This window comes from Plantactinospora sp. CA-294935, from assembly GCF_050936445.1.
Taxonomy (GTDB): domain Bacteria; phylum Actinomycetota; class Actinomycetes; order Mycobacteriales; family Micromonosporaceae; genus Plantactinospora.
Map to the genome: position 1 here is coordinate 5,561,029 of NZ_JBNJMU010000001.1, position 115,343 is coordinate 5,676,371.

General features: G+C 70.1%; 77 protein-coding genes and 6 pseudogenes (1 of these 83 running past the window's edge). 48 read left to right on the forward strand and 35 right to left on the reverse strand.

Translation table 11 applies throughout. From position 1 onward, the window contains the following. Positions 1–248: 248 nt before the first annotated feature. Together ACQEVC_RS24970 and ACQEVC_RS24975 are read right to left on the reverse strand one after the other, a co-directional pair. Positions 249–1,577: an endonuclease/exonuclease/phosphatase family protein gene (locus ACQEVC_RS24970; RefSeq protein ID WP_432881756.1), complete on the reverse strand. Its 1,329-nt coding sequence runs from the start codon at positions 1,575–1,577 to the stop codon at positions 249–251. A gap of 247 nt (positions 1,578–1,824) precedes the next feature. After that, positions 1,825–2,094: a hypothetical protein gene (locus ACQEVC_RS24975; protein ID WP_432881758.1), complete on the reverse strand. Its 270-nt coding sequence runs from the start codon at positions 2,092–2,094 to the stop codon at positions 1,825–1,827. 174 nt (positions 2,095–2,268) lie between these two features. On the opposite strand from ACQEVC_RS24975, the gene ACQEVC_RS24980 reads away from it, so the two are divergent. Further along, a complete protein-coding gene (locus ACQEVC_RS24980; protein WP_354966881.1) occupies positions 2,269–2,601 on the forward strand; it encodes a YnfA family protein in 333 nt (110 codons plus the stop codon). 176 nt (positions 2,602–2,777) lie between these two features. Here ACQEVC_RS24980 and ACQEVC_RS24985 read toward each other — a convergent pair whose 3' ends face one another. Next, entirely contained in the window at positions 2,778–2,972 is a 195-nt protein-coding gene (locus tag ACQEVC_RS24985) for a helix-turn-helix domain-containing protein (protein ID WP_432881761.1), read from the reverse strand. Between the two features lie 160 nt (positions 2,973–3,132). On the opposite strand from ACQEVC_RS24985, the gene ACQEVC_RS24990 reads away from it, so the two are divergent. From ACQEVC_RS24990 to ACQEVC_RS25015, 6 genes and pseudogenes are all read left to right on the forward strand, one after another. Further along, complete coding sequence (locus tag ACQEVC_RS24990) at positions 3,133–3,777, forward strand: hypothetical protein (RefSeq protein ID WP_432881763.1); 645 nt, start codon at positions 3,133–3,135, stop codon at positions 3,775–3,777. A 540-nt stretch (positions 3,778–4,317) separates the two neighbouring features. Next, a complete protein-coding gene (locus ACQEVC_RS24995) occupies positions 4,318–4,773 on the forward strand; it encodes an SH3 domain-containing protein (protein WP_432881766.1) in 456 nt (151 codons plus the stop codon). Positions 4,774–5,180: 407 nt separating this feature from the next. Continuing rightward, positions 5,181–5,378, forward strand: a pseudogene (locus tag ACQEVC_RS25000) (transposase); the annotation flags it as partial. A gap of 60 nt (positions 5,379–5,438) precedes the next feature. Next, complete coding sequence (locus ACQEVC_RS25005) at positions 5,439–5,954, forward strand: phage integrase N-terminal SAM-like domain-containing protein (protein WP_432891684.1); 516 nt, start codon at positions 5,439–5,441, stop codon at positions 5,952–5,954. After that, on the forward strand, positions 5,951–6,697 hold the full coding sequence (locus ACQEVC_RS25010) for a hypothetical protein (protein WP_432881769.1): 747 nt from the start codon (positions 5,951–5,953) through the stop codon (positions 6,695–6,697). Before ACQEVC_RS25005 ends, ACQEVC_RS25010 begins: the two co-directional genes overlap by 4 nt. 75 nt (positions 6,698–6,772) lie before the next feature. Then, a complete protein-coding gene (locus ACQEVC_RS25015) occupies positions 6,773–7,198 on the forward strand; it encodes an NUDIX domain-containing protein (protein ID WP_432881772.1) in 426 nt (141 codons plus the stop codon). A 66-nt stretch (positions 7,199–7,264) separates the two neighbouring features. On the opposite strand, the gene ACQEVC_RS25020 is transcribed toward ACQEVC_RS25015, so the two are convergent. The 7 genes and pseudogenes from ACQEVC_RS25020 to ACQEVC_RS25050 all read right to left on the reverse strand — a co-directional run. After that, on the reverse strand, positions 7,265–7,852 hold the full coding sequence (locus ACQEVC_RS25020; RefSeq protein ID WP_432881775.1) for a GIY-YIG nuclease family protein: 588 nt from the start codon (positions 7,850–7,852) through the stop codon (positions 7,265–7,267). Positions 7,853–8,105: 253 nt separating this feature from the next. Then, the gene (locus ACQEVC_RS25025; RefSeq protein WP_432881778.1) at positions 8,106–8,942 is read right to left on the reverse strand and encodes an undecaprenyl-diphosphate phosphatase; all 837 of its coding nucleotides are present in this window, start codon (positions 8,940–8,942) and stop codon (positions 8,106–8,108) included. 502 nt (positions 8,943–9,444) lie between these two features. Beyond that, positions 9,445–9,579, reverse strand: coding sequence for a hypothetical protein (locus tag ACQEVC_RS25030; protein ID WP_432881781.1), 135 nt, complete (start codon positions 9,577–9,579; stop codon positions 9,445–9,447). 65 nt (positions 9,580–9,644) lie between these two features. Further along, positions 9,645–9,791 (reverse strand): annotated as a pseudogene (locus tag ACQEVC_RS25035) (hypothetical protein); the annotation flags it as partial. A gap of 585 nt (positions 9,792–10,376) precedes the next feature. After that, positions 10,377–11,009, reverse strand: coding sequence for a dihydrofolate reductase family protein (locus ACQEVC_RS25040; protein WP_432881784.1), 633 nt, complete (start codon positions 11,007–11,009; stop codon positions 10,377–10,379). 447 nt (positions 11,010–11,456) lie between these two features. Further along, positions 11,457–13,280, reverse strand: coding sequence for an Hsp70 family protein (locus tag ACQEVC_RS25045; protein ID WP_432881787.1), 1,824 nt, complete (start codon positions 13,278–13,280; stop codon positions 11,457–11,459). A 71-nt stretch (positions 13,281–13,351) separates the two neighbouring features. After that, positions 13,352–13,777 (reverse strand): annotated as a pseudogene (locus tag ACQEVC_RS25050) (transposase family protein); the annotation flags it as partial. A 395-nt stretch (positions 13,778–14,172) separates the two neighbouring features. Between ACQEVC_RS25050 and ACQEVC_RS25055 the strand changes: the two are divergent. The 9 genes and pseudogenes from ACQEVC_RS25055 to ACQEVC_RS25095 form a co-directional block, all read left to right on the forward strand. Continuing rightward, complete coding sequence (locus tag ACQEVC_RS25055) at positions 14,173–15,219, forward strand: LacI family DNA-binding transcriptional regulator (RefSeq protein WP_432881789.1); 1,047 nt, start codon at positions 14,173–14,175, stop codon at positions 15,217–15,219. Between the two features lie 32 nt (positions 15,220–15,251). Beyond that, a complete protein-coding gene (locus tag ACQEVC_RS25060) occupies positions 15,252–17,516 on the forward strand; it encodes a glycosyl hydrolase family 28-related protein (RefSeq protein ID WP_432881792.1) in 2,265 nt (754 codons plus the stop codon). A 5-nt stretch (positions 17,517–17,521) separates the two neighbouring features. Continuing rightward, positions 17,522–18,517 (forward strand): glycoside hydrolase family 26 protein, encoded by a 996-nt coding sequence (locus ACQEVC_RS25065; RefSeq protein ID WP_432881795.1) that lies wholly within the window; start codon positions 17,522–17,524, stop codon positions 18,515–18,517. Positions 18,518–19,095: 578 nt separating this feature from the next. After that, a complete protein-coding gene (locus ACQEVC_RS25070; RefSeq protein WP_432881797.1) occupies positions 19,096–20,259 on the forward strand; it encodes a LacI family DNA-binding transcriptional regulator in 1,164 nt (387 codons plus the stop codon). 5 nt (positions 20,260–20,264) lie between these two features. Next, positions 20,265–21,860 (forward strand): FAD-dependent oxidoreductase, encoded by a 1,596-nt coding sequence (locus tag ACQEVC_RS25075; protein WP_432891687.1) that lies wholly within the window; start codon positions 20,265–20,267, stop codon positions 21,858–21,860. A 16-nt stretch (positions 21,861–21,876) separates the two neighbouring features. Continuing rightward, entirely contained in the window at positions 21,877–23,160 is a 1,284-nt protein-coding gene (locus tag ACQEVC_RS25080) for an ABC transporter substrate-binding protein (protein ID WP_432881800.1), read from the forward strand. Positions 23,161–23,172: 12 nt separating this feature from the next. Further along, the gene (locus ACQEVC_RS25085; protein ID WP_432881803.1) at positions 23,173–24,204 is read left to right on the forward strand and encodes a carbohydrate ABC transporter permease; all 1,032 of its coding nucleotides are present in this window, start codon (positions 23,173–23,175) and stop codon (positions 24,202–24,204) included. Beyond that, positions 24,194–25,036, forward strand: a complete 843-nt coding sequence (locus ACQEVC_RS25090; RefSeq protein ID WP_432881805.1) for a carbohydrate ABC transporter permease — start codon at positions 24,194–24,196, stop codon at positions 25,034–25,036. Before ACQEVC_RS25085 ends, ACQEVC_RS25090 begins: the two co-directional genes overlap by 11 nt. A gap of 489 nt (positions 25,037–25,525) precedes the next feature. Next, positions 25,526–25,936, forward strand: a pseudogene (locus ACQEVC_RS25095) (family 1 glycosylhydrolase); the annotation flags it as partial. A gap of 19 nt (positions 25,937–25,955) precedes the next feature. Here ACQEVC_RS25095 and ACQEVC_RS25100 read toward each other — a convergent pair. Genes ACQEVC_RS25100 through ACQEVC_RS25110 form a run of 3 tightly spaced genes read right to left on the reverse strand, consistent with a single transcriptional unit; the run spans position 25,956 to position 28,001 of the window. Continuing rightward, complete coding sequence (locus ACQEVC_RS25100; protein ID WP_432881807.1) at positions 25,956–26,159, reverse strand: cellulose binding domain-containing protein; 204 nt, start codon at positions 26,157–26,159, stop codon at positions 25,956–25,958. Between the two features lies 1 nt (position 26,160). Beyond that, the gene (locus tag ACQEVC_RS25105) at positions 26,161–26,691 is read right to left on the reverse strand and encodes a hypothetical protein (protein ID WP_432881810.1); all 531 of its coding nucleotides are present in this window, start codon (positions 26,689–26,691) and stop codon (positions 26,161–26,163) included. 47 nt (positions 26,692–26,738) lie between these two features. Further along, positions 26,739–28,001 (reverse strand): ROK family protein, encoded by a 1,263-nt coding sequence (locus ACQEVC_RS25110; RefSeq protein ID WP_432881813.1) that lies wholly within the window; start codon positions 27,999–28,001, stop codon positions 26,739–26,741. A 179-nt stretch (positions 28,002–28,180) separates the two neighbouring features. Between ACQEVC_RS25110 and ACQEVC_RS25115 the strand changes: the two are divergent. Beyond that, a pseudogene (locus tag ACQEVC_RS25115) lies at positions 28,181–28,525 on the forward strand (cellulose binding domain-containing protein); the annotation flags it as partial. Between the two features lie 153 nt (positions 28,526–28,678). Continuing rightward, positions 28,679–29,683, forward strand: a complete 1,005-nt coding sequence (locus ACQEVC_RS25120) for a glycoside hydrolase family 5 protein (RefSeq protein ID WP_432891690.1) — start codon at positions 28,679–28,681, stop codon at positions 29,681–29,683. 880 nt (positions 29,684–30,563) lie between these two features. Here the strand turns inward: ACQEVC_RS25120 and ACQEVC_RS25125 are convergent. Then, positions 30,564–31,601 carry a LacI family DNA-binding transcriptional regulator gene (locus ACQEVC_RS25125; RefSeq protein WP_432881815.1) on the reverse strand — a complete coding sequence of 346 codons (1,038 nt, stop codon included), beginning with the start codon at positions 31,599–31,601 and terminating at the stop codon, positions 30,564–30,566. A 224-nt stretch (positions 31,602–31,825) separates the two neighbouring features. On the opposite strand from ACQEVC_RS25125, the gene ACQEVC_RS25130 reads away from it, so the two are divergent. The 7 genes from ACQEVC_RS25130 (at position 31,826) to ACQEVC_RS25160 (ending at position 43,278) form a co-directional block, all read left to right on the forward strand. Continuing rightward, entirely contained in the window at positions 31,826–32,734 is a 909-nt protein-coding gene (locus tag ACQEVC_RS25130; RefSeq protein WP_432881818.1) for a carbohydrate ABC transporter permease, read from the forward strand. Continuing rightward, positions 32,731–33,552, forward strand: coding sequence for a carbohydrate ABC transporter permease (locus ACQEVC_RS25135; protein ID WP_432881821.1), 822 nt, complete (start codon positions 32,731–32,733; stop codon positions 33,550–33,552). The genes ACQEVC_RS25130 and ACQEVC_RS25135 overlap by 4 nt, the downstream gene beginning before the upstream one ends. Further along, the gene (locus ACQEVC_RS25140; RefSeq protein ID WP_432881824.1) at positions 33,549–36,245 is read left to right on the forward strand and encodes a family 78 glycoside hydrolase catalytic domain; all 2,697 of its coding nucleotides are present in this window, start codon (positions 33,549–33,551) and stop codon (positions 36,243–36,245) included. The genes ACQEVC_RS25135 and ACQEVC_RS25140 overlap by 4 nt, the downstream gene beginning before the upstream one ends. Before the next feature lie 27 nt (positions 36,246–36,272). Then, positions 36,273–37,538, forward strand: coding sequence for an ABC transporter substrate-binding protein (locus tag ACQEVC_RS25145; RefSeq protein WP_432881827.1), 1,266 nt, complete (start codon positions 36,273–36,275; stop codon positions 37,536–37,538). 215 nt (positions 37,539–37,753) lie between these two features. After that, positions 37,754–40,948 carry a family 78 glycoside hydrolase catalytic domain gene (locus tag ACQEVC_RS25150; protein WP_432881830.1) on the forward strand — a complete coding sequence of 1,065 codons (3,195 nt, stop codon included), beginning with the start codon at positions 37,754–37,756 and terminating at the stop codon, positions 40,946–40,948. Positions 40,949–41,013: 65 nt separating this feature from the next. Then, the gene (locus ACQEVC_RS25155; protein WP_432881832.1) at positions 41,014–42,225 is read left to right on the forward strand and encodes a glycoside hydrolase family 1 protein; all 1,212 of its coding nucleotides are present in this window, start codon (positions 41,014–41,016) and stop codon (positions 42,223–42,225) included. A gap of 105 nt (positions 42,226–42,330) precedes the next feature. Beyond that, positions 42,331–43,278: a sensor histidine kinase gene (locus tag ACQEVC_RS25160; protein ID WP_432881835.1), complete on the forward strand. Its 948-nt coding sequence runs from the start codon at positions 42,331–42,333 to the stop codon at positions 43,276–43,278. A 236-nt stretch (positions 43,279–43,514) separates the two neighbouring features. Here ACQEVC_RS25160 and ACQEVC_RS25165 read toward each other — a convergent pair whose 3' ends face one another. Beyond that, positions 43,515–45,473, reverse strand: a complete 1,959-nt coding sequence (locus tag ACQEVC_RS25165; protein WP_432881838.1) for a sigma-70 family RNA polymerase sigma factor — start codon at positions 45,471–45,473, stop codon at positions 43,515–43,517. A 129-nt stretch (positions 45,474–45,602) separates the two neighbouring features. On the opposite strand from ACQEVC_RS25165, the gene ACQEVC_RS25170 reads away from it, so the two are divergent. Continuing rightward, the gene (locus ACQEVC_RS25170) at positions 45,603–48,110 is read left to right on the forward strand and encodes a S8 family serine peptidase (protein WP_432881840.1); all 2,508 of its coding nucleotides are present in this window, start codon (positions 45,603–45,605) and stop codon (positions 48,108–48,110) included. A 184-nt stretch (positions 48,111–48,294) separates the two neighbouring features. On the opposite strand, the gene ACQEVC_RS25175 is transcribed toward ACQEVC_RS25170, so the two are convergent. The 7 genes from ACQEVC_RS25175 to ACQEVC_RS25205 form a co-directional block, all read right to left on the reverse strand. Next, positions 48,295–50,232: a hypothetical protein gene (locus ACQEVC_RS25175; protein ID WP_432881842.1), complete on the reverse strand. Its 1,938-nt coding sequence runs from the start codon at positions 50,230–50,232 to the stop codon at positions 48,295–48,297. After that, positions 50,229–54,305, reverse strand: coding sequence for a DUF5682 family protein (locus tag ACQEVC_RS25180; RefSeq protein WP_432881844.1), 4,077 nt, complete (start codon positions 54,303–54,305; stop codon positions 50,229–50,231). Before ACQEVC_RS25180 ends, ACQEVC_RS25175 begins: the two co-directional genes overlap by 4 nt. Next, the gene (locus ACQEVC_RS25185) at positions 54,302–55,492 is read right to left on the reverse strand and encodes an ATP-binding protein (RefSeq protein ID WP_432881846.1); all 1,191 of its coding nucleotides are present in this window, start codon (positions 55,490–55,492) and stop codon (positions 54,302–54,304) included. The genes ACQEVC_RS25180 and ACQEVC_RS25185 overlap by 4 nt, the downstream gene beginning before the upstream one ends. 104 nt (positions 55,493–55,596) lie before the next feature. After that, positions 55,597–60,633 carry a hypothetical protein gene (locus ACQEVC_RS25190; RefSeq protein ID WP_432881849.1) on the reverse strand — a complete coding sequence of 1,679 codons (5,037 nt, stop codon included), beginning with the start codon at positions 60,631–60,633 and terminating at the stop codon, positions 55,597–55,599. Further along, positions 60,630–61,487 carry a DUF4132 domain-containing protein gene (locus ACQEVC_RS25195; protein WP_432881852.1) on the reverse strand — a complete coding sequence of 286 codons (858 nt, stop codon included), beginning with the start codon at positions 61,485–61,487 and terminating at the stop codon, positions 60,630–60,632. The genes ACQEVC_RS25190 and ACQEVC_RS25195 overlap by 4 nt, the downstream gene beginning before the upstream one ends. Positions 61,488–62,188: 701 nt before the next feature. Further along, the gene (locus ACQEVC_RS25200; RefSeq protein ID WP_432881855.1) at positions 62,189–62,803 is read right to left on the reverse strand and encodes a hypothetical protein; all 615 of its coding nucleotides are present in this window, start codon (positions 62,801–62,803) and stop codon (positions 62,189–62,191) included. Positions 62,804–63,015: 212 nt separating this feature from the next. Then, on the reverse strand, positions 63,016–65,232 hold the full coding sequence (locus tag ACQEVC_RS25205) for a trypsin-like serine protease (RefSeq protein ID WP_432881858.1): 2,217 nt from the start codon (positions 65,230–65,232) through the stop codon (positions 63,016–63,018). Positions 65,233–66,040: 808 nt separating this feature from the next. On the opposite strand from ACQEVC_RS25205, the gene ACQEVC_RS25210 reads away from it, so the two are divergent. The 6 genes from ACQEVC_RS25210 (at position 66,041) to ACQEVC_RS25235 (ending at position 76,236) form a co-directional block, all read left to right on the forward strand. Beyond that, entirely contained in the window at positions 66,041–66,553 is a 513-nt protein-coding gene (locus tag ACQEVC_RS25210) for a hypothetical protein (RefSeq protein WP_432881861.1), read from the forward strand. A 272-nt stretch (positions 66,554–66,825) separates the two neighbouring features. Beyond that, positions 66,826–71,037 carry a polymorphic toxin-type HINT domain-containing protein gene (locus ACQEVC_RS25215; RefSeq protein WP_432881864.1) on the forward strand — a complete coding sequence of 1,404 codons (4,212 nt, stop codon included), beginning with the start codon at positions 66,826–66,828 and terminating at the stop codon, positions 71,035–71,037. A 53-nt stretch (positions 71,038–71,090) separates the two neighbouring features. Beyond that, positions 71,091–71,540 carry a hypothetical protein gene (locus ACQEVC_RS25220; protein WP_432881866.1) on the forward strand — a complete coding sequence of 150 codons (450 nt, stop codon included), beginning with the start codon at positions 71,091–71,093 and terminating at the stop codon, positions 71,538–71,540. Positions 71,541–72,488: 948 nt separating this feature from the next. Beyond that, entirely contained in the window at positions 72,489–72,992 is a 504-nt protein-coding gene (locus tag ACQEVC_RS25225) for a (2Fe-2S)-binding protein (protein WP_432891692.1), read from the forward strand. Positions 72,993–72,995: 3 nt separating this feature from the next. Further along, positions 72,996–74,018 (forward strand): FAD binding domain-containing protein, encoded by a 1,023-nt coding sequence (locus tag ACQEVC_RS25230; RefSeq protein WP_432881869.1) that lies wholly within the window; start codon positions 72,996–72,998, stop codon positions 74,016–74,018. Position 74,019: 1 nt separating this feature from the next. Further along, entirely contained in the window at positions 74,020–76,236 is a 2,217-nt protein-coding gene (locus tag ACQEVC_RS25235) for a xanthine dehydrogenase family protein molybdopterin-binding subunit (protein ID WP_432881871.1), read from the forward strand. A gap of 118 nt (positions 76,237–76,354) precedes the next feature. Here the strand turns inward: ACQEVC_RS25235 and ACQEVC_RS25240 are convergent, their stop codons facing one another. After that, a complete protein-coding gene (locus ACQEVC_RS25240; protein ID WP_432881874.1) occupies positions 76,355–77,563 on the reverse strand; it encodes a serine hydrolase domain-containing protein in 1,209 nt (402 codons plus the stop codon). Positions 77,564–78,212: 649 nt separating this feature from the next. Here ACQEVC_RS25240 and ACQEVC_RS25245 point away from each other — a divergent pair. After that, positions 78,213–78,677: a hypothetical protein gene (locus ACQEVC_RS25245; protein ID WP_432881877.1), complete on the forward strand. Its 465-nt coding sequence runs from the start codon at positions 78,213–78,215 to the stop codon at positions 78,675–78,677. A gap of 102 nt (positions 78,678–78,779) precedes the next feature. On the opposite strand, the gene ACQEVC_RS25250 is transcribed toward ACQEVC_RS25245, so the two are convergent. Beyond that, complete coding sequence (locus ACQEVC_RS25250; RefSeq protein ID WP_432881879.1) at positions 78,780–79,658, reverse strand: alpha/beta fold hydrolase; 879 nt, start codon at positions 79,656–79,658, stop codon at positions 78,780–78,782. Between the two features lie 37 nt (positions 79,659–79,695). Beyond that, positions 79,696–80,307 carry a GNAT family N-acetyltransferase gene (locus tag ACQEVC_RS25255; protein ID WP_432881882.1) on the reverse strand — a complete coding sequence of 204 codons (612 nt, stop codon included), beginning with the start codon at positions 80,305–80,307 and terminating at the stop codon, positions 79,696–79,698. A 138-nt stretch (positions 80,308–80,445) separates the two neighbouring features. Between ACQEVC_RS25255 and ACQEVC_RS25260 the strand changes: the two genes are divergently transcribed. The 4 genes from ACQEVC_RS25260 (at position 80,446) to ACQEVC_RS25275 (ending at position 84,817) form a co-directional block, all read left to right on the forward strand. Beyond that, positions 80,446–81,411 carry a GntR family transcriptional regulator gene (locus tag ACQEVC_RS25260; RefSeq protein WP_432881885.1) on the forward strand — a complete coding sequence of 322 codons (966 nt, stop codon included), beginning with the start codon at positions 80,446–80,448 and terminating at the stop codon, positions 81,409–81,411. A 215-nt stretch (positions 81,412–81,626) separates the two neighbouring features. Further along, entirely contained in the window at positions 81,627–81,932 is a 306-nt protein-coding gene (locus tag ACQEVC_RS25265) for a hypothetical protein (RefSeq protein WP_432881888.1), read from the forward strand. 53 nt (positions 81,933–81,985) lie between these two features. Further along, entirely contained in the window at positions 81,986–83,032 is a 1,047-nt protein-coding gene (locus tag ACQEVC_RS25270) for a hypothetical protein (protein ID WP_432881891.1), read from the forward strand. 231 nt (positions 83,033–83,263) lie between these two features. Continuing rightward, positions 83,264–84,817, forward strand: a complete 1,554-nt coding sequence (locus ACQEVC_RS25275) for an OmpA family protein (protein WP_432881893.1) — start codon at positions 83,264–83,266, stop codon at positions 84,815–84,817. A 53-nt stretch (positions 84,818–84,870) separates the two neighbouring features. On the opposite strand, the pseudogene ACQEVC_RS25280 reads toward ACQEVC_RS25275, so the two are convergent. From ACQEVC_RS25280 to ACQEVC_RS25325, 10 genes and pseudogenes are all read right to left on the reverse strand, one after another. Then, a pseudogene (locus tag ACQEVC_RS25280) lies at positions 84,871–84,978 on the reverse strand (IS630 family transposase); the annotation flags it as partial. Between the two features lie 185 nt (positions 84,979–85,163). Beyond that, on the reverse strand, positions 85,164–86,201 hold the full coding sequence (locus ACQEVC_RS25285) for a YncE family protein (protein WP_432881896.1): 1,038 nt from the start codon (positions 86,199–86,201) through the stop codon (positions 85,164–85,166). A gap of 548 nt (positions 86,202–86,749) precedes the next feature. Next, a complete protein-coding gene (locus tag ACQEVC_RS25290) occupies positions 86,750–87,289 on the reverse strand; it encodes a suppressor of fused domain protein (protein WP_432881899.1) in 540 nt (179 codons plus the stop codon). Further along, a complete protein-coding gene (locus ACQEVC_RS25295; protein ID WP_432881902.1) occupies positions 87,279–93,710 on the reverse strand; it encodes a polymorphic toxin-type HINT domain-containing protein in 6,432 nt (2,143 codons plus the stop codon). The genes ACQEVC_RS25290 and ACQEVC_RS25295 overlap by 11 nt, the downstream gene beginning before the upstream one ends. 509 nt (positions 93,711–94,219) lie before the next feature. Beyond that, entirely contained in the window at positions 94,220–95,242 is a 1,023-nt protein-coding gene (locus tag ACQEVC_RS25300; protein ID WP_432881905.1) for an SGNH/GDSL hydrolase family protein, read from the reverse strand. Positions 95,243–95,501: 259 nt separating this feature from the next. Further along, positions 95,502–97,751 carry an FAD-dependent oxidoreductase gene (locus ACQEVC_RS25305; protein WP_432881907.1) on the reverse strand — a complete coding sequence of 750 codons (2,250 nt, stop codon included), beginning with the start codon at positions 97,749–97,751 and terminating at the stop codon, positions 95,502–95,504. Positions 97,752–97,788: 37 nt separating this feature from the next. Then, positions 97,789–98,652, reverse strand: coding sequence for a carbohydrate ABC transporter permease (locus ACQEVC_RS25310; RefSeq protein ID WP_432881910.1), 864 nt, complete (start codon positions 98,650–98,652; stop codon positions 97,789–97,791). Then, positions 98,649–99,617 (reverse strand): carbohydrate ABC transporter permease, encoded by a 969-nt coding sequence (locus ACQEVC_RS25315; RefSeq protein WP_432881913.1) that lies wholly within the window; start codon positions 99,615–99,617, stop codon positions 98,649–98,651. The genes ACQEVC_RS25310 and ACQEVC_RS25315 overlap by 4 nt, the downstream gene beginning before the upstream one ends. Then, positions 99,614–100,933: an ABC transporter substrate-binding protein gene (locus tag ACQEVC_RS25320; protein ID WP_432881916.1), complete on the reverse strand. Its 1,320-nt coding sequence runs from the start codon at positions 100,931–100,933 to the stop codon at positions 99,614–99,616. Before ACQEVC_RS25320 ends, ACQEVC_RS25315 begins: the two co-directional genes overlap by 4 nt. Before the next feature lie 74 nt (positions 100,934–101,007). Further along, positions 101,008–101,769 carry an IclR family transcriptional regulator gene (locus tag ACQEVC_RS25325; protein ID WP_432881919.1) on the reverse strand — a complete coding sequence of 254 codons (762 nt, stop codon included), beginning with the start codon at positions 101,767–101,769 and terminating at the stop codon, positions 101,008–101,010. A 90-nt stretch (positions 101,770–101,859) separates the two neighbouring features. On the opposite strand from ACQEVC_RS25325, the gene ACQEVC_RS25330 reads away from it, so the two are divergent. The 11 genes from ACQEVC_RS25330 to ACQEVC_RS25380 form a co-directional block, all read left to right on the forward strand. After that, positions 101,860–102,564: a FadR/GntR family transcriptional regulator gene (locus ACQEVC_RS25330; protein ID WP_432881921.1), complete on the forward strand. Its 705-nt coding sequence runs from the start codon at positions 101,860–101,862 to the stop codon at positions 102,562–102,564. A 116-nt stretch (positions 102,565–102,680) separates the two neighbouring features. Next, on the forward strand, positions 102,681–104,156 hold the full coding sequence (locus tag ACQEVC_RS25335; RefSeq protein ID WP_432881924.1) for a sulfatase family protein: 1,476 nt from the start codon (positions 102,681–102,683) through the stop codon (positions 104,154–104,156). A gap of 36 nt (positions 104,157–104,192) precedes the next feature. Further along, entirely contained in the window at positions 104,193–106,115 is a 1,923-nt protein-coding gene (locus tag ACQEVC_RS25340) for an exo-alpha-sialidase (RefSeq protein WP_432881927.1), read from the forward strand. 47 nt (positions 106,116–106,162) lie between these two features. Continuing rightward, a complete protein-coding gene (locus ACQEVC_RS25345) occupies positions 106,163–108,346 on the forward strand; it encodes an alpha-galactosidase (RefSeq protein ID WP_432881929.1) in 2,184 nt (727 codons plus the stop codon). A 209-nt stretch (positions 108,347–108,555) separates the two neighbouring features. Then, positions 108,556–110,439 carry an exo-alpha-sialidase gene (locus ACQEVC_RS25350; RefSeq protein ID WP_432881932.1) on the forward strand — a complete coding sequence of 628 codons (1,884 nt, stop codon included), beginning with the start codon at positions 108,556–108,558 and terminating at the stop codon, positions 110,437–110,439. A 4-nt stretch (positions 110,440–110,443) separates the two neighbouring features. Continuing rightward, positions 110,444–110,611 carry a hypothetical protein gene (locus ACQEVC_RS25355; protein WP_432881935.1) on the forward strand — a complete coding sequence of 56 codons (168 nt, stop codon included), beginning with the start codon at positions 110,444–110,446 and terminating at the stop codon, positions 110,609–110,611. Between the two features lie 5 nt (positions 110,612–110,616). Beyond that, positions 110,617–111,549, forward strand: coding sequence for an acetylxylan esterase (locus ACQEVC_RS25360; RefSeq protein ID WP_432881937.1), 933 nt, complete (start codon positions 110,617–110,619; stop codon positions 111,547–111,549). A gap of 239 nt (positions 111,550–111,788) precedes the next feature. Further along, the gene (locus ACQEVC_RS25365) at positions 111,789–112,754 is read left to right on the forward strand and encodes a phosphotransferase enzyme family protein (protein WP_432881940.1); all 966 of its coding nucleotides are present in this window, start codon (positions 111,789–111,791) and stop codon (positions 112,752–112,754) included. 211 nt (positions 112,755–112,965) lie between these two features. Continuing rightward, positions 112,966–114,210: a PQQ-dependent sugar dehydrogenase gene (locus ACQEVC_RS25370; RefSeq protein ID WP_432881942.1), complete on the forward strand. Its 1,245-nt coding sequence runs from the start codon at positions 112,966–112,968 to the stop codon at positions 114,208–114,210. Between the two features lie 626 nt (positions 114,211–114,836). Further along, the gene (locus ACQEVC_RS25375; RefSeq protein WP_432881945.1) at positions 114,837–115,049 is read left to right on the forward strand and encodes a hypothetical protein; all 213 of its coding nucleotides are present in this window, start codon (positions 114,837–114,839) and stop codon (positions 115,047–115,049) included. After that, a protein-coding gene (locus ACQEVC_RS25380) for a DUF4265 domain-containing protein (RefSeq protein WP_432881947.1) crosses the window boundary here: on the forward strand, positions 115,046–115,343 show its 5' portion. Its footprint extends 206 nt past the window's final position; 298 of the gene's 504 nt are visible here — the first part of the coding sequence; it begins with the start codon at positions 115,046–115,048; its stop codon lies beyond the right edge, outside the window. The genes ACQEVC_RS25375 and ACQEVC_RS25380 overlap by 4 nt, the downstream gene beginning before the upstream one ends.

The window sequence follows — 115,343 nt, forward strand, 5'->3', positions numbered from 1 at the left end:
GGGAAGGGCAACGAGATACCCGAGGGCGCATAGCGAAGAGGATCGAGGGGATGGCTTCCTCGAGGATTTGTGTACGCATGCTCGTCCCGCCGAGATGAGCACGCATCCTCTCCGACCTGCGCCCCGGGACGGTGGTGACCGTCCCGGGGCCGCACCCGAACCGGCCGGGATGCGCGGCAGGGGAGAACCCCCGGTGGTAGGGACGCCGTGCGGCCCGCCCGCCGTGCGGCGAGTGGATCAGCGGGGGATCAGGTGGTCCGTGCCTCGATGGTGTGTCCCAGGTCGCTGACGCAGCGCCCGCCCTCGTACCACTGCGCCGGACCGGGGGTCTGCGTGCAAGTCCACTCGTCGAGCCGGAGCGGCTTGGCCCAGTCGACGGACCCCGTCCCCTCGGACAGTTTGAGGAAGAAGTCCTGCATCAGCCGGCTCGCGCGGGAGCAGGTCGTCCGCCCGCCGACGACGGACACCCTGGCCGGCTGGTCGTGGTGGGTGAAGACCATGGTCGGGCACTGGGCCCCCGGCCCGTCCGGCGGCAGCGCGGTGGGGGTACCCGGCAGGGCGAGGGTGGCCCGCCCGACGAGCATCCGGTGGTCGGAGCAGTCCCGACCGGCGCACTGGCCGGCGGGCGAGTAGGTCGCGGCGCTCATCCGGATGTCGAAGTTCGCGCTGTTGAAGAAGATGTAGTCGATCTTTCCGTTCTGGAAGGTGGGCTCACCGTCCCGGATCGGAGCGGTGCACGGGTGGGTGGGCTCGGTGCTGCCCGGGCACATGTCCGCCTCGTAGTAGTAGCCGTCGCCCGGCGGGTAACCGGTGACGCCACCGGCGACCTGGGGGGAGTAGACCGGCACGAGATGGTCCTCCAGCGGGTCCGCGTTCAGGTCGCCGACGAAGACCGTCGGCAGCGCGGGATTGTCCAGCCGGAGCGCCGCACGTACCTGGGCCAACTGTCCCACCCCGCCGCCGTCGGCGGCGGCGATGTGCGTGACGCAGGCCCGGAAGACCGCGGGCGTCCGGGCCGTGACGCAGGCGGCCCGGCCGAGGTGCGTGCCGGGTCCGCCAGCGGGCTCGTGGTACACCTCGCTGTCGTACGCGGCCGGCCCCCGGACCAGGATCGCCATACCGCCGCCGGCCAGCGTGTCCGGCCAGGTCCGGCCGGTCGCCTGGACACAGCGCTGGTCGTCCAGCCCCGGGACCTTGTACTGCGGTGCGGCGTCGAACGCCTGGTAGTCCCGCGCGTCGCCGTAGGCGAACCGGCCCACCAGCGGATTCGTGCCCTGGACCGCCTCGCGGATCATCTGGACCTGGGTCCAGCAGGCCTCGTTCAGCGACACCACGTCCGGGCGGTGCTGATTGATCGCCGCGACCACGTGGTCGACCACGTTCGCCCGGCTGGGGTCGATGTTGGCTCCGCCGGCTCCCTCGTTCCGGATGATGCCCCGCATGTTGAAGTGCAGAACGGTCAACGGCGTCGGCGCCGCGGCGGTCACTCCGGATTGTGGCGCGGTCGCCGGCGGGGGCCCCGCCACACCGGGCGCGGTTGCCGGGAGCACACCCAGCAGCGCCGCGCCGAGGGTCACCGCGACTCTATCCCTCCGCCGTCGACCAGTCGCCCCTCTGCCCCAGAAAAGCCACATAGGACCTCCAACCATGAGTCTCGCCGCCCGCTGTCACGATCCGGCCGCGTCGCTCGGGACACTAGAGATGGCCGCCTAACGATTGGTTGGCCGCCAGGTCAGAGCCCGGGCGTACCAGCCCACGCCGACCGCCAGGCGCGGATCGGCAGCTACCGGGGGCTGCTGACCCAGGGCGTCGGAGGGCTCGGGATCAGCCGGCCTCGGCCAGGTCCATCCGGGACACGCTGCGCGAGGCGGTCGCCACTGGTTGCGACGACCTGGTCGCGTGCGCGGAGAGCCCGTGCTGCCCGTTGCCGTTCGTCGAACTCACCGTCAAGGGAGTGATCGTGCCGAGGGTTGATCGACGTCGGGTGCTGCCGTCCGGTTTGACCGGGCTGGCCGGGGTCGCGTGCGCGGCGTGCTGCCTGCTGCCGGTGCTGCTGGCGGCGGGGCTCGTCGGCGGCGCCGGCTGGGTTGTCACCACGCGGATGATGTCGGGCGTCGCGGTCGGCCTGGCTGTGGCGGCGGGTGCCGCGTGGTGGTGGGCGGCCCGGCGGGTGCGCCGGCACCAGGCTGGGTGCGCGGGTCGGGATTGCGCCTGCGCCGGACGGTCCGTGCAGCAGACGCCGGAGGGGATCTCGATAGGGTCCTCGTCGTGACCCTCGCGCGTTCCCTCGTCTTGTTCGTCCTCGCCGCGCTGGCCGAGATCGGCGGGGCCTGGCTGATCTGGCAGGGCTGGCGGGAGCACCGCGGGCTGCTGTGGATCGCCGCTGGGATCGTGGCCCTCGGCGCATACGGGTTCGCGGCGTCGTTGCAGCCGGACCCGAACTTCGGCCGGATCCTGGCCGCCTACGGCGGGATCTTCGTCGCCGGCTCCCTGGCGTGGGGCGTTGTCGTGGACAAGTTCCGCCCCGACCGGTGGGACATCACCGGCGCGGTGATCTGCCTGATCGGCGTCGCCGTGATCATGTACGCGCCGCGCGGCTGATACCCCTACTACTCCTGGTCACCGTCTTCGCGGCGGGCGGCGCGCATCGGCGCCGCTTGCGTCGAGATACCTCGGGAGCTATGCAGCTGACACCCGAAGAATGCGCAGGTACGGCTCAGCAGCAGGTGGGCAGGTACGCCCGGAGGTTATCCAGCGCGGTTGCGTCCATGACGCTGTCACGATCTGCGCGGTAGAACACGATCTTGCCCTTCCCGGCGGGAGGTGAGGATGCCGCCGCGACGCAGCAGCGTCAGCTGCTCCGACGCCGTCGACTGTCCGATGCCGGCCCGTTCGGCGACCTCGCTGACCGACAGTTCGGCGCCTTGGGCGAACCGACCTGACCCCGGACATCGGCCCTTCGGACAAGCCACTTCCCGGACCCGCCACCAACCACCCTAAACCCCCGGTGTCAGGGGGGCCTTGACATAAAGGGGTGCGATGAGCGGATGCAACCGTGGCCGGCCGTCGAAGTCGGTGCCCACATTGGGAATGCGGTCGTGCCTGGGACAGGATCATTGGCAAACTATCGGGATGTTGCTGACGGTCGCTGGTTCGAGTTGCTCTGGAAAGAGCACGGCGGTGTGGGCGTCTGCGGAGATTGAAGGACTTGTCGTGCACGACTTCGACGAAATCGGCGTTCCTGACGGCGCGGACACCCGATGGCGTCAGCGCAGCATGGAGGTGTGGATCCAGCGCGTCCTGCGTTACCAAGCGCGGGGCATCGACGTGTTGCTGGCCGGGCAGTCGCCCCTGGGCGAGGTGCTGGCGAGTCCTTCGGCGACCGAACTCGACGGGATCGCGGCGTGCCTGATGGACGTCGACGAGCAGGTGCGCTGGCACCGGATCGAGGAGCGTGACCCCGGGAAGTGGAATCGTGATGCCAAGCAGTCGTTCGTCGGATGGGCGCGGTGGCATCGCGAGCACGCCCGCGATCCCCGTCATCGGCCCGAGGTGATCACCGCCGCCGGGTACGAGCGGATGAGATGGGCTCGTTGGAGCGACTGGACGAGCACTGATCATCGCTGGGCTGTGCGAGTCATCGACACGACCGACCGAGCGGTGGAGCAGTCGGCGACTGAGATCAGGCAATGGATCGCTGACGCACGCTCCGAGTTGGCCGCCGGGCAGCTCGCGCTGGCAGGCAGATGGGTTACCGGTTCTGTAACGCACGAATGACATCCGCTCGTCGGCACGAGTGTGCGTCCGACACATTGAACCTTTTTCAACCTGAACCGCGCGGCGCTCACGCACCGCGTCCGACCCTGCGGTCCGTCGAACCGCAAGGGGAGGTTAAAAAAAGGTTCATTGAACGACAGGGCACGGAGAGTGACGAGGGCGTCGGTGTGCGACGTGCGCGATCGGGCCGGGTAGCGACGGCGCATCGCTGCGCCGCCGCCCCCTCAGACATGAAAATGTGACGACCGCCGGGCGCCGCACGGAGCGGCACCGGCACCATCGACCGGGGTCGGTCGGCCCAGCCGACTTCCGGCAGGGCTGCACCAGAGGCTCGTCCGTGCAACTGCTGCTCTTCTTCCGCTTCACCGCCGCCTCCCGTCGGAGGCGCGAAGGAGCGGTGAAGCCGCTTTGAAGTCGCCGTCGGCTTGGCTGAGTCTACGAGTTCTCATCACGTTGCCGGGAGCAGGTTCGGCCGGAGAACGGCCGGGAGCCCGCGACGACCTTCCAGGTATCGAGAACCAGAGTAGGAAGGAGCCGACGATGTCACCGGTGAGCAACCAACAAGCCGTGAATGTCACAACGGAAATGCCGCAGGAGAGGTCGACGGGGCTGGCCAGGCACGGCCGGTTCACGCTGGCGCTGCTGGCGGCGGTCTCGGTGATGTCGCTGGTGTCGGCGAGCGGTGCCTACGCCGCCGATACGCCGGTCCCCGGGCGGTCCAGCTCGATCTTGTCCTGTCCGCAGGGCTTCAGCCGCCCGCTGGACACGTTCGGGCAGTTCATCGCCTCGGGCGTCAACATCCGTACGGGTCCAGGCGCCGACTGCACGTCCCTTGGACACGGCCAAGTCGGCCAGCGCGCGACCTACCACTGCCAGGTCATCGGGCACGACGGCTATCTCTGGACGCATCTGACCAACAACGCGACGGGCGTATCCGGGTGGGTACGCGAGAACTTCCTCAGCGGCAACCCGCCCGGCAGCCCTTACGGATGCTGACCGCGGCACCGACCTGTCCGGCCACGCGTCGTTGAGGCCAGGCCGGCAGAACCGAGACCACCGCAGGCTCCGTTGTTCGGGCCCAACCCCCGGGAGCTTGCGGTGGTGCTCTGACGTTCGCCGAAAGAGATCGACCTGCTCACCCGATCGACGGTGCGGCGACGCAAACCACGAGCTGTCCCGCTGGCTCGGCAGCAGATCCGGACGGCCTGCCTGGGAAACGACTTCCGGCCGGGGCGGGCGAGGCGGACGTGTGCCGCCCGAGCCAATGAGCCGTCGTGGGTCGTGGCGCCGGTTCCGGACCGCAGTTGGGCGAAAGCCTGGTCGGCGTCGGCGACAGCCTCGGGGCGGACCTCAGGGGCGGTTCGTCCGTCGGCGATCTTCTGCGTGGCGTAGCGGGTGGAAACGAGTTTATTCCTTTCCTGGACTACGACATCGAAATCGGAAAAGTGATCTGCTCCACGAATGCGATCGAGTCGTTGAACGCCTGCTACCGGCGTGCCGTCCGAGCTCGTGGACACTTCCCGAGTTAGCAAGCCGCCCTGAAGTGCCTGTACCTTGTGACCCGCAGCCTGGACCCCACCGGGGCCGGCCTCGTTTCATGGCTTGGCGTGAATGCCCGGTCCAGCACGCCGCTGTTGGACTCCTTGACTCGGGCAGGTGTCATGCCACTACTGGATCTTCAAAAGCTCACCGTCGGGCTCTCCCGGACCTGGGCCGGGTTCCTGCGGGACTGGGACCGGTCGCTGCGGGCCGGGAACTATCCGAAGACCGCCCGCTACAACTATCTGCTGGCCGCCGCCCAGCTCGGCCGGTACCTGGGGGAGCATTCCCCGGACCCGGACGCTGAGGACGCGGCCGATGATCCGTGCGGGGTGACCCGGGTGCATGTGGAGACGTTCCAGGCCTGGATGATCGAAACCAGGTCCGCCTCGACCACGCCGAACAAGCACAAGGGACTGCAGCAGTTCTTCAAGTGGCTGCTGGTCGACGAGCAGGTCATCGACCGCTCACCGATGGAACGGGTCCGGCAGCCGAAGACGCCGCGCAAGCTGATCCCGGTCATGCGGGAGCGCCCCACGGCACATGCCGGGACGTCACCGGTGTGTGCCGCGCGCAAGCCGCACCGCCGGTGCCGCAGGTCCGGCTGCTCGGCTGCCGACCGGAACCCGCCCTGGTGACCGCGCTGGCCTCGGTCGGGCAGTCGACCAAGGCCAGCCTGCGCCGCCGCCGTATCCGCGCCGAGGTCCACATGGTCGCGGCCGACGGTTCGATCAGCCGCGTGACCGGCGCCGTGGTGTCCGGAACGGTCCAGGCCGGCAAGTCATCGCGGCTCGGCGCAGGACTTCTCGACGTGACCGTCGACAGCGACCCGCGGGAACCGTTGCCGACCGGGGTCCTCGACATCCTGAAGCACTGGTACACGGTTCGCCACGCGAATGCCGACGCCAGCGTCACGGATTTTCCGAAGGAAGTCGTCGAGCCAAGCCAGCGCCGCTTTCCGCAGGTCGTCGTTGTATTCGTAGATCGTCCGTACCTGCGAACCAACCCGGACCCGCGGCACATCCATCCGCCACTGCGCAGCCGCGCGGGCCAACGTCGAATCAGCGTCGAGGATCTTCTGCACCTCGGCGTGCACCTCGGCGTGCACCTCGGCGTGCGCCTCGTCGCGAGTGAGGCCACCGGCACCGACGACCGGTCGGGCCAGCAGGTCGTCCAACGAGACATCAACGTGAAGCGTGTTCCACACGCCGACCAGCAGATCACATCGTCGCCGTGCGTGACTACGGCCGAACGAAGTCAGTCGGACAATCGGTCCGCCGTCTGCCGGTACCATCGTACGCTCGAATCGCGGCTACCTATTGAACCTTTTTCAACCTCCCCTTGCGGTCCGTTGGAGCGCGAGGTCGAACGCGGTCTGTGAGCGCCGCGCGGTTCAGGTTGAAAAAGGTTCATTGACTGGTGGTACAGCGGAGGCTCAACATGGCAGAATCCGCATGTGTCGTATTCCACGCAGAGTGTTGCTCCGGCGCACATAGTTACGGCGCTCCTCCGGAACGGCAATCGGCTACTGCTGTGCCACCGATCCGCCCAGCGCCGCCTGTATCCCGACCTCTGGGATTTGCCAGGAGGCCACGTGGAGCCCGGGGAGGTTCCTGCCGCGTCGCTGGTGCGGGAACTCCGGGAGGAGCTAGGGATCGACGTCGCACGGCCAGTAGGCCCGCCGATGGGCGAAATCCGTGCTGAGACGTTCACCATGCAGATCTGGCTGGTCGAAACCTGGACCGGAACTCCGGCCAATGCCGCTCCAGAAGAACACGACGCCATCGGATGGTTCGCCAGAGATGAGCTCGGAGATTTGCGCTTGGCTCATGACGGCTATCTCGCGATGTTTACTAAGGCACTCATCGGGCATCGAGACTGACCTCTGATCCGGCTTACTCACGTCGGCATGGGCGTGTATCGGTACCCGCTCGCGCCGGGTAATCGGTCACGACGCCCGCGTAGGCTCGGGCGGGCCGCTGCTGGTGTTGTAGGCGTCCTTCGCGGCGACCACGGCCGCCTGGACGTGTTCGGAATCGACGCCGTGCACGTTGAGTGGTGGGTGCAGGCGCCTGACGAGTTCGGCCTCGATGGTCGCCGGCTCCGCGTCCTCGGCCCAGGTGAGACGCAGATGCGCGTACATCCACGCGGTCAGCCGTGCCTCGTCCTCGGGTACCAGGACAACGCGGTCGGTCCAGGTCGTCCGGTAGCCCTCGGACGCGAGTAGCCCGGCCAGTGTGCGGCGCAGCGTCGAACTGCCCGAGCGGCGGAGATGGTTGCGCAGGATCCGGCCCCGCAGGCTGGTCGCCCGGCCGAGGTAGAGCAGCCGTAGCGACGGGACGCTCCCGTTCGGCGGCCCGGGGAGTTCGGGAAGGATCAACGGAGCAGCCCACCAGGCGTAGACACCGCTGCCGCGGCTGAGTCCCTTGACGGCGACGTCGAGTCCGACTGGCGTACCGGACAGCAGGCGCAGGGCCTCCGTGGTGCGGGCCTCGTCGGTGCGGACGTCGTTGGATCGCATTTCGGGAGTGTTCATCGGGACGATGCTAGGCGTCGCGTCCGGTCGTGTCCCGTCCTGTCGGTGCCGCTGGACTGCGGTGTTGGCCGCGTGATTCGAACAGCACCCGATCGTCGACTACGGATAGTGACGTGCTGATCAGCAGAACGCGCGTTGTCTGCGGCATGCGCGGATGTCGTCGCGCGTTGCGAGTCGGGTGCGCGACCGCCGGAACTGCCCCGCAGACGTACGCCAGCGCCCGCCCCCCGCCGGGCGGGCTCACCGCACCCGCTCACTGGGCCTCGATCGTGCCCGTCGCCAGCAGCACGATCAGCAGCAGGCCCAGCCCCACCCGGTAGAAGATGAAGATGCTGTACGAGTGCCGGGCGATGAACCGCAACAGCCAGGACACCGAGAAGTACGCCACCACGAAGCTGACCGCCGTCGCCAGCAACGTGTTCGTCCAGCCCACCCCGTCGGCGATATTGCCCGCCTCTTCCACGCCCTGCAGCAGCGACGCGCCCAGCAGCGCCGGAATCGACAGAAAGAACGACAACTTCGTCACCGTCACCCGGTCCAGGTCACGCAGCAGGCCCGCCGACATCGTCGCCCCCGACCTCGACACTCCCGGGATCAGCGCCAGACACTGCACCGTCCCGATGATCAGCGAGTCCTTCCAGGTCACGTCATTCTCGTGCCGCCCCTGCGTGGCCGCGTGATCGGCGAACGCCATCGCCCCGCTCCACACGATCAGCGCCCCGGCCACGACCCACAGGCTCCGCAACGTCGTCTCGATCGTGTCCTTGAACAGCAGCGCCACGATCACGATCGGTAGTGACCCCAGGATCACCGCCCAACCGAACCGGTAGCCCGGATCAGCCCGCGCTGCCGCCGAGAACAGCCCTCGGAACCAGGCCGGCACGATCCGCGCGATGTCCTTACGCAGGAACAGGATCGTAGCCAGCACCGCACCCGACTGGATGATTACCGTGAACGCGGTGATGTCAGGATCGTCCAGCTCGTACCCGAGCAGCTTCTCCAGAATGGTCAGGTGGCCCGTGCTCGACACAGGCAGGAACTCGGTGAAACCCTCCACCGCGCCGAGCAGCACCGCTTCGAAGATGTTCAAACCGACCGCCTTTTATCCCGCTCTGATCGGGCTTGAGCATAGAAGCAATGATCATGGCCTGCCGCGCCGGGTCCGGACCGGCGCCACCGAGAGCGGGGCCCGGATGGATACGACGCCCCGGGCACAAATGCGTACGCCGGGTCACGCTCCGAACTGTCAGACTCCCACGCCTATCGAAGCCACCAACGATGCCAATGCAGCCAGATGCTCACTGAACCTTTTTCAACCTGAACCGCGCGGCGCTCACACACCGCGTCCGACCTCGCGCTCCGACGGACCGCAAGGGGAGGTTGAAAAAGGTTCACTCGTGGGCGTGATCGGACGCCGCGTGCCAGCCGTACGCCGCCACGCTCTGTGACCCGGTGCGCAGCCGGCCCCGCGCGTGCTCTGCGGCATGGGCGTGCATCTGATCATGAAAGATGAGATGGCCCCTATACCGGGTAGGTCCAGTCCATCACCGGGCTTCCATGGAGGACATGGCGGGCCGATAGTGGATGACGGCTTAGCGTAGGTCAATCTCGACGTGGTGTGCCGCGAGTATGTCCAGCAGGTCATCCATGGTGACCGCTGGGCGCAGCAGGCGCTGGTCGTAGCCGTCGACGAGGTGCTCGCGGGCGACGGCCGAGTCGTGCCACACGAGCCGAAACGGTGTCCGCGCGCCGAACCCCCACTGAGACAGTCGTGGAGGGCGTCGAGATTCCAGCCGAAGTACCCGCCCGGGCCGTTGATCGCCTCGCGTCGGACGCGGTGGCACCGAACGCGGCGTGTTCGTCGTAAGGCTCGCCGCGGGCAGGCAGTGGTGAAGTCCGCTGAGCAGGCGGCCCGCGACGATGCGCAGCGCGCCCGGATAGCTGTCGCCGACGGTCCGGCGGCGGTCGTACAGGGCCCTGCATCCCGCTGACCGAGTGAGCGAAGAGAACGGCCACCGAGGGCAGGTGGTCTTCAACCGGCGGTCGCAGACCCTGCGGTGCGTGACGTGCCGATTCGAACCAGTCGGCCGGGTCAACGGCGCCAAACCCGCATGAGCGCGAAGATCTTGACCTATGGCGAAGCGGTTCGGATTGTCGCGATTTCCCCGAGCAGCCGCGTACAGGTCAACGCCCGGCCCCCGGAGAACGACAGATCCTGGCTTCGCCATGGTCGAGGACGGCCGCAGTCACGTCCCGGTGCATCGACTCGCTCAATCTGGACGCTCCCCGTCGCCGGTAGACCCCGCGTCGGACCGCAGCGCCACCGTCTTGTCTGTCGCTGGACCAGATCTTGAATAGACCTTTTCAACCTCCCCTTGCGGTCCACCGGACGGCAGGGGGAGGTTGAAAAGGTTCACTCGGGTGCGCTCCGGCAGGCCGATCATTCGCGGTTCGACGGTCAGCTCAGTCCTGGCGCCCGGCCGCCCCGGAAGCGACCCCGTCTCGGGTTCGCTACCGAGGTGGTTCAGGCACCGGTACGGGTGAACGTCACATGGGTGACTCCGCTGGGCGAGGAGGTGGCCTCGACCTGGTAGTCCTTCTCGATGCCCTCCAGTCCGTCCCAGAGGCGTACGCCTCGGCCGAGCAGGATCGGGACCACCGCGAGATGCATGTGGTCGACGAGCCCGGCAGCAAGGAAGTCGCGGATCATGGTGGGCCCTCCGCCGAGGCGTATGTCCTGGCCGCCGGCAGCCTCGCGGGCCACCTTCAGCGCCTCGGCAGGCGAAGCGTCGATGAAGTGGAACGTCGTGCCGCCTTCCATCTCGATCGACGGACGCGGGTGATGGGTGAGGATGAAGACTGGTGTGTGGAACGGCGGGTTGGGGCCCCAGGCACCCCTCCACTCCGGGTCCTCGTGCCATCCGGGGTGGCCGAACTTGCCGGCACCCATGATTTCCGCGCCGATCCTGGCGCCGAACTGCTGGGCGAAGGAGTCGTCGACGCCGCCGCTACCGCCGGGCTGCCACCACCGGGTGGCGAACATCCATTCGTGCAGCCTATCCCCGGCGTGACCGAAATGTGCCTCGTGGCTCTGGCCTTCGCCGGTGCCGAAGCCGTCGAGCGAGATGGAGAAGTTCTGGATGCGGACGAGTGACATGGTTGGTGCTCCTTCGGCCATCGGGGTCATTTCTCGTAGGTGGTGCGGGAACCGAGGCTGCGCGCCCTCAGAGTGCTGAGTGAGCACGAACGGTCGAGGACATCGTTCGACTCCTCCTGCTGGGCGCTACGTCGGATCAACTCGGTCATGAAGCGATGCTGGCAGCCCAATGTCATGACGTCTAATGCCAAAGCTGCCCATATCTCATAGACAAACTTGATCCATGCGGAGCCTGACCCAGCTCAAGGTGCTGGAGGCGGTTGCTCGCCATGGATCGGTGACCGAACGCGGGAGTCAGGGCGGCGTGAGCGTGGGGACACGAATGCCTCCTGCCGGCGGAGCGGATCCCAGACAGCTCCACGGCACAACCGGGGGCCTTCGTCATCACGTCCACCTACGTCGTGTTGCCACACAACCTCGACCGACGTGCCTGGTCAGTACACCTGGCTAGGCGGGGCTGGCCGCCGGTTGTGGCTTGTCCCGGCGCAGCTCGATCGAGTAGAAGCTGGAGACCTGGATCATCGTGTCGCCGGTGCAGGTGTAGCGTTCCGGTTCGATGCTCATCGATATCTGTCCACCGTTGGTGTACCTGCCGTTGCGGGTGAACTTCCAGTTCCCCTTCACCTTCGGGTTGCTGTAGAGCAGGAAACCGTCGTCGGTGGTCCGGTAGCTCAGGGTGCCGCCGCCGGAGGTGTGCTCCTCCCAGCGTTCGCCCTTGTATACGGTCGCGCCGACGATCCGGCCATCGAAGGTGATGGTCAAGGTGCCGTCCGCCCGGTAGGTCTTCTTCTGTCCGCCGCGGCTGACAAACTGCACCGGATGACCGTCGATTTTGAGGTCCCGCTGCTGCGACGTTGCCGTCCAGGAGCCGAGGACGCAGGGATCGATGCCGGGCGGCAGGGTCGGGGTGGGGGTGGCGGCCGGGTTGGTCGGGGAGCTTGTCGGGGTCGGGCCGGCGCCGGCCTGGGTGCGGCCCGGACCGCCGTCGAGCAGGCTGAAGCCGGCGAAGGCGGCCAGGATGACGAGTACGAGGGCCGCGCCGACCATCGCCGGTCCGCGTACCCGGGATCGCCGGGAGGGCGGGATCTGCGCGGCCGGCGGTTGCCGGTCGGCTACCGGGAGGGTTGGCTCGCCGGCCAGGGCCAGGGTGACCGGGGCGCCGTCCGAGACCTGGGGGGTCGGATCCTCGCCGGCGGCAGGCTGCGCCGTGGTGAGCAGGCCGCCTTCGGCGACGACGAGTTCGGGCTGATCGACGCTGGTGGGAGCGAGGTCGAAAGCGCGGTGCAGCGTGGTGGTCACGGCGGGCATGCGGGTGGAGCCGCCGGCCAGGAAGACCGCGCTGAGGTCGCTGGCGTCGATGCCGGCGGTACGCAGGGCGCTGCGGGCGGTTTCGATGGTGCGGTCGAGTACGGGTGCGGCGAGTCGGTCGAGTTCCTCGCGGCCGAGCGGGAGTTCGATGTCGAGCAGCGGTACGTGGATCAGGGTGCTGCTGGTCCGGGTGAGCATCTCCTTGCCGGTGCGGACGTTGTCCCACATCTGGCGACTGGCCCGCCGGTCGGACAGAGTGGACGGTTCGACCAGCTTGGCCCAGGCCTCCGGGGCCCGAGCGGAGAGCAGCGTGCCGAGGTGGTTGAGGATGGCGGCGTCGATGTCGAGTCCGCCAGAGTCGGGGCGGCCCTCGGTGGCGACGACGTCAAAGCCGTGGGTGGTGCGGCGGAGCACGGTGGCGTCGAAGGTGCCTCCGCCGAAGTCGTAGACCAGGGCGCAGGTGCCGACCGTGATCCGATCACCGGCCACCGCCATCAGCCGGTTGGCGGCGGCGATCGGCTCGACCATCAGCCGGACTCCGGGCAGTACGGTCTCGGCGGCGGCGAGCAGGGTGGCCCGGCGTTGGTTGCCCCAGGCGGCCGGGTAGGTGAGCACCGCCTCGTTGATCGGCGCGTCGGCGGTGCGGCTGGCCTCGTCGGTGACCCGTTCCAGCACGGCGGCGATCAGGCGCTCGACCGGTACTTCCGTTTCGCCGAGCAGGACGATGCGGTCGTCGATGCAGCGCTTCGGGTACGGTTCGAACCATTCGGGGCGGGCCAGGCCGGTGTGTTGGGCGTCCCGACCGACCAGCAGCCGGCCGGACTGGTCCGCGCAGACCGCCGAGGGCAGCAGGGGCGAGCCGTCGAACAGTAGCGGCCGGGGCTCGCGGCCGGCGTTGGCGAGCACCGCGACCGTGTTCGACGTGCCGAAGTCGATGCCGAGCCGGATCATGCCTACGCCCACCGGAACTACGTTATACGGTGCCGTCACACCCTGGTTGGCTTGGTCGATACGGTGCGGTTCAGTGACCTGACCCGTCGGTAGCTACGGTGTTTGAACGGCGCGCGGACGCTGCCGCTGGCGCCCTGGTACGCCTTGTCGGCGAAGGTCATGACGTTCGCGTTGGTCAGGGCGTCGATCAGGCCGTGGGTGCGGGCGGCGGTCAGGTCGTGCGCGGCACCGGGCAGGGCAGGCGAGGCCCAGATCAGGCGTCCGGCGCAGTCGACGACGACCTGCACGTTGACCCCGTGACGCTTGTGCTTTCCGGAGTAGTACGGTCTCTGGTCCGCGACCTGGCCGATCGGGATGAGGGTGCCGTCGAGAATCGCGTAGGCGAGTTGGCCGATGCGTCGTATGGCGGCGTTCAGGTCCTCGGCATGCGCGGCGAGCAGGTCAACGGCTTCCCGGACGTACCGCCAGGCCGTCGTTGTGCTGACCGCGAAGCCGCAGGCCAGGCGGGTGACTCGTCGGGGTCGCCCTGCGCGGCGCCCACCTCCCGGACACCTCCGGCGCCGGTACCACCGGAGGCGTCCGGCGGACCGGCCCGGCCATCCGCGGCCCGACGCGGCCCGGCCATCCGGCGCCCGGCTCGGCCCCGTCGGGCCGGTGCCCGGCGGTCAGGCCGGAGGTGATTCGGTAGCAGCCGTACGCCGGGCCGGATGCCGATCGGCGGCCCGCCGACTCCTCCGGCTGGCCGGGGTGACCCCCGGCGATCGGATGGTTATTCGGATTACCTGAGGGATCCCCGCCCGTAACACTCTTGACATCGATCTTGCCAAGAAACAAGATCACACGCACCGCTCCGCTGTAGTTCTGTCCGGCGGCCCGCGATGTTATGCGCATAACGAGGAGAGCCATGGGAGCGAGACGAGTCACTCAGGCCGACGTGGCACAGTTGGCCGGCGTCAGCCAGGCGACGGTCTCGCTGGTGCTCAACGGCGAACAGGACCGCGTCGGCGACGCCACCCGGCAGCGGGTACTCGACGCGATCAGCCGGACCGGCTACTCGGCCAATCCAGTCGCGCAGCGCCTCGCGGGCGGGCGTAACCAGATCGTCGGCGTCTTCGCCTACGAACCGGTTTTTCCCCGGGGCAGCGGCGACTTCTACCGCCCGTTCCTGGTCGGGATCGAGGGCGAGGCCGAACGGTGGGGCTGCGACCTGCTGCTCTTCACCAGCGCCCAGGTCGAGGGTGGCCGTCGTCGGCTCTCCGGCAAGGCCCGCGCCCATCTCGGCGTCACCGACGGCTGCATTCTGCTGGGTCACAGCGAGGACAAGCAGGAACTCGTCCACCTCGTCGACGACGGTTTTCCCTTCGTCTTCGTCGGCCGTCGCGAGCTGCCGGGCGCGGCGGACCTGCCGTACGTCGGCGCCGACTACGTAGGGGCCACGTACGACGTCGTACGCCTCTTCCTGGACCGCGGCCACCAGCGAATCGGTTTCGTCGGCGAACTCAGCGACCGTGAGTCGATCCTCGACCGGTTGACCGGCTACCGGACCGCGATGCGGGACGCCGGCCTGCGGCCCACCTCGTTCGACCCGGCCGACCTCGCGCCCGACGAGATTCTCGACGTGGTCCGCGACAACCGGCTGACCGGGCTCGTGCTCGCCGAGGCGTACCGGGCCGAGGGGATCCGTGCCGCCGCCACCCGGCGGGGCCTCGCCCTTCCCGCCGACCTGTCGATCGCGATCCTGGGCCAGCCCGAGGTGACCGCCGGCCGCTCCGTCGACAGCGGCCTGACCTGGTCAGGGTTCCGGATTCCCCGAGAGGAGATGGGTGAGCAGGCGCTCCGGCTGCTGGTCGAACTCATCGAGAACCGGGCCGATGCCGGCCGCCACCGGCTGCTGCCCTGCTCACTGGAGTTCGGGCAGACCGTAACCGTCCCGCCCCACACCGCGCACTGACCCACCCGTCCACCGAAAGGAGTAAGTCCATCGTGGACAGAACACCCGATCTCACCGGGCTGTCCCGGCGGCGTCTCGTCGCCGCCGGAGTCGGCCTCGCCGTCGTACCACTACTGCCGGGCGTCGCCTCGGCGAACCCCGCCGAACCGGGCCGCACCGAAGCGGGGCAGCCCGAACCGGGCCAGGCCGCCGCCGGCGGGGCAGCGGCCCGCTGGGACCCGACCGCGTTCGGGTCGACGATCACCGCGCAGCCACAGGATCCCACCGCCGTCCTGCTCGGGTCACCCGGCTTCGAGACCTACGCCGACGGGGTCGGCGACGACACCGCGGCCCTACAGGTCGCCATCGACGAGGCGTCGCGTCGGGGCATCGCCAACAAACTCGGTGACATTCTCGGCGGGGCGCGGGACTTCCCGCACGGCGACGGCGGCGGGGTCGTCCTCGTCCCGCCGGGGACGTACCGGCTCTCCGCCCCGGTCAACCTGCACGACTCCGTCCGGGTCGTCGGCTTCGGCCCCCACCGCCCGCTGTTCCTGCTCGGTGCGAACTCGCCGGGGTATGCCACCGGCACCGCCCGGGACGTCTTCGCCTTCCGTCGCCGTCCGGTCGGCGGCCCGATCACGTACGCGAACAACGACACCTTCGGCTCGGCGCTGGTCAACCTGAACATCCGGATCGACCCCGGCAACCCCGACGCGGTCGCGGTACGGTTCGGCGGGGCGCAGCTCTGCATTCTCCAGGACCTGGACATCGACGTCGGCGAGGGCCGTACCGGCATCGACCACAACGCGAACCTCATCCAGCGGGTACGGGTCACCGGCGGCGAGATCGGCCTCTACGCGTACGCGGCCTCGGCCGGCTGGCAGACCACCCTGCTGGACTGCCGCTTCTCCGGCCAGCGTCAGGCCGCCGTGGAGATGTTCAACGACGCCAAGCTCGTGGTGGTCCGGACCGCCGTCGCCGACGTACCACGCGGGTTCTCCAGCGCGGAGGGGCAGTGGCAGCACCTCTACCTCCAGGACTCCCACTTCCAGGACGTCCGGGACGCGGCGGTGGTGCTCAACGACAGCGGCAGCATTCCCGGGGCGGAGAACGACCTGATCCGGTACAGCAACCAGTTGACGCTGCTCGACTGTACCGCCGTCAACACCCGCGACCTGCTCGTGCTCGCCCAGAGCGGCGCCCGTACCCGGACCCGGTGGGCGTCGACCCGGATCCGGGAGCTGACCTACGGGCTGCGGGTGGAGCGGGCGTTGAGCCGTCGGGAGTCGCGCCGCGACGGCGTCGACGCGGACCTCGCGCCCGGTGCGCCCGTGTCCCGGATACGGGACGCCCTGCGGACCGACGTGCCGGCGTTGCCGCCGGTCAGCAATTGGGTCAGCGTCGCCGATGTCGCCGCCCGGATGGGCCGGACCATCGGTGCCGGCACCGATGACATCGAGGTCTTCCAGGCGGCGGTGGACAGCTACGACACCGTCTTCGTGCCGATCGGCCGCTACCTGTTCAGTGACACGCTCCGGTTGCGCAAGACGTCGAACCTGGTCGGCCTGCATCCCCGGCAGACCTGGCTGCTCGCCGCCGACGGGCATCCGCACTTCAGCGACCCGGCCGCGCCGCGCGCCCTGGTCGCCACGCCGCGCGGTGGCCGCAACGTCGTCACCGGCATCGGCCTGGACACCGCCCGACAGACCCCGGGTTCGGTGAACCTGCTGTGGCAGTCGGGGACCGGGTCCTACCTGGCCGACGTCACGACACAGTTCGTCAAGTGGCACCCCGAGGATGTCGCTTCCGGTGACCCGGGCTACACCTACCGGGGTCGGCACAGGTACGGCATCTGGGTCCGGGGTGGCGGTGGGACGATCGCGAACGTCTGGAGCGTCAACGGCTGGGCCGACAACGGTCTGCTCGTCGAGGAGACCGCGGTCCCGACCCGGGTGTACGAGATCTCTGTCGAGCACCACGAGACCCGCGAGGTGGTGCTCCGGGACGTGTCCCGGTGGCAGTTCCTCGGCCTGCAGACCGAGGACCACCTCTACGGCTGGCGGTCGCAGGCGGTCGAGATCGAGGACTCCTCCGACCTGCTCTTCGGCAACTCGGTGCTGTTCCGGGTGGCGACCGTCCTCGGCCCGTACCCGTACGGCGTCAGCGTGCGGAACAGCAGGCGGATCGAGTTGCGCGGCAACCGGGGCTACCGGGACAAGACACCCGAGTTCACCCAGTGGGGTGTGGCGGTCACCGATCACCGCACCGGACGGTCGGTGCCCGAACTCGAGTTCACGCTGATCGGGATCGGGTGACCGCCATGGTGAAGATCGATCGACGTACCCTGCTCGCCCTGGCCGGGAGCGCCGTTGCCGGGGCGTACGTGGGTGCGGCCGGTGGTCGGCCGGCCGCCGCGGCCACCCCGGGGCTCGCCACGGACCTGGTACCGGCCACCGGGGCGCACTTCGGCGCGTACGTGTACGCCGGCAACGACTCCGGGGTCTCCCAGCCGGAGGCGCTGGAGTCGAAGATCGGCCACGGGCTGCGGATCAACCACAGCTTCCAGCACGCCGGTACCGCGCTGCCACTGACCCGGATCCAGCAGGACATCGCCGCCGGGCGGATCCCGATGCTCTCCTGGGGTGCCGGCGAGGAGGCCCGGCTCCGGGAGATCCTCGCCGGGCTGCACGACACCGAGATCGAGGGCCAGGCCCGCCGGCTGGCGGAACTCGGCGCCCCGATGTTCCTCCGCTACACCTGGGAATTCGACCTGCGCTACACCGACACCAAGCTGTTCACGGACACCTGGCGGTACGTGCACTGGAAGTTCGCCCAGGCGCCGAACGTGGCCTTCGTCTGGTGTCCGACCTGGCGGGCGTACCGGGAGACGTTCAAGGCGGAGGACTTCTACCCCGGTGACGAGCACGTCGACTGGATCGCCGCCGACGGTTACGCCCGGCCGAGGCCGGACCGGCCGGAGTACGACTACCGACCCTTCGACCTCATGTTCGACGTCGCGCACGCGTACGCCGTCGCCCAGGGCAAGCCGTTCATGGTCGGCGAGACCGGCGTGCACCGCGCCGCCGTGGACCCGGTCCAGGCCGAGTGGCTGGACAGCACCCGCAGTGTGATCAGGAGTTCGTACCCGAACCTGAAGGCGTTCCTCTACTTCCACCGGGATGGCGACGACCCCGACAACCACTGGCGGGTCACCGTTCCGGACGGCGGCCCGGCCCAGCGGGCCTTCGCCGCCTTCGCCGCCGATCCCTACTTCAACCCGCCGTTCGACCCGCACCTCGACCCGGTTGGACGGTGATCCGGGGCCGGGGGTGGTACCTCCCGGCGCGTACGCGCCCGTGCGGCTGGCGGAAGCTGCCGACGATGCGGTCTCGGTCCAGCGGCGCCAGAGGATGCGCGTCGAGTGGGCGCCGAGGCCGCGGAGAGCCCGCTTCGTAGTGGACACCGTTGTCCGCCATCTCGATCGGCGGCGGTTGGTCGAGCGTCCACATGTGGGCGTGGAGACCAGCCACGCTCGCGCTCGGTGGCAACCGCGGGCTAGCGCGATGCCGCACTCTGGCTTCCATCCGTACCCTGTCCTGCTCTCCCACCCCGGACCGCGGCGGTGGGAAACGCCATCTGGTCACCCTTGGTGATTTTGATCCGGGCCGTTTGTCATTACTCTCCGTAATGGCCGACGAGCGGCGGGACCGGGTCGTCTCTGGACCTCCCGGCCCCGGCGAAGCCTTGCTGGCCGTCGGCTAATTCGCATTAGGTAACGCAAAAATGACGAGGCAACCACCGATTCGGCTCTTGACAGTGCACTGCGGCAGGAAGCAAGATCCCAAGACATCGCTCATTAATGCGTATTAGCAATTAAGAGAAGGGTGACGGACCGTGACCCCCGTACCGAAGCGGGTTACCCAGCGCGACATTGCTCGCCTGGCCGGCGTGAGTCAGGCGACCGTCTCCCTCGTGCTCAACAACCGCGCGGACGCGGAGGTCCGGATCGCCCCGGAGACCCGGGATCGGGTGCTGCGCGCGATCCAGGAAACCGGCTACGTCCCGGACCCGGTCGCCCGCCGCCTGGTCTCCCGGTTCAACCGGATCATCGGCGTCTTCACCTACGAGCCGGCCTTCCCCAGTGGCAGCCGGGACTTCTTCCACCCATTCCTCGTGGGCATCGAGGAGTATGCCGAGCGCGTCGGCTGCGACCTGCTGCTCTTCACCAGCGCGCCGGTCACCGATGGGCGGCGGCGGGTCTTCCACCAGGACAACCGGTTGCGCCTGGCCGACGGATGCATCCTGCTCGGTCGCGAGATCGACGCTGACGAGCTGTCCCGGCTCAACCGCGACGGGTATCCGTACGTCGCGGTCGGCCGGCGGGACGACGCCGACGGCCCGGTCCGATACGTCGGCGCCGACTACGCCGCCGCCGTACGGCAGCTCGGCGAGTGGGCCCAGCGGGCCGGGCACCGCCGGTTGGCGTACCTCGGCACCGGGCTGACCGCCGAGTCGTCGGCCGACCGGCGGCGGGGCTTCGCGGAGCAGGCCGACAGTGCGGAACGGGCGTTCGAGGTGACCGGCACCGGCCGGAGCACCGACGCGATGCTGGACGACCTGCTCGCCGAGGGTGCCACGGTCGTCTTCGTCGAGGACTTCGGCACCGCGGTCGACGTCCGGGCCGCCGCCCTGCGGCGTGGGCTCGCCGTCCCCGGCGACCTCTCGATCCTCACCCTCGGCGACCCGACCACCCCGGTGCCCACCGACGTCACCTTCACCGGATTCCGCATCCCCCGGGAGGAGATGGGGCGGCGGGCCGTCGAGGTGCTGACGGCCGTGGTGGACGGCACCGCGCCGGACGTACCCCAGCGGCTGCTGGCGTGCGAGCTGGTCGACGGCACCACCCTCGGCCAGCCGGTGCCGGGTGGCGGGGGCGCGCCGGTGACGGTGCGGCCCATCGAACCTGGCGCGGTGCGGCGTACCGAGCCGGTCGCGGCTCGACCGGGCAGGTCCGGTGCGGCGCGGCGAACTGATCTGCAATCGGAAGGAAGCAAGTGACACAGATGCGTGCGGACGTCCTCGTCGTTGGCGGCGGCCTCGGCGGGGTCGCGGCGGCGCTGGCGGTGGCCCGGGCCGGTCGGACGGTCGTGCTGACCGAGGAGTACGACTGGCTCGGCGGGCAGCTCACCAGCCAGGCCGTTCCGCCGGACGAGCACTCGTGGGTGGAACGGTTCGGGGTGACCGCCAGCTACCGGGCGCTGCGCGACGGGATCCGGGACTACTACCGGCGGTACTACCCGTTGACCGAGCGGTCCCGGGCGTGGACCGACCTGAATCCGGGCGCCGGCTGGGTCAGCCGACTCTGCCACGAGCCCCGGGTCGCGGTCGCGGTGCTCGAGCAGATGCTGGCGCCGTACCGGGGGGCTGGGCGGTTGACGGTGCTCCAGCCGTACCGGCCGGTGGCGGCCGAGACCGACGGCGACCGGGTCGTCGGGGTGGTGCTGGCACACCGCGACGGCGGCGACCGGATCGAGGTGACCGCGCCGTACGTGCTGGACGCCACCGAGACCGGCGAACTGCTGCCGCTGACCGGCACCGAGTACGTCACCGGGTTCGAGTCGAGCGCCGAGACCGGTGAGCCCAGCGCGCCGGACACCGCACAGCCGACGAACATGCAGGCGGTCTCGGTCTGCTTCGCCATCGACCACGTCGCCGGCGACCACACCATCGACCGGCCCGCCGAGTACGACTTCTGGCGGAACTACCGCCCGGACTTCTGGGGCGACCGGATGCTCTCCTGGCGCTCGCCGCACCCGCGGACGCTGGAGATCGTCGAGCGGAGCTTCACCCCGAACCCGGACGACGATCCGCTGAGCGTGGACGCCGACCAGCGGGTCAACCCGGGCGACGGCAACCTCTGGACGTTCCGCCGGATCGCGGCCCGGCGCAACTTCGTCGACGGCGTGTACGGCAGCGACATCACGCTGGTCAACTGGCCGATGATCGACTACTTCGAGAGCCCGGTCATCGACGTACCGGACGCCGAGGCGCACCTGGTCCGGGCCCGCGGCCTGTCGAAGTCCGTCCTGTACTGGTTGCAGACCGAGGCGCCCCGGCCCGACGGCGGCACCGGCTTCCCGGGGCTGCGGCTGCGCGGCGACGTCACCGGCAGCCCGGACGGGCTCGCCCAGGCGCCGTACATCCGGGAGTCGCGGCGGATCCGGGCCGAGTACACCGTGGTCGAGCAGGACCTCTCGCTCGCGGTCCGGGGAGACAAGGGTGCCGTGTGCTACCCCGACTCGGTCGGGGTCGGGATGTACCGGATCGACCTGCACCCGTCCACCGGCGGCGACAACTACATCGACGTCGGCTCCTGCCCGTTCGAGATCCCGCTCGGCGCGCTCGTGCCGCGCCGGATGGAGAACCTGCTACCGGCCGGCAAGAACATCGGCACCACGCACATCACGAACGGCAGCTACCGGCTGCACCCGGTGGAGTGGAACGTCGGCGAGGTCGCCGGCCTGCTCGCCGACTTCTGCCTGGCCCGCGGGGAGTCGCCGCGGGCGGTACGCGACACACCCGGCCTGCTGGCCGACTTCCAGGACCGAATCACGAAGGCCGGCGTCGAGATCCGCTGGCCCGAGGTCGTGGGTTACTGATGGTGAGGAGAGAGAAGTGAGAATAGGGAGAGGGCTGCGGGTCACCGCTGCGGCGCTCGCAGGGATGGCCGCCCTTGCCGCCTGCGGCGGCGGGGACGACGCCGGCGACAGCGGTCCGGCCAGCCTGCGGATGACGGTCTGGACGGCGAACGAGCAGCACCTGGCGCTGTTCAACCAGATCGCCGACGAATACGAGAAGAGTCACCCGAACGTCACCGGGATCACCTTCGACCCGCTGCCGTTCGACACCTACACCACCAGCCTGACCACCCAGATCGCCGGGGGCAACGCCCCCGACCTGGCCTGGGTGTTCGAGAGCTCGGCCCCGGACTTCGTCTCCTCCGGCGCGCTGCTGCCGCTGGACGAGAAGCTGCGGTCCACCGAGGGCTACCGGTACGACGACCTGGCGCCCGGGCCGCTGAAGCTCTGGCAGGACGACGGCAAGCTGTACGGCTACCCGTTCTCCACCTCGCCGTTCGGCGTCTTCGTCAACACGGACCTGCTGAAGGCGGCCGGACAGAAGACTCCGGCCGAGCTGATCGCGGCCGGGCAGTGGAACTGGCAGACGGCGCTCGGCGCCGCCGCCGCGGTGCAGGGGGAGACCGGCAAGGCCGGCCTGGTGATCCGGGACTTCGACTACAAGGGTTGGGACAACCTGTCGACGTTCTGGACCGGCTGGGGTGCGGCGGCGTGGAGCGAGGACGGCAAGAGCTGCGGCTTCGCCTCCCCGGAGATGGTCGACGCGATGACCAACCTGCACAAGGCGATCTTCGTCGACAAGGCGCTGCCCGGCCCCGGCACCACGGCTGACTTCTTCGCCGGCGACGCGGCCATGACCGTCACCCAGATCTCCCGGGCCTCGCTGCTCAAGGATGACGGCTTCGGCTGGGATCTGGTGCCGCTGCCCGCCGGGCCGAAGGGCGCGTACGCGGTGATCGGGCAGGGCGGTATCGGGGTGCTCAAGCAGGGCAGGCACACGGACGCCGCGCTGGACTTCCTGGCGTACCTGACCAACCCCGACAACTCGGCGAAGCTCGCGCAGTTCTTCCCGCCGCCGCGCCAGTCGCAGTTGACGGCGGAGACGCTGGCCAGGACCAACCCGAAGCTCAAGCCGGAGCAGTTGCAGAAGGTGGTCGTCGACGGCATCACCCACGGGGTGGTTAAGCCCAACCACACCGGGCAGGCCGAGCTGAGCCAGCAGGTGCGGGCCGCGCTCGACCCGCTCTGGACGCCGAACGCGGACGTCAAAGCGGTGCTCGACGGCGTCTGCGCCAAGATCCAGCCGCTGCTGGCGAAGTAGGGAAGCCGGACGATGTCCCAGACGGACGAAGCGGCGGGCCGGTTGGCACCCCGACCCGCCGCCGGCGAACGGCCCGGCGGGCGTGCCTCCGGCCGGGCCGGCAGCTCCAGATCCGGCGGCACGGCTGGCCGGCCCCGGCCCGAGGGGGCCGGGCGGCGGCCGTACTGGACCAGCCGGCGTCGCGACCAGTTGGCCGGCTACCTCTTCGTCACCCCGCAGCTGCTCGGCAGTGCGATCTTCGTGATCCTGCCGCTGGTCCTGGTGGTGTGGTACAGCCTGCACGAGTGGAACGTGCTGGCCGGCACCTTCGAGTACGTCGGCGCGGAGAACTACCAGGCGCTGGCGGACGACAGCACGTTGCCGTCCGTACTGCGGGCCACCGGGCTGTTCTCGGTCGGGCTGGTGGTGCTCAACCTCAGCCTGGCCCTGCTGCTCGCCGTACTCCTGAACCAGCGGCTGCGCGGGACGGTCGTATTCCGCACCCTGTTCTTCTCCCCGGTGGTGGTGTCGCTGGTTGCCTGGACCATCGTCTGGGGCTTCCTGCTCCAGGACAACGGGGGGATCAACGGGCTGCTCGACATGGTCGGGATCTCGGGGCCGAACTGGCTGCGTGGCGAGGGGACCGCGATGGCGTCGGTCATCGTCGTCCAGGTCTTCAAGAACGTCGGCCTCAACATGGTGCTCTTCCTGGCCGCGCTCCAGGGGGTGCCGGCCGAGCTGTACGAGGCCGCCGAGGTCGACGGCGCGAGCCGGCCCCGCCAGTTCTGGCGGATCACCGTACCGCTGATCAGCCCGACGATCCTGCTTACGTCGATCATCACCGTGGTCGGCTCGTTGCAGGTCTTCGCGCAGATCGCCGTGCTGACCCAGGGTGGGCCGGGCACCTCCACCACGGTGCTCGTCTACTACCTCTACCAGCAGGCATTCCAGTTCCATCACTTCGGGTACGGCGCCACCCTGTCGATTCTGCTCTTCGTCGTCGTGCTCGCGCTGACCGTGCTCCAGTGGCAGATGCGCAAGAGGTGGGTGTTCCATGAGTCGTAAGTTGTCCCGGCGGGCCCGGCTGTGGTTGTACGGCGTACTGCTGGTGCTCTGTGTGCCGTTCGTCTTCCCGACCTGGTGGATGGTCACCTCGTCGCTGAAGCCGGTGGCCGACATCTTCGCCTTCCCGCCGAAGCTGATCCCGACCAGCGTGAGCTTCGACGCCTACCAGCGGGTCTTCGAGCTCCAACCGTTCGGGCGGCAGTACCTGAACAGCATGTACATCGCCCTGGTGGTCACCCTCGGCACGCTGGCGGTGTCGGCGCTGTCCGGGTACGCCTTCGCCCGGATCAGGTTCCGCGGCCAGAACCTGCTCTTTCTGGTGGTCCTCGCCGGCCTGCTCATCCCGAGCGAGGTGACGATCGTCCCGCTGTTCCAGATGTTCTTCAAGCTGGGGCTGGTCGACACGCACTGGCCGCTGATCCTGGTGCCGATCCTCGGCGCGCCCAGCGTGCTGGCGACCTTCATCATGCGGCAGTTCTTCCTCGCGTTGCCGGGTGAGCTGGAGGAGGCGGCCCGGGTCGACGGGCTGGGCCGGTTCGCCACCTTCTACCGGATCGCGCTGCCGCTGGCCCGGCCGGCGCTGGGGGCGGTGGCGATCTTCACCTTCCTGCACAGCTGGAATCTCTATCTCGAACCGATCGTCTACCTCTCCTCGCCGGAGAAGTTCACCCTGCCGCAGGCGCTGACCCAGTTCGTCGACGCGTACGGCGGCCCGATGTGGAACGTCCAGCTCGCGGCGGCGTCGATGACCGCGATTCCGGTGCTGCTGGTCTTCGTGATCGCGCAGAAGCAGTTCGTGGAGGGGCTGGCGCACACCGGCCTGAAGGGTTAGCCGGCTTCCCTTCCCGAATCCGCCTAGTAATCCAGCCGTAGCTGGTTGGTGCGGTGTCTTCGCTGGTAGCGGGCTTTTTTGGCGCGGTATTGGTGCCGCCGTCGCCATCGTGGCCATCGGGGGTGTTCGAAGGGTCGGGTGGTGGTGGTCAGGTGTGCCAGGAGACGGCGGACCTCGCCGAGGGTGAGGGGGATGAGCTTTCCATGATCGGGTTCGGTGTCCCCTTTTGCTTGGCCCCGGTGATGGCGAGGTAGGCGTGTGCCACCAGTATGATCCAACAGCCCGCCGCACTGCCGGGAACGGCCACGATCACCGTCACGTCCGAGGACGGCAGCAAGACCCAGACGTACTCGGTGCATCACAGGTCGCCACGACCGGTGTCGGTAACCACGCGGCGGGCCGGTGCGTCGAGTGCTCCTGCATCAATCGTGGCCCGCCGCACCGTCAAAGGACCTCGAACGCTGACGACCAGCGCCGCTCGAGGGAGCCTGGAATGTCGATGGCAAAGGTCCGTCGATCTGGGACACGTTCACCGCCCTGCCGGGTAAGACGGAAGGTAGCGTGTCCGGCCGCGATGGCGTGGACCACTACCACCGGTTCACCGAGGACATCCGCCACATGCAGGCCATTGGCCTGGACAGCTACCGTTTCTCGGTGAGCTGGCCACGGTTGCTGCCTGAGGGCACCGGACGCGTCAACCAGGCCGGTGTGGACTTCTACGACCGGATCATCGACGAGCTGCTGGCCGCCGGGACAAAGCCGAACATCACCCTCTACCACTGGGACCTTCCCCAGGCCCTGCAGGACCGCGGTGGGTGGCCCAACCGGGACGTCATCGACTGGTTCGAGGAGTACGCGGCGCTGGCCTTCGAACTGACTTTCGCCGACGACGCCAAGTAGTTCGACGTCACCGTTCAGGCTACTGGTCGATGCTGTCGGCGGGATCAGCTTCGAGGCGGCTGCTGTGAGCCAGCCGATCGACGGGAGCGGCGTTGCGCACGGTCGCCCTGGTGCCGCTTGTGGTCAGCGTGCCGCCCCAGACCTGGCTGATCGGCTGGCCGCCCGCAAGGGTCCAGCGGACGGTCCAGCCGTTGATCGCGGCGGAGCTGGCTTGGGCCGTCATCTCACCCTGGTAGCCGCCGGACCATGTGTTGACGGTGCGGTAGGTGGGCCGCGCAGGCGCCGGAAACCGGCGGGGAGGAGGTCGGCGGAGGTGTCGGTCCGGTGGGCTGCGCCGTCGGGCTTGTCGTCGGTGGCGTGCCAGGGATGAGTGGGCAGCTGTTGAGGTACTGCGACAGCCCCGACATGTCCGTTGTCGGGCAGAGGAACTGGTGGTAGCGGGCGTCGTTGTCCACGGAGGTCTTCAGCCAGGGAATCCAGGTGCGGGCGAGGGCGGTGGTCGGCTGCCCGATCTGGTTGTGGCCGGCGCCGGCGAGTTCGACGTAGGCCTTCTCGACGCCGGCTGGAATGGTGTTGTAGGCGGTGCGGTTCGAGCCGACCAGGCTGTCGTTCTGCATGGCGGTGATCAGCGTCGGCACGCGCAGGTTGGCGGCGCTGCCCGGGAAGTACGGCGCGTTCGAGATCGCGGCCTTGAGGGAGGGCCGCCGTAGGGCTGCTTCGAAAGCACCGCCACCGCCCATCGAGTGTCCGGCCACGGCGAGCCGGCTGGTGTCGACCCGGGTGCGGACCGAGCTGGTCTGGGTCAGATAGTCCAGCGCGGCGGGCCGGAGGGCACCGGCCGTGCCTCGTCCTCCGGGCGGGCATGGCCGAGGGTCAGTTCGCTCTGCAGGACAAGGACCGCCCCACCGATCGCCGCCGCGTCCGACCCGTTGACCGACGGAACCACCCGCACCGGATGGGCCCGCCGGGCAAACGTTCGGCGGTCCACCTCCTGCTGGATGACCGCCTGGTAGATCGAGCCCGCCACCGCGAAGCTCGGCCCGGCCAGCACGATCACGTCCACATCGAATAGGCTCGCCATGGTAACCGCGGCGCAGCCCAGATAACGGGCCGACCGCTCGACAAGTTCACGGGCGGTGGGATCGCCGGCGTTCGCGGCGGCCGCGATCCGCGTGAACTCGGTGAGGAAGTCGGCCGCATCGGGGTCGAGCGCCAGCCGCTGGGCGAGCCCGGGTGTCGCCGCCGCCCGCCGGACCAGAGCCGACGGACCGGCGTAGTTTTCCAGGCAGCCGACATTGCCGCACGGGCACTCATCGCCATTGACGTCGATCGAGATGTGGCCGATCTCCACGCCGTTGGAGGAACCGCCCCGATACACCTCACCGGAGACCACGACTCCACCGCCGATCCCGGTGGCCATGTAAATGCAGCCATAGGTACTGCGCGGGTCCACCGCACCCATCCAGTACTCGCCGATCGCGGCCGCCGCGGCGTCGTTGTCGAGCAGGACGGGCAGTCCAAGACTGTCCGCGAGCCGACGTGTGACCGGATAGTCGAGCCACTCGTCGGTGGGCTGTGGCGTCAACAGCACGCCCGCGCGCCGGTCCTGTGGACCGTAGGTGACCAGGCCGACCCCCAGCACCTTGTCGCGATCTACGGTCGCAGTGGCGAGCAGCGCGTCCACCTGTGACGACACCAGCGGAAGTGCCCGCTGCGGCGGCATCGACGCCACGCCCTGAAACGAGGTCCGGGCCACCTGCCGGCCCGCCAGGTCGACCACGACGATGACGCATGTGTTGCGCTCGAGCTGGACCCCGACGCTGTAACGGGCCACCGAGTTGAGCTGGACCAGCCTGCGTGGCTTGCCGCCCGTCGGCGCACCCCGGCCGGCCTCGATGATTAGGTCGTCGTCCATCAGCTCGCGCACGACCTCGGAGATCGTCGCGCCGGTGAGACCCGTCGCCGCCGCGAGCTCCACCCGGCTGATAGTGCGCGCCGCCCTGATCACGTCAAGAACCAGGCCGCGCGTCTTCGACCGGCTCGCCCAGATCGGGCTGGTCGCCACCGTGCCCTCCTCCGTCCCCCTTTGCCAGGCCACTTTACTTACCGCCTATGGACGCTTGCCGTCGCCGTGTCCATCGTGGCCCCAAGGCTCGACTATGCGACGTATTGACTTTCGTAACTAACTTAATAAAGGATGTCGGCAGCGCTCCCATCGATCCCTCACGACAACGAGGAGATCAGATGAAACATCGGCATGCACTGCTGGCCGCCAGCGCCACAGGGGTACTGGTATTCAGTGGCACGGCAGCGGCTACCTCTCCCGTATCGGCGGCCGCCTCTGGCTGTTCGGTCACATACACGGTGCAAAGCCAGTGGGCGGGTGGGTTCACCGCCAACGTGGCGGTCACGAACCTTGGCGACGGGGTGCCGAGCTGGACGTTGACGTTCGACTTCGCCAACGTGGGCCAGCGGGTCACCCAGGGCTGGAGTGCTGCCTGGACGCAGTCCGGCACCCGGGTGTCTGCCGTCAGCCTGGGCTGGAACGGATCACTGGGCACCAGCGCCTCGACCTCGATCGGGTTTGTCGGCACCTGGACCGGCGCCAACACGGTACCGGCATCGTTCGCGCTCAACGGCACCACATGTACCGGTTCGGTCACCACGCCGACCGCGAGCCCGACCAGCCCCAGCCCAAGCGCCACGACAACACCGCCGAGCGGTCCGGCGCCGAAACTGCGGGTGTCCGGCAACAAGATCGTCACCGCGGACGGTAGGGCGTACCGGCTGTTGGGCGTGAGCCGCTCCAGCGGCGAGTTTGCCTGCGTGCAGGGCAAGGGCCTGTGGGACTCCGGACCGGTCGACCAGGCGTCCGTCGACGCGATGAAGACGTGGAACATCCACGCGGTCCGGATCCCGTTGAACGAGGAATGCTGGCTGGGCGTCAACGGCACGCCCAGCGGCGCCACCTACCAGCAGGGCGTCAAGGACTATGTGAACCTGCTGGTCGCCAACGGCATCAACGTGATCCTCGACCTGCACTGGACCTGGGGCGCCTACACCAACGGCCCGGACTGGCACTGCACGGACGAGCACGCGACCTGTCAAAAGCCGGTGCCCGACGCGCGGTACGCCCCGCAGTTCTGGACAAGCGTCGCCAACGCGTTCAAGGGCAACGACGCCGTTGTCTTCGACCTTTTCAACGAGCCGTACCCGGAGATAGGCAGCGACTGGAACAAGACGTTGGGCTGGCAGTGCCTGCGCGACGGCGGCACCTGCACCGGCATCCCGTACGAGGTGGCGGGGATGCAGGATCTGGTCGACGCGGTCCGGGCGACCGGCGCGACCAACGTACTCATGGTCAGCGGCCTCGAGTGGACGAATGACATGCGCGAATGGCTGGCGTACAAGCCGAACGACCCGCTGACCAACATCGCCGCCTCGTGGCACGCGTACAGCTTCAACGCCTGCGCGAACGAGTCCTGCTGGGACAGCCAGATCGCCCCACTCGCGGAGCAGGTGCCGGTCGTACTCAGCGAGTTCGGCCAGGACACCTGCGGCTTCGACTACATGCAGCGTCTTGTGACCTGGGCCGACACGCACGACCTGGGATACCTTGCCTGGACCTGGAACCCGTGGGGGTGCACCGGCGGCGCCGTGCTCATCAAGGACTGGACCGGCACACCGGAGCCTGGCCTCGGCGACGGCTACAAGGCCCACCTGCTGACCCAGAGCCCGTCCCTCTGACACCGCTCTCGGCCGGCCAGGTCGGCGGACGCTGGCCGGCCAAGGCAACACACCCCGCAGTCCCCGAGAGTAAGTCCATCCAGCGGCGCGTCTGTCACGCCCAGGACAGGCACCCCACGCCACCTCCGGCTCCCGGATAGCGGCACGTTGCATCCTCGCCATCGGCCAGGCGATCGAATACTGATCCAACGACGGCGGTGTTCAATCCGTTGGCCAGTCCAGGATGGCGTGGGGTGGCCGCCGATGAGCAGACGTCGGCGGTACGAAGCAAGGGACCTGCCTGATCCCTTCGGCGCAGATCGCGGTGATCGGCGGCGTGTGGGCTCCGGCGTTACCCACCCTCAGCTTCACGGCCAGCACTCCCCGGTGTTGTCGGAGATCATCAGGATCGGGCGGAAGCCGAACCGCACTTTGTCGGACGGCGTGGCACTTCCTGCTCACTATGTGCCACCATGATCGTGGGGCCCACATCGAGGAAGGTCATTCCGGGGTGGATGTCGGGACCAGCGGCCCGAGCCGCTGGTGGACCTCCGAACAGCTTCTAAATCCGCGCGCGGACGTTCGCCCTGGCCCGGGGTGATCCGCCGCGGTCGCGCGGTGCTGATGTCGTCCAGGGCCTGCCACCGTGGGTCCGAGGCCGCCGGGCCGAACACCTCGCTCTGGTGGCGCAGCACGTCGCTGTCGCAGATCGCCCCGCCACCGTCGGCGATCATCACCGCCAACAAGTCGACCAGCACTCGCCCCTTGGTCCTGGACCGGCCACAGGCCACCGTGGGCGAATCCACGCGAAGCTCAGCACCCGGCCATCGCCTGTTCCTTAGCGGCAGTTCCTGGTCCGACCGAAGGTCAGCATCTTCGCCAAGCTCCCGGACCGACTCGCTCATGGTGGTGGTGCGGTGGTGCGTCGGATGACGAGGGTGGGGGAGAGCTTGATCTGGGCTGCGGGCCGGTTTCGATCGGTGATGCGGTCGAGTAAGAGGCGGGCGGCGTTGGCGCCGATCTGGTGGCCGGCCTGGTCGACGCTGGTCAGGGAGATGGGTCGGAAGGCGGCGAAGGTGGTGTTGTCGTAGCCGGCGACGGAGACGTCCTGGGGTACCCGAAGGCCGGCCTCGGCGATGGCGTCGAGGGCGCCCATGGCGACGATGTCGGCGCCGGCGAAGATGGCGGTCGGTCGTACCGGCCGGGCGAGCAGTTGCTGGGTGCCGAGGTAGCCGCCTTCCTGCGTGTAGCTGGTGGAGGCGATGTCGATTTCGTCGGCCAGGCCCCGGGCGCGCATCGCCTGCTGGTAGCCGGCGGCGCGGATGGCGTTGGGCATCTCGGCGAGGCAGTCCGGATGGGTCTCGTGGTGCTCGATGTGGGCGATCCGGGTGTGGCCGAGGTCGGCGAGGTGGTCGACGATCAGCGCGGCGCCGGCGAAGTCGTCGTCGGCGACACTGTCATACACACGTGAGCGACTGTGCCGGCCGACGACGACGGTGGGCACGGTCGCTGCGACGCGGTCGAGGTGGGCGCGCGTCGAGATCGGCGCGATGAGGATCAGGCCGTCCATGCTGCGATCGATCATGGCGTGGATGACCTTGGCCTCGGCGTCTCGGCCGTTGCAGCCCGGTCCGAGGAGGACCTGGTAGTCGGTGTGGGCGAGGTGGTCGGTGAGACCGTCGAGGATCTGGGAGAAGAACGGGTTGGTGATGTTGGGCAGCATCACGCCGATGGTGTAGGTCTGGCCGCGCATGCCCCGCGCGGCGGCGTTGGGCCGGTAGCCGAGTTCGGCGATGGCCTGGCGGACCTTTGCCTGCATCGTCGGGCTGACGCCGTAGGCGTTGCGCAGTACCTTCGAGACCGCCGTCGTGGAGACTTCGGCGTGTCGAGCGACGTCGATGATGGTGATCCGCCGGGGCGGCGCTACGGGGGTATCCATCCGGGTCCTCCCGGGCAGCCAGAGGTGGGGAACGTTGCCTCGGCAGTTTAATCGGTTCATCCCAAGGCCGACAGGCACCCCTCTTGACGTCCAACTCGTGAACTCCTAGGGTCAGGCGCAACATCTTGGAAAACGTTGCCCACTCACACTCCGTGTTATCCGTGCTGCGCGAGCCCTCGGCGTTGTGACCCGGATGAAACGTTCCAAAGAAGTGGATCCGTTAGATGACAACTACCCCGAACAGACCTAAGCGGGCACATCGCACAGGCGGCGTACCCCCGTGGTGGCTCGCGGCGCCGGCGTTGCTGCTGTTCGCCTTCGTGGTGCTGATCCCGAGCGTGCGGGGGGTGTACTACGCCTTCACGGACTGGGACGGTCTGAGCCCGGACTTCTCCTGGGTATGGTTCGCCAACTTCACCGATATGGTCGGCGACCCGAACGCCCGGCAGGCGGTCTGGCACACGCTGCTGATCGCGGTGGCGATCACGGTCATTCAGAACGGGTTCGGGTTGCTGCTCGCGCTCGGCGTCAACACGATGATCAAGTCGCGGAACGTGCTCCGGGTGCTGCTGTTCGCGCCCGCCGTGGTCACCCCGATCGTGACCGCGTACCTGTGGCGGAACCTGCTGGGACCGGACGGCGCGGTGAACAGCCTGCTCGGCGCGGTCGGCCTCGACTCGTGGCGGCAGGACTGGCTGGGCGACCCGCAACTGGCGCTGTGGTCGATCGTCGGCGTGATCGTGTGGCAGTTCGCCGGCTACTCGATGGTGATCTTCCTCGCGGGGTTGCAGTCGGTGCCGAAGGAGATCTACGAGGCCGCCGCGATCGACGGCACCGGCCCGGTGCGGCGGTTCTGGTGGGTGGTCCGGCCGCTGCTCGCACCGGCGTTCACGATCAACCTGATGCTCTCCATCATCGGCGGGATCAAGCTGTTCGACCAGGTGTACGCGCTGACCGGCGGTGGACCCGGGCACGCCACCGACACGATCTCGACGCTGATCTACAAGGAGGCGTTCACGTTCGGCGAGTTCGGCTACAGCATCGCTCTCGCGGTGATGTTGACGGTCATCGTGGCGGTCGTGTCCAGCGGGCAGTATGCCTTGCTGGCCCGCAGGGAGAGGGCGGCCTCGTGAACCGGTACCGAAGGCGTACGTTCCTGCTGGAGCTGGTGATGATCGCCGCCGCGCTGGTCGTCGCGTTCCCGCTGTACGTGCTGGTGAACCTGGCCATTCGGCCGGCGGGGGACACCTCGTCGCCGATCCGGCCGACCACCAGCCCGACGTTGGACAACTTCAGTCAGGCGTGGGTGCAGGGCGGGCTGGGCGGGGCGTTGTTGAACAGCGTGGCGGTGACGGCGGTGAGCGTCATCGTCGTGCTGGCTGTGTCGTCGTTGGCCGCGTATCCACTGGCCAGAGCGACGGCGAAGTGGTCACGAGGCATGTTCCTGCTGATCATGCTGGGGTTGCTGCTGCCGTTCCAGTTGGCCGCCCTGCCGCTGTATCAGACGATGCGCGACCTCGGTCTGCTCGGCAGCGTCTGGGCGCTGGTCCTGTTCTACTCCGGGTTGCAGGTGCCGTTCACCACCTTCCTCTACGTCGGGTTCATGCGGGCGCTGCCCCGCGACTTCGAGGACGCCGCGCTGATCGACGGGTGCCGGCCGCTGGAGGTCTTCCGGTACGTCGTCTTCCCGATGCTCAAGCCGATCACGGTCACCGCCCTGGTGCTGAACGCGATCGCGGTGTGGAACGACTTCTTCACCCCGCTGCTGTACCTCTCCGGCAGCGACCAGCAGACCGTACCGGTCGCGATCGCCGGCTTCGTCGGCCAGTACGTCGCGGACTGGAACCTCATCTTCGCCGCCCTCGTGATCAGTGTCGTGCCGATCCTGGCCGTCTACTTCGCGCTGCAACGCAGCATCATCAACGGCTTCGCCGGAGGGCTGAAGGGATGACACCGTACGGCCTCACGACCGAACAGCGACACGAACCGCTCGGCCTGGGCGAGTCCCGGCCCCGCCTGTCCTGGAAGCTCACCTCCGACCGCCGGGGAGCGGCGCAGACCGCGTACCGGATCACCGCCGCCGAACGCGCGACGGACCTGGACGACCCCGACCGCCTGCTGTGGGACAGCGGACGTCGCGACTCCACCGACTGCATCGGCGTGCCCTGGGATGGCCCTGTCCTGCGGTCCGCCACCCGCTACCGCTGGCGGGTCGAGGTCTGGGACGAGATCGGCGCCCCGGCCGGGATGGCCCAGACCTGGTTCGAGACGGGCCTGCTGCACCGCGACGACTGGACCGCCGTGTGGGTGGGCCGGGACCCACTCGCTCAGCCGCACGCCGACCCGCCCGGCGACGACGTGCAGACCGAGTCGTCGCTGGTGGCGCCGCCGCTGTACCTGCGCCACGAGTTCCACCTGGCCCGGCCGCCGGTACGCGCCCGGCTCTACGCCACCGCCCGTGGCGTCTACGAGCCGAGGCTCAACGGCGCTCGGGTCGGCGACCTGGAACTGGCGCCGGGCTGGACGGAGTACCACCACCGGCAGCAGTACCAGACCTACGACGTCACCGACCAGGTACGCGAGGGTGGCAACGTGCTCGCCGCGATCGTCGCGGACGGCTGGTGGTGCGGGTTCGTCGGCTTCGACGCCCGCCGCCCGGCGCGCCACTACGGCGACCAGCCCGCCTTCCTGGCCCAACTGGTCGTCGACTTCGCCGACGGCTCCCGGCAGGTGATCGCCACCGGCCCAGGCTGGACCGAGCGCCCCGGTGCGATCCGGGCCGCCGACCTGCTGATGGGCGAGCAGGTCGACGCCCGCCAGCACGTGCCCGGCTGGGACAGCGTCGGCGAACCCGACGGGTTTGTGCCGGCGGCGGTGCTGGACACCGCACCCGGGCCGCTGGTGGCCGAGCCGGACGAGCCGATCCGGGTCACCCAGGAGCTGTCCGCCGTGCAAGTGCGGCGGACCGGACCGGACCGGTTTATCGTCGACTTCGGCCAGAACCTCGTCGGCCGGGTCCGGCTCACCCTTCGGGACGCCGGGGCGGGGCGGCGGGTGGTGCTGCGCCACGCCGAGGTACTCGACGGCGGCGAACTCTATCTGGACAACCTGCGCCGCGCCCAGGCCACCGACGTCTACGTCATGGCCGGCGACCCGGTCGAGGTGTTCGAGCCGCGGTTCACCTTCCACGGGTTCCGCTACCTGGAGGTCGACGGCCACCCGGGCGAGCTGCACCCGGAGGACGTGACGGCCCGGGTGCTGCACAACGACATCCCGTTCACCGGCCGGTTCGAGTGCTCCGACCCGATGGTCAACCAGTTGCAGTCGAACATCACCTGGGGGCAGCGGGGCAACTTCCTGGCGGTACCGACCGATTGCCCGCAACGGGACGAGCGGCTGGGCTGGCTGGCCGACGCGCAGATCTTCGCGCCCACCGCGAGCCGCAACGCCGACGTGTCCGCGTTCTTCGCGCGCTGGCTGCGGGACGTGGTCGACGGGCAGGACACCGAGGGTGCGTTCCGGGACGTCGCCCCGGTCGTCTCCGTCACCCGTGCGGCCGCACCCGCCTGGGGCGACGCCGGCGTCATCATCCCCTGGCACCTGTGGCGCACCTACGGTGACCGCCGGGTGCTGGAGCGCAGCTTCGACGCGATGCTGGCCTGGGTCCGGTACGTGCGTAGGCACAACCCGGACCTGCGGTGGCGACACCGCACCGGCAACTCCTACGGCGACTGGCTCCAGGTCGACGCGACCACCCCCCGGGACGTGCTGGCGACCGCGTACTTCGCGCAGAGCGCGCACCTCGTCGCGCAGGCGGCGGAGGTGCTGGGCCGGCACGACGAGGCGGCCGAGCTGCGGGCCCTGCACGACGGCATCCGCGCCGCGTTCATCGACTCCTACCTGGACGAGGACGGGGTCGTCGAGGGCGGCACGCAGACCGGGTACCTGCTCGCGCTGGCGTTTGGGCTGCTGCCGGAGCGGCTGGTGCCGGCAGCGGTCGGGCACCTGGTGGCTGACATCGAGAAGCGGGACTACCGGCTCAGCACCGGGTTCGTCGGCGTGGCGCTGCTCTGCCCGGTACTGGCCGACCACGGCCGGGCCGACCTCGCCTACGCCCTGCTGCACCAGGACGAGTACCCGTCCTGGGGGTATTCGATCCGGCACGGCGCGACCACGATCTGGGAGCGCTGGGACGGCTGGACCGACCATGCCGGGTTCCAGTCGCCGGCGATGAACTCGTTCAACCACTACAGCCTCGGCAGCGTCGGCGACTGGCTCTTCGGCCGGGTCGCCGGCATCGACCAGACCGCGTCTTCGGTGGCGTACCGCGAACTGCTGCTCCGGCCGCTGCCCGGCGGCCGGCTGCGCTGGGCCCGGGCCGAGCAGGAGACCGCACGGGGGCGGGTCACCTGCGGCTGGTCCGTCGGGAAGGGCCGGATCACCGTGACCGCCACGGTGCCACCCGGCAGCACCGCACTGCTGGAGATCCCGACCGTCGACCCCGACAGCGTCCGCGAAGACGGCGCGCCCGTGGCCGGCCGGCCCGGGGTTCTCGGGGTCGAGCCGGCAGCCGTTGGGGTCGCCCTGCGGCTGGCGTCCGGCTGCTACACCGTCAGCGCCGCGGCACCCGGCGCGGCCACCTAACCGCTCCTTCCCCCCATGGGAGACACCATGAAGATACGCACACTGCCGGCCGTGGTAGCGGCCGTCACCGTGGCGAGCCTGCTCGCCGCGTGCAGCAGCGGCACCAACGCCGGCTCCGGCGGCGGCGACAGCAAGACCCTGACCCTCGCCTCGGTCGATCAGGGCTCGATCGAGGACGTCGTGAAGGCATTCGAGGCCGCCAACCCCGGCGTGAAGGTCAACTTCACCACCAGCGGCGCGGACCAGTACCAGCAGCAGATCCGTACCCAGCTGGCCTCCGGCACCGCGCCGGACGTGATGACGGTGTGGCCCGGCAACGGCAACCCCGGTGCCACGTACGTGCTGGCCAAGCCCGGCTACCTGCTGGACCTGTCCGACCAGCCGTGGGCGGCCAAGCTGCCGGACGCGGTCAGGAGCGTCGCCCAGTACGAGGGCAAGACCTACAACGCGCTCTTCGGGCTCAACGGCATCGGCGCCCTCTACAACGAGCAGGCCATGAAGAAGGCCGGGCTGCAGCCGCCGGGTACCTGGACCGATCTGCTGGCGTTCTGCAAAGCGGCCACCGGCAAGGGCACCCCCGCGTTCGCGCTCGGCATCCAGGACAACTGGGTCACCCAGTTGGTCCTGTACGCGCTGGTCGCCACTACCGTGTACTCCGCCGACCGGGACTTCGACACCAGGATGCAGGCCGGCCAGGCCACCTTCGCCAACTCGCCGTGGACGACCGCGATGGCCAAGTACCAGGAGATGAACAGCAGCGGCTGCTTCCAGCGCAACCCGCTCGGCACCAGCTACGAGGCCAGCCAGGAACTCGCCGCCACCGGCAAGACCCTCGGCATCATCCAGGGCAACTGGGTCGTCGCCCTGCTGAAGGGCAAGAACCCGGCCAGCACCTACGTCCTCAAGCCGCTGCCCGCCACCGACGACCCCGCGTCGTTCTTCATGCCCGCCGCCGCGGGCGCCGGCTACGGCGTGAACGCCAAGGCCAAGAACAAGGAACTCGCGCTGAAGTTCGTCAACTTCGTCATGTCACCGGAGGGCATGAAGGTGTTCAACGGCAAGCAGGGCAGCCTGCCCTCCCTGCCCGACAGCGGCTCCGCCGTCGATCCGGGCATCGCCGAACTGAACACCTTCATCCAGGGCAACCGGACCGTGCCGTTCATGGACCAACTGTGGCCCAACGCCAAGGTGCAGCAGACCATGCTCTCCGGCCTGCAGGAGATCTTCAGCAACCAGTCCAACCCGGACAAGGTCCTCGCCGCGATGGACGCCGACTACAAGGCCGGCAGCTAACCCCCGACGTCTCCATGCCGCACCGGCCCCGCCGGCGGCGCCACCGCCGGCGGGGGCACCCGCAGCACCGACCGGGCAACCGCACTCCGTGGCACACCCGGTTGCGGGGCCACCGCACTACCAGCACGACCGATCAGACGCAGCATTCGCCGGCGCCTGAGGGTGGCCGGCGTCAAGGGAGGGCACCAGTGTCAACAGCCAGGAATCGTCGGCGCGTGCTGGCGGGAGTAGGGGTGTGCGTGGCCCTGCTCGCGTCGCAGGCGCTCAACCCCGCCCCGGCCGCCGGGCACGGCGGCGGCCAACCCCAGGTGCAGGTGGTCAACCTCCAGGTCGACGGCCGGCACGACGCACCGCTCGGCATCGACAACCCGACGCCGACCCTCGGCTGGCAGATCGCGCAGACGCGGCGCGCCGCGAGCCATCCGTGCCACCGACCGCACTCCCGGGCGGCCTGCCCCGGCGACCGGCAGACCGCCTACCAGATCCGGGCCGCCGGCAGCGTGCGTGACCTCCAGCGCGGCCGGGTGCTCTGGGACTCCGGCAGGGTGACCTCCGACCGGCAGACCGGCATCCCGTACGCCGGACGGCCCCTCGGCTCCCGCCAGCAGGTCGTGTGGCAGGTCCGCGTCTGGGACGCCGACCGGCGGGCCTCCGACTGGAGCGGGACGTCCGGCTGGGAGATGGGTCTGCTCACGCCGGCCGACTGGGGAGCGGCGCGCTGGATCGAGTACCCCGGCCGTACCGAAGCCCAGCCGATGCCGATTTTCGCCCGCCAGTTCAGCGTCGACCACCGTCGCACGGTCGCCGGTGCCCGCCTCTACCTCTCCGGCGTGGGCCTGCACAAGCCCACCCTCAACGGACGCACGCTCACCGACGAGGTCCTCGCGCCCGGCAACTCCAACTACCAGCTCTCCAGCGAGTACCGGGCCTACGACGTCACCGAGCAGCTCCGCAGGGGCGGCAACACCCTCGGCGTCCAGCTCGGCAACGGGCCCGCGTACGTGCGCCGCAGCGTCACCAACCCGGCGGTCGGCCGGACCGCGCCGTACTCGTGGTGGCAGAGCCAGCTCAAGGGCAGCGGTGCGCTGGTCGCCGACGCCGAGACCGGCGCGACCACCGTGAAGCTGGACAGCGTCGCCAACTACCACGTGGGCGGCACCATCAACGTCGACACCGGCGAGGGCGGTGACCGGTTGGAGTCCCGGGTCATCACCGCGATCGGCACCGCCGGCCCGGACGGCACCGGCATCACCTTCACGCCGGGACTGACCAAGCCGCACACCGCCGGGGCGCTGGTGACCGGGTCGGGCAACAACATCGCGGCAAGCGACGCGAGTGCGGGTGCGGCGGTCACCCCGCGCCTGATCGCCCGGCTGGAGATCCTGTACAGCAACGGGAGCAGTGACGTCGTCGTCTCCGACCGTCGCTGGCGGGCCGCTCTCGGGCCGCTGGTCACCGACGCCTGGTACTCCGGCGCCGACTACGACGCCCGGCGCGAGCAGCCCGGGTGGGACCAGCCGGGATCCGACCTGTCGGCGACCGCGAAACGCCGTGACGGTACCGCCACCGGCTGGGTCGACGCGGGGATCGCCCCGCCACCGAACCTGGCCACCCGGCTGGTCGCCCGGGCCGCCGAACCAGTGAAGGTCGTCGAGACGTTCACCCCGGTGTCGGTGACCAACCCCGTCCCCGGCACCTGGGTCTTCGACTTCGGGCAGAACATCGTCGGCTGGCCCCAACTGCGGCTTGCGGGGGTGCCGGCCGGGACCACCGTACGGATGTCACCAGCCGAGTCCCTCGCCCCGGACGGCACGGTCGACCAGGCGTCGCTGCGCGGCGGCGGCGGGAGCCGGGGTGTCGACCTGTTCAACACGTACACCACGGCCGGGCTGCCGGGCGGGGAGACCTGGCGTCCGGACTTCACCTACTTCGGGATGCAGTGGGTCCAGGTCACCGGCCTGCCCGACGGGTACGTGCCGACCAAGGAGACGGTGACGGGTCTGCGGTTGCAGGCGGCCACGCCGGTCGCCGGTGAGGTGGTCACCTCGAACGCCCGGATCAACCGGATCAACAAGATGGCCCGCTACTCGTTCGCCGGCAACGTCATGTCGGTCTTCACCGACTGCCCGGGGCGGGAGAAGCTCTCCTACCCGGCGGACTACACGATGCCGATGGGCGCGATCCACCGCAACCACCAGCTCGCCGCGTACCTGCGCACCACCATGCACCACCTGGTCGAGGGGCAGTCCCGGGCGGACACCCCGATGTTCGGCAACGTGGCCCTCAAAACCCCGGTCTACGACTGGGGCTACAGCGGCCGCTTCGGTGACGAGATCAACTGGGGCAATGCCATCATCCTGGTACCGGCGATGCTCTACGAGCTCTACGGCGACACCCAGACCATGGTCCGCTACTACGACCACATGACCACCTTCGCCGACTACATCCAGCGGCAGAAGGTCGGTACCGGCGCCGACGCGCACATCGTCGACGCCGCCCTCGCCGACTGGGTCTCGGCCGACCAGACCTCCGGCCGGATCACCGGCACCTGGGGCTATTACGTGATGATCAGCAAGCTCGCCACAATGGCCCGGCTGACCGGGCACACCGCCGACGCCGAGAAGTACTCGACACTGGCCGACGACATCAAGGCGGCGTTCAACGCACACTTCTACAACAGCACGCTGCGCCGCTACACCACGGACGGCAACGCCGGCACCACCGGCGCCACCCAGGCCGCGCAGGCCCTCGCCCTCGACGCCGGGCTCGTCCCGGACAGTGAGCGCGGTGCCGTGCTGGACGCGCTGGTCGAACTGGTCTACGCGTTCCACCCCAGCGGCGACGGGCCGCACTTCAGCGGCGGCACCATCGGCATGGCGCCCACCGTGCGGGCGCTGGCCGCGGCGGGCCGCGACGACGTGCTGTGGGACCTGCTCCAGGAGGACGAGCAGCCCAGCTACGGCTACTTCATGGAGTCCACCACCGCCAACCCCGGCGGCATGACGACGATCGGGGAGCGGTGGAACCGTGGCGACTCGAAGAACCACATGATCCTCGCCCAGATCGAGGAATGGTTCCACAGCGGAATCGCCGGCATCCGCGAGGCAGCCGGCTCGACCGCGTACCGGAAACTGGTCTTCCAGCCGAAGGCCGTGGGTGACCTGACCTACGCCAGGGGCAGCTACCACACCCCGGCCGGCGAGGCCCGCGCCGAATGGCGCAAGAGCGCGCACTCGTTCCGGCTCACCGTCACCGTCCCCACCAACACCAGCGCCGAGGTCTGGGTACCGACCAGGGGCGGCCGAGTCGTCGGCACGCCGGACCGGGCCGACTACGTCCGCGTCGACAACGGCTACACCGTCTACCGGGTCGCCTCCGGCACCTACACCTTCACCACCCGCAACGCATAGCCCTGGCGTGGTCTGGCCCGTCCCACGGCGGGCCAGACCACGCCCTCTTCGCCGATCGGAGCAGCGTGGGCGCCGACTTCCCCGCCGACTTTCTCTGGGGTACCGCCACCTCTGCCCACCAGGTCGAGGGCGGCAACGTCAACAGCGACTGGTGGGACTTCGAACACGACCCGCGCACCGCCGCCCGGGAACCCTCCGCCGACGCCATCGACCACTACCACCGGTACGCCGACGACTTCGCCCTGCTGGCCTCCCTCGGCCACAACGCCCACCGCCTCTCCGTCGAATGGGCGCGCATCGAACCGGCGCCCGGCGAGTTCAGCCGTGCCGCCGTCGGTCACTACCGGCGGGTGCTGACCGCGCTCGCCGGCACCGGCATGACCGCGTTCGTGACCCTGCACCACTTCACGCTTCCACGCTGGTTCGCCGCCGCCGGGGGCTGGCTCGCCCCGCAGGCCGTCGAGGTGTTCGCCCGCTATTGCCGGTACGTCGCCTGCGAACTCGGCGACCTGATGCCGTACGTGTGCACCATCAACGAGCCGCAGATGGTGGCACTGCACGGCTACCTGGAGGGCTACCACCCACCCGGGATCACCAACCCCACCCTGTGGAAACGCGCCGGCCGTACCCTGCTGGCCGCACACCACAGCGCCGTCCACGCGGTCCGCGAGGCGGCACCGCAGTCCCGAGTCGGCCTCGCCGTGAACCTCCCCCTGCTCGCACCCATCCGAGACGACGACGCCAGCCACGCCTTCCACCGCCTCATGCAACACGAGATCGTCGACCTGTACCTCGACGGCCTCACCGGCCCCGACCCCGGCGACTGGCTCGGCGTGCAGTACTACCGCAAGCAGTGGGTCGACCCCGCCTCGCCCACCTTCTTCGCCGACCCACCCGACGGCTTCACCCGCACCCAGATGGGCTGGGCCACCTACCCCGACGGACTGCGACAGATGCTGCACCACGCCGCCCGAACCGGCCTACCCCTCTACGTCACCGAAAACGGCATCGCCACCGAAGACGACACCGAACGCGTCGACTACCTGCACAGCCACCTCGCCGCACTCGCCCAGGCTCGCGCCGAAGGCGTCGACGTACGCGGCTACCTGCACTGGTCCGCCTTCGACAACTTCGAGTGGAGCGAAGGCTACCGACCGAAGTTCGGCCTCGTCGCCGTCGACCACGCCAACGACCTGGCGCGGGTTCCCAAGCCCAGCGCGCACGCCTTCGCCAGGATCGCGGCCATCGGACGGCTGCCAGCAAGGATCCACGGTTGACACGCATACAGACTCCGGGGTTCGTGGCGGCCGGACCGCTCCTGGTGGTGCTTGGCGACCGGCGCGGCCGTGTGGCGTCGGCAGTGTCCGCTTCCGGTGTTGGCGGTGGCGACGACGGCGTTCGTCTGTCATCCGGTCGGCGGGGCCGGCGGTTCGGTGGGGCCGCTCGTCGGGCTGGCGCTGTACACCGTGGCGGCTTCCTGCCCGTGGTGGTGGGCGGTGGGTGGCGGGTTCGTGGTGGCGTTGACCGCTGCCGGCACGGTCGGGGCCGGCGGAGGCGGTCCGCAGCCGCAGGATTTGGTGTGGATGACCGCCACCGTGACGGCCGGCGGGATGATCGTACGGGCGGTCCGGCGTTCCCAGGCCAGCGCGGTCGAGCGTGCGGAGGCCGTGGCCCGGTCGCGGGCCGAGCAGGAGCGGCAGCGGATGGCGTACGAGGTGCACGACGTCGTCACGCACGGTCTCGCGGTGATTAACGTGCAGGCCGGGGTCGCCGCCCACGTTGCCGACCAGCGCCCCGATCAGGCCAGGGAGGCGCTGCTGGCGATCAAGGATGCCAGCCGGACAGCGCTGGCCGATCTCCGGGCCTCGGTGGCCGCGTTGAGTAGTCCGATCGGCCGACCGACGGTTGCCGGGGACCCGGAGCCGGCGGGTCTGGCCCGGCTGGGAGAGCTGGTCCGGGCCGGTGGGTCGGCCGGGTTGACCGTGGTCGTGCGAGGCGAGCAGGGTGAGCTGCCGGCGGCGGTGGACAGGGCGGCCTTCCGGATCGTCCAGGAGGCGGTGACCAATACCGTCCGGCATGCCGTACACGCCCGGCGGATCACGGTGGACCTGGGACGACGAGGAAGCGTGTTGCGGCTACGGGTACGCGACGACGGTCGGACATCCCCGGTCCCGGTCCCGGGCAACGGCCTGCGCGGCATGGCGGATCGGGCCGCCGAGTTCGGCGGCCACACAGGATCTCCGGCGCGTTTAGTCACGACCATCTTTTCGTGGGGCTGTCGGGCGCGGCGCCACCTGCGCAGAGGAAGAGTGTATGGATCGTCGGGATAGAGACGCCGTTATCCCCTCGCCCGGGCCATCGGCCACGGCGACCTGGTCACCGCTGGCGGTATCACCACCGGGCCGGACCCGTGCTCTGGCAGGCCGAGCGGTTCCTCGACGCCGCCGCCCTCACGGTACCTGGCGAAGAGCTACTCCAGTACGAGCGACGCCGTACCAGCTCAGAAGGCACTTTCGTCATTCCCGCCCGCAATGTGGATCACCACTCGTGAAACACCCGGGCTAGCCTAGCCCGGCCGTACGCACGGGTTGGTGAGCCGGTACGTGGGGCTCTCCGCGGTACGGCCGTCGCTGGCCGTCGCCCGTACCGTCCAGGTCAGCGTCGACGCGCGCAACCGTCCCACGGTCCCCCGGGCGGCGGATCCGTCCACGGTGATGGCCTGGCTGGACGTGGCGGCCCCGGCTGGCGTCCAGCGCACCTGTGCGGCCCCGATCGCGGCACTGGCGGTGGCCTGTACGACCAGGTTGTACGTGTCCTGACCACACCGGACGTGCGCGCTCGCCGTAACCGTGAACGCGATGGCCAACTGCGGCCCGGCGGTCGGCCGTGGCGCGGTTGGCCGGGGTGCCGTCGGCCGGGGTGCCGTCGGCCGGGACGCGGCCGGTTCCGGCGCGGCCGGCGACCTGGGCGGTGCGGCTGACTCGGCCGAACCGGCGGCCGGGCCGGTGCTCCCGGCCGCGGCGCCGGGCGTGCCCGGGGTGACGGACGGGCCGTCGGTGCCGACCGGGCCGGGCGTCGACGTCGGTCGGGCTACCGGACCGGCAGCGGGGGTGGTGACCGCCGGCAGCGACGGCCCGCCGGCCGGGGGACCGGACCTCTCGACCGGTACGCCGGAGGTCGCCGCCGCCTCGTCGGCGGTCGGTCGGTCAGGCCCGAACGCCCAGACTCCCACCGTGAGGACTACCAGCAGGCCGGCGGTCGCGGCCAACCGCCGTCGGCGCCGGCCACGGCTCGCCACGTCGGAGGTCGGACGGACGGGATGGGCTGCGGCTGTCGGCGCCGCCGCGCCGCTCGCCGGCCGCGCAGTCGGTCCGTCGGCCAATGCTGGGGTGGGCGCATCGCCGGACCTCGCGCTCGCCCCCTGCGCCGGTCCGGCATTCGCCCCGTTCCCGGACGCCTTGCCCGGCGCATCTAGGGGTTCCTTGCCCGGTTCGTCTCCGGATTCCTGGCTCGGCTGCTGCCCAGATCCTGCGCTCGGTTCGCGCGCTGTCGCGTCGTCCGCCGGGTTGGTGGGTCCGGCTGGCGGCGCGGCGGGAGACGGCTCGAGTCCGGCCTGGCCGCCGGTCGCGTCGTCGCTGGCCGCGTGGCCGGCTCCGTCCGGCGGGCCGGCTGGGGCATCGGTCGCGTCCGCTGAATCGTCGACCGCGTCTGCCGAACCACCGTCGGCGTCCGCCGGGGCGTCGGTCGCGCCGGTCTCGGCCGGGCTCGACCACACCGTGCCGGCGACGGCGAGGAACGCAGGCGCCGTGTACGCGGACAGCAGCGCCGCCGGGTTGAGCTGTTCGCGTCGGAGCAGACCACAACTGGCGCAGCCGTCGATGTGCCGGGAGACCCGCTTGCGCAGGGTCGGGGTGAGCCGGCCCTGCCAGCCGTCCAGCAGGTCGGCCAGCGCCGGGCAGTCCCGGGCGCCGCTGCGGGCGACGAGCAGCGCGCCGAGCGCCCGTTCGAGTTGTGACCGGGCCCGGGACAGCCGCGCGTGTGCGTGGTTGGTGGGCACTCCGAGCGCCGCGCCGATGTCGACAGCGGACAGGTCGTGCCGGATCGCCAGGTGGACCACCTCGCGGTCGCCGGGGTTGAGCGCGGCGGTCGCGAGGTGTACGAGGTCGCGCACCTGGTCGGCGTTGACGCCGGTACCCGGGTCGGCGGTGTCGGCCACCGGCTCGTCGGCCTGCTCCAGCGGCGAGGAGCGGGACCGTTCCCGCAGTTGCCGGAGGCATTCGGTGCGCACGATCGCGTAGAGCCAGGGACGCAGCCGGTCGGGGTCGCGGAGCTGGTCGATGCGCTGGCCGGCGACGAGGAACGCGTCGTGCAGCGCGTCCGCCGCCGCCTCCTGCTCACGCAGCATCGCCCGGGCGTACGTGTAGAGCCGGTCGGCGTACCGCCGGTACAGCCCTTCCAGACCGGCCCGGTCGCCTCGACGCATCGCCTCGACCAGTGTCCGGTCGTCCGGTGCCGCCGTATCCATCAGCGCTCCATCGCTCGTCGACCGGTCCAGTAGAACGAAGAAAAAACTTCCTGGGGTCTTTCTGTTGGCATGCCGACCCGCTCGGGCTCCTACCGGTGTCACCGCACCGACGAGATCGAGGAGACGCCCATGACTGTGACACGTTCCGCCCGCAATCCGGTCGCCGGCCCACGCCGGCTGTTGGCCGCCGCCGTGGTGGCGGTGCTCGCCGGTGGGCTCGTCGCCAACACCACGGTGGACGCCGCCGCGGCGACGGTACCCGGCGGCCCGGCCAGCACGACCCGCGAGGAACCGCTGGCCTTCCGGGTCGACCAGCGGCTGTCCGCGCCGCGGCTGCCGCTCGACCCGGTCGGTCGGCTCGGCACCAACCGGGAGATCGGGGTAGTGGCCGGACCAGACGGCGCGCCGGCCGGCCTGGTACTCGACGAGGTGATCGTGCGGGTGGCCGACCAGGCGGCGTTGGATGCCTTCCTGGCCCGTTGGGACGGGCAGGTGCTCGACTCGTTCGCGCCGGACGAGCAGGGTCAGGACCATCTGGTACGGGTCGACGCCAGCCTCGCCGACCCGGCGGGACTGGTCGCCGACCTGCTCGCCGCCGAGCCGGGTCAGTCCGGGGCGTACCGGGTCGGCGACGAGCGGGCCCTGCGGCTGCTCGCGCTGGCCGCGGCCGAGTGGCGGGCCGGGACCGAGCTGGTTCTCGACTGGCTGGTGGAGCCGTCCGGCATCGCCGACGGCGAGGTGTTCGAGGCTCCCGACATCGCGAAGAACGTCTTCGACTGGTCGTACATGCGTGCCGGCGGGGCGATGGACATCGGAGTCGCGCCGGCCTGGCAGCTACTCCAGTCCAAGGGCAAGCTGACCAAGCAGGTGAGGTACCTGGTGCTCGACGGCGGGTTCAAGTCCAATGCCGACTTCCCGACCAAGGTGTCGCTGCACGGGGCGGAGTGGGGCGAGCCCAACGTCAACGACTGCACCGGCGGCGCTGCCTGTCCGTGGCACGCCACCGACGTGACGCTCGCCGGGATGGGGCGGGTCGACAACGACTACGGCACCGCCGGACCGGCCGGACCGGTGGTCGAGGAACTCGTCGCCGTCCGCAACGGGATCGACTACTGGACGGTCCTGCGCCGGTTGGAGAAGGCCGCCGAGGCGACCCACCCGGACGTGGTCAACCTCAGCTTCAGCCGTCAGGTGAACATCGGCAAGGCGTGGGGCAGCCACTTCACGGACCGGCGGATGAAGCGCGTCCGGGACACCGGGGCGCTGATCGTCGCTTCCGCCGGCAACGACAGCCTGAACATCGACGCCGCCACCCTGCACGTACCGTGCGAGAGCCCCCAGGTGATCTGTGTGGGCGGCATGAACACGGACGCGACGGTGTCGGGCGGATCGAACTTCGGCACCAGCGATCTCGACACCTCGGTGGAGATCTACGGCCCGATGTGCGTCCGGACCCTCGCCGGCCCCGGCAACCCGGCGAACAACGCGACGAAGAGCACCTGCGGCACCAGCGTGGCCGCGCCGTTCGTGGCCGGCGTCGCCGCCCTGGTGCGGGCCGCCGACCCGACCCTGACCTCCGCCGAGGTCCGCGACATCCTCAACAGCACCGCCCACGTCGGCGGGCTCGGTGCCAAGGTGACCGGCAGCCAGCGCCGGGTCGACGCCCTGTCCGCCGTCGCCAAGGCGCTGGGGGTCAAGGTCGAGAAGCCCTCGGTGAGCATCACCACGCCGAAGACCAAGCAGCAGTTCGGCGTGCACCAGTCGGTGGACCTGTGGGGTACGGCGACCGACTTCCTCGGCAAGGAGATCCCGCTCACCTGGACCAGCAACCTCGACGGCAAGCTGGGCGAGGGGGCGATGACGTTCGTGCCTTCGCTCTCCGCCGGCACGCACGTCATCACGGCCAACGCCACCGACAGCCTGGGCCGCACCGGGTCGGCGGCGGTCACCGTCACGGTGCTGGACAGCCCGACCAAGGCGGCCATCGTCTCGCCGCCGGCCGGGCTGACGCTCGCCGCGGGTCAGTCGGTCAGTCTGGTCGGCACCTCCGTCGACCCCGACACCTTCAACCCGGTGCCGGACGCGGAGACGTCCTGGACCGTCCGCCGGGGCGACACGGTGGTACTCCAGAAGACCGGCCACCAGACCAGCCTGCCGGCCAACCTGGTGACCCCGGGGACGTACACCGTGACGTTCACGGCGGGCGGGCCAAGTGCGCAGCGCGTGTTCATGGTGGCGGCGGTGCCCGCCGGGCAGGCCCGGCCGACCGCCACGATCGTCCAGCCGGCGTCGGTGCTGAAGCTGACCAGCACCGGCGAACCAGAGTCGATCACGTTCGCCGGCACCGGCACCGACGCCGAGGACGGGGCGATCGCCGGGACCCGCTACCGGTGGACCGCGTACGGCAACGGCGGGGTCAAGAAGGTGCTCTGCCAGGGCAGCGCGGTGCCGACCGGTGGGCCGCTCGACAACGACGTGGTGTTGCCGAAGAGCTGCGCGAACCTCACCGCCGAGCTTGTGCTGCTGGACAGCGGAAGCACCACCACCACCTGGTCGGTGTGGCTGGAGGTCTTCGACTCGACCGGGCTGGTCGGGGTGGACTCCGTACCGGTGGAGATCCTGGCGGTTACGCCCTGACCGCAGGTTCGTCCACCACCGCACGTCCCGGCGGCACCTGGAAGATGTCCGCGTCCCCCGCCCGGGCAACCTGACCGACCGTACGGGCCCGTGGTTCCACACCACGGGCCCGGCGTCATGGTGCCGCGGGACGGCACCGATCCGGACGGTGTCGGTGCTCGGTCGGCCCCGGAACCTGAACAGTTCAGCCGACGGGTGGGTCGGTCCAGGAGGACCGGATCAGCGCCCGCTCGGTGGCGGCGAGGTGGGCGGTCGCGGCGAGCCAGGCCCAGGCGTACCGGTCCGGGTCGGGATCGGCAAGTCGGCCGAACACGTCCCGGCCACGCCGGTCGGACTCGTCGGCGAGCGCGGCGGCCACCGTGGCGGCGGTGGTGAAGCCGGCCCGGCGCAGCGGACCGGCCAGTTCGGCGCCCTCGCTGCGGGCCGCCTCGCCGACGGCACGCCGACCGCCGGAGACGGCCAGTTCCACCAGCCGGCGGACCCGCCACAGCGGGGACTCCGCAACCGCATCGACGCCGGCGGCGAGCACCGGCTGGGCCATCGCGGCAGGGTCGCGGGGCGGGAGGTGGCCGCCCTGGAGCTGGTCGTAGCCGAGGTCGGCCCGGCCGTGCCAGTCCGGCGGCAACCGCAACGTCGCGACAGCACCGGGCACCGGGCCGACCGCGAGCGGGTGCAACGTGCTGGGCCGGGCCGGGTCCAGCCGGCCGACCACCCGGATCCGCAGACCCGGCCAGGAGGCGAGCCGTCGCAGGTTGGCCACGTGGGCGAGTACCGGGTGGGGGTTGACCGGCACCAACCGGATCACCGGCCCGTCCGGCACCGGCGTACGGTCCGGCCCGGTCTCGGTGCCGGGGGCCAGTTCGCGGGCCAGCACCTGGTCACCGGCGGCACCGACCACCATCAGGTCACAGCCGGCCAGTGCCGTTCCGGCCCGGGCCGGATCCTCCGGGTCGTCGGCGGCGAGTTGGGCGGTCACCACCTCGGCGAGCGGGCGGGCGAACAGCTCCGCCAGCGGTCCGACGGACCAGTCGGTCCCGCCGAGCGGGGTGGCCCGGACCCCCTTGCCGGCGCCGAGCCGGCCGTCGGGGGAGACGGTGGTACCGGTGATCCGCAGACCGCCGCGGGCCAGCACCGCGTGGTTGACCGCGACCGCGCCCATCTCGGTGACCGCCCGGGCGCAGTCCCGTGCCCGGTCCGGGCCGCCCGGTTTCACGTCGTTGAAGGAGAGTTGGCGCCCGTCGGCCGCGATCAGGTGGGTGACTACTCCGGCGTACCCGGTCGTGCTGATCACCGGCTCCCGGCAGACGCCGTACACCTCCAGTGTGCCGTCCGGCTGGTAGGTCCGGCGGAGGATGCCGACCAGCGCTGGATCGGGGTCGCCGGCGGCGAGCCGGCCGGCCACGTACAGCAGGTCGTGCAGCACGTCGACCAGCTCGGCCAGCCGGTGACCGGCCTGTCGTTCCCGGTGGGCGCGCAGGCCGCGTACCGCCCGTAGCGTGGCGCTCTCGGCTCGGGGTAGTCCGGCCAGCCGGGCACTGTGCGCGGCGCGCAGCAGTTCGGCCTGGGGAACCGCGCCGACAGCCGGCGCGCCGGCCGCGAGCACCGCGGCGGCGGCCCGCCACAGCGCGGTGGCGGCGGCCCGTTGCGCCTTCGTCGGCGCCGTACTCCGGCCGGCGGGCGCCCGGTCCGCGCCAGCCGATCTTCCGGTGCGCCCGGACCGGCCCCTACGCCCGGTGGGCGCGCCGGTGCCGCCCGGGGTGGACGATGCGGCGGTGTGGGACGCCGGGTCGGGGTGGGCGGCCGGGTCGGCGACCGGAGAGGCGACCAGGATGGCGGTCCGGTGCAGACAGCGGGGCGCCAACAGGCAGCTACACCGTGCCTGCTCCGGGTCGGTGACCGCGCCGGTCGGTCCGGGCGTCAGCGTGACCAGGGCCTCGGGGCCGCAGTAGACCGACACGCCACCGTCGATCCGGTCGGCCGGTACCCCGGCCAGCCGTTCGATGGTGGCGTCCAGCCGCTTGTGCAGCCGGGGCGGCAGGGCCGCCACCGCCGCGGCGACGACCCTCGGCAGCACCGGCGGCAGCCGGTCGGCGTCTGTGGTGGTGGGCGTGCGTGGCGTCAACGTGATCCTCCGCGTACGCGGTCGCCCACCCAGCGGGCGAGTTCGAGCGGGCTGAGAGCGGCGACCGGCATCCCGGCCGCGACGAGTTGCTGGGCGACCGGTACCGAATAGCAGGGCACTCCGCTGTCGTTCAGCGCGGCACAGCCGAGCAGGTGTACGCCGGAACTGGCCAGCGTGCGCACCTCACCGAGCAGCCCGGCCAGCGGGTACCCCTCCTCGAAGTCGCTGACCACCGCGACGATGGTGCGGCTCGGCACGGTCACCAGTGCGCGGGCGGCGGCCAGCCCGGCGGCGATGTGCGTACCGCCGCCGACGCGTACCTCCAGCAGCAGTGACAGCGGGTCGTCGACCCGGTCGGTCAGGTCGGCCACCATGGTGGAGAAGGCGAGGAAGTGGGTGGAGAGCGTGGGCACCCCGGCCAGTACGGCGGCGGTCAACGCCGACCACACCACGGACGCCTCCATCGAGCCGGACACGTCGACCACCAGCACCAGCCGCCAGTCGGCCTCCTTGCGGACCCGGGTGTTGAAGACCGGGCGTTCCGGCACCACCACCGTCCGGCCGTCGCCGAGCCGCTGGGTGTGCGCCAGGTTCGCCCGCAGCGTCCGGGCGAGGTTGATCCGGCCGCCGGGACGGCGGGACGGGCGCGGGTTGGTCAGCCCGGTCAACGCCGGGCGTAGCTGGGTGGCCAACTGCTTGGTCAGCTCGTCGACGAGCCGCCGGACCAGTGGCCGTAGCTTGGCCAGGTGCCCCTCGGGCAGGCCACCGGCCAGCGACAGCACCGAGGTCAGCAGCTCCATCGAGGGGCGTACCGCGGCCGGGTCGAGTTCGGTGAGCACGTCGGTACGACCGTTCTCGGCTGCCCGGGCGATCACCTCCTCACGTACCGAGGTGCCGAACAGTGCCTCGAGTTCGTCGGCCCACTCGCGCGCGGTCGGAAAGGAGGCTTCCTGGCCGCCGCCGGCCGCCTGGCCGAGGTCGATGACGCCCTCGCCCTGGCCCGCCCCGTACAGCTCGTCGAGGGCCCGCGCGTAGCGGCGGGCGTCGGTCGGCAACCGGTCGGACTGACGGCCGAGCAGCAGTCGCCAGCGGTGGGTGGGGGTGAGCTGGGCGGCCGACGTGCCGTCCGAGCCGGGTTCGGCGTCGGTGCCGGCCGGGGCGTCGGTGCCGGTCGGCGTATCGAGGGCGTCGGTGCCGGTCGGCGTATCGGGGGCGTCGGTGCCGGTCGGCGTATCGGGGGTGTCGGTGCCGGTCGGCGTATCGGGGGTGTCGGTGCCGGTCGGCGCATTTGCGGAGCCGGCCGGCGCGTCGGTGGAGTCGGTGGGCGTGCCCGGGATCGGGATGTTGCGGGCGGCCAGAGCGGCCCGGCCAGCCCCGTCGGCGGCGGCCCAGCGGGCGAGCAGTTCGGGCGAGGCGGGCAGGGTCAGGTCGAGCCGGTCGGCCAGCCGATCGGAGACGGTGTGCAGCAGTCGGCCCCGGGCCGCCGGGGTGAGCACGTCGAACCCGCCACGCAGCGCCGGCAGCCGGTCCAGGAACTCGGTGTCGGTGAGCCGCTCGATCCGCTCCAGCAACGGGTCCAGCACGGCCGGGGCGGACTGCAGCAGCGGGTGCGCCGCGGTGAGCAGCCCACCGAGCAGCCCGCGCAGGTGTCGTCGGGTATCCGGTCCGGTCGCCGTATCGACCCAACCGGCCACCCGGGTGCCCAAGGTCTCCAGATCGGTCAGGTCGAGCAGCACCCGGGCGGCCAGGGCGGCGCCCTGGATCAGCGACGAACCGGTCCGGGCCAGCTGACCGAGCGCCTCGTCCAGGCGCAGCCCGATCCGATCCTCGCCGGCCCGCACCGCCAGGTCGACCAGTGCGGCGGCATCGGCCGGAACATCGCTGCCGGCCAAGCCGGGCAGCCCGCGTACCGCGGCGTCCAGCAGTACGACGGCCAGCTCGGCCGCCCGGGCCCGGCCGGCGGAGGTGGTGCCGGGCAGGTGTTCCCGGCGCAGCGCCTCCAGCAGGTCCAGTGCGGCCAGCAACTCGGGCAGGGTGCCGGTGTCCGGCAGCACCGTGGCGGCCAGTTCGAGCCGGTCGGTGACCATCTCGGGCAGGTCGCACCGGGCGGCGTCGCGCAGCCCGGTGAGCAGTTGCGCGGCGGTGGGGCCACCGTCGGCGGCCTCCCGGCGGAACCGTTCCCGCAGGGTACCGGCCGCGGCCAGCGCAGCGGTCACCCCGCGTACGCCGACCAGGTCCAGCCGGGCCGCCACGGACGGCGTCCAGGCGAGCTGCCAGCGGGTGGTCAGGGCGGCACCGTCGCCGGTGCCGGAGACCGCGATCGGCTCGCCGTAGCCGACGCCGCAGAGCTGGAGGCGTTGCAGCAGGATCTCCCGCCGCCCGTCCAGCTCGGTGCGCAGCGGGTCCAGCCGGAACTCGCGGGACTTCGGGTTGTCCGGGTCGGGCAGCCGCAACGCGCTGAGTTCCGCCTCGACCGCGGGACCGAGCCCGGACCGGGGCGTACCGGGGGCGATGCGGCCCCGCTCGGCACCGACCAGCACGGTCTCCAGCGCGGTGGCCAGCGCTCGACCGCGGCCGAGCAGCTCACCCTGGCCGAGCACGGTGGTCACCGCCTCGAGCACCTCGCCACGGCCGGGGGCGGGCAGGTTCCGCAGCCGGGCCAGGTCGTCGGCCAGCCGTACCGTCTCGGCGGCCTCGCCGGTGCCGGCGGGGTGGCCGGCCGAGCGGAGTTCCCGGCACAGGTCGGTGACCGCCCGGGCGGCGGCGGCCCGGATCCGTTCCGGATCGCCGCCGGCGCTGAAGACGGACTGCTGCCAGCGCGGGTCGCGGATCCCGGCCGGGTAGCCGGAACGGGAGTCGAGCAGGTCGAACGCGTACGGCACCAACGAGGTGATCGCGGTACCGTCGTCGCCGCCGTCGATGGCCGGCCGGGGCTGGGTCGTCACGGACCGGACCGGAGCGGACGGGGCGGCGCCGGTCCGGGTGGGCGCGGCGGCGGCCGCCGGATCGCCGCCGACCGGGCCGGGCGTCCGATCCCCGCCGTCATCCACGGTGTACTCCGGCGTGGTGCCGCCGACCGTGCCGGCGGCCCGCGTCGGGCGGTCGTCGGCGCCGACGTCGGTCGACGCGGCAGCGAGCAGCGCCGGGGCGTGGAAGGCGCCGACGACGGCGGCGACCCGCCGACCGGTCGAGCCGGCCTCGGCCAGCACCCGACGCATGTGCCGCTCGCGCGCCAGGTCCCGGGCCGGTACGCCGTCGCCGCTGGCGCTGTCGGTACGCATCGCCCAGCCGACGCCGAGGGCCGCCCGGCGGACCGCCTCGGGCGGGCAGCCCGGGGCACGCACCTCGACCACCCGGTCCCACAGGTCGTCGCCGTCCCGGCCGGTGCTGCTGGCACCCAGTGCGGCGGCGTAGCCGGACCGGCGCGGACCGGAGACCGGCGTACCGGCGCCCGGGGCGGGATCGCCACCGGCAGCCGGCTCGGACCCGGCGGTCGACTCGGACCCGGCGGTCGACTCGGACCCGGCGGTCGACTCGGACCCGGCGGTCGACTCGGAACTCGCGGCCGGCTCGGACCCGGTGGTCGGTTCGGTGCCGGTGTCGATGGCCGGGTCGGTGTCGATGGTCGGGGCGGTGGCGTCCGCGGTCCAGCCGGGGTCGGTCAGCGGCAGGTCGCAGCAGACCACCTCGACGCCGCGCTGCCGGGCCCAGCGGATCGCGGCCAGTTCCGGCGAGAAGTCGGCGAACGGGTAGAAGCCCATCGGCCCGTCCGTGCCGTGGCTGCCGACCAGGGCCAGCGGGGCCCGGGCGGCGGGGTCGGACAGATACGGCAGCCAGCGCTGGAAGTCGGCCGGCAGTTCGATGCAGACCACCTCCGCCCCGGCGGCGTCCAGCAGGGCCGGGACCGTCGCCGCGAGGGCCGGGCTGTGGTGCCGCACCCCGATCAGGTACGGCCGGACCGAATCGGCGAGCGTGTCGACGACGGCTCGCGGGTCGGCCGGCGCCGGATCGACGGTCCGGGGTGCGGCGGCCGGGGCAGCCGCACCGATGGACGAACTGGAGAGGGTCGTCACCGCAGGCTCTCCCGCAGGTCCCAGAGCCGGCGCCACATCGCCGAGCCGTCCTCGGCACGGCGGCGCACCGGGCCGTCCCAGTAGCCGAGCAGCCGGGCGTGGTCGTTCTCGTCGTCCTTGCGGACCACGCCGAGCAGGTGCCCCGGGACCAGGTCGAGCGCGTCCCCGGCGGGCAGGTACGCGGCGGCCAGTCCGAGCGACACCGCCACCTGCACGGCCTCGGCGGTCGACATCACCGTGCCGGGCCGCTCCACGTCCCAGTTCTCGCCCGACCGGCCGGAACGCAGGTCGCGGAACACGGTGACCAGCGCGTCCAGCACCGCGTCGTCCACCGTGTACGCCGCACCGGCGCGCTGCACGGCGGCGGTGGCCTGCCGGCGGACCAGGTCGGTCTCGGTCTCCGCGTCGGAGATCGGGTGGATGGTCTCGAAGTTGAACCGGCGCTTGAGTGCCGAGGACATCTCCGACACGCCCCGGTCCCGCAGGTTCGCGGTGGCGATCACGGTGAACCCGGGCATCGCGCGGATCAGGCCGTCCCCGGTGCCGACCAGCTCCGGTACGTTCATCCGCCGGTCGGACAGGACGGATACCAGCGCGTCTTGGACCTCGGGCAGGCAGCGGGTCACCTCCTCGATCCGGACCACCCGGCCGGTGCGCATCGCGGTCAGCACCGGCGAGTCGACCAGCGCCTGCGGGGTCGGGCCCTGGGCGAGCAGCAGGGCGTAGTTCCAGCCGTACCGGAAGGCGTCCTCGGTGGTGCCGGCGGTGCCCTGCACGGTCAGCGCGCTGGTGCCGCAGACCGCCGCGGCCAGCAGCTCGGAGAGCATCGACTTGGCGGTACCGGGCTCGCCCACCAGCAGCAGCCCTCGCTCACCGGCCAGGGTGATCACACACCGCTCGACCAGGCTCCGTTCACCGACGAACTTCGGCAGGATGGTCATGCTGGCCGGCAGCTCGGTGCCGTCCGGACCGGTACGCCGGTCGGCGGGCAGCTTCAACGCCTCGCCGTCGCTGCCCTGGACGAAGGTGACCACGGCGCGTGGGGTCAGCGCCCAGCCCGGTGGCCGGGCTCCGCCGTCGTACGCGGCCAGGAAGGCCAGTTCGTCGGCGTACCGCTGTTCGGCGGAAAGGACCTGGGCGGCGGTCTCCGGCACCGCGGTGGGGCGGACGTGTTCCGTCACGGTCACGGGATTCCTCGATCTCTCTGTGGTTCGGATGGGACGTGCGGGACAGGGACGGGGCCGCACCGGCCGGGTCGGTCGTCGCGGACGCGCCGCCTGCGGGGTTGACGTCAGCGGCGGGTGCGGCCGGTGGGCAGGCTGTCGAAGCGGGGCCGCTCGCCGTCGCGGATGCGTTGCCAGGCCCGCCGGTAGAGTTCGGCGGCCGGTTCGAGCGGCACGGTCACGCCGAGCCCGGCCGTACCGTCGGGTGCGAGGTCGAACAGGGCGACCTTCCAGCCCTCGATCGGCGCCTGCCCGCTGCCACGCGCCAGCCATCGACCGGGCAGGAACAGTGACCGGCCGGCCCGGGACCGGGTGGCCGCGACGACCAGGTCGGTGCCGGCCAACTCGGCGCGAGCCGCCTTCAACCGTGCCGGCTTCCAACCGGTCCACTTCGCCGTGTTGCGGTCGGTCGGATCCGGCATGGCCAGCAGCATCAGATACATCGCCGCCGCGTCCTGGCCGAGGCCGTGTTCCGTGGCCACCTCGGCGACCAGCTCGGGGACCGACCGGGTCGGATCCTGCGGCCACCAGGTCCCGACCTCCGAAAGCGCGCCGCCGACCGGCTCACCCGGATCGCCGAGCAGCTCCGCGAACCGCGGGTCGCGGACCAGCCGCAGCGCCACCTCCGTCGGGTACGGCTTGGCCGCGTCCCCGCGCAGCGCGGGCAGGTACGGGTCCGTCCCGTCGGCGTCGAGCAGGTCCGGCCGCAACGCCGGGAAAGGCCGGTCGTCGTAGGTGGCCAGGACGATGGCACCGTACCGTTCCCAGCCGGGGCCGGTCTCGGACGGAGTGCCCGCCACCTGCCGGAACTCGGACAGCCAAACGCACTCGTCAAAGTCGAGCAGCAGTTCGCGGTTGGCCAGCCGGTCCCGGATCGCGGCCAGCGCGGCCGGCAGCGCGGCCCGGCACGGGTCGCCGGCCGGCGTGTGGTGGGCCACCCAGGCGGCCAGGGAGACCGTGGAGCGCAGCACCTCACCGGTGAAGCCCACTGCCCGGCCGTCGACCTGGCGGGCCCGGTCGCCCTTGATCCGGAAGACCAGGTCGGTGCTCAGCTCGGCCGAGCGGGCCGGGTCGAGCAGCGCCGGCAACGCCTTCGCGGGTCCCCAGCCGGACCGGACCGCCCGGACCGCCTCGGCGAGTAGCTGTTCGGGCACCATCACCCGGCGCCCCAGGGCGGTGTTCCAGACCGCCGCCGCCGCGGCCACGTCCGGACCGTCGGTCCACAACCGGGCCGGGTCGTCCGGCAGCAGCGCCGAGACCACGGCACGCCGCAGCTCCGGCCCGGCCTCGTTCAGCATGCCGAAGGCCAGCTTGACCTCGCCGACCTGCTTGATCCCGAGCGCCTTGCGCAGCTCGACCGGCACGGTGTTCGCCGAGTCCACGTACGGCAGGCCGGCCAGCACCAGCTTCGCGGCGGTCGGGGTGACGCCGGTCAGCTCGGCGAACGACTCGGCCGCTTCCGGCCGCCAGGGTAGCGGCCCGCGCGCGGTCCACTCGGTCAGGAAACCGTCCAGCCAGCCGGCCGGCCGGCCGTCACCGACCGACGCCGAGGACTGCACCGTGTACGGCTCGGGCACGGCGAAGACACCGGCCGGATCGTGGTACAGCGCGCCGAGGGCGTAGCCGGTGGACGTGCCGCCGGAGTTGAGGACGGCGATGAACGCCCCGTCGGACACCGGCAGGAGGCCCGGCCCGGGGTACCGGCGCGTCCGGTCGGGCATGGTCAGGTCCTCGTCCAGCAGGTGCAGCGTGAACCGGCGCCACCGGGACGGTTCGGCCGCCCCGCTCAGGTCGAGCCGGTCGAGCTCGGTGAGTAGAGCACGCAGCGTCTCCCGGTGTTCGTCCGGGGTGACCGCCGCGACGGCCCGGTAGGCGACTGCCGCGACACCGTCGAGCAGGGGCGACCAGTCCAGGGCGCTCGGCAGCGACGGTCCGTCGAGGTGCAGCCGTACGGCGGGTTCGCTTCCGGTGGTGGCGGCCCGCTGGGTGGCCAGCGCATGGAACTGGGTGAAGACGTGCGGCGAGCCGCTCGCCCCGTAGACCGAGCCACGGAGACCGTCCAGCGCCGTCGCGAGCTGCTCGTCGGTGGGTCCGGTCGCGGTGGCCACCGGCGGCACCGCCTTCGGGGCGGACAACGAGGTGTTGAGCTTCTCGGTCACCGCTTCCAGGTCGGTGCACACCCGGGCGGCGAGCCGCAGCATTCCGACCACCCCGGCCAGCATCGCGTCGTGGCCGACCGCCGGCAGCGTCGAGCGGACCAGCTCGACCAGCGCGTCCGTGTCGTCCTCATCGGCGGTGGCGCCGGTGGCGGCTGGTCCGGAGCCGCCGACCGGTGCGCCGACCCCGGATGCCGGGACGGCGGTGCGAAGGCCGGTGGTGGCGTGCGGGGCCCCGGTCGACCCGGCGCGGGTCGCGGCCTGGGCCGCGGCTCGCGCAGCCGCTTCGGCGAGGGCAGCGCGGCGTTCGTCGAGCGCGACCTTGAGCAGCGCGGCGGCGGTGTCCCGGTCCATCCGGCGCAGGGCGGCGGAGCCGGCCGGGTCCCGAGGCAGCATGTTGCCGAGGAACGGATGCCCCGGCAGCGGAACCGTGCCGGAGCTGTAGGACCGGCTGGACGGCGGCCCGGCGGCGGCCGACACCACCCCGTCCGGGTCGACCAGGACGAAACCCTTGAGGACGGCCCGCGGTCGGTCGTCGCCGGGCAGCACCAGCGCCGCGATCGGCTCCTGGCCCGGGGCCACGGTGACGGTACGACCGGCCAGGTCCTCGCCGCGTACCGAGCCGTCCGGCAGGGTGACGACCCGCCAGCCGAGTAGACCGTCCACCGGGACGGCAGCCGGGGTGGCCCGGTCGGACAGGGCCGGCCGCAGCCAGCTGTCCGACTTCCGGAGTTGGCTACCGTCGACCCGGAGGTCGGCCAGGAACCGGGGCAGGCTGCGCCGGCCGTGGGTGTTGCCGACCGGGTCGTACTCGCGCCAGCCGTAGCCGCCGTCGTCCGCGCTGTGGTCCTGGACCCAGTGCGAGGTGCCGTCGGTGATGACCGGCCGCTGCGACGGGACCACGGTGTCGCCGACGTGCAGCACGCCGTCGCCGGTGGTCCGTCCGCCACCGGGCAGCGGCAGGGTGATCTCGTGCCCGCGCCGCTGGCCGTCCTGGACGGGCTGTGGCTCGTCGCGCGAGGAGTGCCAGTAGCCGCGTGGGTCGTAGCCGAGCGACCTGGAGCGCCAGTAGACCAGGAGCTGGCCGTCGACGTAGTGGTAGTCGGGCTTGCCCCACATGTCGCCGGCCGGGATGCGCAGGTCGTGGCGGAGCACGATGCCCTCCGCGCCGAGCACGCGTACGGTGGTCGGCCCGGCCAGGATCACGTACGGCCAGGCTTCCTGCCAGGTCCACTCGACCCGGTGGTCGCCGCCGGTCACCTCCTGCCAGGCCAGCTCCCACTCCGGCCAGCCCAACTCGTCGATGATTCCGCCACGCAGGCTCCGGGCGACGTGCTCGGCGAGGTCGACCCGGACGGCCTGCCCGGGGTCGCCGCCCGCACCGGGTTCACCGGGCTGGGGGAGGTCGTCGGCGACCAGCCGCACCGCCTCGACCGGGAGCCTGCCCAGCCAGTCCACCGACTCCGGCAGGTACGGCAGACCGGTGCTGAACCGGTGGCGGATCCGGGCCCGCAGCCAGTCGGTCAGCATCGGCCGGATGCCGGCGGCCTCGGCCACCCGGCGCAGGGCGTGGGGCTGACCGTCGAGCTGGTCGAGGCTCCGGCGCAGAGCCCCGACGAAGCGGTCGTCGCCGGCCACGGCCAGCAGTTCCCGCTCTCCCTCGGTCTTGACCCAGTGCGCCAGGTCCACGGAGTCGTCCTTCGGCGGAGCCACCGGCACGTCGAGGAGGAGCAGCAGATCGCACAGGTCCAGGTCGCCGTCGGCGGCAAGGGTCTCGCCGTTGTCGGTCAGTTCGGCGCGGAGTCGGTCGGCCATCCGCTCGACGAGCGGGTACAGCTCCGGCATTCGGCGGCGGTAGTGGCCGGAGCCGGCCCGGCTCACGAAGCGGCGCAGCCAGCCGACGGAGCCGTCCTGCGGCCGGGCCGGGTCCGGCACCTCCGGGTCGGTGAGTCCGGTGAGCGCACCGGTGTCGGACAACAGGGCCAGCCAGCTGGTCAGGTTGTCCCGGTCGGTGGGCATCAGGTCGAGCAGGCTGCCCCGGATCGCGGGGTCGAGGCCGGCCAGCGCCTTCACCGCCGGCAGGTGTGCCTTCCACCAGCCGGCCGGCGCCTCGGCGGCGACCGGCAGCCGGAGTACCTCGGTCAGGTAGGCCGCCTCACGATCTGCGCCGGCCTTACCGGCGGCCCGGACCAGCCGCTTCACGGCGTTGGCCGACTGCACGGACGGAACCACGCCGGCGGCCGCGGCCCGCAGCGCCAACCGGCAGAACCGGTCCAGCGCCTCGTCGGCCGGCAATTGGGCGGAGAGTTCCTTCGCGTACCCGGCCAACCCGGTCGCGGAGACCACCTTGGCCGACGCGAACTCCAGGTAGACCTCGTCCAGCCGGTCCAGGTCGACCGGTAGGCCGTGCTGCGCCTCCGCCTTGCGCGCCTTGTTCAACAACTGCGTCGCGTAGGTGTCCTGCCCGGCGGCGAGGAACAGCCGCGCCGCCTGCTCGAAGAAGGTCGGCAGGAAGTGCGGCAGCGTACGGGCGAACCGGTCGGCGATGGCCTGGTGCCCGTCCAGGGCGGCCTTCGGCCGCGACCGTGCCTGCTTGGCCAGCTTCTGCAACTCCGGCACCACCGCCAACGCGTGCCGGCCGTCCGCCGGGTGGTGTACCAGCACCCACTCCGGAAACGCCAGCGATCGGCGCGGACCCAGCCCGACGACGGCAGGCTCGGCAGCCGTTGCCAGGCCCAGGAACCCGACGGCGAGGTCCTCGCCCTCCCCGAGCACGGCGTCGACCACGCGGACCACCAGCCGGTCGCCGAGGGCCGGGTGCCGATAGGTACGGGCGGTGAGCGGTACCGCCCGATCGCCGGCCCCGGCGGTGTCGATCGGCAGTACCGCGCCGGCGGCCAGCAGGCTCTCCGCCGTCTGTTCGCCCGACCTGGTCGTCATCCCGGTCACGCCGCTTTCTCCGTCTTCGTCGCGGCGCCGGACAGGGCCGTCGCCATCCGCATTCCTTCCGACCACGCCACCGGCCCGACTTCGGTCAACCGCAGCGTCGGTCCGTCCACCAGCGACCAGGAGAGGGTGCCCAGGGTCGCCTCGGAATCCCAGTAGTCTTCGTCGAACCACATGGCGGCCTCGACCGTGCGGCCGGCCTCCCAGACCCGGCAGGTGACCTGCGAGCCGGAGACCCGGAAGCCGAGCGTGGCGGCCCGGGCGGCCAGCCGGTTGGGGACGGCGGCACCACGGAAGTCGGTGATCGCGGTGTCGCGGTCCTTCAGATCGGTCGGTTTGCTCCAGGTGCCCCGGTGCAGTTGCTCGATCCGCTGGGTGATGTCGAGTTCGTCGGCGAACTCGCGCAGCTCGGTCAGGTCGGTCAGGCGTACCGGGTGGGGCAGCGTGGCGCTGGCCGGCGAGAGCCGGATGGTTTCCCCGTCGAGGTTGACCATGCGCAGGTCACCGGTGTCGGTGACGTCTCGCAGGAAGCCCGGCTCGGCCGGATCGTCGCCGAGCACCACGAGGTCGCGCAGCGCGTCCTGCCAGCTCGGGTCCGGCCAGACCCGGGCCAGCAGCCCGGTCGGCACCGGCAGCGAGGACACCACCCAGGCGTCGATCCGGGCCAGGCATTCGGCGGTGTGCCGGTCCAGCCACTGGGCGAGCTGGCGCAGCCGGTCCACCTCGGGGTCGTCGCGCAACACCTTCGGCAGGGTCTTCAGTGGGCGGCCGGTGGCCCGCAGGCCGGTGGACCGAGCCGTCACCTTTCCGTCCACGAGGGAGATCTCGTGCGAGTCTCCCACCGGTAGCCAGCCCATCAGGAATACCCTCCGTAGTGGAGAATCAGTCAAATTTCAGGAGATATCGCCCGCGATCGACGACGTAGGGGACGCTAACAGTAGCGACCGACACGGCGGGGTCCGCCGGCCGGCGGGGTGGGCGTACCGGGGGTCGAGTGCGGCCCGGGAGAAGGCCCGGATCTGCGGGAGTCCGCAGGTCCGGCCGGTTCGGGACCGTCGCGGACGGCGGGGCGGTGACCGGACGAGAGGCTGGGAAGTGGCCTAGGTCACATCACCGCGACGCCGGGCTCCCAACGGATGGCACAGCGCCGCCGTGTGCGGTGCGTGGGTGCCGGTAACCGCGCCACGCGCTACGTCATCCGATATCCAAGATCTTTTGAAGACACCTTCTGGGCCGCGAGGTCATCAAGCTCACCTCGTCTTGCAGGCGTTCGGGCAGTGCCCGTGTCGGCGCTGACGCCGGGGCCACGCCTGAGGGTAAGCGGGGCGGCTCGGATCGCTGGGCGACGCCACGCCTGGGCGCGCAACGGCGGCGCCGGCCGTGCCGCGTGCGCTACGGCCCATTCGTCGATACGGCGGGCCATCAAGCCCAGGGCGGCGAGATGCGCACCCGGCGGCCGAAGCTCTCGGCTCCGACAGCCAGCTTCTCCCCGTGTCGGACCAGCGGTCGTCGGCGCGGGTTTTCGCGACGACTCCTAACCTTGATCGGCGCCGCCGTCTCAGCGCCGCCGTCGACGCGGCCGAAGCCACGGCTTTCTCGGCGTCTTCTCCCGGGCGGGCTCCCGTTCGGCCTGCCACTGCGCGACGCGTCGGACGGCCGCGCGGTAATTGAGGTACTCCTCGGCGTCGACCTTGTCGTTGCCGTACCGCTGCAGGACTGCGATCACCTGCTCGGGCGGAAGCGCGAAGAAGTCCAGGTCGAGCAGATCGTACGTGCGTCGGTCGTCCCACTTCTCGGCCCACCGTCTCCTGAGCCTCGCCCCTGGAGCCAGGCGGATCTTCAGGATCGGGCTGCTGGTGCCGTCGCCCACCTTGGTCAGGAACAGCAGCTCGACCGACTCCCAGGGGAGCCGGGTCGTGGCGCCGCGCAGCCGGAAGGTGATTCCGCTGTCGTCTACGTGCAGGTAGAAGGACCAGAGCAAAGAGGCCAGGGCGCAGACGCCGAAGAGGACCGTAGCGGCGCCGATGAACTGGTAGGGCTTGGTGTTGGTGTAGCGGGACGTCGCTTCGCCGTACCAGGCCGCTGCCCATCCCGCCCCGCCGATAAACATCATGAAGAGATAGCCGGTGCAGAACTTCGCGGTATCGCGATGCAGTCGTACGCCTGGCTCCACAGGACCATGATGCGGCCTGACGCCAAGCGCCCCGGCAACCCGTACCGGCGAGGTGGCAAGCTGGCGCGGGCCGCGCTGGCGCCCCGGGGACGGCCTCCAGCCGACGAAGTCCGCCCCAGTTTCGGGGTCACCGCCATGCTCCCCCGGTCGCGGAGCCGGCCCGGTCCACGGATCGGGCCGGCTCCTGTTGTCGTACGCCTGGCGGGCCGGGCCTACGCCGGGCTGAACGGTTGGGCGGAGAGGAGGACCTGGTTCCAGCCGCTGGCGTCCACCGGGTCGTCCGGGAACGCCGTGATGTCCGTACCGCTGCCGTTGAACGGCGCCGCGTCCCGGTACCGCAGCAGGGCTCCGGCCGACGTACGGGAGTAGATCAGCCCGCCCCCCGGCGTCAGCAGGTGCGTCCCGGTCCAGCCGGACGCGGCCAGCGACATCCGCCGCCACTTCGGCGTCGCTGTCACGTCGATCTGGTACGCCACCAACTCGCCGCCGCCGGTCGTACCCATGATCCAGTTCGAGGCGAACCCGGTCAGGGTCCGCAACGAGAAACCGTCGGTGGCGATCACGGTGTTGTTGGTGATCTGCGCCGACGTCGGCTTCGGTGCCGTCACCGTGTACCGGCGCAGTGAACTGTTGGCGATGCCGAACAACGAGCCGAAGCCGTCGTACGCCAGGAAGTCGTGCGACCAGCCGGCCTGGTTCAGGTCCACCACCTCGAACAGCAGCGGGTCTGTCGAGAGTACGTCGATCCGGTGCAGCCGGCTGCCGTTGGTCACCAGCGCCGTGTTGAAGTTCAGCACGGTGAACGCCTTCGGCGTGAACGGCAGCGCCGCCGCCGAGGTCACCGTCGCGCCCCGCCGGTCACCGGTCACCGAGTCGATCGCCGTGTACGTCAGCCGGTTGTCGCCGGTGACCCCGAAGACCGACACGTCCACCGGACTCTGCGGGAACGAGTTGAACGGCAGGGCGGAGAGGTGCGTCTGGTTCCAGCCGCTGGTGTCCACCGGATCGTTCGGGTACGCCGTGATGTCGGCACCGCTGCCGTCGAGCGGCGCCGCGTCCCGGTACCGCAGCAGTGCCCCGGCCGATGTACGGGAGTAGATCAACCCGTCACCGGGTGAGAGCAGATGCGTCCCGCTCCACCCGGACGCGGCGAGCGAGAACCGCCGCCACTTCTGCTCCTGCGACACGTCGATCTTGTACGCCACCAGCTCGCCGCCGCTGGTCGACCCCATGACCCAGTTCGGGCCGATCGCGGTCAGCGTGCTGAAGGTAGCGAAGCCGGACGCCCCGACCACGGTGTAGTTGGTGATGTACGCCGAGGTCGGCTTCGCCGAGCTCAGCGTGTACCGGCGCAGCGAACCGGCCGCCAGGCCGAACAGCGAGCCGAACCCGTCGTACGCCAGCACCTCGTGCGACCAGCCGGTCATGTTCAGATCGACCAGTTGGAAGGTCAGCGGGTTGGTCGACTGCACGTCGATCCGGTACAGCTTGCTGCCGTCGGTGAGCAGGAGCGTGTTGTAGTTCAGCACGGTGAACGCCTTCGGCGTGAACGGTAGTGCCGCCGTCGAGGTCACCGTCGCCGCGATCCGGTCGCCCGAGGCCGAGTCGATCGCCGTGTACGTCAACCGCCGGTCGGCGGTGACCCCGAACACCGATACGTCGGTGACGCCCTGCCGGATCCACTCCGCGATGTCGTCCAACCGGGTCAGGGACGCGCCCTGGCGGGTCTCGATCGACCCGACGCAGCCGTGCTGCCAGGAGGTGTGGCCGATCGCCACCACCTCGACGCTCTCTCCCACCTGCCGCAGCGCCGGCCCACCGGCGTCACCCAGGCACGGGTCGGGCTGCTCCGGTTCCGTCACCTGGATGTCGGCGGTGCCGGCCTGGACGGCGGTCACCTCGAAGGCCGCCGCGTGCGGATACTGCGGCACCCACTCGGTCGCGGTACGACCGTAGCCGCCCAGTCGTAGCACCTCGCCGACCGCCGGGGCCGTCCGTCCGATCGGCACCGGGGTCACGTCCGGAGCGGGGAAGGCGAGCTTGGCCAGTACGACGTTCCGCTCCGCGTGCGGCACGAGCTGTGTCACGTGCGTGACGTGACCCGCCGGCTTCGCGGTGGTCCGCCCCAGCGTCACCGTGGTGGACCGGGGCGGTGGGCCGAAGGCGAGCGGCGCTCCGGCGGCGGCGAAGCAGTCCCGCGCGGTGACCACCCACCGGGGGGCGATCAGCGCTCCGGAGCAGCCGCGCGGGTCGGCGCCGCCGGCGTCCACGTTGACCCGGGCCAGGAAGAGGTGGGTGCCGTCGGGCACCGTCGGATCGTCGGCGCCGACGGCCTGGGCCGCCCCACCGGCGGTGAGAAGTCCGGCCGTGACGGTCACGGCGAGCAGACCCGCGAGTCGTTTCGCCCATACCCCCGTGCGTGCGCTCAAGCGACAGTCTCCTTGGTGGACGGGGCGGCAGCGCGCCGACCTCGACGCCACCACCGCGATGATCGTCGGAACGTGCCCCTGCCGGCACCGACCCGGGGCGGGTCGGGGTTGCTGGCCGCCTGCGAAAGAGCCGTTCCGGGGTGCCAGCCGAGTGAACTCGAGATTGGACTGAGTCGATTCTGCGGGGCGACGAAATGCCCGTCAAGCGAGCGGTGACCGTGACCACTGCCAGTCCGACGCATCGGCGGCGGGTATTGCGTACACGGCACCGGCAACCTACGATCACGTCGCTCTGTGACCGTGGAGTCGCGCTGCGGACCGGCGGTGGATCGACGCCTGGTGTCGGACCAGGCACACCGACCCACAGTGGTACGCCTCAGTAGCCACTGGTCAACGCCGTTCACGGGGCCTGTCGACCGGCGCGACGGCAGCATCCGACCGCCGACCGCCGACACAGCAGTCGGTCGTCAGTACGTGACTCTGTGAACATTCCGACCTTGCGGATGTCTACCTCAATCGATACGGTCTACCAACCTTGTCTCGCTCACACGGGGGATGCTGTGACATCGAGTCGGTTGACGCTGCCATCTTCCCGCGTGGCTCTGCCCCGCCGGCCGGTAGGGCCGACAGCGGGCCCTAGGGCCCGGGAATTCGGGCAGCAGTTTCGCGAGCCCACTGAGGTGGGCTGCCCCATTCACGCCCCCACGACCGTCCAGTCGTACCGGAGCCGCGAGCCTGCGGCCCTCGTAGGCGGCGACGAAGCCCAGGCGCTCCTCAACGATTCGAGTCCAGTCGATTGGATGCGGAAATGAAGATCCTGCCGTGGTTTGGTACGGCGGCGCTCGTGGCGGGCGCCGTGGTACTGGTATCGGGCAGCAGTTTGGCGGCGACGGAGGACGCGGCGGACACCCCGCCGTCGCTGGTGGAGGACTACACGCATCCGGGTGCCGACCAGATCCTCGCGCAGCACAACCTCAAGGTCTTCAAGGGCGACGGGCACATCATGTTCGTCACCTCGCGCACCTTTGACGAGCAGCAGTGCGCGTCGAACGAGATCCAGGTGGAGAAGTGGCTCGCCGTCGAGCCCTACGGCATCTACTACTGCTTCAGGACCACCGGCACTCAGGGCTACCTGACGCTCGAAGTCCCCGGGACCTTCGGCATCCGGGGCGGCGAACGGGCGATCCAGGCGAAGGCGGAGCTGCCCGACGGGGAGAAGACGTACCAGGTCTCCCCCGGTGGGTTCGTGGCGATCGATCCGGGCGGGCCGGACGAGCAGCCGCAGGCCGTACTCGTGGAGCTGCGGATGGCCGGTTCCTGAGACCGCCCCGTACCATCGCCCGACCGCTCTGAGCGGCACGGCCACCAGGCTCCTCCCGGACTGGCCGTGCCGCGGCACCCGGCACCGTCCGCGCCCACGTCGGAATGTGCGTTCGGAACCGGCGGCCCCGGGCGCCCGACGGGCCGACCCGGCGGCGTCACCTGTTGGACTGAACGCCCGCCACGACTGTCGGCGAACTCGATCATGCTCTGTCACCTCAAGCCGTTCCGTTCCTGTCACCGGGGGTTACCGTGACCGCACGGGCAAGACAAGTGACCGCTCTCTCGACCCGAGCCTCCGGCTCGACCTGGCGACGACGAATCGCCGTCGTCACGACCCTGCTGCTGGCCGCCGGAATGGTGCAGCCCGCCGCGCGGGCCTCCGCCGAGGACGAGGAGACGCCGTACGACCCGCTGCTGGCGAGGCGTGCGGCCGTCCACTACATGGTCGAGGGCACCCCCTCGGTACGTCGGGCGGCCGAGACGGCGCTGCTCGGCACCCCCGAGGACGTGAAGACCTTCGTCGAGTCCGGGGTGGACGAGGCGCTGTACGCCGATGCCCGTTCGGCGGCCCACGTGCTGGCCGGGATGGACGGGCCCGCCGTACGGGCGGCGGCGCTCCAGGCCCTCGCCGGCTCGGACGACGACGTCGTCGCCTTCGTGGAGACCGGCTGGCAGGCGGCGTGGGCGGCGGACGAGCGGATGCGCGCGTACCGGCTGTTGGAGTCGGGCGGTCCGACGATGCGGGCGGCGGCGGAGCGGGCCCTCGCCGGCACGCCGGAGCAGTTGACGGAGTTCCTGGCCGAGGACCGCGACGACGCGCAGTTGGCCGACGACCGGCTGGCCGCGACCCGGATGCTGGCCAACGGGCCGAACAACAGCGGACCGGTGCTGGACGCGGCGGCGCAGGAGGCGCTGGCCGGCCCGGCCGAGCTGCTGCGGGAGTTCCTGGACTCGGGTCAGTTCGTGGCCCGGGCGCGGGACCAGGAGCTGGCCTCGATCCGGGGCCTGACCGAGCAGGCGAAGCAGGCGAGCGAGACCACCGCGCGGGAGTCGTTGGCCGCGACGGAGGCGTCGGCCCGGGCAGTGAACGCCGCCGAGGAGGCGAAGAAGGCCGCGCAACGGGCGGCCGCGGAGACGGCGGCGGCCGGTGGGGCGGCCAAGAAGGCGTCGGCTGCGGCGGGGCGGGCGGCGGACGCCGCCGACGGTGCGGCGAGGGCGGCCCAGGAGGCCGTGGGTGCCGCGAACGCGGCGATGCGGGCGGCCCGGGTGGCGGCGGACGCGGCGCGGAAGGCGACGACAGCGGCGTCGCTGACGGCGCAGGCGGCGTCTCGCGCGCAACGGGCCGCGGCGGATGCCCGGACGGACGCGGGCAAGGCCGCGGCGGCCCGGGTGGCGGCGCAGCAGGCACGGGACGCGGCCGCCAGGGCCCGCGAGCTGGACCAGGTCAAGGCGCAACGGGACCGGGCGCTGGCGCAGGCAAAGCTGGCGTCGACGGCGGCGAAGGGCGCGAGCGCGGACGCGGACGCGGCGGCGCGGGCCGCCCGCGACGCCAGTGGCCACGCCGGAGTGTCGGCGGCGGAGGCGCAACGGGCCCGGGACGCGGCGGACCGGGCCGCGCGGCAGGCGGCAGCCGCGTCGCGGGCGGCGGACCGGGCGTACGCCCTGGCGGAGCGGGCGGCGCGGGAGTCGGACAAGGCGTTCGCGTATGCGGCCCAGGCGGCCCAGCACGCGGAGGCGGCGGCCGCCGCGGCAGAGGCGGCGGCAGCGGCGGCCGGCGAGGCGGCCCAGGCGGCGGCGGAGTCGGCGAAGCACGCGGCGGCGGCGGTGACGGCGGCACAGACCGCGGTCGACGCGGCGAACCAGGCCGTGGAACTGGAGCGGCTGGCCCGGCAGGAGGACGAGGACCGCCGGGCGGAGGCGACCGAGCAGGGTGTGCTCGCCGCGCAGGATGCCCTGGCGGCGGATCAGAAGCTCAACGCGGACGCGGGTGCGGTGGCGGCCTGGAACCGCAAACTGCTGTGGGACACCGCAGAGGAGGACCGGGTCGACCCCGCCACCCGGCAGTTGCTCGACGAGGCGACCGCGCCCGGCGCGCCGACCGAGGTCGTGTTGGACCGGGGACGCCGGGCGGCCGTCGTGGTGTCCCAGACCGGCGGTGACTGGACCAAGACGGCGGCCCGGGAGGCGCTCGCCGGCGACGAGGTCGAACTCCGGTCGTGGCTGACGGAGGGCCGGCGGATGGCGGTCGGGCAGGACGACCGGGCCCGGGTCTGGCACCTGATCGACGGCCTGCCCGACGGAGCCGAGAAGACCGCGGCGCACGCGGCCCTGGCCGGTGACGATGCGGCGGTGCAGCAGTTCCTGCGCACCCGTGCGCACAGCGGCAAGTACGCGAAGGACCGACAGGCCATCTTCCAGATCCTGGAGACGGCCGGGCCGTCGGTGCGGGCGGCGGCGGAGCAGGCCCTGGCCGGCACGCCCCTCGACGCACACAACTTCCTGCGCAGCGGGCAGTACCCGGCCCGGACGGCGGACGAGCGGCTCGCGGTCTACCAGACCATGGACGCGGGCGGCCCCGAGGTCAAGGCCGCCGGACAGGTGGCTCTCGCCGGGCCGGCCAGCTACATCTCGTTCTTCCTCACCGCCGGCCGGTACCAGGCGGCCAAACGGGACGCCGAGCAGGCCGCGCACGTCCAGGCCGTCCAGGCGCTCATCGAACAGGCCCAGCAGTACGCGAAGCAGGCGCTGTCCGACGCCGCCGAGGCGAACCGGGTCGCAGCGGTGGCCGCTGGGAAGGCCGCCGAGGCCGCCGCGTACGCCACTCAGGCGCGGGACTCGGCCGAGCAGGCGCAGACCTACGCCGATCAGGCGTTCCAGTCCGCGCTGAGCGCCAAGGCGTCGGCCGACCGGGCCGCACAGTCCGCCACCACCGCCCGCAACGCCGCCAACTCCGCGCAGGCCAGCGCCAACGCGGCGGCACGATCGGCGGCCACCGCCACCGCCGCCTCACAGCGGGCCCGTCGGGATGCGGCCGGCGCGTACCGGGCCGCGGAGGAGGCCCGGGCGGCGGCCAGGCAGGCCGGGGCCGACGCCGTGGCCGCCAACCTGGCGGCCAAGGACGCGGAACGGATCTACAACGCCAAGCTGAAGGAGTGGGAGGCGGCTCAGCGCAACACGGCGCCGGGCAGCGGCAGCGACGGGACCAAGAGCGCGTACGAGGAGCACATGACCTGGGGATGTTTCGTCCCCGAGCCGCAGTTGACCGCGGAGTGCGGCAAGGTCTACGCGAGCTTCGCGGACGCCATGATGCGCCCGACCAAGTGCAACTCCCCGGCGTACAGCAGCACTCCGGGCTGCACGATGCTCGGCGACATCCAGGAGTTCGTGAAGGACAACGCCGAACTCATGTTGGACATGATCGAGCTTGTCCTGACGCTCTGCGGGCTCGCTCCGGTCGTCGGTGAGGCGTGTGACGGGGTCTCGGCCGGTGTCGCCTTCGCCCGGGGGGACGTCGCCGGTGGACTGCTCTCCGCCGGCAGCATGCTCCCGATCCTGGGCTGGGGCACCGCCAGCATCAAGCTCGGCGACAAGTTCCGGGACATCCTGCGGATCTTCGAGGAACTCGCGACCAAGTGCAGAACCGGCAGCAGTTTTGCCCCGGGCACCCGGGTACTGCTCGCGGACGGCACCCGCAAGCCGATCGAGGAGTTGAGAACGGGCGACGCGGTGCTCTCCACCGACCCGAAGGCCCGGATCACCGCCCCGCGGAAGATCACCTCGACAATCAGCAGTTCCAGCCTCCGGGCGCTGGTCGTGATCACCGTCGACCTCGACGGCGACTCCGGTGGCGCCACCGGGACCATCACCGCGACCAACAACCACCCGTTCTGGACGCCGGAGTCGGACGCCTGGACCGAGGCGGACGAACTGGTGCCGGGACAGGCACTGTTGACCGCAGAGGGCGACGAGGTCGAGGTCGAGGCCGTCTCGACCCGGACTGAGAAGGCCACTGTGCACAACATCTCCGTGTACGACCTGCGCACGTACTACGTGTTTGCCGGTGAGACGCCGGTGCTGGTGCACAACTGCGGCAAGATCAACATTGACCAAGGTATCTACGGGGCACACCCCATGGACCACGTCGGCAAGTCCAAATCGGACCTTCTGGAGCGGGCGAAGAACGACCCGAAGGCCAAGGGGCGCGCGTCGAGCCTCATCGGGGACACCGCCCAGGCGACGATCGACGAGGTGCTGGAGCCTTACCGCGCGTCCATCGAAAGGTGGGCGAACAACAACAACACCCAGGTCGGCGAGATGAGAGATTTCACGAAGGTCTTTCCGACAGCGGTGGGACATATCGCGTACCAGAACGGCGATTACAAGGAGGCCAGGAAGGTCATCGTCTACGTCAAGAAGGCCCCGAAGACAGCCGGACACAAGGGGCGCTGGGTCATCTATATGCTCAAGGTGGAAGAGGCGTAGCGGGGCGCTGCGCAGGAGGAATTGCGACCAGGGTGATGCCGAGGGGGATCGGAATGTCGAACGAGGGGGCGGCGGCAGCACTTCTTGCGACGCTGCACACCTGCCACTCCGACATCGAGGAGTACGACGTCCGGATATGGGGCGACTACGACTTCGGCGGCGAGACTCGACACCGTACCCATCTGGAAACCGGGAGAGACGGCGATTCGTACTGTGCGGAAATCCGAGGCGCCCTGGAGGTGAATCCCAGTCCGGACACGAACAACGCCTTCTACGTCCGCCTGCTGCTCTGGCTCTCCCCCGAGGGGGCGCGGGTCGAGTCGTACGTCGAGGCGCACCTCGACGAGGCGATCGGCGACTACGGCCCCGGGTCGTACGTGCTGCACGAACGTCGCACCGACAACCTCGATCTCGACGGAGCACTGCGAGCGGCCAGGGAGCACGTCGACGCGCTCTACGAGAGTGAGGACTACCCGAAAACGCTCGGCCTGAGCCCGCGATGAACGAACGGTCACCGGGCCCCGTCCTCCGACGGGGCCCGGTTTCCTGTCGTGCCGAGGGGTACGGACGCCGAACCCTCCCTGACGTCGACTCAGCGGATCCGGGCCAGCACCGCCGGGCAGCAACCCCGCTTCGGTCGAGCGGTGCCGGGGGCGGTCGGCGTACCAGTCGCGGATCCGGGTGGCGGCGTCGGGGCGGCTCTCCGCCACCGTGAGCTGGAACCGCGCCGATCGCGCCGGCCGGAGGGTGGCGACGACATCCCCGACGTACAGCCGGAGTTCCCTGTCCTCCTCCCAGAGCACCGGACCGACGGCTGCCGCGTCGACCAGCCGCCGCCGGTCGGCCTCCGCCGCCGGCACCGTGAGCCGTTCGCCGTGCGGTCGGCGGCGCCGCCACCCGGCGAGCCGGTGGTGCATCTGGGACTCGATGCCTACGGCGTCTTCGGAGAAGAACAGGGCGTGCACGTCGAAGCACGCGCGGCCACGCACAATCCAGATCGCCAAGTACCTCCAGGCGAGCGCGCCGACACATGCCGACGTCCCGAACTGGGTCTTCGACGTCGCCACCTGGCGCACCTCGACGCCCACATCGGCGCCACCACCGGCTCCCCGGCAACGCCACGAGCCTCTGGATCGCCACCGACGACACCGGCATGCTGCGCACGGCCACACACTGCCACGACCGCGGCAACGAGCGAAACGTGATCACAGGGCTCCTTCCCCAACTCGTCGACTCATTCAGCACCCGCAGGCGTACGACCAGATTTATGGGTTTTTGGCTGCTACATCACGATTCTCAATTAGCCTGCTTCCGAGGCGGCAGGGGGACGGCGTCGTTCCAGCCGGCGACGGCGAGAGGAGACGGGGATGACGAACCCGGCGACGGTGATGATGCCGCGCGAGCAGGGCGCGTCACCGGCAGACCCACCACGGTGGCCAGGGCCGTTGGCGATGGTCGACCTGACGGTCAACGGCCAGCCCCGACGCCTGCTCGTGGACGTACGCAGCACGCTGCTTGACGTCGTGCGCGGCCATCTGGACCTGACCGGGTCGAAGAAGGGTTGCGACCACGGCCAGTGCGGCGCCTGCACGATGCGGGTCGGTGACCGCACCGTGTTGTCGTGCCTGACCCTGGCAGTCGCGGTACGCGAGCCGGTGGAGACGATCGAGTCCCTCGCCGCACCGGACGGGACCCTGCACCCGATGCAGCAGGCCTTCATCGACCAGGAGGCCTTCCAATGCGGCTACTGCACCCCTGGCCAGATCGTGTCGGCCATCGCCTGCATCGAGGAAGGACACGCGCACTCCGACCAGGCGATCCGCGAGTACCTGAGCGGAAACCTCTGCCGCTGTGGCGCGTATCGGCACATCGTCGCGGCCGTCCGGCAGGTCCGCGACCGGTCCGGTGGGCCCGCCGCTGCGGCCTCCGGCCCGACCTCGGCCGGGCGGGGCTGAGCAGTGCGTCCCTTCGTCTACACCCGGGCAGAGACGGCCGAACAGGCGGTCTCGCGCGCCGGCCGGGTCGACGGCCAGGACGGGGTCACCCGGGCTCCGGTTCAGTTCCTGGCCGGCGGCACCAACATCGTCGACTACTTCAAACTGTCCTGCTGGACGGCGGACGAGCTGATCGACATCAACGGCCTGCGGCACGACCACGGACAGATCGAGGTGACCGGGGAGGGAATCCGGTTCGGCGGTCTCGTGGGGATGCGCCAGGCCGCCGAACATCCCGTGGTCGTCCGCGACTACCCGGTGATCGCCGACAGTCTGCGGTTCGCCGCCAGCCCACAGCTCCGCAACATGGCGACACTGGCCGGCAACGTTCTGCAACGTACCCGGTGCAGCTACTTCCGGGACATCGACTATGTCGAGTGCAACAAGCGTCAGCCCGGCTCGGGCTGCGCAGCGATGGGCGGGGACAACCGCATCCACGCGGTGCTCGGAGTGAGTGACCTCTGCATCGCCAGCTATCCCGGGGATCTCGCCCAGGCACTGGTCGCGCTGGACACCAGGGTCGAGACGGTCGGACCGGCCGGGACCCGGGCCTTCGCGTTGCGCGACCTGCACACCGGTTCGGACCGGCCGGAGGTCGAGACGATTCTCGCGCCGGGTGAACTGGTCACCGCGCTCGCCGTTCCGGCCGGTCCGCACACCCGTCGCTCGACGTACGTCAAGATCCGGGACCGGGAGAGCTTCGAGTTCGGCGTCGCCACCGCCGCCGTCGCGCTCGACCTCGCCCCGGACGGTACCGTGCGGGACGTTCGGATCGCGCTCGGCGGCGGCCTGGCCTACCGCCCGTGGCGGGCGGACGCGGCGGAGGACTTCCTGCGCGGACAGCCGGTGTCCGCCGAGACCGCCGGCCAGGCCGGACGGATCGCCCTCGACGGCGCCGTCACGCACGGCGGCAACGACCAACTCCCCGAACTCGGTGCCCGCACCGTCGCCCGGGCCCTGTTGCAGGCAGCGGAAATGCAGGTGTGACATGTCGTCACCGCCGTCGAAGCCCGGCGCCCCGACCCGGATCGGAACTCCGACGTCCCGCATCGACGGCTGGATGCGGGTCACCGGCACGGCCAGGTATGGCTCTGACGTCTTCGTGCTGCAGCAGGCGTACGCGTACCTGCGAACCAGCGCGATCGCCCTGGGCCGGATAACCCACATCGACGAGACCGAGGCGCGGAGCCTGCCGGGCGTCCTGGACGTCCTCACCTACCGCAACGTCGGCGACGCCATCAGGCCGGGTCGGGACTTCGGGCGGCAGGGCGTCATGGACTCCACCATCGCGCCGCTCGCCTCCGACCGGGTCTGGTACGCCGGGCAGATCGTCGCGATGGTGGTCGCCGAGTCGTTCGAGCAGGCCCGCGACGCCGCCGGGCGGCTGCGGATCGAGTACGAGGCCGAGCCGCCGAAGCCGACCTTCGCCCCCGACGACTTCGCGGCCGAGGCGGGCGGAGCAGGTCCCGAGGCGGGCCCGGGTACCGCCGACCCCGCGACCACCGATGGTGTCGGCGACCCGGACGGCGCGCAGGACGAGGCACCGGTCACCGTCGACGCCTGGTACGCGACACCGACCCAGCACCACAACCCGATCGAGCTGTTCACCACCACCTGTGCCTGGGCCGAGCAGCGGCTGACCGTCTGGGAGTCCAGCCGCAACGTGACCGGCTTCCGCAACGGCCTCGCCGAGCAGTTGGACATCGACCCCGGCCAGGTACGGGTGATCTCTCCGTACATCGGCGGCGCGTTTGGCTCCCGGGGCTTCCTCAACCAGCGGACCGCGATCGTCGCGCTGGCCGCCCGCCGACTGAAGCGTCCGGTGCGGCTCGAGGTCACCCGGGCGCAGATGTTCACCATCGCCACCCACCGGGCCGAGACCCGTCAGCGGGTCCGGCTCGGCGCCACTCCCGACGGCCGGCTCCACGCCGTGACCCACCAGGGCTGGGAGATTAGCAGCCGGCCGGACAGCTTCAAGGCCGCCGGCACCGAGGCGTCGACCCGGTTGTACGCCTGCCCGAACGTGGGCTCGGCGGTGACCGTGGTGCACGTCGACCGCAACACGCCCGGCTTCATGCGTTGCCCGCCCGAGGTGCCCTACCTGTTCGGGCTGGAGTCGGCGATGGACGAGCTCAGCTACGCCCTCGGCATGGACCCGGTCGAGTTGCGCCGGGTCAACGACACGACGGCCGAGCCGGTTAACGGCCGGCCATACACGTCGCGGCACCTCGTCGAGTGCCTCGACGCCGCGGCCGAGGCCTTCGGCTGGTCGCGCCGCGATCCCCGGCCGGGGTCGATGCGCGACGGCGACTGGGCGGTCGGGTACGGCTGCGCCGCTCTCGTGCACACCACGCTCGCCTTTCCGGCGACGGCCCGGGTCACCGTCTCCGCCCAGGGCTGGGTACGGGTCCAGACCGGCGCGCACGACGTCGGCGGCGGCCTGGCCACCGCCATCGCCATCGTCGCCTCGGACCGCCTGGGCGTGCCGCTGGACCGGATCACGGTCGAGATCGGTGACAGCGACCTGCCGCCGGCCCCGATCGCCGGTGCTTCGGCGTCCACCCTGAGCGTCTGCAACGTGGTGGCCAAGGCCTGCGAGCAGGTGCGGGCGCGTCAGGCCCGATCGGCCCAGGGCGACGGCGGCGGCGCGATCGAGGTGTACGCGGAGTTCCTGCCCCACGGCGTGCCACCCGACGCTACCCAGCTCCTGTACCGAGGTGGGGTGGTGCGTAGCGGCGGCTACCTGCTGCCCGACCGCGCACAGTGCGCGTTCGGGGCGGTCTTCGTCGAAGTCCGCGTGCACCGGCACACCCGCGAGATACGTCTGCCCCGGATCGTCGGCGCTTACGCGGCCGGCACGGTGGTGAATCCGAAAACGGCAGAGAGTCAGCTTGAGGGGGCGCAGATCTTCGGCGGTGGCATGGCGCTCTTCGAGGCGACCACCATCGACGAGCGGTACGCCCGCTACACCAACACGAACCTCGCCGACTACCGGATCATGGTGAACGCCGACATCGCCGAACAGCAGGCGATCCTCATTCCCGAGCGGGACGAGGGCATCAACGAACTCGGCATCAAGGGACTAGGAGAACTCGCCACCAGCGGGGTGAACGCCGCGATCGCCAACGCCGTCTACCACGCGACCGGGGTCCGGATCCGCGAGTTGCCCATCCGACCGGAGAAGCTGCTCTCCCCGCCCGTTTGAACGTGACGCGTCACGGTGGCGGGGTGCGACCATCCGCAGGAGCGATGCTCGTTGCGCCACCGTGGGCGCTGACCGCCAGCCACTGCGCCCGCGTCCCCAACCTCTCTGGACGGAACACCTAGCCCGTGACCCGGTCGGGGAACGTGATCCGTAGCGGCGTTCCTGCGCGGGTGTCCGCCACCGGCTCGGCGAACGCCGCGAGTAGCAGGTCCACCAGCGGTCCATTGAGGTCGCCGCTGCCCCAGGGGTTGACGGAAGCGGTCAGTTGCCGGCGGCCGTCCGCAGTGCTCATCGCGACCGTCAGGTACCCGAAGATGCCGCCGGTGTGTCCCCAGAGCGTGATGCCGCCGGGCAGGGTGAGAGTCTGCAGTCCGAGGCCGTAGTCCGCACCGAGGAACGACGTACGCATCTGGGCGAGTAGCGCCGGGCGCAGCAGGCGCCCACCGTTGAGCGCGCCGTAGAAGCGGTTGAGATCGTTCGTGGTGGACAGCATCTCCCCGGCGGCCCAGGCGACCGACGGATTGAGGACGGTGATGTCGACCGGTATCAGGCTGCCGTCACGTTCCAGCGGCAGATACCCGTGCGAGTGCGGACCGGCGATGAACGGGTTCGTGCCGGGGACCTCGGTGTCGTGCAGCCCTAGCGGGAGCAGGATCCGACGCCGGACCTCCGTCGCGTAGTCGTTACCAGTGACCCGGCGCACGATCAGTCCGAGCAGGATGTAGTTCGTGTTCGAGTACGACCAGGAGGTGCCGGGTTCGAACAGCGGCGGCTGACCGGTGGTCAGGGCCAGCAACTCGTTCGGTCGCCAGGTACGGTATCGCGACGCAACGAGGTCTGGCACCGTCGGATAGAGCTCGGACAGACGATCGGTGTAGTTGAACACCCCGCTGGTGTGCTGCAACAGGTGGCGTACGGTGATCTGGTCGCCGTCGGGCAGGACGCCGGGCAGCCACCGGTCCACCGGATCGGCGAGGGCCAGCCGTCGCTCGCCGACCAGTTGCAGGAGAACAGTGGCCACGAACGACTTGGTCACGCTCCCGACCCGGAACCGCCCGTTCACCGGCACCGGCCGCGACGTGCCGAGTTTCGCCACTCCGCTGCCACCCCGCCATACCCAGTCGGGATCCCGCACCTCGGCCAGGACTCCCGAAGCGGCGCCGTCCGCCATCGCGTCCAACGCTGCCTGCAACGCGGCCGCGTTGGGTACCCGCGACCGTTTCCCGCTGGTCGGCGGCGCGGCCACCGCCGGCGTGGTCACCGCCCCGGTGACCACGGCAACGGCCGCAGCGGCACCGGATCGCAACATCGTTCGGCGTGTCGTCATCACAGCTCCCCACGTGTCAGAATGACATGACATAGATGAGCATGCCGAGTGTCTCATCGTCCAACTCCTGCCCGCGAACGAATTCGACCCGTAAGTGACGACCACTGCGCTCCCTCAGGGTTATCAGCGACCGGTTGCTGCCGGCGATGCGACCCGGATCGGGCACAGCCGCTGTCCACCGGTCGAAGCGGGATGCCGACGCGGTCCGTGACGACCTGCTCACCTATCTCGGCGTGGTATCTCAACATTCATGAGAATGTCGAATAGATGTCTCGGCTGGCTCCGATCCTACTGACGCGGGCGGGACATGGATCACTGAACCTTTTTCAACCTCCCCTTGCGGTCCGCCGGACCGCAAGGTCGGACGCGGTGCGTGGGCGCCGCGCGGTTCAGGTTGAAAAAGGTTCACTGGAGGCACTCGTCTTGGCAGGCATCCAGGTTCTCGTGCCCTGCTGAAGCGATCACAGATCATGCCTGTTACTGCTGTGCCCCGACGGCTCGTTGACACGAGCTGCAGACATCTGTGGGTGTCAGTGGCAGCGAACGACGACTCATGCGTGCATAAGCTGAACCAGCAGTCCCGTCCCTGTTGAGAGGCAGCACGCCGATGACACAGCTGCTACACCGCGCTACCGCCCCGCAGGTTCACGTGGACGCCACCACCGTCGACCTTGCTGGGGAGGAGTTGGTGGTGGAGTTTGAGCCGGCGTGGACCGCCAATGCCCTTGTCGAAGCCGATCCTGACGGCGACGGTGCGCGCATCCTGTGCGGGCAGGAGATCGGAAGCGTCGCGGTCACCGCCGAGCTGTGGGACCTCACCCCGCCCCTGGACGCTGAGGGTTGGCAGGACGTGTCCGAGGTGTCCGTCACGTGGCGGTCCGCGTTCATCGACTTCGGCACGACAGACCAGGGAGACGACCCCAGCAAGCGGCTTGATCTGCCCGGCCCCGGCGACTACCGGTTGCGTGTCCACGGCCGCAACCGTGACGACGGCGACCCCCGCGACGATTCCGACCCCGTTGAGGAGTACCTGATCCAGGTCTGGCCCGGCCCGATCGCTGAACCCGTCGTGCACAAAGCCACGAGCCGGACCGCCGCGTACTGGAGCAGCTAGGATCCGCGCGGGCAGTGGATCCTGAGACGAGATGATCTTGCCTCGTGACGCGTGGGGATCTGACGCTGGCTCGGTGGCGAAGGTCTGCCGTTGTGCGTCGGGTCAGCGGCTGGCGAGTTCGGCGAGGATGTCCACGAGTTCGGGTCGGTCGAACGGGCCGACGTGGGGTGCCGCGACGCTTCGTACGTCGGTCGGGTTGTCCGGGGTGAGGCGGTCGGCCTCGGTGATGAACCGGTCCTGTAGCACAGGTGGGATCAGCCGGTCGCGGGTGAAGCGCACGTACGTCCGGGGAATCCGGCCCCAGGTGCCCGCTTCGCCGCGGGCGTCGGCCAGGGGGATGCTGACGGGCTCGTCAGGCTCGAGCGTGTTGAGCAGCCGACTCACCGCCTCGTCGGTGAAGTCGCCGGCGAGGCACTGCTTGATGCCGTTGAACACCGACGGGTCGGCCGAGCGCCAGTTTATCCGGGCCACCCCCAGCATCGCCGGATCGGCGACCACTGCCTGGGTCACCAGGGGGAGCAGGCTGTCGCTGTTCTCTGGCGTGGCAAGGTAGGCGGCCACGTTCGGCAGGTCGACGCAGCAGTACGCCGCAATGTAGACGACCCGATCGAGCAAGTCGGGGATGGCGTTGCCGACCCTGCTCACGGTGACGCCGCCCTGGCTGGCGCCGGCCAGGATCACGGGCCCGTGGCGGCGAGCGCGGCGCACCACGTCCACGACGCGCTCGACGTAGTCGTCGATGGTGATCTTGGCGAGCGGCGACGGCTCGGTCGCCAACCCCTTGAGGTCCTGCGGGGCCTGGTACGAGCGGGGGAAGAACCCTTCAGCCCCGTGTCCCGGAAGGTCGACGGCCACGCACCGGTGCCCCCGCAGGGTGAGTTCGGTGATCAGTCCCGAACAGAGGTGCGACGAGGAGTTGGTGCCGTGTACGAATACCAGGGTCGGTGGTCGGCGGTCGCCGGTGGCGTCTTTCGTCGTCATCGAGATGCTCCTTGTGGTTGTGGAATTGGTGGGGTGGTCAACGGCACGGTTGGCGCCACATCGGCCACAGGGGTGGGCTGTCCGCCACGCGAACCGGTTCGCCGAGGTCCTCGAAGCCGTACCGCAGGTAGAGGGCGCGGCTTCGGGGTGAACTCGCCTCCAGGTACGCGGCGAGCCCGTCGGCGTCCGCTCGCTCCAACCGGTGGCGCAACATCGTCGAGCCGAGTCCGGCGCCCTGCCGCCCGCCCACCACCCCCATGCACGAGAGGTAGAGGTGTGGTTCACGACGGGGATGCCGCTCGGCCAGTGCCTGCCCGAGAGTCCGCAACCGTCCGCCGTTCTCGCCGAAGATCGAGTTCTGGTCCACGTCGGGCGCGTCCGGACGTTCCTCGTCGGGTGCCTGGCCCGACGCCAACGCCAGCCACACCGAGGCACCCTCACCACGACCGACCAGGTATGCCTCGGCGGAGCCCTGATCCAGCAGGCGGCCGTAGAAGTGCGACTGGAGACGACCGCGTTCACCCGATGCGGGGAAGAGCCAACAGGCGACCGGATCGTCCATGAACGCCTCGGTGAGGATGTCCGAAACCGCCTGCCGGTCTGCGGCACTAGCCTGCCGCACCGGTGCGTACGGTGTATCTTCCGTCATGCGTACAACGTATCGCCGTACCCGGAGGAATCAAGTCGGTACTGCCTAGACCGGAAGCGTAAGTGTGCTAGTCAGAGGAACATTGTCCTAGTACAGTCTAGTCGGACGACAACCTCACCAGCAGATCGGAGGGCAGCCATGCCTTCGCCGACGCCGCGCCACGATCCGCCGTACCGGCGGATCGCCGAGGAGATCCGCGGCCAAATCCTGACCGGCGACCTGCGGCCGGGGGACCGGATACCCTCCGTCCGGCAAATCGCCCACCGATGGGGCGTCGCGGTCGCGACCGCGACCAGAGCGATGGCGACTCTCCGCGACGACGGGCTGGTCGAAGCGACGGTCGGTTCCGGCACGCTGGTCAGCAACCACACCCGCCGCAAGCATCCGGTCAGTCCGGCCGCGTCGCAGCGACCGCGGCGGGCCGGCGCGCTCAAGCAGCCACTGGGCCGGATGCACGTCCTCCGCGCCGCCATCGCGATCGCCGACGTCGAGGGACTCGACGCAGTGTCGATGCGACGTCTCGCGGTCGACCTCGGCGTCGGCCCGATGTCGCTTTACCGACACGTGGCGAACAAGGACGAACTGGTGACGCAAATGGCCGACGAGGTCTTCGGCGAATCCGAACTGCCCGACCCAGGGCCGCCCGGGTGGCGGGCGAAGCTCGAACTGGTCGCCCGCCGACAGTGGGAACTGTGCCGGCGACACCTCTGGCTACCCAGAGCCGTCTCGTTCACCCGTCCGGCGCTTGCGCCCAACATGATGGCGCACACCGAGTGGATCCTGCGCGCGCTCGACGGACTCGGACTGCCCATGACGACGCGGATCCGCGAGGCGCTCACGCTCCACGGACTGGTCGCGACCGTCGCGCTCTCCATGGCGGCCGAGGTCGAGTCGGAGCAGGAAACCGGTGTCACGCTCGACGGGTGGCGGCTGGCACAGCAGAAGCGAGTCGACCAGACGCTCGACAGTGGAAGATTTCCACTGCTGGCGACGATCCCGACGGAGACGGCGTCGGACCTGAGCGGACTGTTCGAGTACGGTCTCGCGCGCCACCTCGACGGTTTCGCCACCCTGCTGGAGGATCCTGCCCGAACGCGGACATGAGGGCGCGACGGACCGCCCGGGGAGGCCCGGTCCTGTTGCTCGGTCGTCGGTCGGCGTGCTGCGTGCCGGCCCCAGCTCACCCACATGTGCGACGAGTCCCGGCGCGGTACGCCAGGAAAGTGTACTAGTTCAATCTCTTCCATCACTAGTCCACTTTCTGAGCTTCGCAATGCGGAATGGGTAGGGGTTTCGCGTAGCTCGAATACGATGTGCGCATGACCCAAGATACGCCGTACGCAGGCGTGCGGCAGGTGGATGACGCAGCAGGGCAGGCCGTGCTGGACGTCCTCACCGAAACGTTCTTGAGCGATCCCGTTGCCCGTCAGCTCGTCCCCTCGCAGTGGCTGGCGCTGACCACGGACCGGGCGCCCGACGCGGCGCATCCGGACGCGCCCGAGGTGGTTCGAGCTTCCTGGCGCGCTGGCTCCTTTCCGGCAACACGGCGGGCGCCGCAGACCTGGTGCGCCGCCCACTCGTGCCGTGGTGCTGCCGATCGGGTCGAGGGTGGTTCGCTCCGATGACGATCGGCGCAGCCTCCACCGGAACGGATGGGCGACACCGGAAGGGGGATCGTATGAACCAGTTGTCCGGCTCGCTCGCCGAGGTGCGGTCGTGGCACCGACCATTGATGATCATGGTGGCGGCGATGTCCGCGCTGGTCGTCGTCGCGAGCTTCGGTCTCTTTGCCGACGATCGTGAGCTCATGCAGGCATCGGTCTGGGAGAAGCCGTGGAAGTTCGGCATGTCGTTCGTCATCTACGGCGCGACGCTCGCCTGGCTAATGCCGAAGCTTCGCAGGGCAAGGCGCACGATGTGGACCGTCGGAACGGTGTTCGCCATCACCGGGCTGATCGACGTCGGTTTCATCGCGGTGCAGGCCGCCCGCGGCACCTACAGCCATTTCAATGTCAACACCGATGCGTTCAACCAGATCGGGCAGGTGGTCTTCTCCGCAGGCGTGGTCGGGTTGTTCGGGGCGAGCCTGCTCATCGCTGTCATGCTGTTGTTCGAGCGGGTCGGTGACCCGGCACTCACCTGGTCCCTGCGAGTCGGGATCGGGCTCTCCGTCGTCGGCATGGCGCTGGCGTCCTTCATCCGCGGGTGGGCCGCGACTGGGCCACGGACGGCCGAGGACGCCTACGGCAACCCGGTCACGCTGTTGGGGCAGCACGGGGTCGGGGCACCGGACGGCGACGGCATGGCGATCACAAACTGGAGCACCGTCGGCGGCGACCTGCGCGTTCCGCACTTCATCGGCCTGCACTCCATTCAGGCGTTCGTGCTCGCGGTGCTGCTTCTCACCGCCCTCGCGGCCCGGATCAGCTGGCTGCGCAGCGAGCGCGTACGCGCCCAGCTGACCGGGGTCGTCATTCTCGGCTACACCGCGCTGTTCACCATCACGACGTGGCAGGCGATGCGCGGCCAGTCGCTGGTCCGCCCCGACGCGGCTACGTGGACCGCGCTCGCCGTAACGGTGGTCGTGACCGCACTGCTGGCGGCTCTGGCCATCTCGGCCGCCCACCGCAGTAAGGTGGTCGCCCCCGGTGACTGGCACTCGTCCGGGGCGCCGCCTCGGGAGCCGGTCGGGACTTTGAGCCGAGACCGCACCGTGGCTCCCTGAGGTTGAGGTTCGCGACCCGCGCTGTGTGGATGTCAACCGGGTGTGGGGTGGGGTCAGCCGCTTCGACGCCTGTTCGGGTCGCTGACGCGGCTGTCCGTTGCTGAGCGCCCGGTCCACGAAGCGCTGCCGGCGGCCCAGCGGCACGAGGTATACGAGGAAGAGGAAACGAGCAGAATGCTGCGTCAGCCCCGGTCCGTTCGCGGCCGACTCCGTCAACCGCAGTCGAGGTCCGTGACCGAGCCCGATCGTTTCGGACAGCGCGCAATCATTCCCACGCCTGGCCGGCTTCTGGCCCTGAGTGTCGTGTTCACGCTCGCGGTGGCTGGGTGCGGGGTGTTGCCGAAGAGGGAGGGCGCGTCCTCGCCGGCCGCCAGCGCTCCGCCCGCCACCGCCACGGCATCCGGTCAGGACACCCGGGCGGCGTTGGCCGAAACCCGCAGCACCATGACCGAGAACCTGAAGGTAGAGGTCGTCGGCCTCAACCGTGTCAAGGGCAGGCACCTCATCGCCCAGATCCAGCTGTCCAACACCGGCACCGAGAAGCACCTGTCCTGGGCCGGCGAGCTGGGTGACCGTACCCGCCCGCTCGGCAAGATCAGGTGGGCCTCTGGTATCGGCGTCCTCGACGCGCGGGCCCGGACCTGGCTCCTGCCGTACAAACCTGCCGGCTCTCCCTGCCTGTGCAGCGACTGGGACCGCGACGGTCTCGGCCAGTTCATCGGCCCTGGCCAGTCGATCACCGTGTACGCGGTGCTGCCCGCGCCGTCGGGTAACCCCGCGACGGCCATCGTGGTCACCCCGGTGGGTCCGCCGATGCTCGACGTGCCCATCAGCGACGGGGCTCCGGCTGGTGATTTTCCCGATCCCGATGCCGACACTGTCACCCTGGTCAACCGCCGCCTCATCCTTCCCGCCGAAGCCCTGGACAAGTCGGAGGAGACCGCAGACGACGGCAAGGACCTGCAGGTGAACCTCTCCTCCGACGTGCTGTTCGCGGTGGGCAAGGCCACCCTCACCCCCAGAGCCAGGTCGATCATGGCCCGTACGGCCAAGCTCATCGACGCCTCACCCAGCACGGTGGTGACGGTGGCGGGCCACGCCGATTCCTCCGGCAACGACACCATCAACGACCCGCTGTCGCTGCGCCGTGCCCAGGCGGTACAGCAGGCCCTGTCGGCGCTGCTGACCAGGAACGGGATCCGCTTCCAGACCCAGGGGTACGGCTCCCGCCGTCCGCTGTACAGCAACGACAGCGACGAGGGCAAACGCCGCAACCGCCGGGTCACGGTGACCTTCGCCAAACCTCAGCCCGCTACCCAGGAACCGGCGGCCACGACCACTCCCGGCCTGACCGGCCTGACCGGCACCACCAAGGCCGACGGCCAGCCCATCGCCATGGAGATCGCCGGCCTGCGTCGACTGCCCGGCGGCCTCGGCCTACTCACCTACAAGATCACCAATCAGGGATCGGTCGAGGCTTGGTTCACCGACCTCCACCACGCCCAGGACTGGGAGGCGTACAAGTACCAGGCCGCGAGCAACGTCCGGGTGACCGACGTCGCCGCCCGCCGCCAGTACCTGCCCGGCCGTCTGGAGGTCCCCACCGACGACGGCGTGGACTTCTACTGCGCCTGCACAGACGTCTCCGGCGTCCGCATCAACACCGAGAAGTTCGCACCAGGCCAGACCCGTGAGTTCTGGAACCTGATCGCCCTGCCCGACACCGCCGACACCCTCAAGGTCAGGATCGGCCCGTTCCGCGACCTCGACGTCCCCATCCACTAACGACATCCAGCGGCCACCACCCGGCACGAAGGAGAAGGCTTGCGCTGGGTCTGTCCGATCACCTTGCCGGCCGCCACGTCCAACGCGGCGAAGAGGCTGGTGGTGCCATGCCGGACGTAGTCGTGCGTCACCCGACCCGGCACGCCGGGCAGCATCGGCACGCTCGCCGAGGAACGGCTGAATCCCCAGATCGCCGGATGCGTACCGCTGGACGAACCGGCGCAGGCGCACCGGCTTGCCGATGACGGCGCCGTCCGGAGCAGGGAAATGGTCGTTCCCTGACCCCGAACGCCGACGGGCCCGCCGGTGCCGGACGTCGACACCGGCCGGGCCCCGCCGTCCCGGCTCAGCCGGTCGGTCGGGAGACCACCTCCAGCGCCGGGATGCTGCTGGTCGCCTGCTGGGTCACCACGAACAGGTACTTCAGGTCGCCGGACCAGGCCAGGCCCCGGGTGGCTGCCACCTCGCCGCTGTTCAGGTCGACCCGCTTCTCCGGCAGGACGCCGCCCACCTCGTAGACCAGCACGTCCTCCCGGCCGCTGGTGTTGCGGCCGATGGCCAGGTAGCGGCTGTCCGGCGAGACGGTCACCGAGTTCGGCCGGAACCCGGTGGCGTACGCCCCGCGTCGGGCGAGGTCGGCCGGGGCGAATGCCTCGGCGTGGTCCCGCGACCCGGAGGCGGTGAACAGCGTCGCCCCGTCCGGGCTGAGTGCCAGGTCGGCGAGACTGCTGCCGACCACGTCGCCGGTCGCGCCCTCGGTCAGCTCGACGCCGGCCACCGAGAAGACCCGTACCGTCGACAGGCTCAGCGAGAGCTGCCCGGCGACGAGCGGCCCGGCGTCGGCGGTCACCGCGCCGAGCAATGGTGCCCGCTGGAAGATGGCGCCGCCCTGCCGGTCGAGCGTGATGGTCGGCGGGGTCGCGGCGGTGTCCAGCGCGCCGATCTTTCCGGTCCAGTCGGTCTCGCAGCCGTACCCGAACCAGATCGTGGTGCCGGTCCGGGCCAGGTGCGTCGGGCAGGTCTGCGACCCGACCGGGTAACGCGCCGTCTCGGCGTACGTCGTGGTGTCGATCGCCGAGATGGCGTCGCCGCTGGCCAGCGCGGCGTAGAGCGTGGTGCTGTCGGCGCTCAGCGCCAGGCCGGTTGCCCCGGGCTGGCCGGTGATGGTCTTCTTCACCCGCCCGGAGAAGTCCGTCACCACGATGCCGTTGGTGGTCGGGCCGCCGCTGACGAACACCCGGTCGTGGACGTCGTCGACCACGATGTCCCCGTAGTTCGGCAGCGGCAGCCGGTCATCGTCAGCCTGAGCGGGTGCCCCGGTGGCGGCTATCACCATTGCCGCGACCGCCGACCCCGCTATGGCCCTGAGAGGGAATCTTCGCATCCCTTCACTCCTCTTTCCGTCATCGACAGATGTGCTTCGTGCTTCATGCAGCTCCGGCTTCCCGCCATGTCGGAACCAGCAGTTCATAGACCTCCAACCATCGGTCGACCTCGTCGGCGAGGTCGGAATCCCGCAGGTGCGGACGCACCCGGTGCAGCGACGGGAGCACTCGTTCGAGATCCCGCAGTGCCCGCGCCCGCCGGTCCGGAGGGGCGTCGGTTCCTTTTCCGAAACCGGTCCTGGCCAAGCAGGCTTTCGCTCGGGGTCTTGACCTTCGCCTCCACCAGCCCTTCGTCGGGATGTCCTGGCCGTATCGATTGGCCGTATCGGCCGCCACGAACCGATCTAGGCATGACGAGTTCAGGTGTACGAGGAACTCGGCGCGCTACGAATTCAGGGCATACCAGATCAGCGCATGGCGAAGGATGTGCAGGTGAATAGCAGGGACTGCGGCCGAACGCTGCGGCCACGAATGCGAAGTGATCGTCCTATCGGGATCATGCAACAGGCCTGGGACGCTCGCGGCCCGCTGAGGCCAACCGGAGAACTCACACGAGGCTCGCGCGCGACGGGTTCAGATAGTCGAGACTGCGACTCTCAAACAGCGTTTCGAGAGCTTCGACGCCGTTCTCCTTCTTGTAGTCCCGCTCGGTTGACGTGATAGGGATCAGCCAGGCAACGGTCGTGCGCCCATTGTCGCAGTCGAATGAATCGAACCCGACCGCCTCCACGTAGGGGAACGAGAGGAAACCGTGATCCAGACTCGACCCGTCCCAAAGCTCCTTGCCGAAGTTGACTGTATGTCCGAGCTCCAAGCGCGATCCGGTCAGGTGGAAGTGGGTTAGTGAATAGAGAAACTCCACTGCCCGTAGGTTCTGGTTCGGTGTGACTATAAAGGTCTCGATGCCATCCGGTTCGCCGCCGCTCATGCCGATGGTGGCGTAGCACCAGGTGTGTTTGCGCTGGAACTCCAGCACGCTGAACCAGGACGGCAATTCATAGAACCTCCCGGTGCTCAGTTGACGCGGCTGAGGCACGGCCTTCCAGTGATCAGCGAAATGCGCCTTCGCGCACTGCTCAAAACTCACAAACCTCACCTCCGAAGAACTCCTCGCGCATCTCCATTGAGTACTGTTGCATCTCGCGCCCCTGCCGATTTGAGTCTGTGCGATCCTGAAGCGCCATTCTGGACCGATCGGTCGCGCTCGCCCGGAGCTCGGCCTCCGTCATCTCGATCCCCGGCTTCTCGCCGATGCTCGGATCACCCTCGTAGTATCGCTTGACGAGCGGCGGATTATGGTCAACGACCTGCCCGGGCCCGGCCCCGAATGCCCTACGATCGGCTCTGGATGGGGTCCTGCCGTAATGTCCGCGCCTGCTGTACGGCCCGCCGCCATCCTCGTTGTGGACCAACACCGGGGTGTTGCCAGCGATCACATAGTACGTGTGGATGTCGGACACGCTCAGGTTGTGCACCCGTTGCTGCTGGTTCCAGGCCCGTACGGCGAGGATCCGGACCAGCTCCCGGTCGTCGGCACGGAGCCAGTCGTCGGTCGCCAGGTCGTCGGCGTCCGCCCAGCGTTCCTCGGCGGCCAGCCAGAATGGGTGGTCGGCGGTGGCGATAACCGTGCCGGTGGCGTCGCCCCGGGCTCCGTCGGTGTCGACGGTGATCTCGATCAGGTCCTTTGCACCCTCGCCGACGATCAGCGCGACAACCGGGCGGGACTCGGTCAGCCCGGTGACCGGGTCGGTCGCCAGTACCTGGTCGCCGACCTGGACGTCCTCGATCGGCTTGCTGGTGCCGTCGGCCAGCACCACGCCGGTGCCCGGCACGAAGCTGTTGCGGCAGCCCGGCGGCTTCGGTGCGGCCGGCGGTGCCGGCGGTGCCTGGGGTGGCGGCGGGGGTTTGGCCGGTGCGGCCGGCGCGTTCCCACCGGCTGGCGCGTTGCCGGCGGGCGGTGTGTCGCCGCCCTTGGCCGGGGGAGCGGGTGGGGTATCCCCGCCGGTCTTCGGTGTGGGTGCCCCCTTGGCGCCGGCGGCCACCTCGTCGGCGCCCTTTGTCCCGGCCTGCACCGCGTCGACGCCGGCCTTGCCGTACTTGCCGGCCTTCACCGCGGTCGCCGCGTATCCCGCGAGCGGGATCGCGGAGGTGAACGAGAGCGCCGCGTCGACGTAGTTGCCCTCCGCGGCGTACCAGATGCCGTTGGCGACGTCGGCGACCTCGCCGACCACCGGCACCAGCCCGACCACGTCGAGGGCGGCGTGGCCGATGTCGCTCCACGACGGCCAGTGCCCGGTCAGGTCGACCATGCTGATCGGGTTGCCACCGCCGAACGAGTACCGGTTCATCGTGAACGGGTTCATCGACAGCGACAGGTCCGACAGGGCGCCGTTGTAGAGGTCGAGGGAGAGGAACCGGTTCTCCCCGGGGCTGTAGTCCCGCAGCCCCATGTCGTAGTTGCCGGAGGCCGAGTCCCAGCGCGCGGTGTTGAACCGGTAGACGTTCTCCGGCTCGGCGTCCGGGTTGCCGGCGTCGGGCTTGTCCGCGCCGGTGAAGGAGTCGGTGTCGTCGCCGCCGTACGCGGTGTAGCCGTAGGTGGCGCGGTTGTTGCCGTCCTCGTCGGTCAGGCTCTCCACGTCGGCGTGCGCGTTGTAGCCGTGGTACGACTGCTCCCGCTCGCCGTCGTCCGGCACGCTGAGCTGCCCGAGCAGCTCGCCGAAGGGGGAGTACTGGTAGGACTTGCGCAGTTCACCGTCGACCCGCTCGGTGAGCACCTGTTGGGTCAGTCCCAGGTAGTCCAGGGTGGTGGTCTTGGCGTCGTCGCCGCCCGCCTTCGCGGTCCGGCTCACCGTCCGGTCCAGCGGGTCGTACGCGTACCGGGTGCTGCTGGCGACGGCCCCGCTGCCCCGGCGGTATTCGGCGGTGCGGTCGAAGCCGTCGTAGACGTAGCGCTCGGTCTGCTCGCCGCCGATGCTGATCCGGCTGAGCCGGCCGAACGGGTCGTAGCCGTAGACGAAGGTGGTGTCGTCGACGGTGGAGGAGGCCAGCCGGTTGCGGTCGTACCGGAAGGTGGTGGTGTCGTCCTTGATCCGCTGCTCGACGATGTTGTTGTTGGCGTCGTGCCGGTATGCCTCGGTGGACTTCTCGTCGCCGTCGGTGCCGGACTTGGTCACCTTGCGGATCCGGTCGCGCGGGTCGTACTCGTAGCTGAAGACGTCGTCCAGGTACGCGCTGTGGTCGTCGGCGTTCTGCCGGCGGGCGGTGTCCTTGGTCTTGTGCGAGTTGGCGTTGTATTCGAGCGTGTGCTCGTTGACCACCGTGCCGCCGGACTTCTTCTCCACCTGGTGCCGCAGCAGCCCGTCGAGGTAGTACTCGAAGTCGACGGTGTTGCCGTTCGGCTTGACCTGCTGCCGTACGTGGGACCGGGCGGTGTAGCTGAACGTGGTGACCCGGTCCTCGGCGCCCTCGCCGGTGGCCCGGTTGGTGATCCGCTCCACCAGGTCCCGGGCATCGTAGGTGAAGCTGGCGGTCTGGTCGTCGTGCCGCCAGGCCGAGATGTTGCTGTTCGGGTCGTACTCGTAGCGGGTGGTGTTGCGTAGCGCGCCGTCCTTGCGCTCCTCGATCGAGGCCGCCCGGTCCAGTCCGTCGTATCCGATGGTGTATTCGTCGATCCGCGCGCCGGGGCTGGCGTCGGTGACCTGTATCAGGTTGTCGTTGGCGTCGTACCGGTGTTGGAAGGTCTTCCGCTCGGTGTCGATGTCGCCGCTGTTGTCCCGGACCAGTCGCACCGCGTCGGCCACCACCGGGTTGTCGGCGTCGCCGGAGAGGGTGATGTTGCGGAGGTTGTCCTCGGTGAAGGCGAAGCGGCCGAGGCTGACCCACTCTCCGGCATCCTGGGTCTGGTCGACGGTGCGGGTGGTGCTGCCGCCGTTGTGCTCGACGGTGTATTGGGCGTTGGTCGCGGCGCCGCGCGGGAACCGGACGGCGACGTCGTAGTCGCCGCTGGCCGGGATGTCGGCCTTCCAGGTGAAGCTGCCTTCGGTCGCGGTGGCGACCCGGTAGTCGTATCCCTCGTGGTCGGCGCCGTCGCCCTCGACGGCCCGCCAGCCGCCGGTCAGCTCGGTGTGGTTGGCGTCGGAGTTGTCCACCAGTACGACGTGCTGGCCGACCGGCACCCCGTCGTCGGAGCGGGACTTCAGCTTGCCGTTGAGGTGGTATTCCCAGGACATGGTGCGGCTGGAGCCGCCGCCCGCGCTGAGGAAGGTGCGGGAGGTCTGCGCGCCGACCGCGTTGTAGTCGTAGTTCGTGCGGATGCCGAACGGGTCGACGGAGCTGCGCAGCCAGCCGTTGTCGTAGTAGGTCTGCCGGGTGACGTTGCGGACGCTCTGCCCCTCCGATGGCGGGGCGCTGACCTCGGTGAGCTGACCGACCTGGTCGTACCCGTAAAAGATCTTGTCCGGAACGTTGACCGTCTCGTCGTCCGCGGCGAACGGAAGGTGCTTCTCCTTGATCCGGTTCAGCTCGTCGTAGACGACGGTCTGCACGAAGTCGTTCGGGTCGGCGGTCTCCGCCCCGCGCGGCATCGTGGTCCGGGTCGGGTTACCGACCTGGTCGTACTCGTAGCGGCTGGTGAAGTAGCGGATGTCGCCGCCGTCAGCGGAGTGCGGCGTGCGGGTCTCGACCACCATGCCCCGCTCGTCCAGGCGGGTCAGGCTGGTGTTGCCCTCCTGGTCGGTCGTCTCGACCACGTTGCCGTCCCGGTCATACCGGACGCTGGCCCGCTGCCCGGCTGCGTCGATCACGGCGGTGACCCGGTGGTTCAGGTCGTACTCGTACTTCGTGGCGTAGTCGTTCGGGTCCGGGGTCTGGCTCTTCTTCGGGTCGACCTCGGTCACCAGGTTGCCGACGGAGTCGTACGTGGCCGTGCTGCGCTGGCCGAGCGGGTCGGTGACGGTCAATCGCTGGTTCAGCTCGTCGTAGGTGTAGCGGGTGACGAAGTCGTTCGGATCGTCGCGGGTCAGGGTTCCCTTGGGGCTTGTCTCCGCCAGCAGGTTGCCGACCGGGTCGTACCGCAGCGTGCTGGTCTTCGCCGGCTCACCGGCCGACTCCCGGGGCGCGGTCAACGCCACCAACTGGTCGTTCTCGTCGTACGCGGCCGTGGTGACGGCCTTGTTGGCGGCGGTCAGCGTGATCATGTTGCCGTTCGCGTCGTACTTCGGCCCCGGCGTGACGATGAACTCGCCCGCCGCCGCGTCCTTCGGGATCCTCGTGGTCAGCGGGCGGTTGAGGATGTCGTACGTGAAGGTGCGGGTCTTCTGCCGGGCGTCGACGGTCGACACCACGTTGCCGGTCGCGTCGTAGCTGAAGAAGCTGGAGCAGCCGAGCGCGTCGGTGATCCGCCGCGGATAGCCGTTCGCGTCGTAGTCGGCGTACGTGGTCGGGTTGCCGTTGGCGTCGGTGGTGGTGACCAGGTGGCCGAACTCGTCGTAGCTGTAGCGGCTGGTGTAGTCGCCGTCGGCCGGGCTCGCCGTCCCCAACGGGTCGGTGACCGCGACCAGGTTGCCCCGGTCGTCGTAGACGAACTGCCAGCGCCGCCCCTCCGGGGAGGTCTTCTCGGTCAGGTCGGCGACGTGCCCGTCCAGCGCGAACCGGTAGCCGAGCCGGGTCGGCGGGTGGTCGTGCGCGTTCGCCTCCGCGTCCCGGATCTCCAGCGGATAGCCGGTCTTCTGGTCGTAGACCCAGGTGCTCAGCGCGCCGTTCTGCTCGCGCAGCCGTACCACGTTGTTGTCGGCGTCCCAGACGAGCTGCGTGACCTCGCCTTTGGCGTTGGTCAGCCGCTCCACCCGGCCGTAGCCGTCGAGCAGGAACTGGGTCGGCTGGCCGTTGGCGTCGGTCACCGTGGCGGTCAGCTTCGAGCCGTCCGCGCCGTCGGCGTCGGCGTACCCGAAGTCGGTGCCGTGCCCCCGGCGGTCGGTGAACTCGGCGACCCGGCCGCGCAGCAGCGACCCGGCCGCGCTGTCGTGGTACGCGATGTCGGTGTGGTTGCCGTTCGGATCGACCGTCCGGACCAGCCGGCCGTCGTCGTAGTGGAAGCCGAAGGCCTGCGCCTGCGGGGTACCGGCGCCGTCGACGATCTCCTGGAGTTCCCCGCCCTCGTTGTAGGTGAAGGTCAGGGTGCGACCGGAGACGTCGGTGATCGAGCGGAGCTGGTGCACGATGTCGGCGTTGGTCAGGTTCTGCGCCAGCCGCTTGATCAGCCCGTCGAAGTACGCGTAGTCGTCGCCGGGCTGGTAGTAGTCGAGGCTGAGGGTGCGCCGCCCGGTGGCGTCGACCAGCCCGGTGAGCACGCCGGTGTGCCGGTTGCCGATGGTGGCCTGGGCATACTCGAAGGTCAGCTCGTTGCCATTGCGGTCGACCGTCGCGGTCTGGTAGCCGCGCTCGTCGAAGTACATCCGGGTCCGGTCGGGGCCGGTGATCGACCAGCGGCGGGCGTCGTCATCCCCGGTCCGCTGCAACAGCAGGTTCACGCCGGCCGGGCTGTCGTAGGTCCACTTAGCCCGGTCGAGGCTGTCGTGCCGGTTCAGCGCGAAGTGGTGGCCGGTGCCGTCCCCGTCGACCAACGTCACCCGCTCCGGGTCGCCGAGCAGGCCGCCCTGGAACTCCAGCGGCGAGCCGAGCCGGGTCAGCGTGGAGGTGGCCAGCGACCAGCCGGGGCCGAGCGAGGAGGTCGAGCCGTCCTGGCTGTTGTAGGCGAGCCGGACGAAGGTGACCGGTCCCCGACTGGGGTTGGCGATCGGGCTGTAGTCGAAGACGGCGTTGCCGGAGAAGGCGTTGACCGAGAGCCCGGCGCCGGCCCCGGTCGCGGTACCGGCGTACTGGTAGAAGCTCTCCAGACCGAGCTGGTTGGAGGTGGGGTGCTCGACGGTGACATCCTGGCGCAGCGGCGCCACGTCGGCGGTCTCGGAAAGCCAGGTGCGGCGATCCCGGTCCCGCAGGTCCCAGGCGAGGACGTACCGCTCGCGGTCCTGCCCGAGCAGGCTCTCGCTCGGGGCCTTCACCTTCGCCTCCACCAGCACCGACGCCCCGGGCGCCAGGTCCGTCGGCAGCGCGGTCTCCAGCCGGTTCGACCCCGTGGTCCGGTCCCGGCCGTCCGGGGTGAACCAGCGGTACGACACCGCGTACGTGCTCTTCGGCAGGGTGCCGGCGGTGGTGTTCCGGACGGTCACCTGGATCAGGTATTCCTCGGAGGGGATCATCCGGCGCGGCGCGTCGGGTGCCGAGTAGGCGCCCTCGACCTGGAGCGCGGCCGTGCGCAGCGGCCGGGGGGTAGGCGCCTGCCGGCTGGCGGTCGTCGCCGGGGAGCGGGTCGGCGCCGGACACGACGCGACCGCCGGCCGGGGACCGTCGGAGCGTGGTTGCCCGTCCGGCCGGGCCCCGGCAGCGGCGGGCGCCGCCGTGGCGACCGGTGCCGGTGTGACGGCCGCCAGGGTCAGCACCAAGGTGGGCAACAATCCGAAGCTGATGAATCGTCTGATACGTACCACGCCACCCGTACCCTTCGTCGGAGCATCCTGGCCGTATCAATCGGCCATCGGTCGTCAGGAACCGATCAGGGCATGACCAGATCAGTGCATGAGGAACTCGGCGCACCAGGAATTCAGGGCATGCCAAACCGGCGCATGGCAAAAATGCGCAAGTGGATAGCAGGAATTGCCGCCAAACCGGCGACTGCGAGAGTGAAAGGATCGTCCTATCAGGACTTCGACGCCCGGATTCACGGTGGCCGGATCAGAGATCGGCACCATCGACCGGGCGGCCCCCCGTTTGCCCCCTTCCGTCGCCAACCCCAACAGACAGGCGCAAGACTATCGATGTAGGCAACACTTTTCGACCCCGCCTACTGTCGGGTATTCGCACCTTCTGATGCACGGTCGCGAGGGCGAGGTCAGGTCAGACGATTCTCTGGGCCATGATGTCGACCTTCGATGCGACGCATCCTCCTCCGCCGCCCGGCGGCTTAATGGTTCGGAAAGAGGTGCGCGCGTACGAGCGGTGTGATCGAGGTGGCCATGTGGGCGTAGCCGTCTGTGCTCGGGTGCAGGCCGTCCGGCAGTAGGTGCTCCTGGGCCGGCCCGAACACGTCGAGCCCGTCGACCAGGTGCACGTCCTCGTCGCCGTGTTCGCGCAGCAGGCGTACGGCCTCGGCGATGTCGGCACGCATCTCGGTCAGGCTCATCCCGGTCGGCCCGGCCTGCTCCTCGCGGCTGGGTGAGAAGATCGGCGACACGACCAGGATTGGCACCCGGGGGTGGCCGTCCCGGATCGTACTGACGAATCCCAGGACCGCGGGCAGGAACGAGCGTTTGCTGAACGTGCCGGCGCCGTAGACGTTGATGCCGAGGCAGGTGATGATCACCTCGGCGGGACGGTCCCGAATCAAGCGTGCGATCATCGGGTCCAGGTGGCACTCACCGCCGAACCCGAGACAGGTCAGATCCATGCCGAGGGTACGCGCGACCAGGGCGGGCCAGGTTCGCGTCGGCGACGCGGCCGCGCCGCAGTGGGTGATCGAGCTGCCGTAGGTGATGAGCCGCGGGCGACGCGTGGCCGGTGCCGCCCAGGTTCGTGCCGACTCGTCGACGGCCAGTTCCACCAGCCGGAAATCGCCGCTGTGGGGCAACCAGATTTCCAGGATCTTCTCGCCAGCCGGCAGTTCGGCGAAGTGAAAGGACCCGTCCGCGGCTACGGGTGCGTTGACGAGCGTCCCCTGCACCACGAGGTCGACCGGGCCGACGTCGTCGGCTGACAGGCATCGCCCGCGGAGCACGGTCGTGTCGGTGCCGAACGTGATCCGGACACCCGCTTGCGCCCGGGCCTGGCCTTGCAGCCGCTCGCCGGGGAAGAGGCGAAGCAGGCTGTGCGGCAGCCGCCAGCCCCGTGACCAGCCCGCCGCGTGCTCGACCTCGATCGCACCGGACCAGGTGAGGACCGAATCGCTCGCTCGGATCGACCGCAGAGGCTTGCTGGGGAATGTGTTCATCGGAAGACCTACCGGTTGGTGAAAGTGCCATGTGCTGTCCGGATGTGATACCGCCGGGGAGCGGTCACGACGACATCGTGACCAGATGCGGACTTCGCCTCGCTGCTCGACGCGGCCGGGTCCGACCACCACGAACGGATGCGGGGCCGCTCGTTCTGGACCCGACCTCACGGCGAGCCCGGCGACCCGCCGGCCAGCGTCCGTACCGTTCTCGGAGGCTTCGGGTTCGTCCGTGGCTGGACGGTCTTGACAGTCGATGTCACGCGTACCCGCGAAGGGAGATTACGTGTGCCGATGGGGCACCGTTGGTGGCGGTGAGACGTAGCCGTACCGCCGTGGTGGTCACCGCCTCGGTCAGGTCGTGGACGCGGTGGCGGCGGCGGTTACCGGTCTCGACGTGCCGCTCGACCCAGCCGCCGTCAGGACCGGCGGTTTCGATGACGTAGTCGCGGACCAGGGTGGGCAGCTCGCGACCGGGGGTGCGGTGGTGGTGCAGGTTGATGAGGTCTTCGTGGACGTCGTCGTCGAAGATCACGTCGATGCGCCGCACCACGGTCGGCTGCGGCCAGTCCAGTCGCAGCCACGGCTCGTCGTCGGTCGGGTCGGAGCACCACATGTGCGGGCCGCTGCCATAGGGCCGTTGGTAGCCGTCGAGTACCCGGGCAGGCGCGAGCGCGTTGGTGTCGGGGCTGAGCCGGATCGCCGGCGCGCGGCGGTGCAGCGGGATCGACCGCCAGGCCAGCACCTGCTGCGACCCGAGCGGCATCTGGTCGTCCGGTGAGCGTTTGCCCGGCTGGTTGATCAGTGCCAGCACGCCCGGGACCGTGTTGTCCGCCAGGTGCACGGTCACACCCGGAACGCTGCGCAGGACAACGATCACCGGCAGGCCCTCGGGCAGCTTGACCGGCTGCCCGGCCAGGACGAAGCGGACCCACTGCGGCTGGCCGCCGGCGACGGTGGCGGTTGCCGACGCCAGTTGCCGAGCCGGTACGTAGTTCTGGCCGCGGTCGCCGACGCATACCTCGACGGTCACCTCGCCGTCGCCACTGAGCAGCAGTGACACCGATTCCAGCAGCGGCCCGGCCGGTACCACGACCGCGATGTCGCTGGTTAGTTCCCGGCTCTCACCGTTGGGCCGCAACGCCAGCGACCGGAGGTACGACGACGCGGTCACGGATGCGGCGGCGGCCAGGTCGGCCGGGTCGTGCGCGGCCAGGCCGACGATCGAGCCGTCCTGCCGCAGCAGCGTCTGTACCAGGTCGCTGCTGTGACGCTCGCTCAGCTCCCGCGGGCTGAGCTGGCGCTGGACGCACAACGCGGCCGCGGTGCCGGCGGCTTCTCCGAGCGTGCCGCACGTCGCCATCACCCGGGTGGAGCCGAACGCGACGTGGCTGGCGGAAATGTCGCGACCTGCCATCAGCATGTTCGTGCAGTTCACGGAGTAGAGGCTGCGGTACGGCACGTGGTAGACGCCGGTGGAGTACAGGTGCTTCGAGCCGGCCTCGGTGGCGTACATGCCGCCGGGCGGGTGCAGGTCGATCGACCAGCCGCCGAAGGCGACCCGGTCGTCGAACTCGACCTGGTCCATGATGTCGTGCTGGGTGAGGGTGTGGCCGCCGACGAACCGGCGGTACTCCCGTTTGCCGGGCAGTGCACCGACCCATTCCAGGCTCATCGTGTCGGCGTCGAACCTGCCGGAGTTCTTGATGTAGTCCCAGATGCCGTAGATGACCGACCACAGTTCGTCGCGGATGCGGTCGTTGTCGTGCACCGTGTCGAGTTCGCCGCCCCACTCGATCCACCAGTACGCGCAGCCGTTGTCGCCGGCCCGGATGATCCGATGTTCGGGGATCGGCGTGGCGGTGATGTCCTTGGCGAAGCTCGGCGGCACATACCGCGTCGGTTCGCCGGTGTCCTTTGTGTAGAACAGCAGCGTGCTGCCGAGGGTGATGTCGTCGGCGACCTCGGGCGCCCACGGCTCGCCGTACTCCGACCGGGCCTCCCGGCCGATCCGGTACCTCGCCCCGGCGAGGTGGCCCACCAGGCCGTCGCCGGTGCAGTCGAGGTACAGCGGGCCGTCGAACCGGATCAGCCGCTCCGAGCCCATCATCCAGCCGGTCACCGAGTCGATGCGGCGGGCGTCGTCGGGGCCGCTGGCGGCGACCTCGCGGACGTCGGTGTTGAGGAACAGCGTGATGTTCGGCTCGGCGCGGACCGCGTCGAGCACCACCAAATCCCAGTAGTACGGGTTGCCTTCCGGGTTGCGGTACTGGTTTTCGACCAGCAGTTCCCCCATGACACCGCCTTCGCGGGCGAAGTGGTGCACGCCGTGGCTGGTGGCGCCGCACACCCACACCCGTACCTCGCTGCTGGAGTTGCCGCCCAGCACCGGTCGGTTGGTGACCAGCGCGACCCGGCGGCCGAGGCGCGCGGCGGCGACCGCCGCGCAGACCCCGGCGAGCCCGCCGCCGACGACCGTGATGTCCGAGGTCACGACCTCGTGTCGCATGAGCTGTCCCTATCTGGCTGCGGTGGTGTCGGTGGCTCTACTTGATCCCGGAGTGGGCCAGCGCTTCCACGAACTGGCGCTGGAAGATCACGAACGCCGTGGCGACCGGTACCAGTGCGGACACCGCCGCGGCCATCGCGAGGCCGGCGGAGATGCCGCCCTCGGAGTCCGCGAAGGTGGTCAGGCCCAGCGGGATGGTGAAGTTGCTCGGGGTGGTCAGCATCACCAGCGGGGTCTCGTAGTCGTTCCAGGTGCTGACGAAGCTGATGATGGCCAGCGCCGCCAGCATCGGCCGCACCAGCGGCAGGTACACCCGCCAGAACACCTGCCATTCGTTGGCGCCGTCGATCCGGCCGGCCTCGCCGAGCGCGTCCGGTGCGGCGACGAACGCCTGCCGCAGTAGGAACGTGCCGTACACGGTGAACACACCCGGCAGGATCAACGCCCACAGCGTGTCGTACAGGCCGAGTTGCTGGAAGAACATGAACCGCGGGACGAGCAACAGCTGCGCCGGAATGATCGACGTCGCGAGGTACAGCAGGAAGATCTTGTCCCGGCCGCGGAACTTCAGCCGCGCGAACGCGTAGCCGGCCATTGCCGACGTCGTCAGGTCCCCCACCACACCGGTCAGCGTCACGATCAGCGAGTTGACGTAGTAGGTGATCATCGACTTCTCGCCGATCCACACGTCGGCGTAGTTGGCCCAGTGCACCGGGTCGGGGACCCACCTGATGGGTAGCGTGAACACGTCGATGTTGCGTTTGAGTGACGACGACAGCATCCATAGGAACGGCACCACGAAAAGCACCGCCAGCGCCCACACCAGCAGCGAGGCGCCCAGCTTGCCACCGAAGCGCCGCCACCGGCGGTGGCGCATGCCGGCCGTCTGCAAAGTGCTCACGTGTACAGCCCTCGTCCCTTTTGGAACCGCCAGAAGAATGCCGTCAGCAGCAGGACCCCGACGAAGCTGATCATGCCCACGGCGGCGGCGTAGCCGAACCGGTAGAACTGAAAGCCTTGCTGGTACATGTAGTACGACAGGGTTGTCGTCGAGTCGCCCGGTCCGCCCTGGGTCAGGAACGCGATCAGACCGAAGCCCTGCGACTGGCCGATCGTCATCGTGATCGCCAGGAACGTGGTGGTGGGCATCAGCGCCGGCCAGGTCACCGTGGTGAACCGCCGGAACGCGCTGGCGCCGTCCAGCGCCGCCGCCTCGTACAGGTCGACCGGCATGGCTTGCAGCGCCGACAGGTAGATGACGGCGTTGTAGCCGACGGCCGACCACACCGCGATCATCACCAGCGACGGCAGCCCCCACGTCTGGGAGACCAGCCAGTCCGGTGGGGCGTCGATGCCGACCGCCCGCAGTCCCGCGTTGACCGGACCGCTGTCGGGGTTGAGTAGCAGCAGCCACACCAGGCCGATCGCGACCGAGGTCACCACATGTGGCAGGAAGAACAACACCCGCAGGAAGGTGCGGCCGGCGATGTCGCGGTTGAGCAGCATCGCCAGGCCCAGCCCGCCCAGCATGGTCGCTGGCACCCCGACGCCCGCGTAGAGCAGGGTCCGGCCGGCTGCCCCCCACAGCGCGCCGTCCCCGAGCGCCTCCGCGAAGTTCGCCAGACCGACGAAGGTGATGCCGGAGTAGCCGGACACCACGTTCCAGCCGGTGAACGCGATGGCGATCGCCGCCAGCAGCGGCAGCAGCGTGAAACTCAGGAAGCCGACCAGGTTCGGAGTGATGAACAGCCAGCCGACTCGGCCGGACCGGCCGGTCACACTCCGCCGCTTGCTGGTGTCACCGGCCGGCCCGTCGGTGCTGGCCGCGGGCTGGGCCGAGGGTGCTGGGGGAGTGCTGGCGCTCACCCCGCCGCCTTGATGGCCTCGTCGGCTTCCTTGGTCGCCTGCGTCACCATCTGGTCGACCGTGATCTGGCCGAGCATCAACTGGTCGTGGAGCTTCTTGTAGATGGTGTCGACCTGGTTGGACGCCGTGGTGATGGTGTCGATGGGGTGCTTGTACTCGGTCCCGAAGAGCACCTTCTCGAACGACGCGACATCGTACAGCTTGGCACGGTCCGGGCCGAGCAGGTCCGCGATCGCCTGGGACCGCTTGCTCGGGTCGAGGATCGACGGCAGCCGGCCGCCCTTGGCCATGAGGATGCTGTTCTGCATCCAGAACTTCACGAACGTCCACGCCGCGTCCTGCTGCTTTGACTTGGCGCTGATCGAGATGTGGTCACCAATCAGGCCGTCGTTCCAGAACTCCTGGCCCTTGACGGGCGCCGGGTTCGGCAGGGCGCGGACCTTGAAGTCGTGCGGGAACTCCTTGAGGTCGCTGATGTAGCGCAGTACGAACACCTGCCCCGGCAGCAACGCCACCCGGCCGGTCAGCAGCGGCCCGTGGCTGAAGGTCTGCAGTTTCTCGGCGACGATCGTCCGTCGCGGCAGCGCACTGCCTTCCGCCTGCATCGCCAGGGCGAGTTCGAAGTATTGCCGCCACACCGGATTGCTGAACGACGAGGACTTGCCGTCCTGGCTGTAGTAGTAGTTCGGACCCAGGGTGTACCGGTGGATCGGCGGCGTGTTGAACGTCCCGAACACCGTGCCGGCCCTGCTGAGCTTCTTCGCCACCTCGCGGTAGTCGTTGATGTCCCAGCCGTCCGGGATGGTGACGCCGGCCTCCGACAGCATCGTGTCGTTGGCGAAGATCAACGTCGATGCCTTCTGTCCCGGCACAGAGTAGATCTTGCCGTCGTACGCGAGGTTTGCCACCGGGGACGCGTCCGGCCCGAACTGCGCCAGGTCGGAGTCGTTCTCGACCCGGCCGGTGAGGTCGACGGTCAGCCCCGCCTGGACCCGCTTACCGAGGGTCGGGGTGTCGTACGAGAAGAACACGTCGATCGGCACGCCACCCTGTAGCGACGTGTCGAGCTTGAGTTTGCCCTGGTCGTCGTTGACGTACCGGGTGTAGGTGACCTTGATGTCGGGGTACTGCTTCTGGAACGCCTCGATCATGGCGTTCGGCCCGGTCTCGGGCGGGACTCCGCCCCACACGTTGAGGGCTCCGCTGGTTGTGGAGGTACTGCCGCCGTCTTTGCCGCAGGCGGCGAGGAAGGCGATTCCGGTGGCACCAGCGGCCGCTTTCAGGGCGGTACGCCGGGAGAAGGGTGTGCCGATCACATCAGGCTCCTTTGCAGGACGCGCAATTCATGGGAGGGGATCGGGCGGGCCTCAGGACGCGCTAGTGCGGGTGTTTACCGCGCGGCGAGGCTGGTCTCGACGATGCGGCGGGCATCGTGGAGCCACAGTCGCAGGGTTGGCGGGTCGGCGATGCGGACGTCGCCGGTGAGCGCGAGGGCCACCGGGCGGTCCTCGTCGGTCTTGACGGGGATCGCGGCGCCGACCGTGCCGGTGAACCCCCACTCCGGCAACACGAGCACGTCGTGCTCGACGTTGGTGCGGGCGAAGGCGAGGACTTCCTCCTCGGTCGCCGGCACCGCCGCAGTGCCGGGCCAACCGTACCGGTTACGAGATTGCCGGAGGATCTCCAACGCCTCGTCTTCGGGCAGGTCGACCAGCATCCGCAGCCCGGGGGCCGAGAGGTGGATCGGGAAGCCCGCCCCGAAGTCGATGGTGCCGATGGTGCTGCCGGTCCGCAGGAAGTAGATCATCTCGCCGCGCCACAGGACACACAGCGTGGCGTCGAGCCCCGGGTGTGCGGAGGCGATCGCCTCCATCGCCGCCCGCGGCTTGCGGATCAGTGGAAACCAGGTGGTCGCGGACGCCAGCGACAGCACCCCGAAGTCCGGCGCGAACCGCCGGTCCGGGGTCTTGCGGACGTACCCCACCTGCGTCAGCGTCGCGAGGATCCGGGACACCGAGCTCTGGTGCACCCCGATCCGCCGGGCGATCTCCGTGGCGGTCAGCGGTGCCCCCTCGTCCACGAGCTCCCGTAGCACGTGCAGGCCCCGGGCGAGGGCCGAGGTGTTTGGCGCTTCGACAAGCGTACGACGCATGGGAGGGAAGGTAGCGTGCGTCAAACGCATGATCAATAGGTTACGCCCGGGTTATTGAACTGCTATCAGCTAGCTGCTAGCTTACAGATCATGCGACCAGTGCACGGGGAAACGTTCCGGGTGGCGCAGCAACGGCTGCGCCAGTACATCGATGATCACGACCTGCGTCCGGGGGACCCGCTGCCGTCGGAGGCGAAGCTTGCGGAGAGTCTCGGGATCAGCCGGATCTCGTTGCGCGAGGCGACGCGGGGCCTACAGGCGCTTGGCGTGATCACTGCGATTTCTGGGCGCGGACTGTTCGTGAGCGAGTTTTCGTTCCGGCCGATCCTGGAGCAGTTGCCGTACCGGGTCGCCATCGGTGGCGCCTCGTTGTACGAGGTGCTTGTCGTGCGCGAGGCGCTCGAAGTCGGCCTCATCGAGATGGTCTCCAAGTGCCTGACGCCGGCCGACCTCGACGACCTGACGGGCCTCGCCGACGAGATGGAGCGCAGGGAACTGGCCGGTGAGCCCCTCGGCGACCTCGACAAGGCGTTCCACGAGCGGCTCTATCAGCCACTCGGCAACGGGTTGGTGTCGTCGCTCATCGACCTCTTCTGGGAGCTCTTCAACAGGCTGTTCGACTCGCTTCCCGGCGAACCGGCGGGCCATCCCGCCCGCGTGCACAAGGACATCGTCGCGGCGCTCGGTGCCGGTGAGGGGATGTCCGATGCGATGGTCGCCCACTTCGGCTACATCCGTCATCGGCTCGAGCCGCTGGCGTCCTCCCGTCACGACCAGGACGGTGACCCCGACTAACCGTCTCCAGCCCATGGGACCAGGTAGGAGACAGGGAATGGTCCAGCAACCCACCCACGGCCGGAACGGGCCGAGAGGTGGGCGTGCAGCGACGACCGCTCGAGGGGTGACCACCGATGCCAGTAACCAAGCGTCCGAACATCCTCTGGCTCTGCGCCGACCAGCAGCGCTTCGACACCCTGGGCTGCTACGGCAATCCGTTCGTCGAGACGCCGAATCTGGACCGGCTGGCCAGCGGGGGAGTGGCGTTCGAACACGCCTATGCGCAGAGTCCCGTGTGTACCCCGTCGCGGGCGAGCTTCCTGACCGGCCGCTACCCGCGCACCACCCGCGCCCGCCAGAACGGAGGGTCCATCCCGGCCGACGAGAGGCTGGTCCCCCGGATCCTGGCCGGTGCCGGTTACACCTGCGGCCTGGTCGGGAAGCTACACATCCGGGCCGCCCACCCTCGCCCGCATCGTCCGGTGGAAAGCCGTATCGACGACGGCTACAGCTCGTTCAGCTGGTCGCACCAGCCGCCACCGAACGCCGCGCAGGCGGCGATGGACTGGCCGACCAACGCATACAGCAACTGGCTGCGCGCCCGCGGTATCGCGTTCGCGCGGCAGGCCCATCCGGACACGGAGCACGTCCAGATCGGTCTGGAAGAGCAGCACCAGCACACGACCTGGTGCGCGGAGAGCGCCACGGAGTTCGTCGAGACGATGGCCGGCTTCCCGCAGCCGTGGCTGCTGTCGGTCAACTTCTACGACCCGCACCACCCGTTCGACCCACCCAAGGAGCTGCTCGAGCGATATCTCGACCGGCTGGACGACCTTCCGCTACCACGTTTCCGGCCTGGCGAGCTCGACAACAAGCCGCTGCTCCAGCGGGACCACCACGCCGGCGGACACAGCGCCGCGCGCACCTTCGTCTATTCCGAGATGGACGAGCGAGAGCACCGGGTGATCCGCGCCGCGTACTGGGCGATGATCGACATGCTCGACCGGCAGATCGGCCGGGTCCTCGACGCACTCGAGCGCACCGGCCAGCGCGAGGACACGATCGTCATCTTCCACGCCGATCACGGCGAGATGCTCGGTGACCACGGCATCTACCTCAAGGGCCCGTACTTCTACGACCCGGCCGTACGCGTCCCGCTCATCCTGAACTGGCCACGTCGACTGCCATCCGGGCGACGGGTGAGCGGCCTGGTCGAACTGGTCGACGTGGCCCCGACCGTGCTGGAGGCGGTGGGCGCGGACCCGGAGCCCGGCATCCAGGGCCGATCACTGATGTCGTTGATCGACAACGAGGTCGCCGAGCACCGCGACGACGTCTACTGCGAGTTCTACCACGACAGCGATCCGCCCCCCGGCCAGCGGACGTACGCGACCATGGTCCGTTCGGAAAGGCACAAGATCGTCGTGTACCACGGCAGCGGCGACGGTGTCCGCGGCGAGCTGTACGACCTCGAAGACGACCCGGGCGAGCACGTCAACCGGTGGGAGGACCCGGCGTACCTGACGGTCAAGACAGACATGTTGCAACGGATGGTCGACCGCATGGCGATGACTGCCGACCCCCTGCCCGTACGAGACGACGTCTGGTAACCGGGCCCACGGCACCCGACACAAAGGAGCGAACGAATGCCTCGACCCAGCCGACGCACCTTTCTCAGGACCACCACGCTCGCCGGTATCGGCGCAGCCGCGGGACTGACCACCTCCACGGTGGGGGCGTCGCGAGCGGACGCGCGGTCGCCTGTCGAGTACGTCACGGTGTTCGAGTCGCTGATGGGCGGGTACCACACGTTCCGGATTCCGGCGGTCATCCAGGCGCCCGACGGCACGGTGCTCGCCTTCGCCGAAGGCCGTCGCACCGCAGCCGCCGACTCCGGTGACATCGACCTCGTGCTGCGCCGCTCCCACGACGGCGGTCGTACCTGGGGGCCGTTGCAGGTCGTCGGTGACAACGGACCGAACACGTTCGGCAACCCGGTTCCCCTCGTAGACCCGACATCAGGTGACATCGTCCTGCTAACCACTCACAACGCCGGGCACGTCACCGCCGCCCAGATTCGCAGCGGCACCATCCCGCCCGAGGACAGCCGGCGGCCGCACGTGCAGCGCAGCAGTGACAGCGGTGCCACCTGGTCCGACCCGGTGGACATCACCGCCGATGTCAAGAGGCCGCAATGGCGGTGGTACGCCACCGGTCCGTGCCACGGCATCGTGCTGCGGCATGGTCCGCACGCCGGTCGGATGATCGTGCCGTGCAACTACTCCACGGTGGACGAGGCCGGCTCGTCGTACGGTACGGCGCATCTCATCTTCAGCGACGATGGCGGACATACCTGGCAGCTCGGTGCCGTGGACGCAGGGCGGACGGCGACCGGTAGTCCCAACGAGAACGTCGCCGTCGAGCTCGCGGACGGCACCATATACCTCAACGGCCGCAACAACCATTTCCTGAACCCGGGCAACCGTGTCGAGACCACGAGCACCGACGGCGGCCTCAGCTTCGACCATCCCTTCGTGCCCATCCCCGAGATCGTCTCACCCCAGGTGCAGGGATCGGCGCTGGCCCTGTCGCCGGCCGCGGGCAATCGCAGCCGCATCGTCTTCTCGGGACCCGGGCACCACAGCGCCCGGGAGAACCTCACCCTGTACTCCAGCTTCGACCAGGCCAGCACATGGGGCGACGGTGTCCTCCTCTACGAGGGCCCCGCCGGCTACTCCGACCTTGTCGAGCTCGATACGGCGGAGAACGGCGTCCCGATGATCGGGGTCCTGTACGAGAGCGGTGAGCGGCTGGAGGAGATCGTCGGTTCCGGGCTGGCATACCATCAGCGGACGACCTTCGCCCGGGTGCGCGTCACGATGCTCGACACGCCGACCCCGCCTCCCCGCGTCACACCCGACGTCTCCGGTCGGGGAAACCACGCCTGGGTGAGCGGCACCCCCGCCCTCGTCACGGGCGTGCGGGGCGGGGCGCTGCAGATGTCGGGCGACTACGTGGAGCTACCCCTGAACGACGATCTGGCCTTCGGGGAGAGTCCGTTCACCGTGGCGGCCTGGTTCCGCACCGGCCATCGTGATCACAATCAGGCGCTGTTCTGGGCGTACGCCCAGAGCAGCACCAGAGCGAAGTGGCGCATCCAGTTGGAGCCAGGCGTTCCGCGCGTCTCCGCCCTCGTCGACGACACCGAGTCGGCCCGAGTCCTGGCCGGCGCCCGAAACGTCTTCGACAATCGCTGGCACCACGTGGCGTTCGTCCGGAGCCTGATCGACTGCAAGCTCTACGTCGACGGTGAGCTGGTCGCCACCACGGCTCCGGTGCTCGGGTCGGTCTCGGCCGGGGCGTTGACCGGCGTCCGTATCGGCGCCCGGGTCGACGGGATCAACCTGCCGTTCGTCGGCGACATCGACGAGGTCTGGTTGATCCGGGCCCCGATGCCCGCCTTCGCGATCCGCATCCTGATGGAGAACAACACCACAGGCAGCGAGCACGTCGTCGCCCATCTCCCCTTCAACCGCACCGAAGCCGCGCGTTCCCGGACGACGCGCTGACGTCCGCCCCGCAGCACGCTGTGGTCAACCAGGCAACGGTGAGAAAGGTGAGCAACGACATGACCGCGTCGGTGACGGATGTCGACGGGCTGGTGCATCTGCGTGCCGGTGGCGTCTCGGCGATCGTCGACAGCCGGGACGGTGGCCTGCCACGGGTCGTGTACTGGGGCGCGGACCTCGGTGACCTCGACCGCGACAGCCTGCCGGCGCTGGCTGCGGCCGCCATCCCGCCGGTCGTGCGCGGACCTGTCGACTCGGTCGTCCCCGTCGCGGTGCTGCCCGAACAGTCCGCCGGTTGGCTGGGCACGCCGGGACTGTCGGGGCACCGCGACGGGCGGGACTTTTCGGCGCAGTTCACCGTGACCGGGGTCGAGTTCGCGGAGACGTCGGACCCGGTGGAGCACCGGCTGATGGTCCGCGCCGAGGACCCGTACGCCCGGCTGGGCCTGCGGATCGAGATCGAGCTGACCGCGTCCGGCCTGTTGCGGCTGCGTGCCGGGCTGACCAACGACGATCCCGAGCGGACGTACACGCTGGACGGTGTGGTGCTCGCGCTGCCGGTGCCGGCGCGGGCCCGGGAGATCCTGGACTTCTCCGGCCGGCATGTGCGGGAACGCTCGCCGCAGCGGCACGAATTCACTCTCGGCACCCACCAGCGGGACAACCGCCGGGGGAGGACGGGGTTGGACGCGACGCTGCTGCTGCTGGCCGGCACACCGGCGTTCTCGTTCGAGAGCGGCGAGGTCTGGGGAGTACACGTCGCGTGGAGCGGCAACCACCGGACGCTGGCCGAGCGTACCCCGGACGGGTACAGCCTGCTCGGCGGCGGGGAGTTGCTGCTGCCCGGCGAGGGCACGCTCGCCCCGGGCGAGTCGTACCTGTCGCCGTGGGTCTTCGGCGGCTGGGGACGGGGGCTCAACGACCTGTCCGCCCGGTTCCACGAGTACCTGCGGGCCCGCCCCCAGCACCCGTCCGCCCGCCGCCCGGTGGTGCTCAACACCTGGGAGGCCGTCTACTTCGACCAGGACGTCGCGGTGCTGACCGAGCTCGCCAACCTCGCCGCCGAGGTGGGTGCGGAGCGGTTCGTGCTGGACGACGGCTGGTTCCGGCACCGCCGTGACGCCCGTGCCGGGCTGGGCGACTGGTATGTCGACGAGCAGGTGTGGCCAGGCGGGCTGCACGCCTTCGTCGACCACCTCCGTGCGCTCGGTCTGCAGTTCGGCCTGTGGTTCGAGCCGGAGATGGTGAATGTGGACTCGGACGTGGCCCGCGCGCATCCGGAGTGGATCCTCTCGGCCGGCTACCGGCTGCCGCTGGAGGCCCGCCACCAGCAGGTGCTCGACCTGGCCAATCCGGACGCGTTCGAGTACATCCTGACGCGGATGGACGCGCTCGTCACCGAGTACCGCATCGACTACATCAAGTGGGACCACAACCGGGACCTGGTCGAGCCGGGGCGGGCGGCGCATGGCCGGGCCGGGGCGCGCGAGCAGACCTTGGCGGTGTACCGGCTGATCGACACCCTCAAGGCCCGGCACCCCGGGCTGGAGATCGAATCGTGTTCGTCCGGGGGAGGCCGGGCGGACCTCGGCATCCTCGACCGGACCGACCGCGTCTGGGCCAGCGACTGCATCGACGCACTCGAACGGCAGCAGATCGAGCGGTGGACCGGACTGCTGCTGCCGCCCGAGCTGATCGGCTCGCACGTCGGCTCCCCGTCCGTGCACACCACCAGGCGTACCCACGGCCTTGCCTTCCGCGCCGGCACCGCCCTCATCGGCCATTTCGGCATCGAGTGGGATCTGCGGTCCGCCTCGCCCGCCGACCGGGCCGCCCTCGCCGAGTGGGTACGGCTGTACCAGCGGCACCAGGTGTTGCTCCATTCCGGACGGGTCGTCCGGGTCGACCACCCCGACCCCGCCGTCCACGTGCACGGCGTCGTCGCCACCGACCGGTCCGAGGCGCTGTTCACCGTGGTCGCCGTCGCCACCTCGGAACTCACCCGCACGGGGTTGGTCCGCATCCCGGGGCTCGACCCGGGCGCGGCCTACCGGATCACGCCGCTGGATCTCACCGCGGACGTCGCGGCATTCGTCGGGAACGCCTGCCCGCCGTGGTGGACCGGCGGCACCACGCTGCCCGGCCGGGCGCTCGCCGAGCACGGAGTGCAGTTCCCGCCGCTCTTCCCCGAACGGCTCACCCTCGTCCACCTCGTCCGGCAAGCACCGTGACAGTCCATAGAGGTCCTTCGGCCCGGGCGGCAGCAGCACCTCGGCCTCATCGAAGCGAAGGACCAGACCTGACCCAGGTAGGAGGTACCGCACTTGAAACCGAGACAAGGTCCCGGCCGGAGTCGCGGACGGCTGTTGTCCGCCCTGGTTTCCGCGCCTTTCCAGACCACCCGGGAGCAGATATGGTAACCCGTCGACTACTGTCCGCAGTGATCAGGCCGGTGGTGGTCACGCTGATGGCCGCCACCGGCGTGATGGCGGCCGGCTCCGCCGGCTCGGCCGTCACGGCGGTCGAGCCTGTGGGCACTGACAAAGTCCTGTTCAGCCGCGGAGAGGCGGGGTACTTCTGCTACCGCATCCCCACCCTTGTGAAAGCCACCAACGGTGACCTGCTGGCGATCGTCGAGGGGCGGGAGCGTAGCTGCAACGACGACGCCGACATCGACCTCGTGCTGAAGCGGTCCACCGACGGCGGCGTCACGTGGGGGTCGGTGCAGTTGATCGCGGAGGCCGGCGGGGACACCCTCGGCAACCCGGTACCGGTCGTGGACGAACGTACCGGCCGCATCGTGATCCTGGCCAACCGCAACGCCTACGGTGCCTGCCCGCCCTGCGACCGGGACGTGTACCAGCTGACCAGCGACGACCACGGGGCGACGTGGACCGCACCGCGAGAACTGCCGCACCTCAAGCGGCCGGAGTGGGACCGGTTCATCGCCAATGGGCCGGTGCACGGCATCCAGCTCAAGCGCGGCCCGCACGCCGGCCGGCTGGTCGTCAGCTCCGGCCACGAGATGAGCAACGGCGACCAGCTACCGGTCTTCGGCGCCCACCTGTACTACAGCGACGACGGTGGCGACACCTGGCAGATCGGTGCCACCATCGCCGACTTCGAGGGACGGGCCAAACCCACCGAGACCACGGTGGTCGAGCTGACCGACGGCCGGCTCTACGTCAGCGCCCGCGAGGTCGCCTCCGCGTCGGACGGGGTGCGGGCGTACGCCTACTCCAGCGATGGCGGCGAGAGCTTCGACGGCTACTTCCGGATGCTGCCGACATTCTCCACGGTGCAGGTGCAGGCGTCGCTGCTGCGGCTGACCGCCACCGACGAAGGTGATGCCCGTAACCGCATCATGATCTCCACGGTCGCGCATCCGGGCGCCCGCGAGGTCATGGCGATCCGCTCGTCGTTCGACGAGGCGCGGACGTGGCAGACCTCGGACCAGGGCAAGGTCTTCTGGTGGGGGCCGACGGCCTACTCCGACATGGTCGAGATCGGCACCGACGCCACCCACGGGACCATGGCGGGGCTGCTCTACGAGGCCGGTGCCGCCAACCCGTACGAGACCATCCGCTGGGCCCGATTCAACGAGGAGTACCTGGAGACTCCGAACGGCACCCCGGCGGGCTTCCCACCACCACCGGCGCCGGGCCCGACGACTCCGGACAGCTCACCACGGTACGACAACACCGCATACGTGCGTGGCGACGCGACACTGACCGGCGGCCGGTACGGCAAGGGCCTGGCGCTGGACAAGGTCGATGACGGGGTCGAGGTGCCCTACACGCCCGCCGTGGACGTGGAGGGCGGCGACTTCACGGCCATGACGTGGTTCCGGTACGACGCGACCACCGGCTCGCACTCCATCCTGTGGGCGTACCGGATGAATTCGGCACCGCAGATATGGCTGCGGGCCGAACCGGCGAGCGACCGCATCCGGGCCTTCCTCGGTACCGGCCTGGGCACCGCCGTGACGCTGGCATCGCCGACGGCGTACAACGACGGGGCCTGGCACCACATCGCGCTACAGCGGCTCGACCGCCAGCTCACGATGTACGTCGACGGTGTCCCGGTGGCGACGGGCACCACGCCGCCGGGCTCGGTCACAAACGGCCGCGAGTTCGGCGTCCACGGCCTGCACGTCGGCCAGCGGCTCGACGGCGCCGAACGCTTCCTCGGCACGCTCGACGAGTTCCGGTTGTACGGCCGCGCGTTGACGGCCGACGAGCTCTGCGAGATCCGTACCCGCAACGTCCCAATCGCCGGTCAGCTGCGGCTGCGGCTGCCGTTCGAAACGATCGATCCGAGGTGAGGTGATGGCACATCGGGTGGGCAACACCAACTCGTTCGGCGGGCCGCCGCCCTCGACCTGGACCAGCCGGCACGAGGAATCCTGGCGGGATGCCGTCGGCGGCTACTCCACCGTACCGGCGGGGCGGACCCTCGACGTCGCGGCGGGGATCCTCGACCGGATCGGGTACTGACCACCATGGTTCCGGATCCGACGTACGGGTACACCCTGGCGCTGTTGTCGGAGGTCGGTGCGCCACCGCCACCGGAGGACTTCGCGGAGTTCTGGACCGGTCGGTACGAGCGCGCCCGACGCGTCGATCCGGCACCGGTGGCGCGGCCGAGCCGGCACGGTGGTTCGCTGCACGACGTCGAGTTCAGCTCGCTGGACGGGGTCCGGATCGGTGGCTGGCTCAGCCTGCCGGTCGACGGACGCGTCGAACGTGGACTCGTCGTCGGGCACGGCTACGGCGGCCGGGCCGCGCCCGACGCCGTAGTCCCGGTCGAGCGGGCCGCGGTCCTCTACTTCTGTGCGCGCGGGATGCCGGCCCGCAGCCGCCTCCCGGGCATCCCGGACACCGCCCGGCTGCATGTCCGGCACGGCATCGCGGCACGGGAGACGTACGTGCACGGTGGCTGCGCGGCCGATCTCTGGTGTGCGGTAAGTGCCCTGTGTCGGCTCGTACCGGAGGCGGCGGCCCGCGTCGACTACCTGGGCGGCAGCTTCGGCGGGGGCATCGGCGCGCTCGCCGTACCGTGGGACGAACGGATCAGCAGCGCATGCCTGGTGGTGCCGAGCTTCGGCAACCACCCCCTGCGTCTGACCTTGCCCTGCACCGGAAGTGGCGAGTCGGTCCGGGAGTACGCCCGCGACCATCCGGAGGTCCGGGAGGTGCTGCGGTACTTCGACGCGGCCACCGCCGCCACCTTCCTGCGCGTCCCCACCCATGTGGGGATGGCGCTCGCCGATCCGGCGGTCCCACCGCCGGGCCAGTTCGCGGTCTACAACGCGCTCGCCGGTCCGCGGGAGCGGTTCCTCCTGACCGCGGGCCACACCGAGTACGCCGGCATGGGCGAGGAGGACCGCGCCCTGCGGGCCGCGCAACGCGACTTTCTCAACTTGTCGTTCTGACAGGGTGTTGCCGACGCGTGAGCGCCGATGGGCACCGGCGTGGTCGGCCACGCCGGTGCCCGGCTGTTGACGGACATCGCCGATGTAACCGGCTCGACCGCGGGGTTCGGGGACGTCCCGGCGACGCTTCGCCAGCGGCGTCCCCGGCATGATCCGGCGGGCCACCTGGTCCCCTTATAGGCTCACTCGATATGCGCGTGACCCACTCGCTCCTCCACGCCGAGGACCTCGCCCAGCTCGTGGAACGGGAGTACGCCATCGCAGCGCCCGTGAAGGTGAGGTTGCTGAACCGCGGCTTCAACGACACCTACCTCGTCACCGACGTCGAGGGCGGTCGCCGCGTGCTGCGGGTCTACAACCGGGAAAAGTACTGGATCCGTTCGGAATCCGACCTCCGCTTCGAACTCGACCTGCTTGAGCACCTGGCCGCGGCCGGGCTGGGCGTCATCCGCCCGTACCAGCGGACCCTCGGCGACCGGCTCGGCCGGCTGATGGCGCCCGAGGGCGAACGATGCTTCGCCCTCTTCACCCACGCGCCTGGCACGCCCTTGTACGAAGGCACCCTGACCGCCGAGCAATGGCGCGGGTTCGGCTCCGGCATCGCCCGGATGCACCTGGAGATGGACGCCTTCCGCACCAGTCACGACCGCTACCACCTCGACGAACGCATCCTCGTCGAGCGGCCGCTGGCCAGCCTGGCACCCTATGCCGGCTCGGGCCGGGCCGCGGCGGACCTCGCCGAACTCGGCACCCTCGGCGAGCGACTGACCGGCGAGATCCAGCGGCTCCGAGCGATCGGCGGCGCATACGGAATCATCCATGCGGACCTGCACCGGGGCAACACCAACATCGACGGCGACGGACGGTTCATCACGTTCGACTTCGACCACTGCGGGTTCGGGTTACGCGCGTACGACCTGGTCGCTCTCTACCGCGGGCCCGATTCGCCTGAGGAGGATCGCGAACGCTGGGCAGCGGTCCTCGCCGGCTACCAGCAGGTCCGTCCGCTGAGCCAGAGCGAGGTGGCCGGCCTCCCCGTACTGGCTGCCTGCCGGGCGATGTGGGACATCGGTGATTGGCTGGGTGCCGCCGACCGTAGCGGCGACGCCTGGGTGACCGAAGCGGTGATCGCCAGGCTGCTGACGGACGTCGGCAAAGCAGGAGTGCCTTCCGATCTGGGAAGCTCTGGCTTGTCGAAGGCCTGATCATCCCGTCGAGGCAGGCACTTGCCAGATGAAGGCTGCCGGAGCGCGGCCAAGGGTCGTGGTGAGCGCCGATGGGCGCGATGTGGTCGGCCACGCCGGTGCCCGGCCTGTTGATTGGCACCGTACAGGGTTGGATATTGCCGGGAGTCGATGTACTGTGGGAACGCTCCCAGATCGCGTCCTCCACTCCACTTGCTCGAGGAGCTGAAACATGTCGCGACGGCGTCGTCGCCCGGCCACCATGCTGGCCGGGCTGCTCGTTCTGGCCCTGTCTGCGCTCCTGTTGCCACCGGGGTCGGTGGTCAGCACCGCCGCGGCCGGCGCATCCCACACCCGCGCGGTGCCACTCGCTGAGCTGACCGTGGTATCCGAACAGGTGGCTTCCGGTCTGCAGCGTCCGATCGCGATCACCGGGCTGCCGGACGGCCGGATGCTGATCGCGGAGAAGAACGGCACCGTCCGCGCCTACCACCCCGACACCGGCTTGGCGGCTGAGCCGGTGCTCGACCTGACCGCCCGGATCGACACCTCGGACAACGAGCGCGGCCTCCTCGGCATCACGCCTGCGCCGAACTTCGCGCGGACCGGGATCCTCTACGTGGCCTACACGAGCCTGCCGGCCGGCGCGCTGACCCTGGCGCGAGTGCCCATCGGCGCTGCTGAGCGGGTGCAGGTGCTGCTCACCCAGGAGCACGCCGAGTACGGCAACCACAACGGCGGACAGGTAGCGTTCGGCCGCGACGGCTACCTCTACTGGTCTCTCGGCGACGGCGGCCACGCGAACGACCCGTTCAAGGCCGGTCAGGACCTCGGCACCCTGCTCGGCAAGATCGTGCGGATCGACGTCAATCGCAGCTGCGGGGCGAAGCCCTACTGCGTGCCCTCCGACAACCCGTTCGTCCGCACGCGCGGCGCGCGGCCAGAGATCTGGCTCTATGGGCTGCGTAACCCGTGGCGGTTCTCCGTCGACCCGGTCGACGGCTCGCTGTGGATCGGTGACGTCGGCCAGGGCCTGGTCGAGGAGATCAACCACATCCGCCCGTGGCAGGGTGGGGCGAACCTCGGCTGGTCCTGCCGGGAGGGCACCCCGGTGTTCGACCCGGAGCAATGCCGGTCGGGCGTGCGGTACACCGACCCGGTCTTCGAGTACGAACATTTCATGACGGAGAGCTGTTCGGTGACCGGCGGCGTGGTGTACCGAGGGTCCGCCACCCCGGAGGCGTGGGGGACCTACGTCGCGAGCGACTACTGCTCGACCCTCGCGTTCGCCGTACGTCCCAAACCCACGGGCGGCTACGAGTCCGCCACGATCGGCAACTTCCCCATCCAGCCGACTGCGATCGACGCCGACGTGCACGGCGAGCTGTACGTGCTCAGTGACCTCCCGGGGTGGCTGAGCCGGGTGCGGTTCGAGCGGGTCCAGCCAGCCTCTGGCGGCGGGGCGGCGAACCGCTGAACCCCGGGGCAATCCCTCCGCATCCGCAAGACCCGGGGACGGCCGCGTCCGGGCGGCCCTCCCCGGCTCACTCCGATGCAGGCCTCGGGCGCGCTTCTTCTTGACGAATCTGTTGCGTCGTCGGTCGGGGCCCGGGGCAGAGTTGGCGGGTGACGCAATCGCGCCATCGTCGTCCGTGGTCGCCGGCCGGGTCCGTGTTCGCCGGGTTCCGGTGTGCGGCTGAGGTGATCGTGGATGCGGTCCGCTGGTCCCGCACGCTCGGGCTGGACGTCCACCAGTCGATCCGCGGCTGCGCGTGCAGCCGTGATGAGAGCGACCCCACCGGTCACCTCGACCAAGCCTGCCCGGGCTGCGGTCGTACCACCAGCCAGCAGGTAGCACGATGGCCTGGTGACCTTGCCCGACCGAGCCGAGGTCGCGGCGTTGCTCCGACGGCTGGACGACCCCGCACGCCTCGCGCACCCGGCAATGTTCGATTACGCGGCTGAGCAGCGGCGTTTCCAGTCGCTGGTGGCCGAGTTGGAACAGCGGTTCGGGTGCACCTGCGAGGCCGAGGCGGTCGCCAGGTTCAGGACGCGAGCTACCTGGGGCAACTGGTGGTACCGGCGTCCGCGACGGCGAACGGCGTGGCGATCTTCGTTCGTGTGAGCAACTTCGGTGGCTTGGCGTTGCTGGGCGCGGAGGGACCAGGCAGTTGCGACGCCGAAACTCTGTACCTGATCGCTGAGACCGATCGCAGGGTGGTGCTGGAGGTACTGGCAGCGCTGAACGATGTGCCGCTGCGGGAGGATGTGCTGTCCTCCGATATTTCGACTACCTGTGAGGTGAGTGCGGCGTGACGACGGTAGCGCCCAACAGGCCGGCGCCGGTCGATGAGGGTCTGGTCAAGGTCTGGTTTCGATTCGTGCCCCGGGAGGGATGGCTTCCGTACGACACCGAGGGCTTGTGGGCACAGCCGTTGAGTGCGGACACGGCGCGGGTGGCGAACGTGCCGTTCCTGCAGGACGGCGTCGCGGAGGGTGACGTCGTGCGCTTCATGACCGACGACGACGGTAGGCGGTGGGCGGTGGGGCGGGTCGAGCCGTCGGGCAACTGCACGATCCGTGTGTTGCCGGTGCCTGATGGTGCGCTGG

What these genes read in the sequence shown, in the direction of transcription:
- ACQEVC_RS24990 (WP_432881763.1), top strand. Translation starts at nt 3,133, where the DNA reads ATGTTGCTGACGGTCGCTGGTTCGAGTTGCTCTGGAAAGAGCACGGCG.
- ACQEVC_RS24995 (WP_432881766.1), top strand. Translation starts at nt 4,318, where the DNA reads ATGTCACCGGTGAGCAACCAACAAGCCGTGAATGTCACAACGGAAATG.
- ACQEVC_RS25005 (WP_432891684.1), top strand. Translation starts at nt 5,439, where the DNA reads ATGCCACTACTGGATCTTCAAAAGCTCACCGTCGGGCTCTCCCGGACC.
- ACQEVC_RS25020 (WP_432881775.1), bottom strand. Translation starts at nt 7,852, where the DNA reads ATGAACACTCCCGAAATGCGATCCAACGACGTCCGCACCGACGAGGCC.
- ACQEVC_RS25040 (WP_432881784.1), bottom strand. Translation starts at nt 11,009, where the DNA reads ATGTCACTCGTCCGCATCCAGAACTTCTCCATCTCGCTCGACGGCTTC.
- ACQEVC_RS25055 (WP_432881789.1), top strand. Translation starts at nt 14,173, where the DNA reads ATGGGAGCGAGACGAGTCACTCAGGCCGACGTGGCACAGTTGGCCGGC.
- ACQEVC_RS25065 (WP_432881795.1), top strand. Translation starts at nt 17,522, where the DNA reads ATGGTGAAGATCGATCGACGTACCCTGCTCGCCCTGGCCGGGAGCGCC.
- ACQEVC_RS25075 (WP_432891687.1), top strand. Translation starts at nt 20,265, where the DNA reads ATGCGTGCGGACGTCCTCGTCGTTGGCGGCGGCCTCGGCGGGGTCGCG.
- ACQEVC_RS25085 (WP_432881803.1), top strand. Translation starts at nt 23,173, where the DNA reads ATGTCCCAGACGGACGAAGCGGCGGGCCGGTTGGCACCCCGACCCGCC.
- ACQEVC_RS25090 (WP_432881805.1), top strand. Translation starts at nt 24,194, where the DNA reads ATGAGTCGTAAGTTGTCCCGGCGGGCCCGGCTGTGGTTGTACGGCGTA.
- ACQEVC_RS25100 (WP_432881807.1), bottom strand. Translation starts at nt 26,159, where the DNA reads ATGACGGCCCAAGCCAGCTCCGCCGCGATCAACGGCTGGACCGTCCGC.
- ACQEVC_RS25125 (WP_432881815.1), bottom strand. Translation starts at nt 31,601, where the DNA reads ATGGATACCCCCGTAGCGCCGCCCCGGCGGATCACCATCATCGACGTC.
- ACQEVC_RS25130 (WP_432881818.1), top strand. Translation starts at nt 31,826, where the DNA reads ATGACAACTACCCCGAACAGACCTAAGCGGGCACATCGCACAGGCGGC.
- ACQEVC_RS25140 (WP_432881824.1), top strand. Translation starts at nt 33,549, where the DNA reads ATGACACCGTACGGCCTCACGACCGAACAGCGACACGAACCGCTCGGC.
- ACQEVC_RS25145 (WP_432881827.1), top strand. Translation starts at nt 36,273, where the DNA reads ATGAAGATACGCACACTGCCGGCCGTGGTAGCGGCCGTCACCGTGGCG.
- ACQEVC_RS25165 (WP_432881838.1), bottom strand. Translation starts at nt 45,473, where the DNA reads ATGGATACGGCGGCACCGGACGACCGGACACTGGTCGAGGCGATGCGT.
- ACQEVC_RS25170 (WP_432881840.1), top strand. Translation starts at nt 45,603, where the DNA reads ATGACTGTGACACGTTCCGCCCGCAATCCGGTCGCCGGCCCACGCCGG.
- ACQEVC_RS25195 (WP_432881852.1), bottom strand. Translation starts at nt 61,487, where the DNA reads ATGGGCTGGCTACCGGTGGGAGACTCGCACGAGATCTCCCTCGTGGAC.
- ACQEVC_RS25210 (WP_432881861.1), top strand. Translation starts at nt 66,041, where the DNA reads ATGAAGATCCTGCCGTGGTTTGGTACGGCGGCGCTCGTGGCGGGCGCC.
- ACQEVC_RS25220 (WP_432881866.1), top strand. Translation starts at nt 71,091, where the DNA reads ATGTCGAACGAGGGGGCGGCGGCAGCACTTCTTGCGACGCTGCACACC.
- ACQEVC_RS25225 (WP_432891692.1), top strand. Translation starts at nt 72,489, where the DNA reads ATGGTCGACCTGACGGTCAACGGCCAGCCCCGACGCCTGCTCGTGGAC.
- ACQEVC_RS25235 (WP_432881871.1), top strand. Translation starts at nt 74,020, where the DNA reads ATGTCGTCACCGCCGTCGAAGCCCGGCGCCCCGACCCGGATCGGAACT.
- ACQEVC_RS25240 (WP_432881874.1), bottom strand. Translation starts at nt 77,563, where the DNA reads ATGACGACACGCCGAACGATGTTGCGATCCGGTGCCGCTGCGGCCGTT.
- ACQEVC_RS25250 (WP_432881879.1), bottom strand. Translation starts at nt 79,658, where the DNA reads ATGACGACGAAAGACGCCACCGGCGACCGCCGACCACCGACCCTGGTA.
- ACQEVC_RS25255 (WP_432881882.1), bottom strand. Translation starts at nt 80,307, where the DNA reads ATGACGGAAGATACACCGTACGCACCGGTGCGGCAGGCTAGTGCCGCA.
- ACQEVC_RS25260 (WP_432881885.1), top strand. Translation starts at nt 80,446, where the DNA reads ATGCCTTCGCCGACGCCGCGCCACGATCCGCCGTACCGGCGGATCGCC.
- ACQEVC_RS25265 (WP_432881888.1), top strand. Translation starts at nt 81,627, where the DNA reads ATGACCCAAGATACGCCGTACGCAGGCGTGCGGCAGGTGGATGACGCA.
- ACQEVC_RS25270 (WP_432881891.1), top strand. Translation starts at nt 81,986, where the DNA reads ATGAACCAGTTGTCCGGCTCGCTCGCCGAGGTGCGGTCGTGGCACCGA.
- ACQEVC_RS25285 (WP_432881896.1), bottom strand. Translation starts at nt 86,201, where the DNA reads ATGCGAAGATTCCCTCTCAGGGCCATAGCGGGGTCGGCGGTCGCGGCA.
- ACQEVC_RS25300 (WP_432881905.1), bottom strand. Translation starts at nt 95,242, where the DNA reads ATGAACACATTCCCCAGCAAGCCTCTGCGGTCGATCCGAGCGAGCGAT.
- ACQEVC_RS25305 (WP_432881907.1), bottom strand. Translation starts at nt 97,751, where the DNA reads ATGCGACACGAGGTCGTGACCTCGGACATCACGGTCGTCGGCGGCGGG.
- ACQEVC_RS25325 (WP_432881919.1), bottom strand. Translation starts at nt 101,769, where the DNA reads ATGCGTCGTACGCTTGTCGAAGCGCCAAACACCTCGGCCCTCGCCCGG.
- ACQEVC_RS25330 (WP_432881921.1), top strand. Translation starts at nt 101,860, where the DNA reads ATGCGACCAGTGCACGGGGAAACGTTCCGGGTGGCGCAGCAACGGCTG.
- ACQEVC_RS25335 (WP_432881924.1), top strand. Translation starts at nt 102,681, where the DNA reads ATGCCAGTAACCAAGCGTCCGAACATCCTCTGGCTCTGCGCCGACCAG.
- ACQEVC_RS25340 (WP_432881927.1), top strand. Translation starts at nt 104,193, where the DNA reads ATGCCTCGACCCAGCCGACGCACCTTTCTCAGGACCACCACGCTCGCC.
- ACQEVC_RS25355 (WP_432881935.1), top strand. Translation starts at nt 110,444, where the DNA reads ATGGCACATCGGGTGGGCAACACCAACTCGTTCGGCGGGCCGCCGCCC.
- ACQEVC_RS25360 (WP_432881937.1), top strand. Translation starts at nt 110,617, where the DNA reads ATGGTTCCGGATCCGACGTACGGGTACACCCTGGCGCTGTTGTCGGAG.
- ACQEVC_RS25370 (WP_432881942.1), top strand. Translation starts at nt 112,966, where the DNA reads ATGTCGCGACGGCGTCGTCGCCCGGCCACCATGCTGGCCGGGCTGCTC.